This window comes from Pseudomonas sp. UME65, from assembly GCF_014170225.1.
Lineage (GTDB): Bacteria > Pseudomonadota > Gammaproteobacteria > Pseudomonadales > Pseudomonadaceae > Aquipseudomonas > Aquipseudomonas protegens.
Genome location: NZ_LZZQ01000004.1, coordinates 222,780 through 337,629 on the forward strand (window position 1 = coordinate 222,780; position 114,850 = coordinate 337,629).

At 60.0% G+C, this 114,850-nt stretch carries 96 protein-coding genes, 1 other RNA gene and 3 pseudogenes (2 of these 100 only partly in view); 45 read left to right on the top strand and 55 right to left on the bottom strand.

All coding sequences use genetic code 11. The features are described 5' to 3' along the window. From smc to A9971_RS02170, 6 genes are all read left to right on the top strand, one after another. Positions 1-204 carry the 3' end of a chromosome segregation protein SMC gene (gene smc / locus A9971_RS02145; RefSeq protein WP_053157085.1) on the top strand. The gene continues 3,285 nt to the left of window position 1, outside the view, so only the last 204 of its 3,489 coding nucleotides appear in the window; the start codon falls outside the window, past its left edge; its stop codon occupies positions 202-204. Between the two features lie 257 nt (positions 205-461). Then, positions 462-1,316, top strand: a complete 855-nt coding sequence (gene zipA / locus A9971_RS02150; RefSeq protein ID WP_047284900.1) for a cell division protein ZipA — start codon at positions 462-464, stop codon at positions 1,314-1,316. A 125-nt stretch (positions 1,317-1,441) separates the two neighbouring features. After that, complete coding sequence (gene ligA / locus A9971_RS02155; RefSeq protein WP_145713109.1) at positions 1,442-3,808, top strand: NAD-dependent DNA ligase LigA; 2,367 nt, start codon at positions 1,442-1,444, stop codon at positions 3,806-3,808. Between the two features lie 120 nt (positions 3,809-3,928). Continuing rightward, positions 3,929-5,095, top strand: coding sequence for a putative zinc-binding metallopeptidase (locus A9971_RS02160; RefSeq protein ID WP_011060214.1), 1,167 nt, complete (start codon positions 3,929-3,931; stop codon positions 5,093-5,095). A gap of 225 nt (positions 5,096-5,320) precedes the next feature. Then, positions 5,321-5,417, top strand: an RNA gene (gene ffs, locus A9971_RS02165) — signal recognition particle sRNA small type. A gap of 192 nt (positions 5,418-5,609) precedes the next feature. Next, positions 5,610-6,113, top strand: coding sequence for a GrpB family protein (locus A9971_RS02170; protein WP_011060215.1), 504 nt, complete (start codon positions 5,610-5,612; stop codon positions 6,111-6,113). A gap of 53 nt (positions 6,114-6,166) precedes the next feature. On the opposite strand, the gene A9971_RS02175 is transcribed toward A9971_RS02170, so the two are convergent. After that, on the bottom strand, positions 6,167-7,033 hold the full coding sequence (locus A9971_RS02175; RefSeq protein ID WP_077933649.1) for a LysR family transcriptional regulator: 867 nt from the start codon (positions 7,031-7,033) through the stop codon (positions 6,167-6,169). 105 nt (positions 7,034-7,138) lie between these two features. On the opposite strand from A9971_RS02175, the gene A9971_RS02180 reads away from it, so the two are divergent. Then, positions 7,139-8,062, top strand: a complete 924-nt coding sequence (locus A9971_RS02180) for a DMT family transporter (RefSeq protein ID WP_183000930.1) — start codon at positions 7,139-7,141, stop codon at positions 8,060-8,062. Between the two features lie 55 nt (positions 8,063-8,117). Here the strand turns inward: A9971_RS02180 and A9971_RS02185 are convergent, their stop codons facing one another. The 3 genes from A9971_RS02185 to A9971_RS02195 all read right to left on the bottom strand — a co-directional run bounded on the left by A9971_RS02185 (position 8,118) and on the right by A9971_RS02195 (position 9,975). Continuing rightward, entirely contained in the window at positions 8,118-9,011 is an 894-nt protein-coding gene (locus A9971_RS02185) for a DUF2167 domain-containing protein (RefSeq protein WP_183000803.1), read from the bottom strand. A gap of 131 nt (positions 9,012-9,142) precedes the next feature. Further along, complete coding sequence (locus A9971_RS02190; protein ID WP_125062705.1) at positions 9,143-9,514, bottom strand: VOC family protein; 372 nt, start codon at positions 9,512-9,514, stop codon at positions 9,143-9,145. 146 nt (positions 9,515-9,660) lie between these two features. Then, positions 9,661-9,975: a helix-turn-helix domain-containing protein gene (locus A9971_RS02195; RefSeq protein ID WP_011060220.1), complete on the bottom strand. Its 315-nt coding sequence runs from the start codon at positions 9,973-9,975 to the stop codon at positions 9,661-9,663. 444 nt (positions 9,976-10,419) lie between these two features. Between A9971_RS02195 and A9971_RS33085 the strand changes: the two are divergent. The 3 genes and pseudogenes from A9971_RS33085 to A9971_RS02205 all read left to right on the top strand — a co-directional run. Continuing rightward, a pseudogene (locus A9971_RS33085) lies at positions 10,420-10,698 on the top strand (PAS domain-containing protein); the annotation flags it as partial. 189 nt (positions 10,699-10,887) lie between these two features. Beyond that, entirely contained in the window at positions 10,888-11,985 is a 1,098-nt protein-coding gene (locus A9971_RS02200; protein WP_404944718.1) for a methyl-accepting chemotaxis protein, read from the top strand. Between the two features lie 18 nt (positions 11,986-12,003). Beyond that, positions 12,004-13,722 (top strand): bifunctional diguanylate cyclase/phosphodiesterase, encoded by a 1,719-nt coding sequence (locus A9971_RS02205; RefSeq protein WP_011060222.1) that lies wholly within the window; start codon positions 12,004-12,006, stop codon positions 13,720-13,722. On the opposite strand, the gene A9971_RS02210 is transcribed toward A9971_RS02205, so the two are convergent. Next, a complete protein-coding gene (locus tag A9971_RS02210; RefSeq protein ID WP_011060223.1) occupies positions 13,695-14,465 on the bottom strand; it encodes an ABC transporter substrate-binding protein in 771 nt (256 codons plus the stop codon). The genes A9971_RS02205 and A9971_RS02210 overlap by 28 nt on opposite strands. 139 nt (positions 14,466-14,604) lie before the next feature. Between A9971_RS02210 and dnaX the strand changes: the two genes are divergently transcribed. The 5 genes from dnaX (at position 14,605) to A9971_RS02235 (ending at position 20,254) form a co-directional block, all read left to right on the top strand. Then, on the top strand, positions 14,605-16,683 hold the full coding sequence (dnaX, locus tag A9971_RS02215; RefSeq protein WP_183000805.1) for a DNA polymerase III subunit gamma/tau: 2,079 nt from the start codon (positions 14,605-14,607) through the stop codon (positions 16,681-16,683). Between the two features lie 66 nt (positions 16,684-16,749). After that, positions 16,750-17,088, top strand: a complete 339-nt coding sequence (locus A9971_RS02220) for a YbaB/EbfC family nucleoid-associated protein (RefSeq protein WP_015634779.1) — start codon at positions 16,750-16,752, stop codon at positions 17,086-17,088. A gap of 210 nt (positions 17,089-17,298) precedes the next feature. After that, the gene (locus A9971_RS02225) at positions 17,299-18,342 is read left to right on the top strand and encodes an NADP-dependent oxidoreductase (RefSeq protein ID WP_011060226.1); all 1,044 of its coding nucleotides are present in this window, start codon (positions 17,299-17,301) and stop codon (positions 18,340-18,342) included. Positions 18,343-18,400: 58 nt separating this feature from the next. Then, positions 18,401-19,003, top strand: a complete 603-nt coding sequence (gene recR, locus A9971_RS02230; RefSeq protein WP_011060227.1) for a recombination mediator RecR — start codon at positions 18,401-18,403, stop codon at positions 19,001-19,003. 102 nt (positions 19,004-19,105) lie between these two features. Next, a complete protein-coding gene (locus A9971_RS02235) occupies positions 19,106-20,254 on the top strand; it encodes an acyl-CoA dehydrogenase family protein (protein WP_011060228.1) in 1,149 nt (382 codons plus the stop codon). Between the two features lie 7 nt (positions 20,255-20,261). Here the strand turns inward: A9971_RS02235 and A9971_RS02240 are convergent, their stop codons facing one another. Then, complete coding sequence (locus A9971_RS02240; protein WP_011060229.1) at positions 20,262-20,810, bottom strand: adenine phosphoribosyltransferase; 549 nt, start codon at positions 20,808-20,810, stop codon at positions 20,262-20,264. A gap of 81 nt (positions 20,811-20,891) precedes the next feature. After that, the gene (gene fnrA, locus A9971_RS02245; RefSeq protein WP_011060230.1) at positions 20,892-21,626 is read right to left on the bottom strand and encodes a Crp/Fnr family transcriptional regulator FnrA; all 735 of its coding nucleotides are present in this window, start codon (positions 21,624-21,626) and stop codon (positions 20,892-20,894) included. 153 nt (positions 21,627-21,779) lie between these two features. Between fnrA and A9971_RS02250 the strand changes: the two genes are divergently transcribed. Beyond that, positions 21,780-22,259, top strand: a complete 480-nt coding sequence (locus A9971_RS02250) for a hypothetical protein (RefSeq protein ID WP_065363452.1) — start codon at positions 21,780-21,782, stop codon at positions 22,257-22,259. Here A9971_RS02250 and hemN read toward each other — a convergent pair. The 14 genes from hemN to ccoN (A9971_RS02320) form a co-directional block, all read right to left on the bottom strand. After that, the gene (gene hemN / locus A9971_RS02255) at positions 22,256-23,638 is read right to left on the bottom strand and encodes an oxygen-independent coproporphyrinogen III oxidase (RefSeq protein WP_011060232.1); all 1,383 of its coding nucleotides are present in this window, start codon (positions 23,636-23,638) and stop codon (positions 22,256-22,258) included. The two genes, A9971_RS02250 and hemN, sit on opposite strands and share 4 nt — an antisense overlap. 148 nt (positions 23,639-23,786) lie before the next feature. Next, positions 23,787-24,470 (bottom strand): sulfite exporter TauE/SafE family protein, encoded by a 684-nt coding sequence (locus tag A9971_RS02260; protein ID WP_011060233.1) that lies wholly within the window; start codon positions 24,468-24,470, stop codon positions 23,787-23,789. Further along, a complete protein-coding gene (gene ccoS, locus A9971_RS02265; RefSeq protein ID WP_011060234.1) occupies positions 24,463-24,693 on the bottom strand; it encodes a cbb3-type cytochrome oxidase assembly protein CcoS in 231 nt (76 codons plus the stop codon). The genes A9971_RS02260 and ccoS overlap by 8 nt, the downstream gene beginning before the upstream one ends. Positions 24,694-24,714: 21 nt before the next feature. Then, positions 24,715-27,165: a heavy metal translocating P-type ATPase gene (locus A9971_RS02270; protein ID WP_183000806.1), complete on the bottom strand. Its 2,451-nt coding sequence runs from the start codon at positions 27,163-27,165 to the stop codon at positions 24,715-24,717. A 99-nt stretch (positions 27,166-27,264) separates the two neighbouring features. Beyond that, complete coding sequence (locus A9971_RS02275; RefSeq protein ID WP_011060236.1) at positions 27,265-27,801, bottom strand: FixH family protein; 537 nt, start codon at positions 27,799-27,801, stop codon at positions 27,265-27,267. Positions 27,802-27,812: 11 nt separating this feature from the next. Further along, positions 27,813-29,228 carry a cytochrome c oxidase accessory protein CcoG gene (gene ccoG / locus A9971_RS02280; RefSeq protein WP_011060237.1) on the bottom strand — a complete coding sequence of 472 codons (1,416 nt, stop codon included), beginning with the start codon at positions 29,226-29,228 and terminating at the stop codon, positions 27,813-27,815. Between the two features lie 393 nt (positions 29,229-29,621). Then, on the bottom strand, positions 29,622-30,599 hold the full coding sequence (gene ccoP / locus A9971_RS02285) for a cytochrome-c oxidase, cbb3-type subunit III (protein ID WP_011060238.1): 978 nt from the start codon (positions 30,597-30,599) through the stop codon (positions 29,622-29,624). Next, positions 30,596-30,781, bottom strand: coding sequence for a CcoQ/FixQ family Cbb3-type cytochrome c oxidase assembly chaperone (locus A9971_RS02290; protein WP_011060239.1), 186 nt, complete (start codon positions 30,779-30,781; stop codon positions 30,596-30,598). The genes ccoP (A9971_RS02285) and A9971_RS02290 overlap by 4 nt, the downstream gene beginning before the upstream one ends. Positions 30,782-30,786: 5 nt before the next feature. Beyond that, positions 30,787-31,395, bottom strand: coding sequence for a cytochrome-c oxidase, cbb3-type subunit II (gene ccoO / locus A9971_RS02295; RefSeq protein ID WP_011060240.1), 609 nt, complete (start codon positions 31,393-31,395; stop codon positions 30,787-30,789). Further along, on the bottom strand, positions 31,395-32,837 hold the full coding sequence (gene ccoN / locus A9971_RS02300) for a cytochrome-c oxidase, cbb3-type subunit I (RefSeq protein WP_011060241.1): 1,443 nt from the start codon (positions 32,835-32,837) through the stop codon (positions 31,395-31,397). Before ccoN (A9971_RS02300) ends, ccoO (A9971_RS02295) begins: the two co-directional genes overlap by 1 nt. Before the next feature lie 498 nt (positions 32,838-33,335). Continuing rightward, positions 33,336-34,277, bottom strand: coding sequence for a cytochrome-c oxidase, cbb3-type subunit III (gene ccoP / locus A9971_RS02305; protein WP_011060242.1), 942 nt, complete (start codon positions 34,275-34,277; stop codon positions 33,336-33,338). Further along, positions 34,274-34,504, bottom strand: a complete 231-nt coding sequence (locus A9971_RS02310; RefSeq protein ID WP_011060243.1) for a cbb3-type cytochrome c oxidase subunit 3 — start codon at positions 34,502-34,504, stop codon at positions 34,274-34,276. Before A9971_RS02310 ends, ccoP (A9971_RS02305) begins: the two co-directional genes overlap by 4 nt. 3 nt (positions 34,505-34,507) lie before the next feature. Continuing rightward, positions 34,508-35,116 (bottom strand): cytochrome-c oxidase, cbb3-type subunit II, encoded by a 609-nt coding sequence (gene ccoO, locus A9971_RS02315; protein ID WP_011060244.1) that lies wholly within the window; start codon positions 35,114-35,116, stop codon positions 34,508-34,510. Between the two features lie 10 nt (positions 35,117-35,126). Next, entirely contained in the window at positions 35,127-36,551 is a 1,425-nt protein-coding gene (gene ccoN, locus A9971_RS02320) for a cytochrome-c oxidase, cbb3-type subunit I (protein WP_011060245.1), read from the bottom strand. 99 nt (positions 36,552-36,650) lie between these two features. Between ccoN (A9971_RS02320) and A9971_RS02325 the strand changes: the two genes are divergently transcribed. Further along, complete coding sequence (locus A9971_RS02325; protein WP_183000807.1) at positions 36,651-37,346, top strand: alpha/beta family hydrolase; 696 nt, start codon at positions 36,651-36,653, stop codon at positions 37,344-37,346. A 168-nt stretch (positions 37,347-37,514) separates the two neighbouring features. Here the strand turns inward: A9971_RS02325 and A9971_RS02330 are convergent, their stop codons facing one another. Further along, positions 37,515-39,080, bottom strand: coding sequence for a PAS domain-containing methyl-accepting chemotaxis protein (locus tag A9971_RS02330; protein WP_011060247.1), 1,566 nt, complete (start codon positions 39,078-39,080; stop codon positions 37,515-37,517). 476 nt (positions 39,081-39,556) lie between these two features. Here A9971_RS02330 and A9971_RS02335 point away from each other — a divergent pair, with 476 nt between their 5' ends. Continuing rightward, positions 39,557-41,005: a mannose-1-phosphate guanylyltransferase/mannose-6-phosphate isomerase gene (locus A9971_RS02335; RefSeq protein WP_015634788.1), complete on the top strand. Its 1,449-nt coding sequence runs from the start codon at positions 39,557-39,559 to the stop codon at positions 41,003-41,005. Between the two features lie 39 nt (positions 41,006-41,044). Here the strand turns inward: A9971_RS02335 and A9971_RS02340 are convergent, their stop codons facing one another. The 10 genes and pseudogenes from A9971_RS02340 to A9971_RS02385 all read right to left on the bottom strand — a co-directional run bounded on the left by A9971_RS02340 (position 41,045) and on the right by A9971_RS02385 (position 54,725). After that, positions 41,045-42,160: a glycosyltransferase family 4 protein gene (locus A9971_RS02340; RefSeq protein ID WP_015634789.1), complete on the bottom strand. Its 1,116-nt coding sequence runs from the start codon at positions 42,158-42,160 to the stop codon at positions 41,045-41,047. Between the two features lie 12 nt (positions 42,161-42,172). After that, complete coding sequence (locus A9971_RS02345; RefSeq protein WP_041752054.1) at positions 42,173-42,916, bottom strand: glycosyltransferase family 2 protein; 744 nt, start codon at positions 42,914-42,916, stop codon at positions 42,173-42,175. Further along, positions 42,917-43,852, bottom strand: coding sequence for a GDP-L-fucose synthase (locus A9971_RS02350; protein ID WP_041752055.1), 936 nt, complete (start codon positions 43,850-43,852; stop codon positions 42,917-42,919). It lies immediately after the preceding gene. A 7-nt stretch (positions 43,853-43,859) separates the two neighbouring features. Then, positions 43,860-44,945: pseudogene (gmd, locus tag A9971_RS02355) on the bottom strand (GDP-mannose 4,6-dehydratase). 846 nt (positions 44,946-45,791) lie between these two features. Further along, positions 45,792-46,802 (bottom strand): FkbM family methyltransferase, encoded by a 1,011-nt coding sequence (locus tag A9971_RS02360; RefSeq protein ID WP_015634793.1) that lies wholly within the window; start codon positions 46,800-46,802, stop codon positions 45,792-45,794. Continuing rightward, positions 46,795-48,138 carry an ABC transporter ATP-binding protein gene (locus tag A9971_RS02365; RefSeq protein ID WP_015634794.1) on the bottom strand — a complete coding sequence of 448 codons (1,344 nt, stop codon included), beginning with the start codon at positions 48,136-48,138 and terminating at the stop codon, positions 46,795-46,797. The genes A9971_RS02360 and A9971_RS02365 overlap by 8 nt, the downstream gene beginning before the upstream one ends. Further along, entirely contained in the window at positions 48,128-48,958 is an 831-nt protein-coding gene (locus tag A9971_RS02370) for an ABC transporter permease (RefSeq protein WP_041752056.1), read from the bottom strand. Before A9971_RS02370 ends, A9971_RS02365 begins: the two co-directional genes overlap by 11 nt. Beyond that, entirely contained in the window at positions 48,955-50,898 is a 1,944-nt protein-coding gene (locus A9971_RS02375) for a glycosyltransferase (RefSeq protein ID WP_015634795.1), read from the bottom strand. Before A9971_RS02375 ends, A9971_RS02370 begins: the two co-directional genes overlap by 4 nt. A 57-nt stretch (positions 50,899-50,955) precedes the next feature. Continuing rightward, positions 50,956-51,957, bottom strand: coding sequence for a GDP-L-fucose synthase (locus A9971_RS02380; protein ID WP_041116927.1), 1,002 nt, complete (start codon positions 51,955-51,957; stop codon positions 50,956-50,958). An 887-nt stretch (positions 51,958-52,844) separates the two neighbouring features. After that, a complete protein-coding gene (locus A9971_RS02385) occupies positions 52,845-54,725 on the bottom strand; it encodes an acyltransferase family protein (protein ID WP_183000808.1) in 1,881 nt (626 codons plus the stop codon). 211 nt (positions 54,726-54,936) lie between these two features. Here A9971_RS02385 and A9971_RS02390 point away from each other — a divergent pair. Beyond that, positions 54,937-56,073: pseudogene (locus A9971_RS02390) on the top strand (IS3 family transposase). Positions 56,074-56,317: 244 nt separating this feature from the next. On the opposite strand, the gene A9971_RS02395 reads toward A9971_RS02390, so the two are convergent. The 7 genes from A9971_RS02395 to acnA form a co-directional block, all read right to left on the bottom strand. Then, the gene (locus tag A9971_RS02395; RefSeq protein ID WP_183000809.1) at positions 56,318-58,747 is read right to left on the bottom strand and encodes a hypothetical protein; all 2,430 of its coding nucleotides are present in this window, start codon (positions 58,745-58,747) and stop codon (positions 56,318-56,320) included. Between the two features lie 23 nt (positions 58,748-58,770). Beyond that, entirely contained in the window at positions 58,771-59,160 is a 390-nt protein-coding gene (locus A9971_RS02400; RefSeq protein WP_041752057.1) for a GtrA family protein, read from the bottom strand. Further along, entirely contained in the window at positions 59,157-59,885 is a 729-nt protein-coding gene (locus tag A9971_RS02405) for a class I SAM-dependent methyltransferase (protein ID WP_015634799.1), read from the bottom strand. Before A9971_RS02405 ends, A9971_RS02400 begins: the two co-directional genes overlap by 4 nt. Next, positions 59,882-60,859 carry a glycosyltransferase family 2 protein gene (locus A9971_RS02410; protein WP_015634800.1) on the bottom strand — a complete coding sequence of 326 codons (978 nt, stop codon included), beginning with the start codon at positions 60,857-60,859 and terminating at the stop codon, positions 59,882-59,884. The genes A9971_RS02405 and A9971_RS02410 overlap by 4 nt, the downstream gene beginning before the upstream one ends. 39 nt (positions 60,860-60,898) lie before the next feature. Continuing rightward, positions 60,899-61,879, bottom strand: coding sequence for a UDP-glucose 4-epimerase GalE (gene galE / locus A9971_RS02415; RefSeq protein WP_041752059.1), 981 nt, complete (start codon positions 61,877-61,879; stop codon positions 60,899-60,901). Positions 61,880-62,020: 141 nt separating this feature from the next. After that, a complete protein-coding gene (locus tag A9971_RS02420) occupies positions 62,021-62,809 on the bottom strand; it encodes a CPBP family intramembrane glutamic endopeptidase (protein ID WP_015634802.1) in 789 nt (262 codons plus the stop codon). 176 nt (positions 62,810-62,985) lie between these two features. Then, complete coding sequence (acnA, locus tag A9971_RS02425; protein WP_183000810.1) at positions 62,986-65,727, bottom strand: aconitate hydratase AcnA; 2,742 nt, start codon at positions 65,725-65,727, stop codon at positions 62,986-62,988. A gap of 208 nt (positions 65,728-65,935) precedes the next feature. On the opposite strand from acnA, the gene rlmM reads away from it, so the two are divergent. Next, positions 65,936-67,009: a 23S rRNA (cytidine(2498)-2'-O)-methyltransferase RlmM gene (gene rlmM, locus A9971_RS02430; protein WP_015634804.1), complete on the top strand. Its 1,074-nt coding sequence runs from the start codon at positions 65,936-65,938 to the stop codon at positions 67,007-67,009. A gap of 191 nt (positions 67,010-67,200) precedes the next feature. Then, a complete protein-coding gene (gene tusA / locus A9971_RS02435) occupies positions 67,201-67,452 on the top strand; it encodes a sulfurtransferase TusA (protein ID WP_011060251.1) in 252 nt (83 codons plus the stop codon). Here tusA and A9971_RS02440 read toward each other — a convergent pair. After that, entirely contained in the window at positions 67,449-68,858 is a 1,410-nt protein-coding gene (locus A9971_RS02440; protein ID WP_019093726.1) for an MATE family efflux transporter, read from the bottom strand. The genes tusA and A9971_RS02440 overlap by 4 nt on opposite strands. A gap of 190 nt (positions 68,859-69,048) precedes the next feature. On the opposite strand from A9971_RS02440, the gene pdxB reads away from it, so the two are divergent. Next, positions 69,049-70,191 carry a 4-phosphoerythronate dehydrogenase PdxB gene (gene pdxB / locus A9971_RS02445; protein WP_183000811.1) on the top strand — a complete coding sequence of 381 codons (1,143 nt, stop codon included), beginning with the start codon at positions 69,049-69,051 and terminating at the stop codon, positions 70,189-70,191. A 57-nt stretch (positions 70,192-70,248) separates the two neighbouring features. Here pdxB and A9971_RS02450 read toward each other — a convergent pair whose 3' ends face one another. Further along, positions 70,249-70,428 (bottom strand): PA1571 family protein, encoded by a 180-nt coding sequence (locus A9971_RS02450; protein WP_011060254.1) that lies wholly within the window; start codon positions 70,426-70,428, stop codon positions 70,249-70,251. Positions 70,429-70,687: 259 nt separating this feature from the next. Between A9971_RS02450 and A9971_RS02455 the strand changes: the two genes are divergently transcribed. Then, complete coding sequence (locus tag A9971_RS02455) at positions 70,688-72,451, top strand: ABC transporter transmembrane domain-containing protein (protein ID WP_183000812.1); 1,764 nt, start codon at positions 70,688-70,690, stop codon at positions 72,449-72,451. Positions 72,452-72,654: 203 nt separating this feature from the next. Here the strand turns inward: A9971_RS02455 and A9971_RS02460 are convergent, their stop codons facing one another. Further along, positions 72,655-74,583, bottom strand: a complete 1,929-nt coding sequence (locus A9971_RS02460) for a transglycosylase SLT domain-containing protein (protein WP_011060256.1) — start codon at positions 74,581-74,583, stop codon at positions 72,655-72,657. A gap of 213 nt (positions 74,584-74,796) precedes the next feature. Here A9971_RS02460 and A9971_RS02465 point away from each other — a divergent pair, with 213 nt between their 5' ends. Beyond that, positions 74,797-76,716, top strand: a complete 1,920-nt coding sequence (locus A9971_RS02465) for an ATP-binding cassette domain-containing protein (protein WP_011060257.1) — start codon at positions 74,797-74,799, stop codon at positions 76,714-76,716. A gap of 95 nt (positions 76,717-76,811) precedes the next feature. On the opposite strand, the gene A9971_RS02470 is transcribed toward A9971_RS02465, so the two are convergent. Beyond that, entirely contained in the window at positions 76,812-77,249 is a 438-nt protein-coding gene (locus A9971_RS02470) for a universal stress protein (protein ID WP_011060258.1), read from the bottom strand. 100 nt (positions 77,250-77,349) lie between these two features. Here A9971_RS02470 and A9971_RS02475 point away from each other — a divergent pair, with 100 nt between their 5' ends. From A9971_RS02475 to A9971_RS02520, 10 genes are all read left to right on the top strand, one after another. Next, the gene (locus A9971_RS02475; protein ID WP_015634809.1) at positions 77,350-77,787 is read left to right on the top strand and encodes a hypothetical protein; all 438 of its coding nucleotides are present in this window, start codon (positions 77,350-77,352) and stop codon (positions 77,785-77,787) included. A 555-nt stretch (positions 77,788-78,342) separates the two neighbouring features. Then, entirely contained in the window at positions 78,343-80,490 is a 2,148-nt protein-coding gene (gene fadB / locus A9971_RS02480; protein WP_011060260.1) for a fatty acid oxidation complex subunit alpha FadB, read from the top strand. Positions 80,491-80,518: 28 nt separating this feature from the next. After that, on the top strand, positions 80,519-81,694 hold the full coding sequence (gene fadA, locus A9971_RS02485) for an acetyl-CoA C-acyltransferase FadA (protein WP_011060261.1): 1,176 nt from the start codon (positions 80,519-80,521) through the stop codon (positions 81,692-81,694). A gap of 98 nt (positions 81,695-81,792) precedes the next feature. Beyond that, positions 81,793-82,029 (top strand): DUF1653 domain-containing protein, encoded by a 237-nt coding sequence (locus A9971_RS02490; RefSeq protein ID WP_019093731.1) that lies wholly within the window; start codon positions 81,793-81,795, stop codon positions 82,027-82,029. 114 nt (positions 82,030-82,143) lie between these two features. Continuing rightward, complete coding sequence (topA, locus tag A9971_RS02495; protein WP_011060262.1) at positions 82,144-84,756, top strand: type I DNA topoisomerase; 2,613 nt, start codon at positions 82,144-82,146, stop codon at positions 84,754-84,756. A gap of 164 nt (positions 84,757-84,920) precedes the next feature. Further along, positions 84,921-85,445, top strand: coding sequence for a DUF6586 family protein (locus A9971_RS02500; RefSeq protein ID WP_047336171.1), 525 nt, complete (start codon positions 84,921-84,923; stop codon positions 85,443-85,445). A gap of 50 nt (positions 85,446-85,495) precedes the next feature. Continuing rightward, positions 85,496-86,530 carry a hypothetical protein gene (locus A9971_RS02505; RefSeq protein ID WP_183000813.1) on the top strand — a complete coding sequence of 345 codons (1,035 nt, stop codon included), beginning with the start codon at positions 85,496-85,498 and terminating at the stop codon, positions 86,528-86,530. Further along, the gene (locus A9971_RS02510) at positions 86,530-87,546 is read left to right on the top strand and encodes a hypothetical protein (protein WP_183000814.1); all 1,017 of its coding nucleotides are present in this window, start codon (positions 86,530-86,532) and stop codon (positions 87,544-87,546) included. Before A9971_RS02505 ends, A9971_RS02510 begins: the two co-directional genes overlap by 1 nt. A gap of 3 nt (positions 87,547-87,549) precedes the next feature. Next, positions 87,550-88,107, top strand: a complete 558-nt coding sequence (locus A9971_RS02515; protein WP_015634814.1) for a LemA family protein — start codon at positions 87,550-87,552, stop codon at positions 88,105-88,107. A gap of 158 nt (positions 88,108-88,265) precedes the next feature. Next, positions 88,266-88,499: a hypothetical protein gene (locus A9971_RS02520; protein WP_011060267.1), complete on the top strand. Its 234-nt coding sequence runs from the start codon at positions 88,266-88,268 to the stop codon at positions 88,497-88,499. Between the two features lie 106 nt (positions 88,500-88,605). Here A9971_RS02520 and sulA read toward each other — a convergent pair whose 3' ends face one another. Both sulA and lexA read right to left on the bottom strand, forming a co-directional pair. Then, a complete protein-coding gene (sulA, locus tag A9971_RS02525; protein WP_125062713.1) occupies positions 88,606-89,079 on the bottom strand; it encodes an SOS-induced cell division inhibitor SulA in 474 nt (157 codons plus the stop codon). A 10-nt stretch (positions 89,080-89,089) separates the two neighbouring features. Then, the gene (gene lexA, locus A9971_RS02530; protein ID WP_183000815.1) at positions 89,090-89,695 is read right to left on the bottom strand and encodes a transcriptional repressor LexA; all 606 of its coding nucleotides are present in this window, start codon (positions 89,693-89,695) and stop codon (positions 89,090-89,092) included. A gap of 251 nt (positions 89,696-89,946) precedes the next feature. On the opposite strand from lexA, the gene A9971_RS02535 reads away from it, so the two are divergent. Both A9971_RS02535 and nagZ read left to right on the top strand, forming a co-directional pair. Next, on the top strand, positions 89,947-90,654 hold the full coding sequence (locus A9971_RS02535; protein ID WP_011060270.1) for a TetR/AcrR family transcriptional regulator: 708 nt from the start codon (positions 89,947-89,949) through the stop codon (positions 90,652-90,654). A 181-nt stretch (positions 90,655-90,835) separates the two neighbouring features. Continuing rightward, positions 90,836-91,834: a beta-N-acetylhexosaminidase gene (nagZ, locus tag A9971_RS02540; protein ID WP_169893376.1), complete on the top strand. Its 999-nt coding sequence runs from the start codon at positions 90,836-90,838 to the stop codon at positions 91,832-91,834. Positions 91,835-91,888: 54 nt separating this feature from the next. Here the strand turns inward: nagZ and A9971_RS02545 are convergent, their stop codons facing one another. Genes A9971_RS02545 through mfd form a run of 3 tightly spaced genes read right to left on the bottom strand, consistent with a single transcriptional unit; the run spans position 91,889 to position 98,617 of the window. After that, positions 91,889-94,579: a DEAD/DEAH box helicase gene (locus A9971_RS02545; RefSeq protein WP_183000816.1), complete on the bottom strand. Its 2,691-nt coding sequence runs from the start codon at positions 94,577-94,579 to the stop codon at positions 91,889-91,891. 11 nt (positions 94,580-94,590) lie between these two features. Further along, on the bottom strand, positions 94,591-95,157 hold the full coding sequence (locus A9971_RS02550; RefSeq protein ID WP_011060273.1) for a CsiV family protein: 567 nt from the start codon (positions 95,155-95,157) through the stop codon (positions 94,591-94,593). Between the two features lie 10 nt (positions 95,158-95,167). Further along, complete coding sequence (gene mfd / locus A9971_RS02555; protein WP_011060274.1) at positions 95,168-98,617, bottom strand: transcription-repair coupling factor; 3,450 nt, start codon at positions 98,615-98,617, stop codon at positions 95,168-95,170. A 353-nt stretch (positions 98,618-98,970) separates the two neighbouring features. Here mfd and A9971_RS02560 point away from each other — a divergent pair, with 353 nt between their 5' ends. After that, entirely contained in the window at positions 98,971-100,434 is a 1,464-nt protein-coding gene (locus tag A9971_RS02560; protein WP_011060275.1) for a glyceraldehyde-3-phosphate dehydrogenase, read from the top strand. A 116-nt stretch (positions 100,435-100,550) separates the two neighbouring features. On the opposite strand, the gene A9971_RS02565 is transcribed toward A9971_RS02560, so the two are convergent. After that, positions 100,551-101,849, bottom strand: a complete 1,299-nt coding sequence (locus tag A9971_RS02565; RefSeq protein ID WP_011060276.1) for an MFS transporter — start codon at positions 101,847-101,849, stop codon at positions 100,551-100,553. A gap of 328 nt (positions 101,850-102,177) precedes the next feature. Between A9971_RS02565 and A9971_RS02570 the strand changes: the two genes are divergently transcribed. Further along, a complete protein-coding gene (locus A9971_RS02570) occupies positions 102,178-103,152 on the top strand; it encodes an FAD:protein FMN transferase (RefSeq protein WP_183000931.1) in 975 nt (324 codons plus the stop codon). Between the two features lie 201 nt (positions 103,153-103,353). Beyond that, the gene (sthA, locus tag A9971_RS02575; RefSeq protein ID WP_011060278.1) at positions 103,354-104,748 is read left to right on the top strand and encodes a Si-specific NAD(P)(+) transhydrogenase; all 1,395 of its coding nucleotides are present in this window, start codon (positions 103,354-103,356) and stop codon (positions 104,746-104,748) included. Positions 104,749-104,790: 42 nt separating this feature from the next. Here the strand turns inward: sthA and A9971_RS02580 are convergent, their stop codons facing one another. Further along, entirely contained in the window at positions 104,791-105,513 is a 723-nt protein-coding gene (locus A9971_RS02580) for a glycerophosphodiester phosphodiesterase family protein (protein WP_015634820.1), read from the bottom strand. Positions 105,514-105,563: 50 nt separating this feature from the next. Further along, positions 105,564-106,151, bottom strand: a complete 588-nt coding sequence (locus tag A9971_RS02585) for a PilZ domain-containing protein (RefSeq protein WP_011060280.1) — start codon at positions 106,149-106,151, stop codon at positions 105,564-105,566. Between the two features lie 94 nt (positions 106,152-106,245). Between A9971_RS02585 and A9971_RS02590 the strand changes: the two genes are divergently transcribed. The 3 genes from A9971_RS02590 (at position 106,246) to A9971_RS02600 (ending at position 109,503) form a co-directional block, all read left to right on the top strand. After that, positions 106,246-107,496: a lipoprotein-releasing ABC transporter permease subunit gene (locus A9971_RS02590; protein WP_123430288.1), complete on the top strand. Its 1,251-nt coding sequence runs from the start codon at positions 106,246-106,248 to the stop codon at positions 107,494-107,496. Positions 107,497-107,503: 7 nt separating this feature from the next. Continuing rightward, on the top strand, positions 107,504-108,187 hold the full coding sequence (gene lolD, locus A9971_RS02595; protein ID WP_015634822.1) for a lipoprotein-releasing ABC transporter ATP-binding protein LolD: 684 nt from the start codon (positions 107,504-107,506) through the stop codon (positions 108,185-108,187). A gap of 71 nt (positions 108,188-108,258) precedes the next feature. Next, positions 108,259-109,503, top strand: a complete 1,245-nt coding sequence (locus A9971_RS02600; RefSeq protein WP_011060283.1) for a lipoprotein-releasing ABC transporter permease subunit — start codon at positions 108,259-108,261, stop codon at positions 109,501-109,503. Positions 109,504-109,572: 69 nt separating this feature from the next. Here A9971_RS02600 and A9971_RS02605 read toward each other — a convergent pair whose 3' ends face one another. Both A9971_RS02605 and A9971_RS02610 read right to left on the bottom strand, forming a co-directional pair. After that, positions 109,573-110,934, bottom strand: a complete 1,362-nt coding sequence (locus tag A9971_RS02605; RefSeq protein ID WP_161467192.1) for a heavy metal sensor histidine kinase — start codon at positions 110,932-110,934, stop codon at positions 109,573-109,575. Then, entirely contained in the window at positions 110,934-111,614 is a 681-nt protein-coding gene (locus A9971_RS02610) for a heavy metal response regulator transcription factor (protein ID WP_041116967.1), read from the bottom strand. Before A9971_RS02610 ends, A9971_RS02605 begins: the two co-directional genes overlap by 1 nt. A gap of 157 nt (positions 111,615-111,771) precedes the next feature. Here A9971_RS02610 and A9971_RS02615 point away from each other — a divergent pair, with 157 nt between their 5' ends. Both A9971_RS02615 and queF read left to right on the top strand, forming a co-directional pair. Next, positions 111,772-112,323 carry a plastocyanin/azurin family copper-binding protein gene (locus A9971_RS02615; protein WP_019093682.1) on the top strand — a complete coding sequence of 184 codons (552 nt, stop codon included), beginning with the start codon at positions 111,772-111,774 and terminating at the stop codon, positions 112,321-112,323. A gap of 68 nt (positions 112,324-112,391) precedes the next feature. After that, a complete protein-coding gene (gene queF / locus A9971_RS02620; RefSeq protein ID WP_011060287.1) occupies positions 112,392-113,222 on the top strand; it encodes an NADPH-dependent 7-cyano-7-deazaguanine reductase QueF in 831 nt (276 codons plus the stop codon). A gap of 61 nt (positions 113,223-113,283) precedes the next feature. On the opposite strand, the gene A9971_RS02625 is transcribed toward queF, so the two are convergent. Together A9971_RS02625 and A9971_RS02630 are read right to left on the bottom strand one after the other, a co-directional pair. Next, complete coding sequence (locus A9971_RS02625; RefSeq protein ID WP_011060288.1) at positions 113,284-113,547, bottom strand: DUF4404 family protein; 264 nt, start codon at positions 113,545-113,547, stop codon at positions 113,284-113,286. Positions 113,548-113,669: 122 nt separating this feature from the next. Next, the gene (locus A9971_RS02630) at positions 113,670-114,290 is read right to left on the bottom strand and encodes an HAD family phosphatase (protein WP_161467191.1); all 621 of its coding nucleotides are present in this window, start codon (positions 114,288-114,290) and stop codon (positions 113,670-113,672) included. A 204-nt stretch (positions 114,291-114,494) separates the two neighbouring features. Here A9971_RS02630 and A9971_RS02635 point away from each other — a divergent pair, with 204 nt between their 5' ends. Continuing rightward, a protein-coding gene (locus tag A9971_RS02635; RefSeq protein WP_011060290.1) for a VacJ family lipoprotein crosses the window boundary here: on the top strand, positions 114,495-114,850 show its 5' portion. Its footprint extends 331 nt past the window's final position; the window shows 356 of its 687 coding nt (coding positions 1-356); its start codon is at positions 114,495-114,497; its stop codon lies off the right edge, out of view.

The following is a 114,850-nucleotide window of genomic DNA, read 5'->3' on the forward strand; positions in this document are numbered from 1 at the left end:
GCACCGCTGGATGACGCTAACGTTGGACGCTACGCGAGATTGGTTAAAGAGATGTCGCAGACCGTGCAGTTCATCTATATCACCCACAACAAGATCGCCATGGAAATGGCTGATCAGTTGATGGGGGTAACGATGCACGAACCCGGTTGTTCGCGCCTGGTAGCCGTGGATGTCGAGGAGGCGATGGCGATGGTGGACGCTTGAGTCCGGGCGACTGAGGCGACTGTAGGGGGCAAGTAGGGGGGATTTTTCCCATTACCCAGCTGGCCAATCGATATATTGGCCCTAGCCGTTGCGACAGACGGTGTAAAGTTGCCTTTGGTCGTGCTAGTTTAATGTCAATTTTTCCTATGCGTGGGCAAAACGCCATTCAGAACATAGAGTTGGCGCCACGTTTTAAAGCGGTTTGCAGATTGTAAACCCCTTATTTTTCAGCATTTTTTATAGAGGCACGGGATTACATGGAAATCGGTCTGCGCGAGTGGCTGATCGTCATCGGCATTATTGTTATCGCCGGTATTCTTTTTGATGGCTGGCGGCGTATGCGCGGCGGCAAGGGGAAGTTGAAGTTCCGTCTTGATCGAAGTCTTTCCAATCTGCCGGACGATGAAGGCAGTGCCGAGCTGCTGGGCCCGCCCCGCGTTCTGGATACCCATAAAGAGCCGCAGCTGGACGAGCATGACCTGCCGTCGGTCAGCATGCCTGCCCGCGAACCGCGGGAAAGCTCTTCGTCCAAGCGCGGCAAGCGCGGTGGCGAGCCGCATCAGGGCGACCTCAACCTGGACCTGGATCTGGACAGTGGCCCGAGCTTCAGCAGCCGCGACGATGATTTCCCGGCCGAGGAAAGCAAGTCCGCGAGCCACAGCGACAAGGACCAGCCGCAAGCCGAAGAAGTGCTGGTGATCAGCGTGATCTGCCGCGACGCTGCCGGCTTCAAGGGGCCGGCCCTGTTGCAGAACATCCTGGAAAGCGGCCTGCGTTTTGGCGAGATGGATATTTTCCACCGCCACGAAAGCATGGCTGGCAACGGCGAGGTGCTGTTCTCCATGGCCAACGCGGTCAAGCCGGGCGTGTTCGACCTGGACGATATCGACCACTTCAGCACCCCGGCTGTCAGCTTCTTCCTCGGCCTGCCGGGCCCGCGTCACCCCAAGCAAGCCTTCGACGTGATGGTGGCGGCGGCGCGCAAGTTGTCTCAGGAACTCAATGGCGAGCTCAAGGACGATCAACGCAGCGTCCTGACTGCCCAGACCATCGAACACTACCGCCAGCGCATCGTCGAATTCGAACGCCGCGCCCTGACCCAAAAGCGCTAAGCTCCTGAAGCCAGCCCCTCCATGTAGGGGCTGGCTTGTACAGGAACTGGCTTGCCAGCGAAGTCCTTGCCCCAATCTTCAGATCGAGCAGCCTAGGCTGCTCTTTTGCTTTGTGAGAGAACCCCATGACCGCCGCCGAAACCCGCATTCTTGAGCTGCGCGCTGAGCTGGACCAGCACAACTACCGCTACCACGTACTGGATGAACCCAGCATCCCGGATGCGGAATACGACCGGCTGTTCCGTGAGCTCAAGGCCCTGGAAGCCGAGCACCCTGAACTGGTGACCAGCGATTCGCCAACCCAGCGTGTCGGCAGCGCAGCGCTTTCGGCCTTCACCCAGGTGCGTCATGAAATCCCCATGCTCAGCCTCGGCAACGCTTTCGAGGAAGTCGACATGCGCGAGTTCGATCGCCGGGTCAACGAAGGCCTGGACCTGCCGGCCGGTGATCTGTTCGGTGGCGGCGCGGCGGTGGAGTACAGCTGCGAGCCCAAGCTCGATGGCCTGGCAGTCAGCCTGCTGTACCAGGATGGCGTACTGGTACGCGGCGCCACCCGTGGCGATGGCACCACCGGTGAAGACATCAGCGTCAATGTGCGTACCGTGCGCAACATTCCCCTCAAGCTGCAAGGCAGTGGCTGGCCGGCAACCCTGGAAGTGCGCGGTGAAGTGTTCATGTCCAAGGCCGGCTTCGAGCGCCTGAACGCTGCGCAACTGGAAGCGGGCGGCAAGACTTTCGCCAACCCGCGCAACGCAGCGGCGGGCAGCCTGCGCCAGCTGGATTCGAAGATCACCGCCAGTCGGCCCCTGGAGTTCTGCTGCTATGGCCTGGGCCAGGTCAGCGCGGACATCGCCGACACCCATATCGGCAACCTTGAACGGTTGAAGCAGTGGGGCATGCCCATCAGTCGTGAACTGCGGCTGGCCAAGGGCATCGACGAATGCCTGGACTACTACCGCGAGATCGGCGAGCGGCGCAATGCGTTGCCTTATGAGATCGACGGCGTGGTGTTCAAGGTCAACAGCATCGCCTCCCAGCGGGAACTGGGTTTCCGTGCCCGGGAACCGCGCTGGGCCATCGCCCACAAGTTCCCGGCCATGGAAGAGCTCACCGAGCTGCTGGACGTGGAGTTCCAGGTTGGTCGTACCGGTGCCGTGACGCCGGTGGCGCGCTTGCAGCCGGTCAAGGTGGCCGGGGTCACTGTATCCAACGCTACTTTGCACAACATGGATGAAGTGGCGCGCCTGGGCTTGATGATCGGTGACACGGTGATCATCCGCCGTGCCGGCGACGTGATTCCGCAAGTGGTGCAAGTGGTGACCGAGCGTCGTCCGGAGAACGCCCGCCCGGTGCAGATCCCCGAGAGCTGCCCGGTCTGTGGTTCCCACGTAGAGCGCACGCAACTGGTCAAGCGCAGCAAGGGCCGGGAAACCGTCAGCGAAGGTGCGGTGTATCGCTGCGTTGGCCGGCTGGCCTGCGGGGCCCAGCTCAAGCAGGCGATCATCCATTTTGTGTCCCGTCGTGCCATGGATATCGAAGGCCTGGGGGACAAGACCATCGAACAGTTGGTGGACGAGAACCTTATTGCCTCGCCGGCTGATCTCTACAGGCTCAAATACGAGCAGATCATCGACCTGGAAGGCTTTGCCGAGGTGTCCAGCAACAAACTGCTCAAGGCCATCGAAGACAGCAAGCGTCCGGCCCTGGCGCGCTTCATCTATGCGCTGGGTATCCCGGATGTCGGCGAGGAAACCGCCAAGGTCCTGGCACGCTCCCTGGGCAGCCTGGAGCGGGTTCAGCAGGCACTGCCGCAAGTGCTGACCTATCTGCCGGATGTCGGTCTGGAAGTGGCTCACGAAATCCACAGCTTCTTTGAGGACAGTCATAACCAGGAAGTCATCGGTTCCCTGCTGGCGGCAGATCAATGCGGCCTGGTGCTGCAGGATCAGGGCGAACTGGGCGCCGAATTCGCCGCCAGCACCACCCTGGGCGGCATGCTCGACAAGCTCAACATCCCTTCAGTAGGCCCGGGTGCCGCGCAGAAACTGGCCGACAAGTTCGGCTCACTGCAAGGCGTGATCGAGGCCGACTGGCTGGACATGCGCCAGGCGCTGCCGGAGAAGCAGGCCAAGGCGGTGCGTGAATTCTTCGACAACCCGGCCAATGCACAACTGGCCCAGGCCATCGAACAGCAGCTGCAGGCCTTTGGCATGCATTGGCAGAGCGAGAAGAAGGTGGTTGCGGGCCTGCCGCTGGCGGGGCAGACCTGGGTGCTTACGGGCTCCCTGGAACTGATGAGCCGCGACGTGGCCAAGGACAAGCTGGAAAGCCTTGGTGCCAAGGTGGCGGGTTCGGTCTCGGCGAAGACTCACTGCGTGGTGGCCGGCCCCGGCGCCGGTTCCAAACTGGCCAAGGCCAACGAACTGGGGCTCAAGGTGCTGGACGAACAGGCCTTCGTGGCTTTCCTGACCGAGCACGGCGTCCCGACCTGACCTGTAGCCGCTGCCGTGCCTTCGGGTGCGCCTCGTCGCCAGCGGCGCAGTGGTACGAATCTTGGAACCCCACAGGCTTGCCCATGATCTAGTCTTGGCAAGCCCCAGGGAGGATTCGCCATGTACCGCTTTTTCGAGCAGCTCAGTTCCCGGATCGCCGCACCCTTCGTCGGCGACCGTTCACGTAATAGCAAACTCTGGTCCTGCCGCTGCGGGCAATCGCTGTTCTTTCGCAACAGCCAGTGCCTGGCCTGTTCGGCAATGCTTGGCTATGCACCGCACCTGGGTCTGCTGTCTTCCCTGCAGCCCGGGCCGGCGGGCGATACCTGGGTGCTGGATGCCAAGCCCGAAGCCGGCGCCTTCAGGCGTTGCGCCAACCTCGATACCCCGGCAGCCTGCAACTGGCTGCTGCCGGCGCATCTGACCGACAGCCTGTGTGTGGCCTGCAAGCTCAATCGCACCATTCCCGACCTGTCCATAGCCGAGAACCCGGAGCGCTGGCGCAAGGTGGAAATTGCCAAGCGCCGGCTGGTAGCGCAATTGCTTGACCTGGGGCTGCAGGTGATCCCCAAGGGCGAAGATGAGCAGGCCGGGCTGGCCTTTGATTTCATCGGTGTTGATCTGGAGGGCAGGGCGCCGGTTACCGGGCATGCCAACGGCCTCATTACGCTGGATATCAAGGAAGCCGACGACGCCCACCGGGAAAAGATCCGTGCCCAGATGCATGAGCCTTACCGCACCCTGCTCGGGCATTTCCGTCACGAAGTGGGGCATTACTACTGGGACCGGTTGATAGCCAACAGCCCCTGGCTGGAAGCCTTTCGCAGCCTCTTCGGCGATGAACGCTACAGCTACGCGCAAGCTCTGGAGCGGCACTATCAGAAGGGCGCGCCGGCTGGCTGGCAGCAAAGCCATGTCAGCGCCTACGCCACCATGCACCCCTGGGAAGACTGGGCGGAGACCTGGGCTCACTACCTGCACATGGTGGATGCAGTGGACACCGCCCTGGGTTTCGGCATGAGCGCCCGGGACGTCGACCTCGACTACCAGCCGTTTCCCTTGAGCAGCCTCTATGATCCGCAGCATCCAGGCGGGCCGGCGTTCCTGGCTTTCGTCAACGCCTGGATCGAACTGGCGGGCATGCTCAACGAACTGTCCCGCAGCATGGGCCAACCGGATTTCTACCCCTTCATCCTGCCGCCTGCGGTGATTGCCAAATTGCATTTCATCCACCTGGTGATCCAGCAGGAAGGCGGCCGCGCCGACGAAGTCCTGTCCCTGGACTGATCCTCGCCGTCCTGTAGGGGCGAGCTTGCTCGCGAAGGCCCCAGCGCGATTTCCCTGGTGCACCGCGATGCCTGTTTCGCCAGCAAGTTCGCCCCCACGGCAGGTGGGCCACGGCCAAGTGCTTGAAGCCCATCGAATTTTAATCTGCAGCCAGCGGTTGTAAGTTCGACTCAGATAGGTACAATGGCGCGGCTCGCCGTCAGGCGAGCGTCGTTATGGTGACCCCATCGGTCCCCCCGCAACGATTACCCGTGAACCTGGTCAGAGCCGGAAGGCAGCAGCCACAGCGGGAACATTGTGTGCCGGGGTGTGGCTGGTGGGGTTGCCTCCATAACGCCCCTCGTTGGTCCTCAACGAGATGAATCAAAATTCCTGCCAACCTTCGAGCTCGTGCAGCATCTCTGTTGACGTGCCGTTGTCGTGCGCCTTGTTTGTGGTTTGCCAATCCCTGTGTCCTGTTGGCTCGGGCGGCGGGCTCCTGGAATATCCAACGCCTTTGCATCAAGGAGTGGTCATGGCGCTAACCAGTAAGATCTCCCTCTATGACGATCATTGGCCTGCGGCATTTGCAGGGGAGAAGGCGCGCATAGCCAAAGGCTTCGGTTGCGAGCTGATGGATATTCATCACGTGGGGAGCACTGCTGTTCCAGGATTGGCGGCCAAGCCGGAAATCGATCTGCTGGTGGTGGTCGCGGAGCAGGTGGATGAAGCCGCGCGCAATGCCTTCATGGCGACCCTGGGGTATGTCCGGGGTAGCAATCTGTCCCCCGGGCATCATTTTTACCGTCGCGATGTAGAGGGTATACGCACCCACAAGGTGCATGTCTGTGTCGCCGGTCATGAGCAGGTGGGGCGCATGCTGCGCTTTCGCGATCTGTTGCGTCAGGACAGCGGCATCCGCCAACAGTATCAGGATCTGAAGTTTCGGCTTGAGGCCAGCAATCGCGAGGGCATTGGCGAGTACCTTGCGCAGAAGGCCCCCTTTATCGACGCCCTGATGGGGGCTCAGTCATCGTGACTGCCTCGTTGTGCCCAAATGCTCGGTGTTGCCTGCAAGGTTGCTGCGGGCTGTCAGGCCCCCAGCTGCTCCCGCAGCAACTGGGCAAAGGCGTTCCTGGCGCCATGGTGTTGTACATCCTTGTGCCAGACAAAACGGTTATCCACCGGTAGCAGGTCGTCGAAGCGCTGCACGCTCAGGTTGGCCGATTGCGAATAGCGCTCCAGCACCCCTTCCGGTATCAGCGAGACCCCGGCCCCCACGCTGACGCAGCCGATGATGGTGCCCCAGCTGGCATAGCCGGTGATGGGCAGGTTCAGACCGTGCCTGCCCAACCAGTTTTCCAGGGCGCGGCGATAGGGGCAGCCCGGCGGCCACATGAACAGGTTGTGGTGCTGCAAGTCGCTGGCGCTGCGGATAGGGGCGCTGTTTCCGCTGGAGATCAGCACCAGGGGTTCGTGGTAGAGCACGGTCTGTTGCAGTTTGGCCGGCAGGCTGTCGATGGCCACCAGGGCGCCGTCGATGCGTTGGTGCAGCAGCTCTTCAAAGAGTTGCGACCAGGTTCCGGTCACCAGCTCCACGCTCACCTTCGGATAGCGCTTGTGGTATTGCGCCAGCAGGGGAGGCAGGCGCCCACCGGCGCATGACTCGATCGAGCCCAGGCGCAACAGGCCGCTGGGTTCGGCCTGGTTGTCCACCGCACGTTTGGCTTCATCCACCAGGGCCAGGATGCGTTCACTGTAGCCGAGGAAGATTTCCCCGGCGGGGCTGATCCGCAGGCCGCGTCCGACCCGGGTAAACAGCTCGGTGCCCAGCTCGCCTTCCAGCTGCTTGAGGCGGTTGGTGATATTGGACGGCACGCAATGCAGTTGCTCGGCCGCTCGGGCAATGCTGCCGGTGCGGGCCACAGCCTTCACCATTTTCAGTTGGGTCAGTTCCATTGCTCATTTCCAGTGAGGAATAACCTCAGTATCGGTTAATTGTGGTGAGTTGTGCAGGGCGGGACACTGCAGGTCCTCTTCTTGCCTCTGGATATCTGTGTCGTGATGCTCTCGCCCCTGTTCAAGCTGGTGCTGGCCACCGCTGCGGTGATTCTGTGTTGGGCCTATTCGCCGGTGGGCATCCATATCGGCCTGGAGGGCTACAGCCCCGGGCACCTGGCCTTGCTGCGGTTCCTGATTGCCTCGCTGTTCATGGCCGCAATGGCGCTGGTGCTGAAGATCTCCCTGCCGCGCTGGCGCGACCTGCCCTGGTTGCTGGTACTGGGTTTCTTCGCCATCGCTTTTCATCACGTCAGCCTCAACTACGGCCAGCAAGGGCTGAGCGCCGGAGCATCCAGCGTGCTGGCGCAGTCCGCGCCGATCTTCAGCACGCTGATCGCGTTTTTCTGGCTCAGGGAGCCGGTCAGTGGCTGGCGTTGGCTTTGTGTGGTGATCGGGCTGTTGGGGGCGGTGCTGGTGGTGGCCGGTGACAAGGGCCTGGGGGCGATCGAGCCGCGAGGGCTGCTGGTGCTTCTGGCGGCGTTTTCCTGGGGGCTGTACTTCGTCTTGCAGCGGCGCTTTTCCGGGCGTTATGGGGTGTTGACCACTGTCTGCTACATGGTCTGGGGCGGTACGCTACTGCTCTTGGTGTATGCCCCCGGGCTGACGCAGGCGGTGGCCCAGGCATCACTACGGGTGAATCTGGCGGTGCTGTTGCTGGGGCTGTTTCCCAGTGCATTGGCTTACCTGGCCTGGGCCTATGTGCTGGCACGGGTCGAGGTCAGCCGCGCGTCGATCGCCATGTACCTGATTCCGCCGGTGGCGATGCTGCTGGCCGCGACGGTGCTGGGCGAAACTCTGCAGTCCAGCGTGGTGCTGGGGGCGGCAGTGGTGCTGGGTAGCGTGATGGCGATGCAATTGGACGGGCGTTGGCGTCGGCGCTTGTCGGCGACACCTGCCAATGAGGTGCCTGCCGGGCAAGGCCGCTAGTACCGGCCTTGCAAGTGCCAGCGCCGCGCAATGGCGGGGCGCTGCCGGGCGGGATTCAGCTCTTTTTCTTGAACAGGCGGCCGATGAAGGCGGCAAGGCCCAATACCCCCAGGAGGATGAATTTCTTGCCGGCCAGGAGCAGTACGCCGAGCTTGGCGAAGAGCCCTGCCTTGCTGGCGAGGCCGCCGGCCACCAGGGCGGCGAGCCCGTAGGAGGCCAGTTTGTCGGTGCTCGGGTTGTAGTCGGCGTAGCGGTTGCCGTCGGTGAAGTTGGTAAAGGCCAGTACCTTGGGAATCTCGCGCTTGATGGTGTCCAGGTCGTCCATTGAAGCCACGGCATTGAGTTCCAGCACGCCTTCGCGGCCCAGCACGCGGATGCTGTAGTTCAGGGTGTGGCTCTGGGCGCCTTCGGCCTTGAGTTCACGGGCCCAGTACATCTTGTGCGACTGTGCGTCATAGCTTGGCTGCTCGGCCCAGCCCAACAGGTGAATGGCGCCGTAGCCCTGTTCCTGGCGCTGCTTGTTGTCTTCCTCGTCCGCTTCCTGCATCTGCTTGAGTAGGTCCTGGTAGTCGATCTTCGCGGCGTCGTCGTCGGAGATGTGCCCATCGTTCTTGTAGCTGATGATCACACCCCAGCCTTCGGCGGACAGCGGGCTGACGGCGCTGGGCACGATCATGCCCAGGGTGGTGAAGCCAGGTGGATTGCCCCAGCCCTCGGTGAGCAGCTTCTCGGTGTCCTTGGGGTTGAGGTAGTAGAACTCCTTGCTCAGATCGAGGCTGGCGATATCTCCGGGCAGCTTGACGTTGCCGTGGCGTGGGGAGAGCGAGGCGAGAAACTGTTCGGCTGTCTGGGGTTCGGCGTCCTTGCTCTCGGGCGCGGTGGCGGCGCTGGCAAGAAAGGGCATGGCGCAGAGGGCGGCCATGGCCATGAGGAGGCGCAGGTACTTCATCGTATTCCCTTACATTTTGTGACAAGTTGGCGGGGAGGATAACGATGAGTGCCGGGCGGCTCAATGTGGCGGTCGGTTTTATTTTGCTGCAGGGTCTGGCGCCGATACGGCGCTGTTTCAGGGCTGGCGACTCAGTCGATGGTCAGGTACAGCACCCGCAGGCGGTGGCCGTCCGGGTCGAGGGCCACCAGGGTGTAGCCGAAATCCATCTGGGTCGGCGGCTGGGCGATGGTCATGCCCAGGGCTCGCCAGTGCCGATGCAGTTCATCCACCGCTTCGCGGCTGTCCACGGCCCAGCCCAGTTCGCCGCCACCGCCGACGGCCTGAGCGCTCGGCTGGACAGTGTGTCGGGACCAGAGGCCAAGCTTGATCCCCGAGTCGAGGATGAACAAGGCGAAAGTCGGGCCGGATTCCACCGGCGGTTTATCCAGCAAGCGACTATAGAACTCTGCGCTGAGGGCAGGGCTGTCCACGTAGAGCAGGAAATAGGTGTTGGTGATCATGGCGACTCCAGAGGCCTTTGGATGGTGCGTTGGGCGCAAGCTTAGGGGGCTGGCCTGTCAGTTCCTGTCAGGAGTCGTCGATTGAAAAAGAGGCCGGCTTATCGGTGTCGATAAACCTGCCTCTTGGAGTTGATTTGTTGCGGGGCTCAAGGCTTGGACAAGGCCTGGTCTACCGCTGCTATCAGCTTTCCCAGATCCTTCGGGGTGGCTTTGTGAATGACACCGAACAAATAAGCCCGCTGTTCCTCTTCGTCGCCCAGATCGGCGAAGAAGGCTTTCAGCTTCACTCCCAGTACTTCGGCTAGCAGAAATAGAGCTTCAACGCTGGGGGTGTAGGTGCCGGTTTCGAAGCGGCTGATGGTTTTTGGGTCAAAACCGGTTTTTTCACCTAGTTCAGCCTGAGTAAGCCCCGCTACCTTTCGATAGCGCTTGATGGCTGCACCCAAACTTGAAATTTGCATCGCTCAATTCCCATTTAGAATCAAGAACTTAACGATAAATATTGGCATTAGACAACACCATGGTTCATCACCTTGCTTTGCAAAATGTGATGCATTTCGTAGAATCGGCGCTTCGGACAGGTATTTGGTGATCTAGTTTCAGAAGGCTGGTTTATGAAACAAGAAATCATTGCATTTCCCTTGTTCACCTAAACCAAGGACTTGGCAGAGGCTCGAACGTCTCGTAAATCCCGCCAACGCTCCGTCCGCCGTCCCCACCTGACGCCTCATCTGATCCTAGTTGATCTCCGTCGAATCGATGGTCAACTGCCGCGCAAACCGCTGTACGGCTGCAATCAGGGCGAACCTTCCGATTGAGCCGTACCGCCAGGAAAGTACATCGCGAATCAGCCTCTTGCCGGGTGCCGGTAACTGTTGATCGCAGGCTGTCTATGGAGTTCTAAAGTGCGTCTCAATTTGCCGGTCACCTCTGTTGAGCAGACCTTTCCCGACCAGCAGCGGCTCATATCCGCCACCGACATCAACAGTCACATCACGTACTGCAACGCCGAGTTCGCAGCGATGAGCGGTTTCAGCCAGGCCGAACTGATCGGCAGCACCCATAACTTGGTTCGCCACCCGGACATGCCGGCGGCGGTGTTCGAGTCGATGTGGGGTTACCTGAAGGCCGGCCAGAGCTGGATGGGTGTGGTGAAGAACCGTTGCAAGAACGGCAATTTCTATTGGGTCAGCGCCTATGTCACGCCGATCCTGGAGGGCGGAAAACTGGTGGGCTACGAGTCGGTGCGGGTCAAGCCAAGCCGAGAGCAGGTCAGCCGCGCCGAAACCTTGTATGCGCGCCTGCGGGCCGACAAGGCGCCGGTTTGCGCCTGGCGCCGCATCGAGGCCGCAACCCGGCCCTTGCTGCTGCCGGTGGCGGTGGCGGTAGGCTGCCTGGCCGCCTTCCACTGGCTGCCGACGCTGGCCGCCCAGGGCCTGACCGTCGCGGGTTTCGTGGCTGTCGGGCTGCTGGCCCAGCGCCGCCTGGGGCAGCAGCTCAAGCAGATTGTCAGTAGCACACCGAACACCTTTGCCGATCCGATCTGCGCCCTGGCCTACAGCGAAGCACTGGGGCCGGCGGCGCAGTTGCAGATGATCCTGATCAGTGAGGAGGCGCGCCTAAAGACCGCCCTGACCCGCCTCAGCGATCTGGCCCGGCAGATGGCTACCGCAGCGGCCGATTCCAGCCAATTGTCCAGCCGCACCGAGTCGGCGCTGCTGGAGCAGCGGGCGGAAACCGACATGACCGCGGCCGCCATGACCCAGATGGCTGCTTCAATCACCGAGGTCGCTGAACACGTCCAGCACACCGCCAGCGAAGCCCACACCGCCAACCTGCTGGCCCGGCAGGGCAGCGAGGTGGCCGGCACCTCGCGGGATGCCATCCAGTTGCTGGCGCGCACCGTGACCCAGATCAACCAGGCCGTGGGCGACCTGGCCGGGCAGACCCAGGAGATCATGGTGGCGGCGAGCATGATCCAGGCGATTGCCGACCAGACCAACCTGCTGGCCCTGAATGCGGCCATCGAGGCAGCCCGAGCTGGTGAGCAGGGCCGTGGTTTTGCCGTGGTCGCCGATGAGGTGCGGGCCCTGGCCGGCAAGACCCGCGAGTCGACCCAGCAGATCCAGGGCATCATCCAGAGCCTGCGCGCCGGGGCCGACGAAGCCGTGCAGATCGCCAGCCTGGGCATCGAGGAGGCGGAGCAGGGCGTGCAGCAGGTGGTCCAGGCCCAGCAGGCGCTGCAAGGCATCGGCGCGGCAGTGGAGCGCATTACCGATATGAGCCAGCAAATGGCCGCGGCATCCCAGGAGCAGTCCCATGTAGCCGAATCGGTCTCCGAACAGATCAACAGTGTCGCCGTCACTGTGCAGCGCACTGCCGAGAATGCCAGCGCCGGAGTGGTTCGCGGCGCCGAGCTGGAAAACATCTCTTCCGGGCTGCGTGCCCTGGTCGAGCGGTTCAACCGCTAGCGACAGTGAGTTCGACTCATGGATGAGAAATACCGCAGGGCCGTCGATGCCGCCGCCATCTTCTCCGAGACGGACCTGGGCGGCAGCATCACTTATGTCAACGATCTGTTCTGCCAGGTCTCGGGCTACAGCCGTGAAGAACTGATCGGCGCCAACCACCGCATGCTCAGTTCCGGGCTGCATCCGCCGGAGTTCTTTGCCGAGTTGTGGCAGACCATTACCCAGGGCCGGGTGTGGAAAGGCGAGATCTGCAACCGCGCCAAGGACGGCAGCCTGTACTGGGTCGACAGCACCATGGTGCCGCTGGTGGATCAGCGCTCCGGGCAGGTGGTGCGTTATGTGTCGATCCGCTTCGATGTCAGCGAAAAGCGTCAGCTGTTGCATTCGTTGCAATGGCGGGTCGGCCACGACGTGCTGACCGGGCTGCCCAACCGGGCCTTTCTCTCGGACCTGCTGCACCAGGCTCTGGATTTCTCCCGGGCGCAGGATATTCCCCTGGCGGTCTGCATGCTCGACCTGGATGGCTTCAAGGCGGTCAATGACGGCTATGGTCACGCCTGTGGCGACCTGCTGCTGGTGGAGGTGGCTGCGCGGCTGCGCTCGATCATCCGCGGCGAGGACGTGGTGGCTCGCCTGGCCGGCGACGAGTTCGTGCTGATTTTACGTTACGTGCGCGACATGCTGGAGCTGCGCGCGGCGTTGCAAAGGGTATTGGCGACCATTTCCCAGCCGTACTCGATCCAGGGCAAGGACATCAACGTCTTCGCCAGCATCGGCGTGACCCTGTACCCCACCGACAACCACGACGCCGACACCTTGTTGCGCCACGCCGACCAGGCCATGTACGTGGCCAAGCAGAGCGGACGCAACCGCTTCCACCTGTTCGATGTGCTGCGCGACCGTGAAGTGATGGTCACCTATCAGACCGTCGAGCAGGTGCGCCAGGCCTTGCTCGCAGGCGAGTTGCGCCTGTACTTCCAGCCCAAGGTGAACATGCGCACCGGTGAGGTGGTGGGCTTCGAGGCGATGCTGCGCTGGCAGCACCCGCAGCGCGGCATGCTGGGGGCCCAGGAGTTTCTGCAGCAGGTGGAGGAGACCGACCTGATCGTCGAGATCGGCGAATGGGTCATGGACCAGGTGATGACCCGCCTGCAAGGCTGGCAGCAGGCGGGGCTGGGCTGGCCGGTGAGCCTGAACGTGGCGGCCCGGCATTTCCAGCGCCCGGACTTCGTCGAGCGGCTCAAGGACATGCTCGATCGCTATCCGGATGTGTTGCCGGCGTTGCTGGACCTGGAAATCGTCGAGTCGGTGGCCATCGACAATATCCAGCGGGTCAGCGATTGCCTCGATGCCTGCCAGGGATTTGGCGTGCAGTTCTCCCTGGGGGACTTCGGCACTGGCCATTCGTCCCTCAGCTACCTCAAGCGCCTGCGCACCCAGACCATCAAGATCGACCGGCTGTTCGTGCGCGACATGCTGCACGACGCGGACGATCAGGCGCTGATCCAGGCGTTGGTGGGGCTGGCCCAGGCCTTTGGCCGGCGGGTGGTGGCCGAGGGGCTGGAAAGCCTGGCGCATGGCGAGCGCTTGATGGCCCTTGGCTGCGACGTCGCCCAGGGGGATTTCATTGCGCCGCCAATGCCCGCCGAGGCGGTGCTGGATTGGGTGCGCAGCTTTGAGCCACCGCGGGCATGGCGAAGCGACGAGCTTCAGGGCGAGGCGATGTCGGGAGGCTGAGCGTCGTCCTGAGGGCCGACGTAACGTTGGATGATGGCGTCGATCTCGCCGGACATCTTCATTCGCAACAGGGTGCGCAGGATGCGCTGGGCCGGCACTCTCGGATCGTTGCGTACATAGCAGCCGACGGCCTGCTCCTGCAGCACCGCGACGCTGTACAGCGGGTTGCCGGTGGCCTGGGTCTTGTTGAACCAGTCCAGGGTCCACTGGCTGGCGATGGCGTAGCGGTAACGCCCGACCACCAGTTTCTGCAGCACCTGCTCCTCGTTGCGGGCGTCGTCGCGTATCAGCTGGTTGGTATCGAACAGCGGCTGCAAGGGGGTGTAGGTATAGCTGAGGACGGTGCCGATATGCTGGCGCGACAGTTGCTGCAGGTTGACCGCCGAGGGCTCCGGATGGGTGCTCACCAGCAGGTTGCGCTGGATGAACAGCGGCACGCTCCACAGGTAATCCCCGGAGAGGTTCGGCAGCCAGGCCTGGGCCGCGTAGCAGCGCACGTCGACTTCGCCCTGGGCCATGGCGTTCTGCACCCGGGCCCGGGCCAGGACATGAAACTGCGCCGGGGTACCCAGGTGCCGGGCCAGGCTGTTCATGGTGTCGAAAAGGATGCCATCGGTGGGCTGGTCGCCTTCGACCTCGATGGCCGGCATGGTCCAACTGTCGGCGATGGCAAAGCGCAGGGGCGGCTCTGCGGCTTCCAGGCTGGCGCTGAAGAGAAACAGGGCGCACCAGGTCAAACGCATACAGTCTCCAGGGTGTCGGCGGGCGAGCAATCCTTTGCAAAATGCAAGCTTAGACAGATTAGACGAGCGCGCCGGATGCAATTTCGCCCTTGCTCCGCTAGCATTACCGGCTTCCGCTTTCCAGTTGCGACGGTTTTCGATGAGTTATCAGGTTCTTGCACGTAAATGGCGTCCGCGCTCGTTCCGCGAAATGGTCGGCCAGACCCATGTGCTCAAGGCTCTGATCAATGCCTTGGACAGCCAGCGGCTGCACCACGCCTACCTGTTTACCGGCACTCGCGGGGTGGGCAAGACCACCATCGCGCGAATCATTGCCAAATGCCTGAACTGTGAAACAGGTATCACTTCCACGCCCTGTGGCACCTGTTCGGTGTGCTGCGAGATCGATGAGGGGCGCTTTGTCGACCTGATCGAGATCGACGCCGCGAGCCGGACCAAGGTCGAGGATACCCGTGAATTGCTGGATAACGTGCAATACGCACCGAGCCGCGGGCGCTTCAAGGTCTACCTGATCGACGAAGTGCACATGCTCTCCAGCCACTCGTTCAACGCCCTGCTCAAGACCCTCGAAGAGCCGCCGCCCTACGTCAAGTTCATCCTGGCGACCACTGATCCGCAGAAGCTGCCAGCGACCATCCTCTCGCGCTGCCTGCAGTTCTCTCTCAAGAACATGACCCCGGAACGGGTGGTGGAGCACTTGAGCCACGTCCTGGGCGTGGAGAACGTGCCGTTCGAGGATGACGCCCTGTGGCTGCTGGGCCGCGCCGCCGATGGCTCGATGCGCGATGCCATGAGCCTCACCGACCAGGCGATTGCCTTCGGTGAAGGCAAGGTCATGGCGGCCGATGTGCGGGCCATGCTCGGCACCCTCGATCACGGCCAGGTCTACGACGTGCTGCATGCGCTGATCAACGGCGACGCCAAGGCGTTGCTGGAGGCGGTGCGGCACCTGGCGGAGCAGGGGCCGGACTGGAACGGCGTGCTTTCGGAAATTCTCAACGTGTTGCACCGGGTGGCGATTGCCCAGGCATTGCCGGAAGGGGTCGACAACGGGCACGGCGATCGTGACCGGGTGCTGGCCCTGGCCCAGGCCCTGCCTGCCGAAGACGTGCAGTTCTATTACCAGATGGGCCTGATCGGTCGACGCGACCTGCCGTTGGCGCCGGACCCGCGCGGCGGCTTTGAAATGGTCCTGCTGCGAATGCTGGCCTTCCGCCCAGCCGATACCGCGGATGCACCGAGACAGCCGCTAAAGCCAGTGGGGATCAGCCAGGCCACAGTTGATTCCGCCCAAGCCGTGGCGGCGCCGGCACCTGCCGTGCCTGTAGCGACCGTTGCCTCGGCTCCGGTTGTGAGTGCTCCAGTGGCGCCAGCACCTGTTGCCGCGCCCGAACCTGTCGCGCCCCCTGTGGCCGAAGCGGTCGCTGTCGAACCCGAGCCGGTGGTTGCCGAAGCGGTGGTCGACCTGCCCTGGAACGATCCGGTGGAGCCACAGATCGAACAGCAGCCAGCGGTCGAGCCGGTGCTGGAGGTGGCCGCCGAGCAGCCTGAGCTGACGCCGATGCCGACCCCGACGCCGGACAGCGTGGTGCCGGACGCGCCGGAGTGGGTCAGCGCCCCGGTGCCGGAACCCACGGTGGCGGAAGTCGACGCCGCCACTCCGGGTATCGACCTGGACGACGAGCCGCCGCTGGACGAGGACTATATCGAGCCGGACATGGATTCGGCCTACAGCTACCTGGACGAACTGGCCAGTGAGCACGCAGCCGATCCGGCGCCGGAACCCGAGCCCGAACCTGCTGCCAAGCCGGCCACTGGCCTGGCCCTGGAATGGCTGCAGCTGTTCCCGAAACTGCCGATCTCGGGCATGACCGGCAGCATCGCCGCCAACTGCACCCTGATGGCCGTGGACGGCGACCATTGGCTGCTGCACCTGGACCCGGCCCACAGCGCACTGTTCAACGCCACCCAGCAGCGTCGCCTCAACGACGCCCTGAACCAGTACCACGGGCGTACCCTGACCCTGGCGATCGAGCTGATCAAGCCCGAGCAGGAAACCCCGGCCCAGGCTGCATCACGGCGCCGTGCCGATCGTCAGCGCGAGGCCGAGGAGTCGATCCATGGTGATCCGTTCATCCAGCGGATGGTCCAGGAGTTCGGTGCAGTGGTGCGCCACGATACTATTGAACCTGTCGAGGCCCTGGCGGCTCAGGGCTGATCATTCAAAGGGCGCCGGGCCAGGGGCCGGGCGCCGTTTCCATCCCCGTACTTTGAGGTAATTCCCATGATGAAAGGTGGCATGGCCGGCCTGATGAAGCAGGCACAGCAGATGCAGGAAAAAATGGCCAAGATGCAGGAAGAACTGGCCAATGCCGAAGTCACCGGCAAGGCTGGTGGCGACATGGTCACCGTAGTCATGACCGGCCGTCATGACATCAAGCGCGTGAGCATCGACCCGAGCCTGCTGGAAGGCGTCAGCGAAGATGACCGTGAAGTGCTCGAAGACCTGTTTGCCGCTGCGGTGAACGACGCCGTGCGCAAGATCGAGTCCAACAGCCAGGAAAAGATGTCCGGCATGACCGCCGGCATGCAACTGCCTCCAGGCATGAAATTGCCGTTCTGATTCGCGCAAGCGCATCGGATGGACTACATAAAGCCAGGCCTTGAGCCTGGCTTTTTTTTGCCCTGGCGATCAGCACTGCGCGGTGGGTAGCAGCCGGCTGGCCGGCGAAGGCAACAGCAGATCCATCTGCAGAAACATCGAACGTGATGCTATTCACAGGGTCTGCAACCTATACCCTTTCATTCAACCTTCCCTAAAGGAGTGTCCATGATGCCGCAAACATTGACCCTCAATCAGCGCGTGGTGCTGGTCTCTCGGCCCGAAGGCGCGCCGGTCCCGGAGAATTTCCGCCTGGAGCGGGTGGCCTTGCCGGAACTGGCTGATGGCCAGGTGCTGTTAAAGACCCTCTACCTGTCCCTGGACCCCTACATGCGCGGGCGCATGAGTGATGCCCCGTCCTATGCGGCGCCAGTGGAAATAGACGAGGTCATGACCGGCGGTGCAGTGAGCCGGGTCGAGCGTTCGCTCAACCCCAAGTTCCAGGAGGGCGACCTGGTGGTGGGCGCCACTGGTTGGCAGAGCCACTGCATTTGCGATGGCCGCAACCTGATCCCGGTGCCCTCTGGCCTGCCCAGCCCTTCCATGGCCCTGGGTGTGCTCGGCATGCCCGGAATGACCGCCTACATGGGGCTGATGGACATCGGCCAGCCCAAGGCCGGGGAAACCCTGGTGGTGGGTGCGGCCTCCGGCGCCGTGGGGTCGGTGGTGGGGCAGGTGGCGAAGCTCAAGGGGCTGCGGGTGGTGGGCGTGGCCGGTGGCGCCGACAAATGCCGCTATGTGGTCGAGGAGCTGGGTTTTGATGCCTGCATCGATCACAAGAGCCCCGACTTTGCCGACGAACTGGCCCAGGCCTGCTTCAAGGGCGTGGACATCTATTTTGAGAACGTCGGTGGCAAGGTCTTCGACGGGGTACTGCCCCTGCTCAACCCCAGGGCGCGTATTCCCCTGTGCGGGCTGATCGCCCAGTACAACGCCCAGGCGCTGCCGCCGGGGCCGGATCGCCTGCCACTGCTGCAGCGCACCTTGCTCACCAAGCGGGTACGCATCCAGGGCTTTATTGTCTTCGACGACTATGGCGACCGCCATCCGGAGTTCATCAAGGCCATGGCGCCCTGGGTGCGCGAAGGCAAGGTCAAGTTCAAGGAGGACGTGGTCGAGGGACTGGAGCAGGCACCAGAAGCCTTCATTGGCCTGCTGGAGGGGCGCAACTTCGGCAAGCTGGTGGTCAAGGTCGCCCCGGACGCGAGCATTTGACGCTACCCCGAGGCGCGGGTATAAACCGCGTCTCGTTGTTTTTGTCGGACCTTTGCCCATGAGCTTCAGCCCCCTGATTCGCCAACTGATCGATGCCCTGCGCACCTTGCCGGGCGTGGGTCAGAAAACCGCCCAGCGCATGGCCCTGCAACTGCTCGAGCGTGATCGCAGTGGCGGCTTGCGCCTGGCGCAGGCCCTGAGCCAGGCCATGGAAGGCGTGGGGCATTGCCGCCAGTGCCGGACACTGACCGAAGACGAGCTGTGCCCGCAGTGTGCCGACCCGCGTCGCGACGACACCCTGCTGTGCGTGGTGGAAGGGCCGATGGATGTGTACGCGGTGGAGCAGACCGGCTATCGCGGGCGCTACTTCGTGCTCAAAGGCCACCTGTCGCCTCTGGATGGCCTGGGCCCGGAGGCCATCGGCATTCCGCAGTTGCTGGCGCGTATCGAGGAGCAGGGCAGCTTCAGCGAAGTGATCCTGGCCACCAACCCGACGGTGGAAGGCGAAGCCACTGCGCACTACATCGCCCAACTGCTGACCAACAAGGGCCTGATCACCTCGCGCATCGCCCACGGCGTGCCTCTGGGCGGCGAGCTGGAACTGGTGGATGGCGGCACCCTGGCTCACTCCTTTGCCGGTCGCAAACCCATAGCGTTGTAAGGCTGCGGAAGCCGGCTGACTGGCGAAGGATGCGCCACGCATTCTCTTGAAAACCAAGCAAGCGCTTGGTAAGTTCCTTCGACCCTTCAGAGGAGCTTGCCGATGTCTGCCTGCCAGGAATACTTCGACCCCAGCCACCAGTTGGTCCGCGACAGCGTGCGACGTTTCGTCGAGCGTGAAATCCTTCCCCAGATCGACGAGTGGGAGGAGGCGGGCAGTTTCCCCCGTGAGCTGTACCTCAAGGCCGGGGCCGCCGGGCTTCTGGGCATCGGTTACCCCGAGGCCCTGGGCGGCAGCCATGAGGGTGATCTGTTCGCCAAGATCGCCGCCAGCGAGGAGTTGATGCGCAGTGGCTCCGGCGGCCTGGTGGCGGGCCTCGGTTCCCTGGATATCGGCCTGCCGCCCATCGTCAAATGGGCCCGCCCCGAATTGCGCGAGCGGGTCGCACCGCTGGTGTTGTCCGGGGAGAAGATCAGCGCCCTGGCGGTCACCGAGCCCGGCGGCGGCTCGGACGTGGCCAACCTGCAGACCCGCGCCGTGCGCGATGGCGATCATTACCGGCTCAGTGGCAGCAAGACCTTCATCACCAGTGGCGTGCGCGCCGACTTCTACACCGTTGCGGTGCGCACCGGCGAACCTGGCTACGGCGGTATCAGCCTGTTGCTGGTCGAAAAGGGCACGCCGGGCTTCACTGTGGGTCGGCAGTTGAAAAAGATGGGCTGGTGGGCCTCGGATACCGCCGAGCTGTTCTTCGACGATTGCCGGGTGCCGGTGGGCAACCTGATCGGCGCCGAGAACATGGGCTTTGCCTGCATCATGGGCAACTTCCAGAGCGAACGCCTGGCCCTGGCCCTGATGGCCAACATGACCTCACAGATGGCCCTGGAGGAAAGCCTGAAGTGGGCGCGCGAGCGGGAGGCGTTCGGCAAGCCCATCGCCAAGTTCCAGGTGCTCAAGCACCGTCTGGCGGAGATGGCCACGGCCCTGGAAGTTTCCCGGGAGTTCACCTATCGCCAGGCGGCGAAGATGGCCGCCGGCAAGAGTGTGATCAAGGAAATTTCCATGGCCAAGAACTTCGCCACCGATACCGCCGACCGTATTACCCACGATGCGGTGCAGATCCTCGGTGGCATGGGCTACATGCGCGAAAGCCTGGTGGAGCGCCTGTATCGCGACAACCGCATTCTGTCGATCGGCGGCGGCACTCGCGAGGTGATGAACGAAATCATCAGCAAGCAGATGGGGCTGTAGGTGCAGGCTAGCGTTCGGTCAGGGAAAACTGGGTCAGGCAGAAGGTCGGGATCCCCATGTCCTGCAGCTTCTGCGAGCCGCCCAGTTCCGGCAGGTCGATGATCGCCGCGGCTTCATAGACCTTCGCCCCCATGCGCCGTACCAGATTGGCGGCGGCGATCAGGGTGCCACCGGTGGCGATCAGGTCATCGATCAACAGCACCGAGTCGCCTTCACACAGGCTGTCGGCGTGGACTTCAATGAAGGCTTCGCCGTACTCGGTCCGGTAGCCCTCGGCCAGGATGTCGGCCGGCAGCTTGCCCTGTTTGCGGAACAGGATCAGCGGCTTGTTCAACTGGTAGGCGATGATCGAGCCGATCAGAAAACCCCGTGCGTCCATGGCGCCGATGTGGCTGAAGTCTTCTTCGACATAACGCTGGGCGAAGCTGTCCGCCACCAGGCGCAGGGCCCGGGGAGACTGGAACAGGGGGGTGATGTCGCGGAAGATCACGCCCGGTTTCGGGAAGTCGATGACGGGGCGGATCAGGGATTTGATGTCGAAGGAATCGAAGGCCATCTTCAGGTGTCCTGGCGGGCAAATAGGCCGCACCAGTATACCCGCGACCGAGCCGCCTGGCTCAGCCGCACAGGCTGTGGATCAGCCCTCCACCGAGCCGCCGGCGAGGGCGCAGAGCTGGATCGGATCGAGGATGTGCACTTCCTTGCCTTCGGCGGCAATCAGTTCGTTCTGCTGGAAACGGGTGAACACCCGGGACACGGTTTCCACGGCCAGGCCCAGGTAGTTGCCGATTTCGTTGCGCGACATGCTCAGGCGGAACTGGTTGGCCGAGAAGCCCCGGGCGCGGAAGCGCGCGGACAGGTTGACCAGGAACGTGGCGATACGCTCGTCAGCGGTCTTTTTCGACAGCAGCAGCATCATTTGCTGGTCATCGCGGATTTCCCGGCTCATGACCCGCATCAGCTGGCGACGCAGCTGTGGCAGTTGCAGTGCCAGCTCATCGAGGCGCTCGAAGGGGATTTCACACACCGAGGTGGTTTCCAGCGCCTGGGCCGAGACGGGATGGCTTTCGGTGTCCATGCCTGACAGGCCTACCAGCTCGCTGGGCAGATGGAAGCCGGTGATCTGTTCTTCGCCGCTATCGCTCAGGCTGAAGGTTTTCAGGGCGCCCGAACGCACGGCGTACACCGAGTCGAAGCCGTCACCCTGACGGAACAGGAATTCGCCTTTTTTCAATGGGCGGCCACGTTTGACGATTTCGTCCAGCGCGTCCATGTCTTCCAAATTCAGCGAAAGTGGCAGGCAGAGGGGTGCCAGGCTGCAATCCTTGCAATGGGCCTGGTTGTGAGCGCGCAGTTTAACTGGCTCGGACATTCTAGAATCCTTGTGGGAAAACACACATAAGCCGTAAGGGTAACTCACGGGAGGAGGTTCCGGCCAGTCCGTGCCGTATTGACTGTTAGTCGTAAAGCTATCCTTTTATGGGTCGATAACCTGTTAACGAAAGTAACTTGGAAGGCTGAAATTATGTCGTCCGTTGGCGCTATTACTAATGGCAGCAATAACTTGCAGTCACTTCAAGAGCCCTCGACAAGTCAGGTTGACGAGCAACTAAGAGTTTCTCCATTAGTTGCAGAGCCAGTGATCGGGGAGGGCGTCAAAGTGTCGCTGTCTGGCGCCGGCCTGAACAAATCCGCCGCCGCCAAAGGGCGTGACAGTGATATCGAGGAAAGCGGCCTGCCGGAAAACATTCAGCAGATCCTCAAGATGATCAGAAAATTGCAACAACAGATTGCCGAGACCCTCGCCCAGCTCCAGGCGGTCATGGCCGACAAGCACCTGAGCCCAGAAGAAACCAAGGTCCGGATCGGCAGCCTGCAATCTGCCCTGGCAATACTCAACGGCGGTTTGCTGACCGCCAATGCCTCCCTGGCCAAGGCAATGAAAGAAGCGGGCTTGAGCCCTGAGCAGGTGATGAAGGCTGCATCCTTGATCATGAAATCCTAGATCACCCGGGAAAACCGCTGGCGGTTCTGCTGGCCCAGGTATGCATCGAACACCATGCACACCGAGCGCACCAGTAGGCGACCGGCTGGCAGCACGATGATTGCTTCGCTGCCAAGTTCAATCAGGCCGTCGTCGGCCATCTCTTCCAGTTCCGGCCAGAGTTCATTGAAGTAGCCGCGAAAGTCGATATTGAAAGCCTGTTCGATCTCTTCGAACTTAAGACTAAAGTTGCAGATCAGTTGCTGAATAACTTCCCGGCGCAGACGGTCATCGGCATTGCATACCAAGCCGCGACTGGTGGCCAGTTGTGCGCCAGCCAAGGCATTTTGATAGTGTGTCAGGTCGCTGCTGTTCTGGCAGTAGAGATCGCCGATCTGGCTGATGGCTGAAACACCGAGCCCAATAAGGTCGCAATGACCATGAGTGGTGTAGCCCTGGAAGTTGCGTTGCAGGGTGGACTCTTCCTGGGCAATGGCCAGTTCATCATCGGGCAGGGCGAAATGATCCATGCCGATGTAGCGATAGCCGGCAGCCGTCAGCTGTTCGATGGTGCGTTGCAGCATCTGCAGCTTTTCCGCCGGGGCAGGCAGTTCGCTGCCGTTGATCCGCCGCTGGGGCATGAAACGCTCCGGCAGGTGGGCGTAATTGAACACCGAGAGCCGGTCCGGTTGCAGGCTGATGACTTCTTCCACGGTGCGGGCGAAGTTTTCCGGGGTCTGCTTGGGCAGGCCGTAGATCAGGTCGATGTTGATGGAACGGAACTGCAGGGTGCGGGCCGCTTCGATCACCGCCCGGGTTTCGTCCAGACTTTGCAGGCGATTGACCGCGCGTTGCACTGCCGGGTCCAGGTCCTGCAGGCCGATGCTGACCCGATTGAAACCCAGCTCCCGCAACAGGCCCATGGTCGACCAGTCGGCTTCCCGGGGATCGATCTCGATGCCGTAGTCGCCGGAGTCGTCGTCCAGCAGGTTGAAGTGCTTGCGCAGCAGGGCCATCAGTTGGCGCAGTTCATCGTGGTTGAGAAAGGTCGGGGTGCCGCCGCCGAAATGCAGTTGTTCCACCCGCTGGTTGGGGGCCAGGTGGCAGGCGATCAGTTGCATCTCCTGTTCCAGGCGCTGCAGGTAGGGCAGGGCGCGGCTGCGATCCTTGGTGATGACCTTGTTGCAGGCGCAGTAGTAGCAGATGTTGGCGCAGAACGGGATGTGCACGTACAGCGACAGCGGGCGCTGCGCCTTGCGGCTGTCGCGCAGGGCGTGCAGCAGGTCGAAGGCGCCGACCTGGCTGTTGAACTGCACTGCGGTCGGGTATGAGGTGTAGCGCGGTCCCGCCAGGTCGTAGCGGCGGATCAGATCTGTGTCCCAACGAATGGCGTCGAGCATGCGGGAATTCCCCCGGATAGGCTGGCAGTGTTCGCGAGTCTAGGAGGTTCAGGCCAGGGCCATCTTGACTTGTATCAAGGGTGTTCGGGAGCCGCCGGAGCAGTGCCGACGAGGCGTGCAGGCCCGGTTGCCGGGCGCCTCCCCGGGGTCAGTGGCCCATCAGCCAGTGCTGGTGAGGGCCGGGCAGGGTCCAGATGCCGAAGAGAATGACCAGCACGCCGCCAGCCATGCGTACGCTGCGCCGACGCAGCAAGGCGGTGATCCGTTCGGCTGCCAGCCCGGTGGCCAGCAGCACGGGCCAGGTGCCCAGGCCGAAGGCCAGCATCAACAGCGCGCTGTCCAGGGCGCTGCCCTGGCTCGCCGACCACAGCAGGGTGCTGTACACCAGGCCGCACGGCAGCCAGCCCCACAGCGCCCCCAGGAGCAATGCACGGGGCAGGCTGGAAACCGGCAACAGGCGGCTGGCCAGCGGCTGGATATGCCGCCACAAGCCCTTGCCAAGGCCTTCGATGCGGGTCAGGCCACTCCACCAGCCAGCCAGGTAAAGGCCCATGGCAATCAACAGCAACCCGGCCAGCACCCGCATGAACAGCGCCAGCGGACTGTTGGCTACAGCCCAGCCCGCCAGGCCCAGCAGCAGGCCGGCCAGGGCGTAGCTGAGGATGCGGCCCAGGTTGTAGGCCAGCAGCAGGCGCAGGCGTCGGCTGCGCTGTTCTGGGGGGATGGCCAGGGTCAGGGCGCCCATCAGGCCGCCGCACATGCCCAGGCAGTGGCCGCCACCCAGCAGGCCGAGGATCAGCGCAGAGACCAGCAGAGGGGCCAGTTCAAGCATGGGGCGGTTCCGATTTTCTGGCGGGGTCGGCTTCGCTGCTCGGTTGGCCCTTGGCCTCGTCCACCGCGGCGGTGTGGCTTGGGTCCTGGTCGTCGAACAGGATGCTGTGGGCCGGGCCGTCGAGATCGTCGTACTGGCCGCTGTCCACCGCCCAGAAGAAGATGTAGATGGCGATGGCCACGATCAGCAGGGCGGCCGGGATCATCACGTAAAGAGCTGGCATCTGGACTCCAGGCCCGGCGGCTCAGGCCGGCAACGGGCGGGTTTCGGGGGCGTCGGCGCTGTCGGCCGGCCGCGGCATGCGGGTCAGGCGCAGGGCGTTGAGCACCACGGTCAGGGAACTGATGGACATGCCGACCGCCGCCCACACCGGAGTGATCCAGCCGAGGGCGGCGAACGGCAGCATCAGGCCATTGTACAGCCCGGCCCAGAGCAGGTTCTCGATGATCACCCGGTGCGTGCGGCGGGCCAGGCTGAAGGCCTGCACCAGGGCATCCAGGCGATTGGACAGAAGTACCGCATCGGCGCTGGTCTTGGCCAGGTCAGTGGCCGAGCCCATGGCGACGCTGATGTCGGCGGCGGCCAGCACTGGCACATCGTTGACCCCATCGCCGAGCATCAGCACCTTGCGGCCCTGCTGGTGCAGCTGTTGCAGCACCTGCAGCTTGTCATCGGGGCGCAGGCCACCCCGGGCTTCGTCGATCTGCAGTTCGGCAGCGACACTGGCGACCATCGGCGAGCTGTCCCCGGACAGCAGCAGGGTGTGCCAGCCACGGGCCTTGCAGGCCGCCAGCAGGGCCGGAGCATCACTGCGCAGGCGGTCGTCCAGCACCAGCCAGGCGAGAGCCCCCTGGCTGTCACCGAGCAATAGCCATTGGCCGGCTTCATCGGGCATGGGCGGAACGGTACAGCCACTGAGCTGGCAAACGTAGGCTGGTTGCCCGATGCGCAGACGCTGATCGCCCACCAGGCCTTCCAGGCCCAGGCCGGGGCTGCTGGTAACTTCCTCGGCGGCCACTGGGGCACGGCCGAAAGCCCGGGCGATCGGGTGCTCGGAACGGTTTTCCAGGGCTGCGGCCAGGCTCAGGCAGTCATCGCTGGACAGGGCCCCCAATGGCCGGATGGAACGCAGCGCCAGCCGCCCTTCGGTGAGGGTGCCGGTCTTGTCGAAAATCACTGTGTCGATCTGGTTCAGGCCTTCCAGTACATGACCGCGGGTCAGCAACAGGCCGAGCTTGTGCAAGGTGCCGGTGGCGGCGGTGAGCGCTGTGGGCGTGGCCAGGGACAGCGCACAAGGGCAGGTCGCCACCAACATGGCCAGGACGATCCAGAACGCCCGTGAGGCGTCTAATTGCCACCACAGCAGCCCGATGGCGGCCGCGGCGATCAGCGAGAACAGCAGGAACCACTGGGCTGCACGATCGGCAACCTCCGCCAGCCGCGGTTTCTCTGCCTGGGCCCGGTCCAGCAGGCGCACGATGGCCGATAGCCGGGTGTCCTGGCCCAGGGCCTGGACCTGCACTGTCAACGCACCTTCGACGTTCAAGGTACCGGCGGTCACCCTATCGCCCAGGCCACGGGGCTGCGGCAGGTATTCACCGGTGAGCAGGGATTCGTCGATGCTTGATTGGCCGTCGAGGATCTTGCCGTCTGCCGGCAGTACTGCGCCGGGATGCACCAGCACCCGGTCGCCCAGGCGCAATTCGCTGAGCAGGATGCGTTCACTCTGGCCGTCTTCATCCAGGCGCAGACAGGAAGCTGGCAGCAGATTGACCAGTTGCGCGGTAGCCGCCGCGGTGCGCTCCCGGGCCCGGCGTTCCAGGTAGCGGCCGGCGAGCAGGAACAGGGCGAACATGCCGACGGCATCGAAATACAACTCGCCAATGCCGCTGATGGAGGTCCAGATGCCGGCCAGGTAGGCCCCGCCGATGGCCAGGGACACCGAGACGTCCATGGTCAGGTGGCGGGTGCGCAAATCGCGCATGGCGCCCTTGAAGAACGGTGCGCAGCTGTAGAAGACGATGGGCGTGGTGAGAAACAGCGCGACCCAGCGCAGGATCGTATGCAGCTCGGGGCTCAGGTCGATGTTGAATTCCGGCCAGGTGGCCATGGTCGCCATCATGGCCTGGAACCACAGCAGGCCGGCGACGCCCAGCTGGCGCAAGGCCAGGCGGTTTTCGCTGGCCAGTTGCTCGGAGGCGCGATCCGGCTGATACGGGTGGGCGGCGTAGCCGATGTGGCGCAGCTCGCTGAGCACCTGGCTCAAGGGCAGTTGGCTGTCGGCCCAGCGCACGTGCAGGCGGTGGTTGGACAGGTTGAGCCGGGCTTCGGCCACCGCTGGCAGGCTGCGCAGGTGTTTTTCGATCAGCCAGCCGCAGGCGGCACAACTGATGCCCTCCATGAGCAGCGTGGTTTCCGCCAGCTCGCCTTCGTGCCGGACAAAGGGCTGCTGCACGTCGGCGCGGTCGTACAGCGCCAGTTCGTCCACCAGTTGCACGGGCAGGGCTTCAGGGTTGGCCGAGGCCTCGCTGCGATGGCTGTAGTAGTGCTCCAGACCGCCAGCGACTATGGCTTCGGCCACTGCCTGGCAGCCCGGGCAGCAGAACTCCCGGGGTTGGCCAAGCACGACGGCGGTGAACCGGCTACCGGCAGGAACCGGCAGGGCACAGTGGTAGCAAGGCAGTGGCGTGGTCATCGGCGGTCTTTGTAATGTGGGAAAAACTCATCGCCGGCGCACCGATCCCGCTGCAAGGGCAGGGGAGGCGACGGGCCGGCGATGTACGGCAGGTACTGCTCAGTTCAGGTCTTCGGCACCTTGCAGGGGCTCGTCGCCCAGCAGCAGGTCCTTGTCATGGCTGACCTGTTCTTCTTCGAACATGCGCCAGGTCTTGTCGCCCTCGACCCCCAGCAGTTCGACGAAGCGCCGCCCTTCGACCTGGTCGGTCAACTGGCCGATGTAGCGCCCGTGTTCGGTTTCGCTGCGGGCCAGGGTGATCTTGCGGTCCTTTTCCGGCTGGGTGGGCGAGATCAGGTTCAGCTCCAGGGTCTTGGGCTGGCTGTCACCGCTCAGGCGCAGTTCGACTTCGCCGGTCAGCTCATCGAGGTGCACGTTGGCGCGCATCTTCAGGGTCTGGGCCAGCAGCTCGCGGTCCAGGGAGCGGTTGATGCCCTTGCCGGCCTCGTAGTAGTTGTCGTTGACCAGGTTGTCCGGGTTGTTCACGGCAATGGTCACCATGGACAGGGTCAGGGTCACGGAACAGGCGAGGATGCCGATGATGATCCAGGGCCAGAGGTGCTTGTACCAGGGGCTTGCGGCGGTGGCTGCGGGCATGATCACTTCTCTTAACGAATTTGTGGGCCGATGAACCGGCTCTTGGCTTCAACATGGACGCTGTCATCGTCGGCATCCTTGAGGATGAACTTCACCTCGTTGGTGGTCGATGGCAGCTGTTCGGGAGCAATCGACAGCTCCACCGGCATGCTGACGATATCGCCGGCCACCACGTGGATTTCGCGCTTGCCTTGCAGCTTCAGGTCCGGCAGGCCGGAGGCGTCCAGCACATAGGTGTGATCGCGCTGGTCCTTGTTCATGATCTTCAGGCTGTAGACGTTTTCGATCCGGCCTTCGGCGTTTTCGCGGTACAGCACCCGGTCCTTGCTGACATCGAAGCCCACCAGCGAACGCATGAAAAATGCTGTAACCAGCAGGCTGATCATGGCCAGCAGCACCAGGGCATAGCCGATCAGGCGCGGGCGCAGTTTATGGGTTTTCTGCCCCGAGAGGTTGTGTTCGGTGGTGTAGCTGATGAGCCCGCGGGGGTACTCCATCTTGTCCATGATGCTGTCGCAGGCGTCGATGCAGGCTGCGCAGCCGATGCATTCGATCTGCAGGCCGTCACGGATGTCGATGCCGGTGGGGCAGACCTGGACACACATGGTGCAGTCGATGCAGTCGCCCAGGCCCTGGGCCTTGTAGTCGGCGCCTTTCTTGCGCGGGCCACGGGCTTCGCCACGGCGTGGGTCGTAGGAAACGATCAGGGTGTCCTTGTCGAACATCACGCTCTGGAAGCGTGCATAGGGGCACATGTAGATGCACACCTGTTCCCGCAGCCAGCCGGCGTTGCCGTAGGTGGCCAGGGTGAAGAAGCCGACCCAGAAGTAGGACCAGCCATCGGCCTGGCCGGTGAAGAAGTCGATGACCAGTTCGCGGATCGGCGAGAAGTAGCCGACGAAGGTCATGCCGGTGACGAAGCCGATCAGCAGCCAGAGGCTGTGCTTGCTGAATTTGCGCAGGAACTTGTTGGCGCTCATGGGCGCCTTGTCCAGCTTGATGCGCTGGTTGCGATCGCCTTCGGTGACCTTTTCGCACCACATGAAGATCCAGGTCCAGACACTCTGCGGGCAGGTGTAGCCGCACCAGATGCGGCCGGCATAGACGGTGATGAAGAACAGGCCGAAGGCGGCGATGATCAACAGGCCCGAGAGCAGGATGAAATCCTGGGGCCAGAACGTGGCGCCAAAGATGAAGAATTTGCGTTCCGGCAGGTTCCACCAGACAGCCTGGTGGCCGCCCCAGTTGAGCCACACTGTACCGAAGTACAGAAGGAACAATCCGGCGCCGCCAAGCATGCGCAGATTGCGGAACAGGCCGGTGAAGGCGCGGGTGTAGATTTTTTCCCTGGAGGCGTAGAGATCGACGCTGTTGGTCGCGTTTTTGGCAGGCGGGGTAACGTCTTGTACGGGAATCTGGTTGCTCATCATTGCATCCCACGGCAGTGGAAAAATGCCTCGGTCGATGCGTGCCGACCGCGGTCAAAAGGGGTGTTGCAGTGGCGCAATGATACGCCTGTAGCTCTAGCGCAAGGGTGCGACCTTTGGTCGCGTTGGGGGAAATCAACTGATGGTGTAATGACTTGAATCAATTGACTTGTGGATTATGGACCCTTTTGCACGTCGCGCCGTTCAATTCTTCCAGGGAGTGAGCAGGCGTACGCCGCAGGTCTCGAAGTCCGCCATATCGTCGAATCCTGGCTACCGGGTTGCCGGAAAGGGTGATCCGCCGTCGAGCGTCAGCCGATGCCAGGCGCAAACAAAACGGCCCCGCCAATGTTGATTGGCGGGGCCGTCGGGTGTTGCTTTCAGGCGTCGGTCTTACTCGGCATCGGCCTGCTTGTCACCGTGGGACAGGCTGTAGACATAAGCCGCCAGCAGGTGAACCTTGTCGTTGCCTTGCAGTTGTTCCTGCGCTGGCATCACGCCTTGACGGCCGTAACGAATGGTCTGCTGCAGTTGGGCGAAGCTCGAACCGTAGATGAAGGCTGCCGGGTGAGTCAGGTTAGGCGCGCCCATGGCTGGGGTGCCTTTGCCTTCCGGGCCGTGGCATACCGCGCAGTTGGCGGCGAACAGCTTCTGGCCGTTGACCGGGTCGGCCTTCAGGCCTTCCGGCAACTTGCGGCCGTCGAGGTTGGTCAGGACATAGGCGGCAACGTCACTGACGCCTTGTTCCTTGATCACGTCCAGCCAGGCCGGCATCACTGCGTGACGGCCGCCCATGATGGTGGTCTTGATGGTTTCCGGCTCGCCGCCCCAGCGCCAGTCGGCGTCGGTCAGGTTGGGAAAGCCATAGGCGCCCTTGGCGTCGGAACCGTGGCAGACCGAGCAGTTGGATGCGAACAGACGGCCACCCATTTTCAGGGCTTGCGGGTCCTTGGCCACTTCTTCGATAGGCATGGCAGCGTACTTGGCGAAGATCGGACCGAACTTGGCGTCCGACTTGGCCATTTCCTTTTCCCACTCGTGGACGCCGGTCCAGCCGGACTGGCCGTTGGCGAACGGGGTCTGCTTCTCGTTATCGAGGTAGTTGTAGCCCGGCAGAACGCCTTTCCAGTTGCCCAGGCCCGGGTACAGCACCAGGTAGCCCAGGGCGAAGACGATGGTGCCGACGAACAGCATGAACCACCATTTCGGCAGGGGGTTGTCGTACTCCTCGATCCCGTCGAAGGAGTGGCCGACCGTCTCGTCGGTCTGCTCGGCGCGCTGGCCCTTGCGGGTCGACAGCAGCAGCCAGGTCAGGGCGAAGATGGTACCCAGACTGAGGACTGTGACGTACAGACTCCAGAACGTAGTCATTCTTTGTTACTCCTAGAAGCTTGCTCGACGTGCTTGATGGCGTCGGGATCATCCGCGAACGGCAGCAAGGTTGCGTCTTCAAACTCGGACTTGCGCTTGGGGCTGAACACCCAGAGCGCCAAACCGATGAAGGCCACCATCACAACAAGGGTGCCCAGGCCACGAATCATCCCGATATCCATCTAGATCACCGTTTGCTTTTGATGATGGTGCCCAGGCCTTGCAGATAGGCCACCAGCGCGTCCATTTCGGTTTTGCCCTTCACGGCATCCTTGGCACCGGCGATGTCTTCGTCGGTGTAAGGGACGCCGAGCGTGCGCAAGACTTCCATTTTCTTCGCGGTGTCTTTGCCGTCGAGCTTGTTTTCTACGAGGAACGGATAAGCCGGCATCTTCGACTCGGGCACCACGTTGCGCGGGTTGTACAAGTGCGCGCGCTGCCAGTCATCGGAGTAACGACCGCCCACTCGGGCCAGGTCCGGGCCGGTACGCTTGGAACCCCACAGGAAAGGGTGGTCCCAGACGCTCTCACCAGCCACCGAGTAGTGACCATAGCGTTCGGTTTCAGCGCGGAACGGACGGATCATCTGCGAGTGGCAGCCGACACAGCCGTTGGCGATGTAGACGTCGCGGCCTTCCAGTTCCAGTGCGGTACGCGGCTTCATGCCTTCCACCGGCTTGTTGGTGACGTCCTGGAAGAACAGCGGGACGATCTGGGTCAGGCCGCCGATGCTGACGGCGATGACCATGAAGAAGGCCAGCAGGCCAATATTCTTCTCGACTACTTCGTGCTTCATCAGTGAGCTCCAACTACAGCGATCTGAGCAGCGGCTTCAGCTTCAGCCGGGTTCGAGGCGCGAACGGTACGGAACACGTTGTACGCCATGATCAGCATGCCGGTGGCGAAGAACGCACCGCCCAGAGCACGGACGATAAAGCCCGGGTGGCTGGCTTGCAGCGCTTCGACGAAGGAGTAGGTGAGGGTGCCGTCATCGTTGATTGCACGCCACATCAGGCCCTGGGTGATGCCGTTGACCCACATCGAGGCGATGTAGAGCACGGTACCGATGGTAGCCAGCCAGAAGTGGGTGTTGATCAGGCCGATGCTGTGCATCTGCTGACGCCCGAAGACTTTAGGGATCAGGTGGTACAGGGCGCCGATGGAGATCATCGCTACCCAGCCCAGAGCGCCGGCGTGTACGTGGCCGATGGTCCAGTCGGTGTAGTGCGAGAGCGAGTTGACGGTCTTGATCGCCATCATCGGACCTTCGAAGGTCGACATGCCGTAGAACGCCAGCGATACCACCAGGAAGCGCAGGATCGGGTCGGTGCGCAGCTTATGCCAGGCGCCCGAGAGGGTCATCATGCCGTTGATCATGCCGCCCCAGCTTGGCGCCAGCAGGATGATCGACATGGCCATGCCCAGGGACTGGGCCCAGTCCGGCAGCGCGGTGTAGTGCAGGTGGTGCGGACCGGCCCAGATGTACAGGGTGATCAGCGCCCAGAAGTGCACGATGGACAGGCGATAGGAATAGATCGGACGCTCGGCCTGCTTGGGTACGAAGTAGTACATCATCCCCAGGAAGCCGGTGGTCAGGAAGAAGCCCACGGCGTTGTGGCCGTACCACCACTGGATCATCGCATCAGTCGCGCCGGCATAGGCCGAGTAGGACTTGAAGAAGCTGACCGGCAGGGAAGCGTGGTTGACGATGTGCAGCATCGCGGTCACCACGATGAAGGCACCGTAGAACCAGTTGCCCACGTAGATGTGCTTGGTCTTGCGCTTGGTGATGGTGCCGAAGAATACCAGGCCGTAGGTGACCCAGACGATCGCCAGCAGGATAGCCAGGGGCCATTCCAGTTCGGCGTATTCCTTGGTGGTGGTGTAACCCAGTGGCAGGGTCACGATCGCGCCGACGATCACCGCTTGCCAACCCCAGAAGGTGAAGGCCGCGAGGCTGTCGGAAATCAGTCGCGTCTGGCAGGTTCGCTGCACGACATAGTAAGAGGTGGCAAACAATGCACATCCACCGAAGGCGAAGATCACCAGGTTGGTGTGCAGCGGGCGCAGGCGTCCAAACGTCGTCCACGGCAGACCGAAGTTCAACTCCGGCCATACCAGTTGTGAGGCGATGAAGACACCGAGCCCCATGCCAAGGATCCCCCAGACCACCGTCATGATGGCGAACTGGCGGACTACCTTATAGTTATAAGCAGTCGGACTGATTGCTGTGCTCATTCTAAGGTTCCACGGTTTGGGTGTTTTATTAGGGATAAAAATCGGTCGCAAGTATGGAGAAAGCAGGGGGTCATTGCAACGCGCTATGACCTGGGTCAATGCGTTCCATGCCTGATTCTGCGGCCTTTCCCTATGCCGAGTAGGGACAAAAAATTGCCCTCGGACAAGCTGTCGCCATGGACAGGAAACGGGGGGTGTCAGGTCGGTTGTAACCGGGTGTGTGGAAGCTGATGGATCAGCTGACAGGCGGTAAGAGAGTCGACAGCCGGTATAAACCAGCCTTTGCGGCCTGTCATCGAGCAGAAGCTTCGAACGTCACGGATACCGTTGGCCTGTGACCAGCCCGTGCCAGTCCCCATCGGGGCAAGCTTAGACCTGAATCAGATGAGTGCAAACGCGCTGCGGGAGAGGGTGCGACACTTGGTCGCAAAGGAGCGGGAGGTTGAACCACGAGCGGCAAGCTGCAAGTCGGGAACCCGCAGCTTGCCGTGACTCGTCTTACTGGGTGTTTTCAGCCTGTGGCTTGTTGCCGTGGGAGAGGCTGTAAACGTAGGCGGCCAGCAGTTGCACCTTGTCATTGCCGAGCAGTTCGCTCTGCGCTGGCATGTGGCCCTGGCGACCATGGCGGATGGTCTGTTGCAGTTGGGCCAGGCTGGTGCCGTAGATGAAGCCGGCGGGCTGGGTCAGGTCGGGCGCGCCCATGATCTGGGTGCCTTTGCCGTCAGCGCCGTGGCAGGCTACGCAGGTGGTGCTGAACGCTTGCTGTCCGGCTACCAGGTCGGCATCGCTGTCGGCTGGCAGGGGCAGGCCGGCCAGGTCGTGGCGAACGTAAGCTGCCACGTTCTTCACGCCTGCTTCCTTGAGCACTTCGCCCCAGGCCGGCATGGCCGCCATGCGGCCGCCCATGATGGTGGCCTTGATGGTGTCGGCGCTGCCGCCCCACCGCCAGTTGTCGTCCGCCAGGTTCGGGAAGCCGAAGGCACCCTTGGCGTCGGAACCGTGGCAGACCGAGCAGTTGGAGGCGAACAGGCGTCCGCCCATTTTCAGCGCTTGCGGGTCCTTGGCCACTTCTTCCACCGGCATGGCCGCGAATTTGGCGAAGATCGGACCAAACTTCACGTCCGCCTTGGCCATCTCCTTTTCCCATTCCTTGGTCTGGGTCCAGCCGTCTTCATAGCCCGGCAGGATGCCTTTCCAGTTGCCCAGACCCGGGTAGAGGATCAGGTAGCCAACGGAAAACACCAGGGTCCCGGCGAACAGCAGGAACCACCATTGCGGCAGGGGGTTGTCGTACTCCTCGATGCCATCGAAGGCGTGGCCCATGGTCTGGTCGACACTGCCCTTGGTCTCGCCCTTGCGGGTGCCGACCAGCAGCCAGGTCAGACCGATCAGGCTGCCAATGGTCAGTACGCAGATCCACGTACTCCAGAAGGTGGTCATGGCCGAATGCTCCTTGTTGCAGGCTCTTGAGGTTGAGCGTCATCAGTTGTGTTACCGGCCGGTGCCGTGCCCGGCATCGGGTCATCGGCGAAGGGCAGCAGGCGGGCCTGGGCAAACTCGGGATTGCGCTTTGAGTTGAACACCCAGATCGACAGGCCGATGAAGGCGATCATCACCACCAGGGTCCCGAGGCCGCGGATCATGCCGCTATCGAGTTCAAAACCCATGGCTCACCTCTTGCTCTTGATCGAAGTGCCAAGCACTTGCAGGTAGGAGACCAGGGCGTCCATTTCGGTCTTGCCCTTGAGCGTGGCGGTGGCGCCGGCGATGTCTTCGTCGGTGTACGGCACGCCCAGGGTGCGCATGACCTTGAGCTTGGTTTCGGTGTGGCTGCTGTCCACCGGTGCGGTCACCAGCCATGGGTAGGCCGGCATCTTCGACTCGGGCACCACGTTGCGCGGGTTGTACAGGTGCGCACGGTGCCAGTCATCGGAGTAGCGACCGCCCACCCGGGCCAGGTCCGGACCGGTACGCTTGGAACCCCACAGGAACGGGTGGTCCCAGACGCTTTCACCGGCCACCGAGTAGTGACCATAACGCTCGGTCTCGGCGCGGAACGGACGGATCATCTGCGAGTGGCACTGTACGCAGCCTTCGCGGATGTAGATGTCGCGGCCTTCCAGCTGCAGGGCGGTGTAGGGCTTCATGCCTTCCACCGGCTTGTTGGTGACGTCCTGGAAGAACAGCGGGACGATCTGGGTCAGACCGCCGATGCTCACCGCGAAGACCATCAGCAGCATCAGCAGGCCGACGTTTTTCTCAATCGTTTCGTGTTTCATGGCGGACTCCTCAGGCCATCTGCGCAGCGGCGTTGACTTCGGCTGGCACTGCGGCACGCACGGTGCGCCAGGTGTTGTAAGCCATCAGGAACATGCCGCTGAGGAAGATCGCACCACCCACCAGTCGCACGATGAAGCCTGGGTGGCTGGCCACCAGGGTTTCGACGAAGGAGTAGGTGAGAGTGCCGTCCTCGTTGACCGCACGCCACATCAGGCCCTGGGCGATACCGTTGACCCACATCGAAGCGATGTAGAGCACGGTGCCGATGGTAGCCAGCCAGAAGTGGGTGTTGATCAGGCCGGTGCTGTACATCTGCTCGCGGCCGAAGACTTTCGGGATCAGGTGGTACAGCGCGCCGATGGAGATCATCGCTACCCAGCCGAGGGCGCCGGCGTGTACGTGGCCGATGGTCCAGTCGGTGTAGTGGGAGAGGGCGTTGACGGTCTTGATCGCCATCATCGGACCTTCGAAGGTCGACATGCCGTAGAACGCCAGGGATACCACCAGGAAGCGCAGGATCGGGTCGCTGCGCAGCTTATGCCAGGCGCCCGAGAGGGTCATCATGCCGTTGATCATGCCGCCCCAGCTTGGCGCCAGCAGAACCAGCGACATCACCATCCCTAAGGATTGAGCCCAGTCCGGCAGCGCGGTGTAGTGCAGGTGGTGCGGACCGGCCCAGATGTACAGGGTGATCAGTGCCCAGAAGTGCACGATCGACAGGCGATAGGAGTACACCGGGCGCTCGGCCTGCTTGGGTACGAAGTAGTACATCATCCCCAGGAAGCCCGCGGTCAGGAAGAAGCCCACGGCGTTGTGGCCGTACCACCATTGCACCATCGCATCGGTCGCACCGGCATACACCGAGTAGGACTTGGTGAAGCTGACCGGCAGTTCCAGGTTGTTGACGATGTGCAGGATGGCCACGGTGATGATGAACGCGCCGAAGAACCAGTTACCCACATAGATGTGCTTGGTCTTGCGCTGCATCAGGGTGCCGAAGAACACGATGGCGTAGGCCACCCAGACAATGGTGATCAGGATATCGATCGGCCATTCCAGTTCGGCGTATTCCTTGGAGCTGGTGTAGCCCAGTGGCAGGCTGATGGCCGCCAGGAGGATCACCAGTTGCCAGCCCCAGAAGCAGAACGCGGCGATTTTCGGCGCGAACAGCGTGGTCTGGCAGGTGCGTTGCACCGAGTAGAACGAGCTGGCAAATAGCGCACAGCCGCCGAAGGCGAAGATCACCGCGTTGGTGTGCAATGGCCGCAGACGGCCGAAGCTGGTCCACGGTAAGTCGAAGTTGAGTTCGGGCCAGACCAACTGGGCAGCGAGAAAAACCCCGAGCCCCATGCCGACGATGCCCCACACCACCGTCATAATGGCGAATTGGCGGACCACCTTGTAGTTGTAGGCGGTACTGATAGAAGTGTTCATGGTTCCCCATCCACGGTTCAGTTGAAGTGAAAGCGACTGCGCACGGCAAGGCGCGCTCACTTCGTCTGGAGTTATAGGCAGACTAAAAGCGAGGCAAGCATGAGCAATGAGCACAAGGCCAGTATTGACGGGGGTCAATGGGCGCAGTGTGTGCGGGAGCGGGGCTGGTTGTGGGATGTCGCGCAGGGCGTCGAGGTGCAGTCGGCGCCGACCCTGATCCTCGCCCATGGCGCCGGCGCGCCCATGGACAGTGGGTTCATGAACGATATTGCTGTACGCCTTGCGGGGCATGGGGTGAACGTCTTGCGCTTCGAGTTTCCCTACATGGCCCAGCGGCGCCTGGACGGCGGCAAACGCCCGCCCAACCCGACGCCCAGGCTGCTGGAATGCTGGCGCGAGGTGCATGCCCTGGTGCGACCTTATGTCACTGGGGTGTTGGCGGTGGGCGGCAAGTCCATGGGCGGGCGCATGGCCAGTTTGCTGGCTGATGAACTGCAGGCCGATGCATTGGTGTGCCTGGGCTATCCGTTCTATGCCGCCGGCAAACCGGAAAAACCGCGGGTGGCGCATCTGGCCGATCTGTCAGTACCGAGCCTGATCGTGCAGGGCGAGCGTGACGCCCTGGGCAATCGCCAGGCGGTCGAGGCCTATACATTGGCAGCCAGTATTGAGTTGTACTGGCTGGCGGCCGCTGATCACGATCTCAAGCCCCTGAAGGCCTCGGGTTTCAGCCATGAGCAGCATCTGGAATCTGCGGCGCTCAAGGTTGCTGCCTTTCTGAAAGCGCTGAGCTGATCCTGCAGGAGCGAGCTTGCTCGCGAAGCGTTCACCCGGCCTTCGAATTTGGAGCGCGGTGAAGATTTATCGCGAGCAAGCTCGCTCCTACGGTTGTCGGGTGGATTTGCGGGCATAAAAAAACCGGAAGCCTTGGCTTCCGGTTTTTTGTTGCCGGCCCTAGGGGGCTTAGCGGTTGAAGCGCTCCACCAGCGAGTACTGGGTGTGTGCGGTGCGGGTCAGCGCTTCGCTGAGCTCGGCCGAATGCTGGGCCTGCTCCGAAGTCTGGTCCGCCAGTTGCGCGATGGTGCTGATGTTGCGGCTGATCTCTTCGGCCACCGAGCTTTGCTCTTCGGTGGCGGCAGCGATCTGGGTGGTCATGTCGGTGATGTTGGCCACCGCTTCGCTGATGCCCACCAGTGCCTGGTCGGCTTCCAGCACCCGGGCCACGCCTTCTTCGGCCTGACGATGACCGGCGTCCATGGTCTGCACGGCGGTGGCGGCTGTCTGCTGCAGCTTGGCGATCAGGGTATGGATCTGCCCGGTGGACTCACTGGTGCGCTGTGCCAACTGACGCACCTCGTCGGCCACCACGGCAAAGCCGCGGCCCATTTCACCGGCGCGGGCGGCTTCGATGGCTGCGTTCAGGGCCAGCAGGTTGGTCTGGTCGGCAATGCCTTTGATCACGTCGACAACGCCGCCGATTTCGTCACTGTCCTTGGCCAGTTGGGTTACTGTCAGCCCGGTTTCGCCCACCACCACCGACAGGCGCTGGATGGCTTCGCGGGTTTCCCCGGCGATATCGCGGCCACGGCCGGTCAGGCGATTGGCTTCCTGGGTTGCGTCGGCGGTGCGTTGCACGTGGCTGGCCACTTCCTGGGTGGTGGCGGCCATCTGGTTGACCGCGGTGGCCACCTGTTCGGTCTCGACCCGTTGGCGCTCCAGGCCGCTGGAGCTGTTGTGGGCCAGGGTGTCGGACTGGCGGGCCTGCTCGTTGAGGTGCTCGGCCGTGTCCTGCAGGCGGGTCAGGCAGGTCTTCAGGCGCGCTTCCTGGCTCAGGATCGACATCTCCAGGCGGGCTTGGGCGCCGCGGCTGTCGGTGTACATCTGAGCGATCAGCGGGTCGGAGGTGGTCTGCTCGGCCAGGCGCAACAGGCGCTTGAGGCCGCGCTGCTGCCAGCTCAGGCCCAGCAGGCCCAGGGGCACCGAGAGCGCGGCGGCCAGGGCGAAGCCCCAGTGGGAGTTGAGCCAGGCACCGATCATGAAGCTCAGCTGGCTGACCAGGATGAACGGCAGCCAGTCCTGCAGCACCGGCAGCCACTTGTCACGCTTGGGAATGGCCGACTTGCCAGAGTTGATGCGCTGGTAGAGGGCTTCGGCGCGGCGCACCTGTTCGGCGGTGGGCTTGACCCGGACCGACTCGTAACCTACCACCTGGCTGCCTTCGAAAACCGGTGTCACATAGGCGTTGACCCAGTAGTGGTCGCCGGTCTTGCAGCGGTTCTTGACGATGCCCATCCATGGCAAGCCTTGTTTCAAGGTGCCCCACATGTGCGCGAACACCGCCGCCGGCACATCAGGGTGACGTACCAGGTTGTGCGGTGCGCGAACCAGTTCTTCACGGGAGAACCCACTGATCTCGACAAAGGCGTCGTTGCAGTAGGTGATCACTCCTTTGGCGTCGGTGGTGGAGATCAATCGTTGCTGAGCGGGGAAGGTACGTTCGCGCTGGGTAACGGGTTGGTTATTACGCATGAGTTTTCAATCCGCAAGGCTTTCATCGGTTATCGGCAGGTTTCCGGAATAGTTGAAGGAAATTTCTCTAAATGTCCGGTGACGGTTTGCAAGCTTTTTGTACGTCGTAATATCCCGATGCGTGCGAAATCCGAGAGAAAAGTAATAAAGATCAATGACACGATTTGTAAGGCGGTGTGTCTTAATCTTCAATGAAGTGAGCCGTTGTGAATGGTAGGTCAGTTTTTATCCATCTGAATACGGGTAGCTGCGCGGGTATAGATCCGGCTTTTCCTAGACAAAAATTACCATCCAGTGAAGAATATGCCCCTATTTTTGTAAGAAAAGTGATTTGCTTTTCTTCATGTCCAGCATTTTCTCGGTTAGGTTTGTCTAGGGTCAGCTAGGCTCTAAGTCGCCTCCTTCGAGCCCGCAGTATTTATGTTGGTGAGTTTTTGGCCTGATAAATGATGTGATATTTAGTAAAGGAGTACAGCGTGACACTCGTTCCAGTCATTATTTGTGGCGGTTCAGGCAGCCGTCTATGGCCTGTTTCACGTACTGCTCATCCCAAGCCGTTTATCGAATTGCCCGATGGTGGCAATTTGATTCGAAAAACATACAGTCGCGCCTTGGCGTTAAATGACGTAACAGAAGTATTGACGATCACAAACCGTGATCTCTACTTCAAAACCCTTGATGAATATGTTGCCACTGCGCCGAACTACACCAACTTGGGTTTCGTACTCGAGCCTTTTGGCCGCAACACCGCTGCTGCGGTCGCATTAGCGGCGCAGGAAGTGGCCCGAACTCACGGCCCTGACGCGATTATGCTGGTGTTGCCGGCGGACCACCTGATCGACAATCAGGCGGCGTTCGCTGCAGCAGTCGAGTCTGCATCGCAGCAGGCCCGGGACGGCTGGCTGGTGACTTTTGGGGTGAAGCCCGAATATCCGGAAACTGGCTACGGGTACATTCAAAAAGATACCGACGCGTCATTAGTCAACGGCTTCAAGGTCAAGCGTTTCGTCGAAAAACCAGATTTGGATACTGCGAAAGACTACCTGGCGTCCGGTGAGTATTACTGGAACTCCGGGATGTTCTGTTTCCGTGCGGGCACACTTATTGAAGAAATGGCGCTCTGTGCGCCGGATGTCGCCAGCGCCGTAGATCTGTGCCTTGCTGGTTCCGGTGTGATGCAAGGCAGCAGCCATCGCAGCCTGCATCTGGAGCCGGAAAGCTTTGCCAAAGTACCGGACATTTCCCTCGATTTCGCACTGATGGAACGCTCAAACAAAGTGGCGACCATACCTTGTGATATTGGCTGGAGTGACATTGGCTCTTGGAAGGCCATGAGTGAACTCTCGCCAGCGGACGAGCAAGGCAACCGTATCGAAGGCGAAGCCATCCTTCATGCCTCCACCAACAACTACGTGCGCAGCCAGCGTCGACTGGCCGCGTTAGTCGGGGTTGAAAACCTGATCATTGTCGATACGCCGGATGCTTTGTTGGTCGCGCACAAAGACCATGCCCAAGACATCAAGGTAATCACTGCGCAGTTGAAGAAAAACGGTCATTGCTCGCACTTGGACCACACTACGGTGCAGCGTCCCTGGGGGGCTTACACTACCTTGGAAGAGGGCACTCGCTTCAAGATCAAGCGCATTGTCGTAAAACCTCAAGGCTCGTTGTCGCTCCAAATGCATCACCATCGCAGTGAGCACTGGATTGTGGTCAGTGGTATGGCATTGGTCGTTAACGACCAACAACGGTTCTTGCTCAATACCAATGAGTCCACGTATATACGTGCTGGGCACACGCATCGTCTGCAAAACCCGGGGATGATTGACTTGGTATTAATTGAGGTGCAGTGCGGCGATTACCTAGGGGAAGATGATATTGTCAGGTTCGAGGATAGCTACGGTCGAGCTGAAGGCAGTAGGTAATCCGCTAATCATTAGCCCGAGTCAAATCGGGCTGGTGTTTCATTGCGTGTTCAGCAGGTCCTGATAGACCTCGATGTGGGCTCGTGTCATTTGCTCCCCCGTGAATAGAAGGTTGTAACGACTCTGCGCCTTTTCGCCCATTACCAATGCTTCTTGCGGGTTGTCCCAAAGGTGTTGCATCGCTTGGCGAAGCGCTGTCGGGTGCTCTGGTGGGACTACCAGCCCGGTTTCGCCGGCAATGTTGATGTACGTAGTGCCTGTACCAATCTCGCACGAGATCATCGGCTTTCCATACATTGCCCCCTCCAGTAGTGACACTCCGAACGCTTCGGAACGAAGGTGCGAGGGGAATACGATGGCTGTTGAAAGTTGAATTAGCGCGACTTTGTCTGCTTCTGGAAGACGGCCCAAAAAGTGGACGTTTTGAAGCCCCATAGTTTTTGCTTGCGCCATGAGTTCTTGTTTCTTTGGTCCATCTCCTACGATGACCATAGGGTATCCAGTGCCTTGGAGAGCTTCCATCAATGTGTGAAGCCCTTTGTAGTAGCGCAATACGCCAACAAACAGGAAGAACCGCTCGCTCATTTCTTCCGCCCAGCGTGTCGTTAGAGCAGTGGAGGGGATTGGGTAGCTTTCCTTGTTGAGACCTATAGGAATAATTGTGGTTTTGTCATGAAATGCAGAAAGCTCAGCACTTGATTCCAGGTAGTTGGGGGATGAGACAATGATCCGGTTGACGCTACGCAGAAATATATTTTGGAGTGGGCGGTAGAGCTTTAAGAGAAATTTCTGGTTGATGATGTCAGAGTGGTATGAAACAACGCTGGGTTTTCCGGTACAACTGGCAAAGTGGATCAAGTCCATGAATGGCCATGGAAAATGGTAATGAATGATATCCGCATTCCGCGCAAGTTCTTTAAACTTCGAATAAACCTCTAACGAAAAGCCTGTTGAGGCAATATTAAGGTTTTCTTTAACGCGATGAACCCGATAACCGTTCATTTCTATTGTGGCTGGAATTGGGTTGGGGGACAGCGTAAGGACTTCGCAGGTCGCCCCCATACGATGAGACTGCTGACAAATTTGATCAATCACTTGCTCTATGCCGCCCATGGTGTCAGGAAGGGCGGTTTTAAAAAAATGCAGAATGCGCATGGTAACTTCCGGCTATGGAAAGATGGATTTGAGCCAGACGGCGTAGGGCTGAAAAAGCCACCACTTTAAGGGAACGCTACCGTGATACTTACGCACCACCGCCATAGCTTCCTGATAATGGCGGCGGCGCAAAGTTTTTGTTTTGGTCGCTTCATGTTCTCGATTGACCGCTACAAACGCGTCGATATATTTGAGAGGGCCAACTATTTTGAAGAGTCGCCACCAAAGATCGTAGTCCATAGCCATATGCAAGGTGGGGTTCACGCCGCCAATATTCAGCCATGCGGATCGTCGAATCAGCGTCGCTGGTTGGGAAATAATGCAGCGAAGCGCTAGCCTGCGCTCGCTGAACGGCTCAACCCAAACCGGTTTGCGTTTTCCGGTATTTTGAATAACGTTCCAGCATTTCCCATAAACGGCTGAGGCCTCAGGTGCTGTTTCAATGGCACTGATCAGTCGTTTTAGTCCGTCCGGCTCGAACCAGTCATCGCTATTCAGCCAGCAGACATACGGTGCTTTACCTTGAAGGATACCTTCGTTGATAGCAGCTGCTTGGCCTTTATCTGGATAGCTGCGCCAACCAGCTAGCTTGTGTTCCCATTTACGGATGATTTCCACCGAGTTATCGGTGGAACCACCATCCAGAACAAACACCTCCACAGGGATATTTTGTTCAAATATGGACCTTAAGGCGTCGTCGAGATAACGCCCTTGATTGAAGGAGGGGACTGTAATCGTAACCAAGGGTTGATGCATTCAGTGGCGATCCAGACGGCTGAGAAAATCTTGGTAGGTCAATGCTATACCTTCACGCAGTTGCGTTTTGGCAGCCCATCCCAAGTTCTTTAGGCGATTGATGTCGAGTAGTTTACGGGGTGTACCGTCAGGCTGGCTCTGGTCGTATACGATCTGCCCGTTATACCCGACCACCTCCATAATTAACTCTGCTAGTTCGCGGATGGATAGATCACTGCCCATTCCAACATTGAATAGTCCGCTGTCAACGTTGGATTCCATCAAGTGTAGACAAGCATCGGCCATGTCTTCGACGAAAAGGAACTCGCGCTTTGGCTTTCCCGAACCCCAAACTATTAACTCTGATGCGCCGCTAATTTTTGCTTCATGGGCTTTGCTAATCAGTGCCGGCAGCACATGACAGTTTTCCAGGTTGTAGCTGTCATTGGGGCCATAAAGATTTGACGGCATAACGGCTATGAACTTTGCACCGTATTCGCGGTGGTAGTTCTCGCACATCTTTACACCCATGATCTTGGCGAGGGCGTAAGGTTCATTGGTTTGTTCCAGCGGTCCGGTTAACAGGTGGTCTTCGTGGATCGGCTGGGGGCAGTCCCGCGGGTATATGCAACTGGAGCCCAAAAAAAGAAGTCGTTCGACGCCATGTTTCCAAGCGCTGTGAATTACGTTCGCCTCTATCATCAGGTTTTGATATATAAATTCAGCTCTAAAGTTGTTGTTGGCTTTGATTCCGCCTACCTTGCCGGCTGCTAAGTACACAATCTCAGGTTTTTCTGTTGCGAAAAAAGCATCGACAGCAGCCTGTTGAGTCAAATCAAGTTCAGCATGCGAACGGGTGACGAAATTGCTGAATCCAGCGGCGGATAGCCGCCGCTGGATCGCAGAGCCAGCCATACCGGCATGGCCTGCGATGTATATTTTGGCGCGTTTATCCACCTAACTATTACTCGTGGTAATCGTAAACGGAGTAGCCGTGCTTTTTTACCAACTCATCACGGGTCGCTGACTTGAGGTCCTCGGTCATCATTTCATTGACCAGATCCTCAAAGGTGATTTTAGGCGTCCATCCCAGTTTCTGCTTCGCTTTGGTTGGGTCGCCCAGCAATGTTTCCACCTCGGTTGGACGGAAGTACCGCGGATCCACGGAAACTATGCATTTACCGGTTGCGTCGTAGCCTTTCTCATCGACGCCCTGACCTTTCCAGGTAATGTCGATTTCGGCGTGTTTCGCTGCCGCGTTGACGAAGTCGCGAACGCTGTATTGCTTGCCGGTTGCAATAACGAAGTCTTCCGGAGTTTCTTGCTGCAGCATCAGCCATTGCATCTCGACGTAGTCTTTCGCATGGCCCCAGTCGCGCAGTGCATCAAGGTTGCCCAGATACAGACAGTCTTGCAGGCCCAGCTTGATGCGTGCGAGTGCACGGGTAATCTTGCGAGTGACGAAGGTCTCGCCGCGCACCGGGCTTTCGTGGTTGAAGAGAATGCCGTTACAGGCATAGATACCGTACGCTTCCCGGTAGTTGACGGTAATCCAGTATGCGTACAGCTTTGCTACTGCGTAAGGGGAGCGTGGCTAGAAAGGTGTGGTCTCCTTCTGTGGAGTTTCCTGCACCAAGCCGTACAGTTCGGAGGTTGAAGCCTGATAGAAGCGGGTCTTCTTCTCGAGCCCCAGGATCCTGATCGCCTCAAGGATACGCAAGGCACCCAACGCGTCCGAGTTGGCAGTGTACTCTGGCTCTTCGAACGAGACCGCAACGTGGGACTGCGCAGCCAGGTTATAGATTTCGTCGGGTTGTATTTGTTTGATGATGCGGATCAGGCCGGTCGAATCGGTCATGTCGCCATAGTGCAGGACCAAGCGACGATCTGACTCATGGGGGTCTTGGTAAAGGTGATCGATACGGTCGGTATTGAAGGAGGATGCCCGGCGCTTTATACCGTGCACTTCGTAACCTTTTTCGAGAAGCAACTCGGCCAGGTAGGATCCGTCTTGACCTGTTACTCCAGTAATAAGCGCAACTTTTTTCATATGCTTCTCTTAACGTATTTGATTCAAAAAATCTTCTTTAGGTACGTAAGCGGGTAGATAGTTCCGCATGATCAATTTGCTCGATCCGGGCCCAAATCACGATCGTCTATACTGCCTCAATGGGGCTGAATTCTCAATGTATCCTGGTAGCTTGTGACTTCTACGGTGTATGGGCAGGCGGCTTTAATTGCTTGTGGCTGAAAATCACGGCGAAGTTGGACATTTATCGCCAGAAAATCAGACATCTCCCTCATACCGCCACTGGAAATGCATTGGTTTTTTGAGAGCTCGTTATTGCCGAAGTACAAATTTTTTGATCCAGAACGAATCACTTAATCCTCTCGATCGAGTTTGCCTGGCTTGATAGTCCTAATCGAAGAGTGGCACTTTGCCTCTTTTGCCTAGGGAGCATGTCTTGAAGCTGGCAGTGAGAGGGATGTGACGTTGAGTGACGCTATCGCAGCGACGCTTGGCAAGCACCAGCGTAGTATCACTCTGCAATATTCCTCGTTATCGATTAGGCACGAGGTTTCTCTTCGAAAGAAGAGTATAGGTAAACTGATCTGGCGAGTATCACAGACAGGTTTGTGATGGTTACGAAAAAAAAGCAAAAGTTTTGCTAGATTGTTCACGCGGTTGAAATATTAAAGTGCATTGATTCGAGTCATCAGAAGCGTTGCCGTGAACTGTCCTTGCTATCGTTTATATATAGCGACAACAAATATAGGCGTATATACGCAAGTATGCCAAGATTTCTGTATTTAGTCTCTGCAGGCCCTGATCGAGAAGCTACACCTCCGATGCTGCCCCGCCACTGAGGCCCATTCCTTTGCCGCAGGTGCAAATTTAAAATGGTTGCCAGCTTTCGTCAGGCATAAGCCAGAAAGCATCATCAATCGCTGAAAATACTGGATGGGAGTCAAATGCTTCTTTTGGATTCAGAGCAGTCAAATTGCCTTTGGCGATGTCTTCGCGTACGAAGAAAGCATTGAAGCAGCAGGTTCCCACTGCGCAGAGTTCGTAGCCCTTTGGCTTCAGAAGGGTCGTCCAGGCGGTCAGGCTTGCTGCCCCTGATTGCTGCCATCTACGGTTGAATTGCTCTCGGTCACGCTGGACGACGCTGTGCCGTTCGCGAAAGCGCTTTTCAAACTCTACGACAATTACGCGAGGTCTGATGTCACGCAGGTTTTCCATGACTGCGAAGTCACCGCCATCGATGTCGATGATGAAGAGGTCGGGTTCCGGTTCCGGGTTGTTTGCCATAAGCAGGCCGTTGATATTTTCCGGGCTAATGGCTTGCTGAACGATCTTCGGCGAGTAGTATTCGGTTTCGCCCTCTCGAGTCCAATGGTAATGCCGCGTCGAAGCTGTGCGCGCGAAAAAGTAACGCATTCTGCTGCACTCAGTTGCATCGAGTTCAAAAATTGTTCCATGCCAGCCATGATTGACCAGCAAATTTGTCGACAGGTTTTCCGGAATCCCCACATCAGAATCGCTGCAGTTGCTGCCAATTTCGATGACATAGCGATTGGTGCAGCCAATATGTGTGAATAAGCGCAACAAGATTCCGTCTTCATCATTTTGCGAAAACGCACGAAACCCGCTTTCCACCAAGTCTGAAGGCTCAAGCACTCTTGGGGAGTTATGTTTCCACGTATGCATCAAGTGCTTTTGTTGGGCTGCGTCAGCATTGCTGACGAAATTGCGACGTAGTAGGGGGTTAAAACTTCCTACGTCCTCAGTCGAAAGGCCTTTGTTCAGAAGAATCGTTTCAAAGTGAATCTGACGCTCGCTCAAAGCCTTCAATTCTTGCAGGGCTTCTGCGAGCTGTTGGGACAGTGTATTGAGATCAGACATTTTGTTTTTCTTCCAATAAATCCACTGAGACAACCGGGTGCATATTGAAAATCCCGCCATAGAACGCTGCCAGCGGCGATTCTGTAACCTGCAGCTGTTCAACGTCATGCATTAGCAAGCTGTACTCTTCAAATTCGCTTCTAGAGAAACCTTTATTTGCAACACCCACCGAAAATGAATATTGACCCGCCTTTAGATTCAGATTGAGGTTGAATCTTACGAGGACCTGGGCGCCTTCTTCGCATGGCGCTTCGGGCATTTGCAAGGCAAAAGTGCTGGTCTCAAATATCGAGCGTCCCAAACGGTCCCTGACTATAAGGCCATAGGCAGGGCGCTCGAAGTCCTTGTTCAGTTTAACCACGTATCGAACGGTTAACTGAGTTTCGCTTTCAATGTGGGTGACAGGCTGGTTTTCGGCGTTCAGGAGGGCGAAGTCGATAAGTTCGGCGTCGCCGTTGGTCGTGATGGTTGTAGCTTTTGTCCACGCCTTGGGGCGCTCAATCGCTTCGAGGCTCTCAGTTGCAGGAGCAATGCTCTGATCGATAGATACCTCGCCGCTACTCATGTCGGTTTTTTTGGCGACCAACCCTTGATACAAATCGATCACGTCTCGAGGTGCACCAAAACTGAGTGTTCGGCCATGGCTCAGTAGCAAAGCCTTGTTGCAAATGTGTTTGACCGTGTTGGCATCATGGGACACGAACAGTAACGTCCCCCCGCGTGCGCGAAAGCTTTCCAGGCGTTGGAAACACTTTTGCTGAAAGTAGGCATCGCCTACCGCCAACGCCTCATCAATAATCAAAATGTCGGGCTCGAACGCCGTCGAAACGGCGAAGGCGACACGCATTTGCATGCCACTGGAATACGATGAAACGGCTTGTTCGAAGTGCTCGCCAATATCAGCAAACGCCTCTATGTCGGGTATTTTTGCTTCGATTTCACGACGGCTGAAGCCCAGTAGTGCTCCGTTCATATAAACATTTTCGCGGCCGCTGAACTCAGGATTGAAGCCTGACCCCAGTTCAAGTAAAGCAGCTACACGACCGTTGATGCTCACCTTACCTGTAGTGGGGGTGAGGGTGCCGGTGATGATTTGCAAGAGAGTGCTTTTACCGCTGCCGTTCAGTCCGACGATTGCACAGGACTCGCCTTTGCGAACTTCAAGGAAAATTTCGCGAAGAGCCCAGAATTCCTTGAAGTAGTTACGACTTGGCCTGCGGAGCAGGCGACGCAACCTCGGGTAAACGAATTGCTTGAGTTGATCACGAGGGTGTTCGAATATTTCGAATCGCTTGGAAACGGCTTCCACACGAATTGCGAATTCATTAGAGGACATTCGCGAATCCTTTTCTGGTCTTCTGGAACCAGCCATATCCCGCCCAAGCAAAGCTCAAGGCCACAACAGCATAAACTGCCAGGCCAGCGAAGTTAGGCATTGAACCACTGATTAGTATCGCTCGGGCTTGCTCGATAATGAAGGTGAGGGGATTGAGCATCAGCCAAGGTTGGATTTCGACGGGTAGAGCGGAAATGGGGTAAAAAACCGGAGAGGCGAACAGCAGCAAGGTCATAAGCAGACCAATGGGGTGGGCGACATCGCGTAAATACACCCCAAGCGATGCAAGTATCCAGGCCAGGCCTAAAGACAGCACGATCAGCGGTGCTATCACCAGTGGCAGAAAAACGACTGTCCAGGGGATGGTGCCGTGAACCAGAAGTTGTGCGACCAACAATACGCCAATACTGACCAACGCGTGGAAGAAGGAGGTGCCCATGGCAATGATAGGGAGAATCTCCAGAGGGAAGACCACCTTCTTTACGTAACTTACGTTGCTCAAAATTAGCGTGGGGGCCCGAGTCAATGTCTCGGCAAACAAGCTGTGAACGATCATTCCGGTGAATAGCAGAATCGCAAACTCACCTTTGCTGCCAGGCTCGCCAGTTCCCCAGCGAGCCTTGAACACGACTGAAAAGACCAGCGTGTAAATCACCAGCAACAGTATCGGGTTCGCGAATGACCACAGAATACCCATCATCGAACCTTTGTATCGTCCGATGACATCCCGTTTGGTCATTTGCTGGATCAGGTGCCAGTTTGACCAAACGCTTTTGATCAGTGACAACAGCGAGACGGGGGCGGGTGAGTGCGGGTTCATCTCAGTTTCCGCTTCAGTATTTCAAAGCGAGCCCTGAAGCCTTGGGTCTTGATCGCCTGGATCTGAGCCTTGACCCATGCCTTGTTAAGGAACAGCCGGGCGATGTGCTGCCGCGGCGACTCTACGACGACAGGGGCGGGTACTTCAGGCATGTAGAACCCTGCCGAAACCTTAAGTACTCCAGGATTGAAATCCTTGATTAGTTCGGTTTCGGCGGCCTCATCCCAAGTTCTTTCGGGGAACGACTGACGGATATCCAATGTGACGGTAGCAGGCAGCAGGTGCTTGATTTTACCGCTGATCATTGCCGCCAGTGGCCGCCCGTCAAGATAATGGAGTGCGATACCCAGGTCGGCAGGGAGCGACGCAGTCCTGAAAATGAAGCGGCCATATCCGGGTGGGCCGGCAGCGTCCACATGACCAAAGTCGATCAACTCGTGAACGGTATGCACGGGCGAGTGACCATCGTCCATGATCACCGCGGTTGCCGCGCAGTTCACTTGATCGTCGCGTTGCAAGGCGCCAGCTAGAACGGTCAGGTGGTTGAAGAACAGCTTTTCATTCGGTGCGACAAATATGATCGCGTCGGATTCCGCTGCGTCGTTTACCAGTTCCTGAAGAATTTCTCCTAGCGGACGTTTGCTCTTGATTCCAGGATGAATGCCGTACCTGTAGGCTTCAACTTCCTTTATCTGAATCGGGATAGGCGAGGCGCTGAGGATTCTTGAAATTTCCGGTTTCAGGCTGCCAGCGATTACCTTATCGATGACCAGCGTGGCGGTGAAGTTTCTGTAATCCTGATGGCGGACACTTTCGACGTGTGCTTTCAGAGCCGCAGTAGAGTACTCGGGCATCAAGAGGTTTAGGCTGATATGTGTTTTTTCGCCTTCGGTCCCAAGATGTCGTGTGACTAATTGTTGCTTGCGCTCCTTCAAGCCACTGTACAGTTCCTTCAAGCTGCCGATCAGCGAGTAATGGCCGTTGAAGATAGCCTGTGCCTTTTTGATCTTGGCCATGGCCTCTTCGGGATTGCTTTTTATCCAGCTGAGGTGGGCTGTGATATCGCCGTAGATCTGCTCCATCGGAGACCGGCTGTCGATATAAAGAAGTGAATCGCCAAAGAATTTTTGCGCGAAAGGATTCTCGTCGCAGATGACAAGGGTGCCAGCAGCAATGGTTTCGAACAGACGGTTCGACATCATTTCCGAGTCGCGGTGGGCCTGGGAGGACAGTACCAGTGCCGCCCCCGCTTTGGCGATCTCGTTGATCATGGAGTTTCCGTCGAACGGAATCTCTCGAACGTAGCTCTGATAACCTTCCCAGACACGTACGCCCTGAAAAATAGTTGGGCCGTAGATTTTCAGCAGACCGGTAGGGTCGAGTCGCTTGAGCACTTCCTGCTGGCGCGATTGACGACTGCTGACGATCGCTTCCCAGTTAATACCGGCGTAGAACAGTTTGCCGTCACCCAACGAAGGTTCATGTACGATCTGGGGGGTGGAGTGGTACAGCTTGAAGTGTGCGGGTAAGTGCGTCGTAGCGCCACGTACCATTCGGGCCACATGGTCATCGGCGGCAATGGAGCTGCAACTGAGGAAGTCATCGTGCGTGGTCAGGTTGCGCGAGCAACGTTGATAGCCCCACTCATGGTAGAACTTCAGCGGGTTCCAGAGTGCGACAAAGGAAAATGCGTCGTAGCGCTTTGGGGTGTCGTAGTGGAGGTGAATCACAAAATCGACATTCGCCTTGGACGCTTTTATGTCCGGAGCGGAGACGAAGCCGCCATCGGCGAGGATTTCAACGCATTCAACCCCAATGGCTTTGGCTGCCAGCTTCAGACGTGCGATGCACTCATCTTCTGCGGTTTTAATACCTGGCCAAAGTTTTACAACTCCGAAGCGACCAAATAAACCCTCGGGCAGAGGGAAATCATTGTTCATTACATTGGATCCAAATGTAGGAAATTAAAAGATGACGGTTCGCCTGCGGTGCTTGCATCAGATGTCGATACGTGCGTCCGGGGTCGGCGACTCAAGCAAGTTCAAGAAGTCCTCGTAGGCGCTTTTGAGCCCTGTTTTTTCATCAATTTTAGGTTTCCATCCAAGCGCTCTAATCTTGCTGCTATCCAGTAGCTTGCGGATAGTGCCATTTGGTTTGTTCGTGTCGTAAACGATTTTTCCCTCATAGCCGACGACCTCCGCAATCATCGCAGCAAGGTCGGCGATGGCGATATCGTGATTACAGCCGATGTTGTAGAGGTCGTCAGTGGTTGGCGCGAGCATTACGCACTTCATTGCGTCGGCAAGGTCGTCAACATGCAGGAGCTCGCGTCGTGGAGTGCCATCGCCCCAAACGACGAACTCTTTCTGCTGCAGGACTTTGGCCGCATGCGTACGACGGAGAATTCCCGCAACGACATGGCTGTGTTGAGAGTGGTAGTTGTCGCCGGGGCCATAAAGATTTGGCGGGATAACGGAGACGAAGTCACAGCCATATTGTTTGCGGTAGGCCCGGCACATTTCAATGCCAGCAATTTTGCTGACAGCGTACGCGCGGATACTATCTTCCAAAGGGCCCGTGAGTAGCGTCTCTTCGGTAATAGGTTGTGCTGCATTTTTGGGATAGGTGCAGTTGGTGGCGACAAAGAGTAATTTTTTGGTCCCGAACTTGTGAGCGCCAGAGATGACGTTCGTTTGAATCATCAAGTTGTCGTAAATGAACGATGCAGGCAGCGTTGCGTTGGCATGAATGCCGCCGACCTTGGCGCCGACATGAAAGATATAGTCCGGGCGGTGCTCTGCCATCCAATCGTATACAGCAGCCTGGTTGGTAAGATCCAAATCGGCCCTAGACGTCAGCAGTAGTTGGGCATCCTCGTCTTTAAAATTCCGGACTACAGCAGAGCCAAGCATTCCTTTGTGCCCTGTAATCCAAACTTTTTTTCCGGCGAAGTGTGGTACGGAACCCTGTACTGATGCCTTGACGCTTGTTGCAGACATTTGATCATCCTAATTATTTGGAAAGCTTCGCAAATTCACCTTCACCCTGCATCCGTTCGTCCTGCGCCGCCATCAAGGTAAGTTATCGGTACCCTGCGCAGCGTGCGGTCAAGCAAGCCTTTTTGCCCCACCTACAACACACTCATCTCAGAAGGGGAGCTCAGGTCGAAAGTCGCCTTTATTAATCCCGGCACGGTAATTGCGCGCTCCGTTTTCTGTTGTCCACTCTGGTCGGAGGACTGTGGGTTTGTATCCTGTCAAAGTGCCATTCGGTAAACTTGGGTTGATGGCTATTTGCCCACTTTGTATCGTTCACCAGCGACCTACTTTAATCAAAACCAAGACATTAGCTCATCTCGCGCTGCCTAGAGGGTCTGTATGGGGGAAGGGTAACAGTGAGGTCGGTTGTGGCAACCGCCTCTTCCTGTAGCCCTTCTGCAGAGGTGCTGCGTTACATCGGCGATGTTACCACGTCGTATTTTTTTTTCCTCCCCGACAAGGGCATTGGCACATTTTGCCCACTGACGCGGCACTGGCCGCTGATCGGGTTGGGGTGAGTCCAGTGGACGCTGCATCGTAAGCGTTAACCTTCTGACATTGCTCTGCTAAAGGCCATGTTTGTTCAGGTAAAGACACAGCCTGAGCCAGACAAGTTCAGATTGTCAGCGTCAAATATCAGGTCGTAGTCGCGCGATGGATTTTCTTTGATCATGGGCGCGCCAGGTGTTCGTTGGGAGGTACCCCCACAGGTCTGCCCGAAACTGATGAGGCTCTCGATAGTCCGGGCTGGGCCTGCGGTAACGTGGTCAGATATCTCACACGAACATCCTGTTCGCCACTGGATACTTTTGCGATGACTAAAGTCGTATTGATAACGTATTGAGGCGTTAATTTACGATCAACGGTGTTATTTCCTTGGCGTATAGACCTGATCCTTCTGGTGTCAGGTGCACGATGTCATAGATCAGGGGTTTTTCATCGGGAGATGCCATTGGGCAGGACCCGTTAGGGCATACCGCTTTTGTCAGTGATACATAAGCAATACGGTTGTGATGAGAGACCACCTCACTGACGGCAGCCTCGGACCGTTGCATGACCTCCCAATCAACATCATTTGACGAGTTGAAGTTGAACATCTTGCCTTTTATCCTTTCAATCATGATCAAGGGAACGCTGCGTTTGAAAAGTGGCGCTTCACCTATTACAACCACTTTAGTCAAGTTCAAGGTGTCTACTTTATCCAGCGTTCGATTTAAGGACGCCATGTATTCGGGCGATATCGGCCAGCCGGCAGTAATGATTAGAATATCGGGTCGAGCGGCCTCGATTTTTTTTAAGAATATTTCGTTTGCATTCTTGCAGTAAGGGCGTGCCGGCATATCCATGCCTAGAATCGGAGCACATGCTGAGGCCGTTAACTGCCCAAGTGAGATGTTATGTTCGCCAAGTGTTTTACGTAGCCCCATATAGAGGTGTGCGGCATGACTGTCTCCCCAAAGAAGCGCCGTTTTATTTTTTCCAGAGGGCACACAACGTAGGAGGTCCGTTTTAGCGGGATCTTGATCCGGGTCTAGAAAACATTCCCCTGCTTGATAATCCTTGGTTGGATTGTAGGACATCGTCGTAAGCACTTGATCGATTCGACTTTGGGAAGATGAGGGGAAGCCGTGTTTGTGTGAGACGAACCATCCTATGGCTACCACTAGGCAAAGAGACATAGATGCGACTGACAAGATGTGTGCAGGCGTCCATTGCTTTTTTGCGTAACGGAAAGTTTGCTCAATCAGTTTGTAATTTAACCAAGCTAAAAGAATGGCCATTGCAAAAATCACCAGTGCGGCGATCTCTTTGTCTGCATTAGGGAATGCGCGTTTGGCGAATACAATCAAAGGCCAGTGAACGAGATACAGGGAGTACGATATTTTTCCCACGAATACCATCGGTCGGGAGCCCAAGAGCATCGACATCCTGTCGCCTTGCTCGCCAGCCATGATAATGAGCGCTGCGCCTAAGCACGGTAGGGCTGCGGCGATTCCAGGGAACGGGGTTTGACTATTGTAGAAGAATATTGGGTAAGCCAATCCGGCCATGCCCAGCGCAAACAGGCATAGCGAGATTATCGGAGGTTTTTTTAGGTGTAGCGCGGGAAGTGCAATCAAACTCCCGATAAGAAGCTCGAATGCACGAAACGGCAGAAGATAAAACGACGCGGTTGGGTTTGTAGAGAGTAATTGCTGCGAGAAAAACAACGATACAGCCAGCATGATAACGATGGTTGCGGGTATCAACCGTTTTGAAACTTTCGAAAGTCCCAGGATGATTAACGGGAAGAAGATATAGAATTGCTCCTCGATACCAAGTGACCAAAGGTGCAGAAGCGGAATCTCATCCGCGGAGGGCGAAAAATAATTGAGGGTGGCATAGAAGTAGATGTTTGCGGAGAAAAGCGCTGAGGCGATAGCGGATTTTGCGTAGTTTGCAAGTTCACTTGGATACTGTAGGCAATAGGCGGCAATCGATGTTGTGACTATCACCGACAGAAAGGCAGGCAGGATCCGGCGTGCTCGTCTTACGTAGAAATTCGCGATGGAGAATGAGTCGTTGCTAGTCTCTGCGTAGATGATCTTCGAAATAAGGTAGCCAGAAATCACGAAAAATATGTCGACCCCGACAAATCCGCCAGGAAGTAATCCGACATTCAAATGGAAAATCACCACACTCAGGACGGCTATCGCCCGGAGTCCATCAATATCTGAACGGTACTTCATGTCTTGGAAAAATCCTTGTGGTTACTCAGTTTATGGGGGGGATTCTAACCGTGAAAATGACTTTTTTGATCTGTTTTTCGTTCCGGATTCGGAATTAGGATGGATTAACCAAATTCTGCACGGAGTAGTTTTCGCCACAAAAAATGATGTGAATCGCTCCGGGTTTCGTAGGCACCTCTTTGCCTTAGAATGAGGCCAATCAGGAGGTGCCATGAGCAACCCACGTTATCCCGAAGAATCCAAAATCCAAGCAGTCAATCAAGTGACCGAAAACAAGCTACCCGTTGCTGAGGTAGCTGCCCGTCTCGGCGTGTCGACGCATAGCCTCTATGCCTGAATAAAGCGCTACAGCAAACCTCAAGTAGAACGGCAGCAGGATGATGATCAGCACGCTGAATTGCGTCGCCTGCGAGCGGAATTCAAGCGCGTCACTGAAGAGCAGGCATATTAAAAAAGTCCGCCGCATACTTTGCCAAGGAGTGCGGCTGAAGTACGCCTTTATCAAGCTGCGCGCGGGCGACTATTCGATTCGACGGCTTTGCCTGGCGCTGAAAGTCCATCCCAGCGGTTATTACGCCTGGCTGGCTGAGCCGCAATCTGTACGTGCCAAAGACGACCAGCGACTGGTGGGTTTGATCAAGCATTTCTGGCTGGAGAGCGGCGGCGTTTATGGCTGTCGCAAAATCCATGACGATCTGCGCGAGGTCGGTGAAGACTGTGGTCGGCACCGTGTGGCGAGGCTAATGCGTCTTGCGGGACTGCGCTCTCAGACAGGTTATCGACGTCGCCCGGTAAAGTACGGCGGTAAGCCAGCGGTCGCCTCGCCCAATTTGCTGAAGCGCCAGTTCGATGCCGTAGAACCCAACAAAGTTTGGGGCATCGACATCACCTACATTCGCACGTATGAAGGCTGGTTGTATTTGGTGGTGGTGCTGGATCTGTTTTCTCGTCAGGTCGTTGGCTGGTCAATGAAGTCGCAGATGACCAGTGATCTAGCTATTGATGCGTTGTTGATGGCGGTTTGGAGGCGTAAACCGAAGCAAGAGGTGATGGTTCATTTCGGCCAGGTAGCCAGTACAGCAGCTCCGATTGGCGCAGCTTTAATTTGATTGCCAGCATGAGTCGCCGAGGCAACTGTCATGACAATGCTGTGGCCGGGAGCTATTTCCAGCTTCTGAAACGGGAACGGATCAGGCGGAAAACCTACACCACGCGGGAAGATGCTCGTAGTGATGTGTTCGATTACATCGAGATGTTCTACAACGTTAAACGTCGGCATGGCTTCAACAAACAACTGTCGCCGGTAGAGTTTGAAAAGCGTTACGCAATGAGTTTGCAAGGTGTCTAGAGAGTCCGGGGCGATTTAATTTTATTCTCGGGAGGCCGTGAGCAATAGGAGCAACCGTTAGGAGGTGGTTCTCCCCAGAGTGCGAAACTTTATCACATGAGTAATCGTGAGCACTGCTGCTTACTCTACCCGGCTCTGATCCCGTGGGGGGGGCAGGGCCGGGCTTTAATCGGATCTAAAGATCTGTGGGGGACGAGCACTGCCTTCAGCTGGATCTCTGGCCGTTAGGGGGCAACGCTCGCCATCAAAGCGGAATAGTGCAACTGATGTTAGAGAACCAGGCATTGCCATCCTGTACCAGAGCGAATCGTAACTGTGATGATTCGGTCTTGCTAGCGCTCGGTAACTGGAGGGCACTGAGAGGGACTGTTAGCGTCTCGCTTTCGCCCGGCGGTAGAACGCGATTACTCGATGCACGATATCCATTGTCCCATTGAGTGACTGCTCCATCTGTTCTTTCAATGTGATATCCGATTTTTATCGGGAATTGTCCTGCCCCTATGCTCCAGTTGAAGTTACTTTCATTGGTTAAAGTCAATGTCAGGTTTTTATATGAAGATGTACCTTCTTCTCGGGTGCAGGAGAGACTGCCTTTCATGGCTTCAAGTGGAGTAATCGCAGAATCACCCGTGCCCTTTGTTAATACTGATCCGTCCAGAAATAATTCTGGGTGCGTCTTGTTGTCGACAGTAACTGGGATGTTTCCAGGGTAACTATGGATAAAGGCGACAAGCATGTCCCGGTTTAACAATATAGGGTAAAGATTTTTGTTTGCCGCTTCTTTTGAATTGATTTCAATAGTGCTGATATTTTTGTAGTCAGGTTCGTAGTGTATACGGTATCCAGGATCATCCAGGAGTGCGTAGGCAAGATTGCTCGCGTCGTCCTCGACTACCTTGTAGTTACGCGCCTGTAAGGTTTGGTGAATTGCCGAATACTCCTCGCCTTTGACGACAGTTCGGTCGATTACAATAGATTTGAAACCCAATGCTTCGATTTCGGTCAGTTGTTGCGTGAAAGTGAGTTTAGATATCCTGTAATTCCAGTCATCTGCTGGGCTATTTTTCGCGCCACCATTGCTCCAGTGAATTGTGTGTGAGTTTAGGTAAAGGCGGACTTGGGAAAAAGCGCCCCACCCGTAGTAAGGGCTTTCGCGTAAATATTGAGCGTAAGGGTATTGATAGACCATTGAGTTTTTTGGAATGGTCTGTTCTAACTGGCTAACGAAATTGCGCTCTGCTTTATACTGATCTGCAAAGGGTTGATTTCTGCGGTTCGAAGTCGCAGGGATCTGATCGAACAGTCCTACGATAGTAATAGTTAGAATCAGTACTGAAGCGATCATTCGTCCTTTTTGTTCTTTGCGATCTCGCCATCCATCAGCTATTCGGGCGCCGAATAATAGTAGGAAGAAAATAAGGAGTACGGCGAAACGATCATAGGCACGGATGGTAGGGAATATCAAAGCTATCAGAGTGCCAATGCCTCCAAATATGCAGCACAGCAATGAAAATAGGATTAAGGGGAGTAGGGTGTCGATCAAGCTCAATTGATTATTGGTTGTGGCGGAGGTGTCAGCTTTTCTGAGTATGGGAAGTGCTAGAGCGGTGAGTGCTGCCGCAAGTAATAGTGATCCCAAAAGGCCGAGAGAGACTGCGGCAACGGATGAGTATTTTCTTGCGGCGGTATTAGAGCTTAGGATTTTCTCTCCTGCTTTTGCGATTGACGGTATTCTATGATTGGTGGCGGGAGCGATAAGTTGCTTCAGGCTTGTGCTATAAACTTCAGCCTCAAAAGGGTGCTTTATCAACACGGGATCCGCTGTATTTCCCGTGGGGTAAAACTCACTGTGATGATTTTTTTTGTAAGTGTAGAGTGGTAGCTGTATCAGTAATGACGCTGCGACAAGCAGCAAAATATAGATGGTAGAGGGGGTAAGCAGGATAGGTTTTTTCCAGCCCACCAATACAGCTCGGGCACCAGCTGAAAATCCGAGTGTGAGTAGTATGAAAAACGCGTAGTACCCATCGGATATCGCTATGAGTAAAATGAAAAGTGCGCCGAGCAGAAAAAAACGATCAGTTATAAGTTTTTTGGGGGCTGCCAAAAGTATGTGATCAAATTTTCCCTGTAGAGTCCATATTACAGAAACGAGGGCAAGAGGAACTATGAAATAATTGGGTATAAAAGAGTAAATGAGAAAATTTATTCTGAAGGTAGTAAAGGCAAATAGGAAGGCGACACAAACCCCGCAGAGCCTAGAGATATTAAGCAGTCTGCAAGCAGTGAAAGATGTGAGTGCGATCAATGAAAAGTTTAGCAGGTAGTAGAATTGCTGAAGGTAAATTGGGTCTTTGATAAAAAAGTTTAGACCCAGCATGATGACTGAGTGCAGTGCGCTGGTTTGTGCGGCGGCATTGTGATGCCAGCTTGCAACTTCTGGTGCTCCTAGGAATGGATTGCTAAGCACCCATCCCGTATCGGTTAATACTTTCGTCAAGGTCAATTGCCATATGTCATCCCCATTTCCATATATCATAGGGATCGACATGTCCCAATGGTTAAGCCCTAGAACATAGTAGCCTAGCACCATCGGTAGAATTATCAGAAGGCCAATGTAAATTCCCAGTTTTTTTAGTAATGGCTTTTTGTTTTGGCGCAATGCTTCTTGCATCCTGGAATGTACCTTGTGTTTTTTTAACTTGCGTTATTTTTGAAGATGAATAATTTGCAGGCGATGAACATCACGGTGCTGTAAATTACTATTCCACAGAGTTGCGCAATGTAAGGATTGATTTTCAGGGCGTTTAACGCGAGTAACACTGCAGCTGCGTTCAATAAATAGGCGATAATGGCGCACAGTATATATTTAGGGAACGAGTGCCTCGCAGGGTTCGTGCTTTTAAATGTCCAGATGCTATTCAGGATAAAGCTAATGGCCAAGCCTACGGCATAACCCACAGCATTAGCCGTCAGCGGGCCGAGGGATGTAAAGTACATGATTGCATAGATAGCGGCCAAACCTGTCAGCGTGTTTAACACGCCGACAAGTAAGAATTTCATCGTCTGAATGGCCAGTGCAATCATTCTGGCGCTCGCGCAGACATACGGTACTGAGCACCTAGTGCGAGCCAATTCAACTTCCGCTCCAGCGGGCGCAGATAGCTCAAGAAGGCCGGAAAGAAAAGTTTGTAGTCAACGCTGGGTTTTGCCCAGCCACCGGCAGTTGCGCGTTTCGCCATAGTCCGCCCCAGAATCAGTTTTGCGTTTACATCAAGGGGGCAGGTGTTCACCGCTTTTACGGTCAGTGGATTCAGCGGGTTATGCTCATATATCGTTAGAATTCCTCCTGGTTTGGTGATGCGTAGCAACTCCTTTAACCAGTGATCATGGTCTTCGTGCGGTATATGGTGAAAGACGCAAGCTGTGAATACGATATCCTGGCTGTGTGTAGGCAAAGGGATAGTGTTTTCAATCTGTACGTATCTTTCGTCACCGGGGAATCTGATTTTTGCGATTTCAATACTGCGAGATGAGACATCCCCGCAAGTAATCGCACTGCCAGGGAAATATTTTCTGAAGAAGGGTAATGAGTTTCCGATACCGCTGCCGAAGTCAAAAACAGAGGCCGAGGGCAGTTTTTGATCTGCTACTAGCGCTGCCAAGTCTGCAATTTTGTATTCAGAAAAAAACTCCGGGTTTTCGCCGGTAATTGCGACGTTCTCTTTATGCTGATCATGGTACTCGTCAGCAAGTAGATCGAATTCGGCACGTACGCGTTGATCTTTATCCGGGTTGATATTATCGCTCAATTCGATGTCTCCTTGTTGGGCTCCGTTTTGATCTCCTTGTCCAGAGATGAGACTATCTCTTGAATAATAAACAAAGGTCGGCCTTTGGTTTCTATATAGAGTCTTCCCAAATACTCTCCCATGACACCAGCAACAAATAACTGCATGCTGCCCAGCGCCAGCATGATCACTGCCAGGGATGTCCATCCTTCTACACTGTTGCCTGTGAAGTAGTGAAGCAACACATAACCCAATAGCAGTACTGTGGCCGCCCCGAAGCCAATGCCTAAATACGATGCCATGCGCAAAGGGCGTACAGAGAATCCGGTGATTGCATCTATTGCAAACTTAATCATCTTCGACAACGGGTACTTTGTTTCCCCGGCGAATCTTGCTGCGCGCTCATAGGGAAGGGCTTCTTGCTTAAGACCGATCCAACTGACCATTCCGCGAATAAAGCGATGATGCTCAGGCATTCCGTTCAGCAAGTCGACGGCTCGACGACTCATCAGGCGGAAGTCCCCGGTATCTGCAGGGATGTCGATGTCTACCATCCGGTTAAGCATGCGATAGAAGAAGTGAGCCGAAGCCTTTTTGAACATCGTCTCGCCGTCGCGTTTAATCCGCTGGCCGTAGACAACGTCGCATCCGTGGTCCATTCGTTCCATCATTTTTGATAGCAGTTCTGGAGGATCCTGAAGGTCGGCGTCGAGGATGAAAACCCGATTGCCCCGACAGAGTTGCAAGCCGGCTGACAATGCAAGTTGATGACCATGGTTGCGTGAGAGATTGATGGCAACCACGCGGCGATCAATTTGCGACAGATCCTGCATGATTTTCCACGTTGAATCCCTGGATCCATCATTGATCAGGACGAGTTCGTAGTCATCGTTAAGTTGCTCTGTACAGACGGCGGTAACTCGTCGGTGCAACTCGAGAATCCCGTCTTCCTCGTTATAACAAGGAATGACTACAGATAATGTTGGCCCTGCCATTGATTCATCCTTAATTCTGAAAAGATTGCGTCATTTGCGTTACATGGACGAATGCCATGCATAGGCATGGGCAATGATATCGTCTAGAGCAGGGTAACGTGGGGTCCAGTTCAAAGCCTTCCTTGCCTGTGCGGAGTCCGCGACGAGCACTGATGGGTCGCCCATGCGCCTGGCTACAAACTCATGAGGAACTGCCTGGCGAGTGATTCGTTGCACGCTATTCAGAACATCTTTAACGCTATAGCCGGCGCCGTTCCCCAGGTTCAGCTTCAGGGAGTCGCCCTGATTTCGCAAATGATTCAATGCCGACAGGTGGGCGGCGGCTATGTCGCAGACGTGAATGTAGTCGCGCACGCATGTGCCATCGGCAGTTGAATAGTCATCGCCAAAAATTTTCAGCGAAGGGCCGTTGCCCAGGGCGGCATTGATTGCCAAAGGTATCAAGTGCGTTTCCGGCTCATGGCGCTCGCCTAGCGAACCGTCTGGTTGAGCGCCTGCAGCGTTAAAGTACCGCAGGCACACGTGACGTATACCGTAGGCCTGTTCGTAATCAGGTAGAACCTGCTCGACTGCGAGCTTGGATCGGCCATAAGGATTTATCGGAACGGTTTGGTGAGCCTCGCAAATAGCGCCGTTGGTAGGGCTCCCAAAAATGGCCGCAGTAGATGAAAATATGAAGTTCTTGATCTGATGGTGCGCCATGCTCGCCAGCAAGGCGAGGGTCTTGCTCAGATTGTTCTCGTAATACTTCGCAGGCTGCAGGACCGATTCCCCCACTTGAATGTAGGAAGCAAAATGCATTACTGCGTCGATCTCATGTTCCTGAAAAATTTGCTCGAGGAGTTCGCGATTACCAGCGTCCCCGACAATAAGAGGCACGCTCTGAGGCACGGTGTCGGCAAACCCGGAACTCAGGTCGTCGAGCACGACGGCTCCCAAGCCCTCTTCAGTCAGCATTCTCACCATGTGAGAACCTATATAACCGGCGCCCCCAATAACCAGTACGTTTTTCGCCGTCACACCGCCTCTCCTTCGATGGCTTAGAGTCCGTTTTGCACATTCAATAAAATGGCGCTTGTTAATCCTTCTGACACTATATCAATCTTGGTGCGTGCCTGGGCCTTGCAGCATGCGCTTTGAACGTTTTTTGACGCTGCAGGTTCAAGCCAACATCGGATAAGTAAACAACCCAAAATGCAGCAAATTCAGCCCGAAATGCGTAACAACCGCGGCCCCCAACCCCCCGAACCGATACGCTAGTCCATACCCGACGCCAGCAATAGTCGCCAGCAACGTCCATTGCCATCCCGCACCTAAGTGCACCAACCCGAACAGCAACGCCGCCAAAAACAGCGCCAGATTCTCCCCATACGGCAACTGCTTGAACCGACGGCTTAACCCGCCCTGGATGTACCCGCGAAATAGCGCTTCCTCCACCAGCGTCACCAGAAGCAGGTTATTCAAAACCCATAGCCAAGCCTGTTCCGGCCACTTCGGCGCCCAACTGATGACGCCCAACAACGCAGCGCCGCCCAATGCGGCAATTGCCGTCAGGGTCAACGCCAGCGCCATGGCACAGATCGACAGGCGCAGGGGGCGGCGTGCAACAATCCACGGGCATACCAGCAGCAGCCAGAAGCCGATCAGCGGCTTGTCCTGGTTCAGGTACAGGGAGAAGGGCACGGCATCGTCGGTGAAGCGTTGCGGGTCGATGGCCCGGCCATTGTAGAACCCGGGCAGCCAGTGCATGGCCAGGGCCAGGGCGAGCACCACGAACAGGCCGTGGCCCAGGTACTGGCCGACGCGGCTGCGTTGCTGGCGCACGGCAAAGCCGGCAGCCAACAGCAGCAAGATCGACAGGGCGGCCAGCAGGCCCAGTTGCCCGTAGCTCAGGGCCAGTGCGTAGCCAATGGAAAGAAGTGCCAGGTACATCCATGGCAGAGCGGTCATGGGGAATCCTTGTTGCGTAAGAATGGGTATTGCAGAGACGTAGTACTGCGCCGGATCTGTAGTCGCCATTGCGACCGGTGAGTCAGATTTGGCGGGCGCGCAGTATAACCACCTCGTCCTGGCACGGCAGCCCAATGCAAAACACCGCCCGAAGGCGGTGTTTTTTTCAGGCAGCGTCAGGAGGCAATCAGTTGCCGCAGAACGTAGTGCAGGATCCCGCCGGACTTGAAGTATTCCACTTCATTCAAGGTATCGATGCGGCACAGCACCTCGATCTTCTCCTGGCTGCCATCCTCACGGGCGATCACCAGGGTCAGGTTCATCCGCGGCGTCAGTTCCGTACCGCTGAGGCCGAGAATGTCCAGGGTTTCCTTGCCGGTCAGCTTCAGGCTCTTGCGGTTCTGGTCCAGCTTGAACTGCAAGGGCAGGACGCCCATGCCCACCAGGTTGGAGCGGTGGATACGTTCGAAGCTTTCGGCGATCACTGCCTTGACTCCCAGCAGGTTGGTGCCTTTGGCCGCCCAGTCGCGGCTCGAACCGGTGCCGTATTCCTGGCCGGCGATCACTACCAGCGGCGTGCCGTCGGCCTGGTAGCGCATGGCTGCGTCATAGATCGCCAACTTCTCGCCGGTGGGAATGTACAAGGTGTTGCCACCTTCCTCGCCGCCGAGCATTTCGTTGCGAATGCGGATGTTGGCGAAGGTACCGCGCATCATCACTTCGTGGTTGCCGCGCCGTGAGCCGTAGGAGTTGAAGTCCCGCGGTTCCACGCCCTTGTCCCGCAGGTAGCGGCCAGCCGGGCTGTCGGCCTTGATGTTGCCGGCCGGGGAGATGTGGTCGGTGGTCACCGAGTCCCCCAGCAGGGCCAGTACTCGGGCGCCGCTGACATCGGTGATCTGCGGCAGCGGGCCGGCGATGTCATCGAAGAACGGCGGGTGCTGGATATAGGTGGAGTCGTCCTGCCACACATAGGTGGCGGCCTGCGGCACTTCGATGGCTTGCCACTGTGCATCCCCGGCGAACACTTCGGCGTACTCCTTGTGGAACATCCGAGTGTTGACCTGGGCCACGGCGTCGGCGATCTCCTTGCTGCTGGGCCAGATGTCCCGCAGATACACCGGCTGGCCGTCCTTGCCCTGGCCCAGAGGCTCGCTACTGATGTCGATGCGCACCGTGCCCGCCAGGGCATAGGCCACGACCAGGGGCGGCGAGGCCAGCCAGTTGGTTTTCACCAGTGGATGCACCCGGCCCTCGAAGTTGCGGTTGCCCGACAGCACCGAGGCCACGCTGAGGTCGGCCTGCTGGATGGCTTTCTCGATCGGCTCCTGCAGCGGGCCGGAGTTGCCGATACAGGTGGTGCAGCCGTAGCCCACCAGATCGAAGCCCAGTTGGTCCAGGTAGGGCGTCAGGCCGGCAGCCTTGTAGTAGTCGGTCACCACCTTGGAGCCTGGGGCTAGCGAGCTCTTGACCCAGGGTTTGCGTTGCAGGCCTTTTTCCACGGCCTTCTTCGCCACCAGGCCGGCGGCCATCATGACGCTGGGGTTGGAGGTGTTGGTGCAGGAGGTGATGGCCGCGATCACCACGGCACCGTTTTTCAGGCGATAGGTCTGGCCGTCGTACTGGTAGTCGGCTTCGCCCACCAGGTCCGCGTTGCCCACCGCCACACCACCGCCACCTTCGCTTTCCAGGCGGCCTTCTTCCTTGCTGGTGGGTTTGAACTGCAGGTCGAGGAAGTCAGTGAAAGCCTGGGCAACGTTGGGCAGTGCAACCCGGTCCTGCGGCCGTTTGGGGCCGGCGAGGCTGGCCTCCACGGTGCCCATGTCCAGCGCCAGGCTGTCGGTGAATACCGGCTCCTTGCCCGGCAGGCGCCACAAGCCCTGGGCCTTGCTGTAGGCCTCCACCAGTTTCACCAGTTCGTCGGGGCGCCCGGACAGGCGCAGGTAGTCCAGGGTGATGTCATCCACCGGGAAGAAGCCGCAGGTGGCGCCGTATTCCGGTGCCATGTTGGCGATGGTGGCACGGTCCGCCAGGGGCAGGTCGGCCAGGCCGTCACCGTAGAACTCGACGAATTTGCCGACCACGCCTTTCTTGCGCAGCATCTGGGTCACCGTCAGCACCAGGTCGGTGGCGGTGATGCCTTCCTTGAGCTTGCCGGTGAGCTTGAAGCCGATGACTTCGGGAATCAGCATCGACACCGGCTGGCCGAGCATCGCCGCTTCGGCTTCGATCCCGCCCACGCCCCAGCCCAGTACGCCAAGGCCATTGATCATGGTGGTGTGGGAGTCGGTGCCCACCAGGGTGTCGGGGAAGGCGTAGGTGCGGCCGTCCTCGTCCTTGGTCCAGACCGTGCGCCCCAGGTATTCCAGGTTGACCTGGTGGCAGATGCCGGTGCCCGGCGGTACCACGCTGAAGTTGTCGAAGGCGCTCTGGCCCCAGCGCAGGAAGGCATAGCGCTCGCCGTTGCGTTGCATCTCGATATCGACGTTCTGCTCGAAGGCGCTGCTGCTGGCGAACTTGTCCACCATCACCGAGTGGTCGATCACCAGGTCCACCGGTGACAGCGGGTTGATCCGCTGCGGATCGCCACCGGCCTTGGCCATGGCGGCGCGCATCGCGGCCAGGTCGACCACCGCCGGCACCCCGGTGAAGTCCTGCATCAGCACCCGTGCGGGGCGGTACTGGATCTCGCGGTCGGAGCGGCGCTCCTTGAGCCAGGCCGCGATGGCCTTGAGGTCGGCGCCGGTGACGGTCTTGTCGTCTTCCCAGCGCAACAGGTTTTCCAGCAGGACTTTCAGCGACATGGGCAGGGTGTCGATATCACCCAGGCTCCTGGCGGCGTCCGGCAGGCTGAAATAGTGATAAGTCTTGTCGTCGACTTTTAGGGTCTTAAGGGTTTTCAGGCTATCGAGGGATGGCATTGAATGACTCCTTGTGGCCCGCACGGCTACGGGCCTGTGATACGGACAGAGAGTTAACCTAGCTCTGTTTGGGGCTTATAGCTAATCACTGGACTGCTGGGCTCAGTCCAAGGTTCCGAACTCGGTTATCATGCGCCGGTTTTCGTGACAGGCTTTGCTACAGGGCAGGTTTGCGCATCGATTCATCGCCATTTGCCCAGGAGATTCAATGAACACCCTGTTTATCCATTGCCGGCCCGGCTTCGAGGGCGAAGTCTGCTCCGAGATCGCCGACCACGCGGCCCGGCTGAATGTCGCCGGTTATGCCAAGGCCAAGCCCAGCACCGCCTGCGCCGAGTTCATCTGCACCGAGGACGACGGGGCCCAGCGTCTGATGCAGGGCCTGCGCTTCCCGGAGCTGATCTTTCCCCGGCAGTGGGCCCGGGGCGGCTTCATCGACTTGCCGGAAACCGACCGCATCAGCGTGATCCTTGCCTACCTGGCCAACTTCCCGCAGTGCGGCAGTCTGTGGCTGGAAGTGGTGGACACCAACGATGGCAAGGAGCTGTCCAACTTCTGCAAGAAGTTCGAAGCACCCCTGCGCAAGGCCCTGACCGCGGCCGGCAAGCTGGTGGATGACGCGACCAAGCCGCGCTTGTTGCTGACCTTCAAGAGCGGTCGGGAAGTCTTCGTCGGCCTGGCTGATGCCGGCAACTCGGCCATGTGGCCCATGGGCATTCCACGGCTGAAATTCCCCCGGGAAGCGCCGAGCCGCTCGACCCTGAAGCTGGAAGAGGCCTGGCACCATTTCATTCCTCGGGACCAGTGGGACGAGCGTCTGCATGGCGACATGACCGGCGTCGACCTGGGGGCTGCCCCGGGCGGCTGGACCTGGCAACTGGTCAACCGCGGCATGCTGGTGACCGCCGTGGACAACGGCCCCATGGCTGAAAGCCTGATGGACACCGGCCTGGTGCAGCACCTGATGGCGGACGGCTTTACCTACAAGCCCAGGCAGCCGGTGGACTGGATGGTCTGCGACATCGTCGAGAAACCGGCGCGCAACGCCGCGCTGCTGGAGACCTGGATCGGCGAGGGGCACTGCCGCGAGGCGGTGGTCAACCTCAAGCTGCCGATGAAGCAGCGCTATGCCGAAGTGAAGCGCTTGCTGGAGCGCATCGAAGAAGGCTTCAAGGCCCGGGGCATTCGCGTGGCCATTGGCTGCAAGCAGCTGTACCACGACCGCGAGGAAGTCACCTGCCACCTGCGGCGCCTGGATCTGAAAAAGCCCAAATCGGCGTAGTACCCGCAACACCGCCCGCTTCCTGGTCGGAGCCGGCTTGCCGGCGAAAAAGGCCCCGCACTGGTGCAAGGCGTGAGGATGCCTTCGCTGGCAGCCAGCTCCTACGGCAGGATCGGGGCCGTGGAACGACAGCAACAGATGAACCGATGGCGGTATTGCGCGACAATGCTGGCCAGTTTCAGGAGTGATTCATGAGTCAGATTATCGATACGCCGGTTGACGGCACCCTCGACGCCACGGGCCTCAACTGCCCGGAGCCGGTGATGATGCTGCACCAGCACATCCGCGACCTGCCGCCGGGCGGGCTGTTGAAGGTGATTGCCACCGACCCCTCCACCCGCCGCGACATTCCCAAGTTCTGCGTGTTTCTCGACCATGAACTGGTAGCGCAGCAGGAAGAGGCAGGTACCTACCTCTACTGGATCCGCAAGAAGCTCGATTAACCCGCCGAGCGGCTGATGCGGATCTGCTTGCGCGCGCTGCGTGTTAGGCGGATCGACAGCATCAGCGCCGCGCAGCTCAAGCCCACGATCAGGCCTTCCCACAGGCCGCTCGGGCCCCGCGCCGGGCCGAACCAGTCGGTCAGGCCCAGGGCGTAGCCCACCGGCAAGCCAATCCCCCAGTAGGCGAACAGGGTCAGGATCATGGTCACCCGAGTGTCCTGGTAGCCGCGCAGTGCGCCGGCCGCCGTGACCTGGATGCCATCGGAAAACTGGAACAGCGCCGCATACACAATCAGCATCGAAGCGACCTGAATCACCATCGGGTCGGTGGTGTAGATGGTGGCGATGGGCTCACGCAGGAAGAACATCAGGCTCGCCGAAAGGCAGGCGTAGGCCAGTGACGTGGCCATGCCGACGCCGGCGCTGAAGCGCGCATTGCGGGGTTGCTGGCGGCCCAGGGCCTGGCCGACCCGCACGGTCACCGCCATGGCCAGGGAGTAGGGAATCATGAACATCAGGGCGCTGACGTTGAGGGCGATCTGGTGCCCGGCCACCACCGTGGCCCCCAGGCTGCCGATCAGCAGGGCGATCACCGCGAAAATGCTCGATTCGGCGAACACTGCAATGCCGATGGGCAGGCCGATGCTCAGCAAGCGCCCGATCATCGCCCCTTGCGGCCAGTCGAAGCGGCTGAACAACTGGATCTTGCGGTAGGCCGGTGCCCAGAAAATCCAGCCGGCCATGCCCAGCATCATGGCCCACATCACGATGGCCGTGGCCCAGCCGCAACCGACGCCGCCCATGGCCGGTACACCGAAATGGCCATAGATGAAGATGTAGTTGATGGGGATGTTCAGGGCCAGGCCTCCCAGGCCGATGACCATGCTCGGCACCGTGCGGCCCAGGCCATCGCTGAGGCAGCGCAGCACGTAGTACAGCGCTACCGCCGGCAAGCCACTGGCGATGCCGTGCAGGTAGCCCATGCAGGGCTTGATCAGTTCCGGATCGACATTCATCAGGTGCAGCACCGGCTCGGCACTGATCAGTATCAGCAGGGCCGAGATCCCGGCCACCACGGCGAGCCACAGTGCCTGGCGCACCAGCGGGCCGATCTCGTGCAGGTTGCCGGCGCCGAAGCGCTGCGCCACCTTGGGCGTGGTGGCCAGCAGGGTGCCGGTCATCAGCAGGAACACCGGAATCCAGATCGAGTTGCCCAGGGCGACGGCTGCCAGATCTCGCGGGCCGACCCGGCCGGCCATCACGGCATCGACAAAGCCCATGGCGGTGGTGGCCACCTGGGCAATCATGATGGGCAGGGCCAGTACCAGCAGGTCATGCAGTTCACGGCCGACCCGGGCAGGGCGGCTGGTGGCGGTGGCGGCAGGGGAGTCAGTCACGGAATTCACGGGGCGTAGCGTCCATAGGTGGTGTTGCGCAGGACGCGACAGTCTACGCGTTGACATCTCAGTCAGGAAAACATCCCGTGTTGTGGATTTGTAAGCGCCGGGGGTGGTGAAAATGCCGGTTCGCGCGCATGCCGCGCTAGCCCGGCCTGGCATCTGCGCCTACACTGCGGCTCCGCCAGAGGAGCCTGCCATGTTGATTGTTGCCGACGAAAATATCCCCCTGATCGAAGAGTTCTTTGCCGGTTTCGGCGAGATCCGGTGTGTCCCCGGGCGCGCTATCGACCGGGCGACCGTGGAGCAGGCAGATGTGTTGCTGGTGCGCTCGGTGACCCAGGTCGACCGCCAGTTGCTGGAAGGCAGCCCGGTGCGGTTTGTCGGCACTTGCACCATCGGCACCGATCACCTGGACCTGGAGTATTTCCAGCAGGCCGGGATCACCTGGTCCAGCGCCCCGGGCTGCAACGCCCGGGGCGTGGTGGACTATGTGCTGGGCAGCCTGCTGACCCTGGCCGAGATCGAAGGCGTGGACCTGGCGCAGCGTTGCTATGGCGTGGTCGGTGCCGGTGAAGTGGGCGGGCGCCTGATCGAGGTGCTGCGTGGCCTGGGCTGGAATGTGCTGGTCTGCGATCCGCAGCGGCAGGCGGCGGAAGGCGGCGACTATGTCAGCCTGGAGCAGTTGCTCGAGCGTTGCGATGTCATCAGCCTGCACACACCCCTGACCAAGAGCGGGCAAGACTCCACCTGGCACCTGCTGGATCGCCAGCGGCTGAACCGGCTCAGGCACGGCACCTGGCTGATCAACGCGGCCCGTGGCCCGGTGGTGGATAACCGGGCCCTGGCTGAGGTGCTGCGCCAGCGCGAGGATTTGCAGGCGGTGCTGGATGTCTGGGAAGAGGAGCCGACGGTGGATGCTTCCCTGGCGGACCTCTGCGTGCTGGCGACGCCGCATATCGCCGGTTACAGCCTGGACGGCAAGCAACGGGGCACGGCGCAGATCTACCAGGCCTACTGCCGCTTCCTCGGGCAGGCCGAGCAGGTCAGCCTGTCGGCCTTGCTGCCGGCGCCCTGGGTGCCTCAGGTCAGCCTGAATGCCAATGCGGACCCGGCCTGGGCCCTGGCGATGATCTGCCGTGCCGTGTATGACCCGCGTCGCGATGATGCGGATTTTCGCCGTAGCCTGTCGGACGATGTAGCTCAGCAGCGCAGCGCCTTCGATGGTCTGCGCAAGCATTATCCGGAGCGTCGCGAGATCGACGGCCTGGAAGTGCGCATCCAGGGCGAGTCCGCGGCCTTGAGCCGGATCGTCCGTGCCTTGGGTGCCCGGGAAGCCTGAAACCGCGCATAAAAAACCCGGCCGCAAGGCCGGGTCAAGAGGACGTGAGGCTGTGTGTCAATCTTGCCGAGCAGGCTTGACCAGTCGCTTTTCCAGTTCGCGGCAGGCGTTCTGGATCATGTCTTCAGTAATAGGTACTTCGCGACCCTGGGCGTCGATGATGGCACACCCCAGAGACTGGTTCGGCTGGGTACGGATCACTTGAATCTTGTCATTGCTGCTGTGTTGCAAGGACATGGCCTGTCTCCTCATCAGGTTGTGTGCTTACTCTAGAATGGCCGGGTGACCAAGCTGTTACAGACCGCCGCGAGGGCTGGCCCGGCGACTTCACTCCAACAGAAATGCCCGGGGAGTGCCAGCCACGGATTAGACCGATAATCTCTAGGCTCTAGTGTCAGCGGTCATAATCAACCTGACTCATTGTGATTTACCAAAGTTCCTGCGAATTCATCTCGTTGCCGTTGCTGCAACGAACGGCTCGCCGGTGCGTCAATGGATGAACAGCATGCTTTCTTCTCGTCACCGCCGGGCGCTGCATCTGGCCAGCCGCTTTGTCGCTCCCTACCGTTGGCAGGCGCTGGGCGCCTTGCTGGCACTGATAGTTACCGCCGGCATTACCCTGTCCATGGGGCAGGGCATTCGCCTGTTGGTGGACCAGGGCTTCATGACTCAATCGCCCCATCTGTTGAACCAGTCCATCGGCTTGTTCCTGCTGCTGGTACTGGCGCTGGCGGTGGGTACCTTCGTGCGCTTTTACCTGGTGTCGTGGATTGGCGAGCGTTGCGTGGCGGATATCCGGCGCCAGGTGTTCAATCACCTGATCTACCTGCATCCCGGGTTCTACGAAAACAACCGCAGCTCGGAAATCCAGTCGCGCTTGACCGCGGACACCACCTTGCTGCAATCGGTGATCGGGTCTTCGCTGTCGCTGTTTTTGCGCAATGCGCTGATGGTGCTGGGGGGGATCGTGCTGCTGTTTGTCACCAACCCCAAGCTCACCAGCATTGTGGTCATCGCCTTGCCGCTGGTGCTGGCGCCAATCCTGATCTTCGGTCGGCGGGTGCGCAGCCTGTCGCGCCTGAGCCAGGACCGGATTGCCGATGTCGGCAGCTATGTCTCGGAAACCCTCGGCCAGATCAAGACGGTCCAGGCCTACAACCACCAACCTCAGGATGAACGGCGGTTTGCCGTGACCGTGGAGCAGGCGTTCGACACGGCGCGCAAGCGGATTGTCCAGCGTGCCTGGCTGATCACCCTGGTGATCGTCCTGGTGCTGGGGGCGGTGGGGGTGATGCTCTGGGTCGGTGGCATGGACGTGATTGCCGGGCGCATCTCCGGCGGCGAGCTGGCGGCATTCGTCTTCTACAGCCTGATTGTCGGCAGTGCCTTCGGCACCCTGAGCGAAGTGATCGGCGAGTTGCAGCGCGCGGCCGGCGCGGCGGAGCGGATTGCCGAATTGCTGCGGGCGGACAATATCATCCAGCCGCCCGCCGACGGGCTGGTAAGCCTGCCGGCGCGGGTGCGGGGTGATCTGGAGCTGGACGGGCTGCGGTTTTCCTATCCGTCGCGGCCCGACCGCTTCGCGATCGATGGTTTGAGCCTGAGCATCCGGGCCGGAGAGACTCTGGCGTTGGTGGGGCCTTCCGGGGCCGGTAAATCCACCCTTTATGATCTGTTGCTGCGCTTCTACGACCCGCAGCAGGGAAGGATCCTGCTGGATGGCGTGGCCCTGACCCAGCTCGACCCGCTGGACCTGCGTCGCTGCTTCGCCCTGGTTTCGCAAAGCCCGGCGCTGTTCTACGGCAGCATCGAGGAGAACATTCGCTACGGCAATCCCGAGGCGACCCTGGCCCAGGTCCAGGAAGCGGCGAAGATCGCCTATGCCCATGAGTTCATCGAACAGATGCCCGAGGGTTACCAGACCCACCTGGGGGATGCCGGGCTTGGCCTTTCAGGCGGCCAGCGCCAGCGCCTGGCGATAGCTCGGGCCTTGCTGGTGGACGCGCCGATCTTGCTACTGGACGAAGCCACCAGCGCCCTGGACGCGCAAAGCGAGCACCTGATCCAGCAGGCCTTGCCCAGCCTGATGAAGAACCGCACCACCCTGGTGATCGCCCATCGCCTGGCCACGGTGAAGAATGCCGGCCGGATCGCGGTCATGGACCAGGGCAGGCTGGTCGCGGTGGGTACCCACCAGCAACTGATTGCCAGCAACCCCTTGTATGCGCGCCTGGCGGCCCTGCAATTCAGAGATGGCTGAGCCCACGCACCCCTGAGCCCTGTAGTCGCTGCCGAGCCTGCGAGGCTGCGCACGAGCACGTAGTCCTCGCCAACGTAGCGAGCGCTTTACGGCCACTTCGCGCCCGGTCGCAGGCTCGGCAGCGGCTACAGGTATTGGGGGGTGTTGGGGGAGATACAAAAATGCCCGCATTGCTGCGGGCATTTTTTGTTGTGGGTCGGTGCTTACTGATCGTCGAAGTAGCGTTCGTGCCAGTCCACCAGGGGCTGCGGCGAATTGAGCTTCTGGCCGTAGATCACCGAGTAGGACAGTACGTTCTGCACGTACTGGCGGGTTTCGTCGAAAGGAATGCTTTCCACCCAGACATCGAAACTCAGGTGGTCGGCCCCCTTGAGCCACTGGCGCACCCGCCCGGGGCCGGCGTTGTAGGCGGCGGAAGCCAGTACCCGGTTGCCGTTGAACTGGCTGTGGACCTGGCTCAGGTAGGCGGCGCCCAACTGGATGTTCTTGTCCGGGTCCAGCACTTGCTGGGGCGAGGCCAGGGGAATGCTGAACTTGCGCGCGGTTTCCTTGGCGGTGCCGGGCATCAGTTGCATCAGGCCGCTGGCGCCGACGCCGGAACGGGCGTCGTCCATGAAGGCGCTTTCCTGGCGGGTAATGGCGAACACCCAGCTGGAATGCAGGCCGCGAACCTTGGCTTCGCGCACTAGGGTGTCGCGGTGGGCCATGGGGAAGCGGATGTCCAGGTCATCCCAGTACTGAGCCTGGCTGATGGTGCGAATGGCCGGGAAGTACCATTTCAGGTCGTAGGCCAGCTTGGCCTGGGCAACCATTTCGTCGCGGTTGAAATGCCGGCTGACGTGGTACCACTCGCGGCGGCCGTCGACGATCTGCCCGCGGGCATGCAGCTCCAGGGCGCGGCGTACACCCGGGGTGTTGCGTACCTTGTTGATCACGGCTTGGCTGAGCATCAGCGGCTGGTTATTGAGCTGGTAGGGCGCCTTGGCGTGATCGGCGGCAAGGAAGCCGTAGAAATCCCGCTCCCGGGCCAGGCCCTTGAACAATACCTGGGCCTGAGGGTTCTTCGGTTCGGCCAGTTCCAGGCTACGGGCCTGCCAGTAGCGCCAGCGGTTGGTGGTGGCCAGGTCCTGGGGCAGCTTGCGGGTCAGCTGGTAGGCGTCTTCCCAGCGCGCCAGGCGCAGCAGCAAGCGCAGGCGCCATTCGGAGACGGTGTTGTCCCGCAGCTCGGGATCGTACTTGGTCATCACGTCCAGGGCGCGGCTGTCGAAGCGCCGTGCCAGGGTCAGGCCGATCTCGCGGGCGATGGCCACTTTTTCGTCACGGGAAAAGTGCATGCTGCTGGCATAGCCATCCAGCAGGGCCATGGCCTTGTCCGGATCCTGGCGCGCCAGGCGGCGCAGGCCGAGGCCAACCACGTCGGACATGGCTTCATCGGCAGGCTGGAAGCGCGAGGGCTGGCTCAGCAGTTCGGGTTTTTGCGCCACGTCCACCAGCAGGCGGCCCTGGGGCGCCAGAGTGGTCATGCTCTTTACCAGGCTGTTGGCCAGGGGGTAGTTGCGGGCCTCGGCGGCCAGTTTGGCTCGCTGCCAGCGCTTCTGTTCGGTCAACTGGCCTTCGGCGGCCCACTGGGCGAACAACGCGTCGCAGGCAGCAGGTTGGGATTTGCCGGTCAGCCAGAGCTTCTCGGTGGCGGCGTAGCCTTCGGCCTTGAGGTTGTGCCCCAGCTGGTACTGGCCATTGAGGCAGTCCAGTTCGGTGAAGTTGAGTTTCGGATCGTAGTACTTGGTGAAGGTCGCCCAGTCGCCGCGTTCGGCCAGCCAGCGCAACCAGCGCAGTTTCATCCAGTTGGCCTGGGGCAGGTCGCCATGTTCGGCGAGAAACTTCTCGATCTCGGGATTGCTGGCGGATTTCAGCCGGGCCGTGAGCTCGTCGTAGGCCAGGTAGGGCTCCAGCGGATAGTCGCGCAGCGCATCGGCATAACGGAAATAGGGGCCGGAATCGCCTTTGGCCAGGGCGCGCTTGGCTTCATCGTAATACTGGCGCTGTAGAGTCAGGTCTGCCGCCTGGGCGCAGTGGACGGCTGTGGTGGAAAGAAGCAGGCAAGATAAAACACTGAAAAGGCGACTGCGCATGAGACATCCGGGCAGAGAAATCATGACAAGTGCCGACAGGGCCAACACTGATTGCTCACTAGCTTAGCCTTTTGCCAGCAACCGGTGAAAGCTTTGCCGGCCTGCTGGCATCAGTTGGCAACAAATGTGCCGCGAGCGCCCTCGTGGGCGAAATACCCGGCCTTCTGCGGGCTCAACTCAGGTAGAATGCGCGCCCGGTTTTTGGAGAAGAACATGACCCTGCTCAAATTCAGCGATGTGTCCCTTGCTTTCGGCGCCATGCCGTTGTTGGACAAGGTGTCCTGGCAGATCGCCCGTGGTGAGCGGGTGTGCATCATCGGCCGTAACGGTACTGGCAAATCCAGCATGATGAAGCTGGTCAAGGGCGATCAGAAGCCCGACGACGGCTCCGTATGGCGCGCACCCGGTCTGAAGATCGGCGAATTGCCCCAGGAATTGCCGGTGGCCGACGAGCGGACCGTGTTCGACGTGGTTGCCCAGGGCCTGGATGGTGTCGGTGAGTTGCTGGCCCAGTACCACCACCTGAGCCAGAACATCGTCACCGACGCCGATCTGGAAAAACTGATGCACGTCCAGCACGACCTCGAAGCCCGTGACGGCTGGCGCCTGCAACAACTGGTGGACAGCACCCTGAGCCGCCTGCAACTGCCGGCCGACAAGACCCTTGCCGAGCTGTCCGGCGGCTGGCGTCGTCGTGTCCTGCTGGCCCAGGCCCTGGTGTCCGAGCCGGACCTGCTGCTGCTCGACGAGCCCACCAACCACCTGGACATTGGTGCCATCGCCTGGCTGGAAGAGGCGCTGAAGGATTTCCAAGGTGCGGTCCTCTTTATTACCCACGACCGTTCCTTCCTGCAGAACCTGGCCACCCGCATCCTCGAACTGGACCGCGGCGGCCTGATCGACTGGAACGGCGACTACGCCAGCTTCCTGGTGCACAAGGAAGCCATGCTGGCGGCGGAAGAAACCGCCAACGCGCTGTTCGACAAGCGCCTGGCCCAAGAGGAAGTCTGGATTCGCCAGGGTATCAAGGCCCGGCGCACCCGCAACGAAGGCCGTGTGCGCGCCCTCAAGGCGTTGCGTGTCGAGCGCAGCGAACGTCGCGAGCGTACCGGCAAGGCCAATATCCAACTGGAAACCGCAGACAAGTCCGGCAAGCAGGTGATGGTGCTGGAGAACGTCAGCTTCGCTCACCCGGACGGTCCGTTCCTGGTCAAGGACTTCTCCATGGTCCTGCAGCGCGGCGATCGCATCGGCCTCTTGGGCGCCAACGGTACCGGCAAGACCACGCTGCTCAAGCTGATGCTCGGTGGCCTGGTGCCCAGCAGCGGTAAGGTGGAAGAGGGTACGCGTATCGACGTGGCCTACTTCGACCAGTTGCGCCATCAGCTGGATCTGGAAAAGACTGTGATCGACAACGTCGCCGAAGGTCGCGACTTCATCGAGATCGATGGCCAGAGCCGCCACGTGCTGAGCTACCTCGGCGACTTCCTGTTCAGCCCGCAGCGTGCTCGCACGCCGGTCAAGGCGTTGTCTGGCGGCGAGCGTGCGCGGTTGCTGCTGGCCAAGCTGTTCAGTAAACCGGCCAACCTGCTGGTGCTCGATGAACCGACCAACGACCTGGATGTAGAAACCCTCGAACTGCTGGAAGAGGTGCTGCTGACCTTCCAGGGCACTGTGCTGATGGTCAGCCACGACCGGGCATTCCTCGACAACGTGGTGACCAGCACCCTGGTCTTCGAAGGCGAAGGCAAGGTGCGCGAGTACGTCGGCGGCTACCAGGACTGGTTGCGCCAGGGCGGTTCGCCGCGGTTGCTGGGGGTGACCGAGAACAAGTCGGGCAAGGCCGAGCTGAATTCTGCAGTGGTGGCACCGGTACAGGCGGCTCCGGCTCCTGCCCAGGAAGCGCCGGCGGCGAAAAAGAAGCTCAGCTACAAATTGCAGCGCGAGCTTGAGGCTTTGCCGGGGCAGATCGATGCCATGGAGCAGCAGATCGCCGGGGTCGAGGCGGAAATGGCCGACGCTGGTTTCTATCAGCGCCCGGCGGCGGAAACTGCAGCGGTAATTGCCCGCCTTGAGCAGTTGAATGCCGAACTGGAGCAGATGGTCGAGCGCTGGGCCGAACTGGATGCCTGAGTGACCGGTTGCTGATAAAAAAGCCCGACTGCAGAGTCGGGCTTTTTTTCAGTGCGCTTGCCAGCTTTTGGGAGCCGGCAACCCTCGGGGCGGGTTCAGCGTTTGACCAAGTGCACGGCCAGCACGTCGCAAGGTGCGCCGTGCAGGACGTCATTGGCGGTGGAGCCCAGCAGCAGGGCCAGGCCATGTCGGCCGTGGCTGCCGACCACGATCAGGTCGCATTCCTGCTCCTTGGCCAGGTGATGGATTTCCTGGCGCGGCTGGCCGTAGGTCAGGTGACTGTATTCCTTGGTCAGCTCCGGGTACTTGTTGATCAGCCGATCAAGACGCTCCCGGGCCTGGTCGAACTGTTGCTGCTGCAACTGCGAAAGATCCATGGGGACGTCGCCCCCGAAGGCCATGGCCATGGGTTCGACAATGTGCACCAGGGACAGCTTGGCTCCATTGCTCACCGACAGCTCGCGAGCACGGTGGATAACAGGATCGCACTCTTCGGTTAGATCTACGGCGACCAGAATATGGTGGTAGGGCATGAGGTGCTCCTCCTGAGGGTTGCAATAGCTTCAAGTATGGCTGGTTTCAAGCGGGTTGGTTTGACCCAGGTCCCGCTCATCAAAAATCGAGAGTACAGATATGACGGTCTGGATAGTGGTGTCAATCCTTGCGGTAGTTCTCAGTCCGCTGGCGTGGTTGCGACCTTCTCGTCGCCAGAGCGGGTTGATCGCCTTGCGCATGGAGGCGCGACGCATGGGCCTGGCCATGCAACTGGCCCCTCAGGAGTGGCCGCACTGGCTGGGCCAGGAGCCGCCCAACCCTTGCCCGCAGTATCACCGGCCACGGCGCAGCGGGCAGCCTGTGTGTTGGAGTTATTGGCAGATCGCGCCGGGCAACTGGGTCAACCAGTGGCGCGAGCCCTGTGTCGATGAGCCACTGCTCAAGCACTTCCAGGCCTTGCCGGCAGGGGTGTTCAAGGTCGAGGCGGACAAGCAGATGATCGCCCTGTACTGGAACGAGCGTGGCGAGGTCAGTGTTTTGCAGGATATTGCCTCGGTGCTCAAGGCGTTGGCCTGAGTCATCCAGGGGAGGGTGCGCGCGGCAATCGCGGGCAGCCGGCAATAAAAAGCCCGATATCAGCATCGGGCGGGGATGGCCAGGCAGGCCGGTAATCTCGTGGCTGCCACCCGAGGTGGCCTCTTGCAGAATGGGGCGGTGCCCCTGTCGCACAAACTGTGCGGCTTCTTCAGATATTTTCCCAGCGTAGTCGCTCTTTCTCCCATTCAGTGGGAGATTTAGGGCGCATTTTCTAAATATAGATCCTATGAATGGTTATGAATGCAGGGGCGTGTTGATCGTCCAGGGAGCAGTGGAGTGACCGCAAAGTCGCGTTTCAAACAGCATTTTGGACGATTGACAATTGCTGGATTTTCCCTGAATGTGGCGTACCCAAATCAAACGGGCGTATGAAATGAGCGTTTGCATCGCAGGCGGCTCTATACAGAATCCCGACTATCGCGTTGGCGGGTGTGCCTGGCGGATTGGCGTTAGCATCGACGGTGACGTTAGTGCCATGCCAGAAGTCAGCGTCCGACGTGTACTGTTCAGCTTCCATATCGTGGAGATCAGTTGATGATTTACGAAGGTAAAGCCATCACGGTTAAGGCTCTTGAAAGTGGCATCGTCGAATTGAATTTCGACCTCAAGGGTGAGTCCGTCAACAAGTTCAACCGTCTAACCCTGAACGAATTGCGTCAGGCTGTTGACACCATCAAGGCAGATGCTTCGATCAAGGGCGTGATCGTCAGCAGTGGCAAGGACGTGTTCATCGTCGGCGCCGACATCACCGAGTTTGTCGACAACTTCAAGCTGCCGGATGCCGAGCTGGTGGCAGGCAACCTCGAAGCCAACAAGATCTTCAGCGATTTCGAAGACCTCAACGTGCCAACCGTTGCCGCGATCAACGGCATCGCCCTGGGCGGCGGCCTGGAAATGTGCCTGGCGGCGGACTACCGCGTCATGGCTGCCAGTGCCAAGATCGGCCTGCCGGAAGTCAAGCTGGGCATCTACCCGGGTTTCGGCGGTACCGTGCGCCTGCCGCGCCTGATCGGTGCCGACAACGCCATCGAGTGGATTGCCGCCGGCAAGGAAAACCGTGCTGAAGACGCGCTGAAAGTCGGTGCCGTCGACGCCGTGGTTGCTCCCGACAAACTCAAGGACGCCGCTCTGGCCCTGGTCAAGCGCGCCATTTCCGGCGAGTTCGACTACAAGGCCAAGCGCCAGCCTAAGCTGGAAAAGCTCAAGCTCAACGCCATTGAGCAGATGATGGCTTTCGAAACCGCCAAAGGTTTCGTGGCCGGCCAGGCTGGCCCGAACTACCCGGCACCGGTCGAAGCGATCAAGACCATTCAGAAAGCCGCCAACTTTGGCCGCGACAAAGCCTTGGAAGTAGAGGCCGCCGGCTTCGTCAAACTGGCCAAGACCTCTGCCGCACAGAGCCTGATCGGTCTGTTCCTGAACGATCAGGAGCTGAAGAAAAAGGCCAAGGCCTACGACGAAATCGCCAAGGACGTGAAGCAGGCCGCCGTACTCGGCGCCGGTATCATGGGTGGCGGCATCGCCTACCAGTCGGCCTCCAAAGGCACGCCGATCCTGATGAAGGACATCAACGAACACGGCATCGAGCAGGGGCTGGCGGAAGCCGCGAAACTGCTGGTGGGCCGCGTTGACAAAGGCCGCATGACCGCCGCGAAGATGGCTGAAGTGCTCAACGGCATTCGTCCGACCCTGTCCTACGGTGACTTCGGCAACGTCGACCTGGTGGTTGAAGCCGTGGTCGAGAACCCCAAGGTCAAGCAGATCGTGCTGGCTGAAGTGGAAGGCCAGGTCAAGGAGGACACCATCCTGGCGTCCAACACCTCGACCATTTCCATCAGCCTGCTGGCCAAGGCCCTCAAGCGTCCGGAAAATTTCGTCGGCATGCACTTCTTCAACCCGGTGCACATGATGCCGCTGGTTGAAGTGATCCGTGGCGAGAAGTCCAGCGAACTGGCGGTAGCGACCACCGTTGCCTACGCCAAGAAAATGGGCAAGAACCCGATCGTGGTCAACGACTGCCCGGGCTTTTTGGTCAACCGCGTACTGTTCCCGTACTTCGGCGGTTTCGCCAAGCTGGTCAGTGCCGGTGTGGACTTTGTGCGCATCGACAAGATCATGGAGAAATTCGGCTGGCCAATGGGCCCGGCGTACCTGATGGACGTGGTCGGCATCGACACCGGCCACCACGGTCGCGATGTCATGGCCGAAGGCTTCCCGGATCGCATGAAGGACGATCGCCGCTCGGCCGTGGACGTGCTCTACGAAGCCAAGCGCCTGGGCCAGAAGAACGGCAAGGGCTTCTACGCCTACGAAACCGACAAGAAGGGCAAGCAGAAGAAGGTGGCCGATCCGTCGGTGCTGGAAGTGCTCAAGCCGATTGTCTACGAGCAGCGTGAAGTCACCGACGAAGACATCATCAACTGGATGATGATCCCGTTGTGCCTGGAAACCGTTCGTTGCCTGGAAGACGGCATCGTTGAAACCGCTGCCGAAGCTGACATGGGCCTGGTCTACGGCATTGGTTTCCCTCCATTCCGTGGCGGTGCGCTGCGCTACATCGATTCCATCGGTGTTGCTGAGTTCGTTGCCCTGGCCGACCAGTACGCCGATCTGGGCGCGCTGTACCACCCGACCGCGAAGCTGCGTGAAATGGCCAAGAACGGCCAGAGCTTCTTCGGTTAAGCGCCCACACTAGAGCGAGAGTGAACATATGAGCTTGAATCCTAGAGACGTCGTGATTGTCGACTTCGGTCGTACTCCGATGGGCCGCTCCAAGGGCGGCATGCACCGCAACACCCGCGCCGAAGACATGTCGGCGCACCTGATCAGCAAACTGCTGGAACGCAACGCCAAGGTCGACCCGGCGGAAGTCGAGGACGTGATCTGGGGCTGCGTCAACCAGACCCTGGAGCAGGGCTGGAACATCGCGCGCATGGCGTCGCTGATGACCCAGATCCCGCACACCTCGGCCGGCCAGACCGTCAGCCGCCTGTGTGGCTCGTCCATGAGTGCTTTGCACACTGCCGCGCAAGCGATCATGACCGGCAACGGTGACGTGTTCGTGGTCGGCGGCGTCGAGCACATGGGCCACGTGAGCATGATGCACGGTGTCGATCCGAACCCGCACATGTCCCTGTACGCAGCCAAAGCCTCCGGCATGATGGGCCTGACCGCCGAGATGCTGGGCAAGATGCACGGCATCACCCGTGAGCAGCAGGACGCCTTTGGCGTGCGCTCCCACCAGCTCGCCCACAAGGCGACTGTGGAAGGCAAGTTCAAGGATGAAATCATCCCGATGCAGGGTTACGACGAGAACGGTTTCCTGAAACTGTTCGACTACGACGAAACCATCCGTCCCGAGACCACCCTGGAGAGCCTGGCGGCCCTGAAGCCGGCGTTCAACCCTAAAGGTGGTACCGTGACTGCCGGTACTTCGTCGCAGATCACCGACGGTGCCTCGTGCATGATCGTGATGTCGGCCCAGCGTGCCCAGGACCTGGGTATCCAGCCGATGGCGGTGATTCGTTCGATGGCCGTTGCAGGTGTGGATCCGGCCATCATGGGCTATGGTCCAGTACCGGCCACGCAGAAAGCCCTGAAGCGCGCGGGCCTGGGCATCAACGATATCGACTTCTTCGAGCTCAACGAAGCTTTCGCTGCACAGGCCCTGCCAGTGCTGAAAGATCTGAAAGTGCTCGACAAGATGAACGAGAAGGTTAACCTGCACGGCGGCGCGATCGCCCTGGGTCACCCGTTCGGTTGCTCCGGCGCACGTATCTCCGGGACCCTGCTCAACGTCATGAAGCAGAATGGCGGCACCTTCGGGGTGTCCACCATGTGCATCGGCCTTGGCCAGGGTATCTCGACCGTCTTCGAACGCGTTTAAGCGTTGGGTTGATGGAAGCCGGGGCCCAGTGCCCCGGTTTTTGTTTTTCTGAAGATTTGTTTGTCTTTATTTTGAAAAAATTGCACGAGGGCCAGAGCATGCAGTTACAACCCGGGCTCTATCAGCATTACAAGGGGCCGCAGTACCGCGTTTTCAGCGTGGCGCGGCACTCGGAAACGGAAGAAGAAGTGGTGTTCTACCAAGCCCTGTATGGGGATTACGGCTTTTGGGTGCGGCCCTTGAGCATGTTCCTGGAGTCGGTCGAAGTTGACGGCGAGCAGGTCCCGCGCTTTGCTTTGGTGCAGGCCGAACCCAGTCTTTTTTCACCGGCATGAGTACAGGTCGCGCAGTACCCTGCGCTTGACCTCACCCTGTTGCCACTATATATAGCGGTGCCGCGTCAGGCGCCAACCGCCTTTCACTTCTCGAATTCAGGAATTTTCTGATCCATGGGCAAATCGCTGGTCATTGTGGAATCCCCGGCTAAGGCCAAGACCATCAACAAGTACTTGGGTAACCAATACGTGGTGAAGTCGAGTATCGGCCATATCCGAGACCTGCCCACCAGCGGTTCGGCAAGTGCCGCCAAGGAGCCAGCCGCCAAGCGTGGCAAGGCCGCTGCGGGCGAAGCCCCGGCTCTGTCGCCGAAGGAAAAGGCTCGCAAGCAGCTGGTGTCGCGCATGGGCGTCGATCCCGAGCACGGCTGGAAAGCCAAGTACGAAATCCTCCCTGGCAAGGAAAAGGTCATCGAAGAGCTGCGCCGCCTTGCCAAGGATGCCGACACCATCTATCTCGCAACGGACTTGGACCGCGAAGGGGAAGCCATTGCCTGGCACCTGCGGGAAGCCATCGGCGGTGATGACAGCCGCTACAAGCGCGTGGTGTTCAACGAAATCACCAAGAAGGCGATCCAGGAAGCCTTCTCCCAGCCGGGCGAGCTGGACATTGATCGAGTCAATGCCCAGCAGGCGCGACGCTTCCTCGACCGCGTGGTGGGCTACATGGTTTCGCCGCTGCTGTGGGCGAAGATTGCCCGTGGCCTGTCTGCCGGTCGCGTGCAGTCGGTAGCCGTGAAGCTGGTGGTGGAGCGCGAGCGTGAGATTCGTGCCTTCATCCCGGAAGAATACTGGGAAGTACACGCTGACCTGGGCACTGCCAAGGGCTCGAATGTGCGTTTTGAAGTGGCCCGTGAAAACGGCGAAGCCTTCAAGCCGCTCAACGAAGCACAGGCCATGGCCGCCCTGGAGAAGCTCAAGGCCTCGGCCTACAGCGTCGCCAAGCGTGAAGACAAGCCCACCAGCAGCAAGCCATCGGCGCCGTTCATCACCTCCACCCTGCAGCAGGCTGCGAGCAATCGCCTGGGCTTCGGCGTGAAGAAGACCATGATGATGGCCCAGCGTCTGTATGAAGCCGGCTACATCACCTATATGCGTACCGACTCCACCAACCTCTCGGCCGATGCCGTGGCGATGGCGCGTACCTATATCGAAGACGAGTTCGGCAATAAGTACCTGCCGGCTTCGCCCAATGTCTACAGCAGCAAGGAAGGGGCCCAGGAGGCGCACGAAGCGATTCGTCCGTCCGATGTGAACACCCACCCAAGCAAGCTGTCGGGCATGGAACGTGACGCTGAGCGCCTCTACGAGCTGATTTGGCGCCAGTTCGTCGCCTGCCAGATGCTGCCGGCGCAATACCTGTCCACCACCGTCAGCGTCGCCGCTGGTGACTTCGAGCTGCGTGCCAAGGGCCGCATCCTCAAGTTCGACGGTTACACCCGGGTCATGCCGCAGATGGCCAAGCCGGGCGATGACGATGTGCTGCCGGAAATGGCCCAGGGCGAAGTGCTGAAGCTGATCAAGCTCGATCCGAGCCAGCATTTCACCAAGCCACCGGCGCGTTACTCCGAAGCCAGCCTGGTGAAGGAAATGGAAAAGCGCGGCATTGGTCGTCCTTCGACCTATGCGGCAATCATTTCGACCATCCAGGATCGCGGCTACGTGACCCTACACAACCGTCGTTTCTATTCGGAAAAGATGGGCGACATCGTCACTGAGCGCCTTTCCGAGAGCTTCTCCAATCTCATGGACTACGGCTTCACTGCCGGCATGGAAGAGAATCTCGATGACGTGGCCCAGGGCGAGCGCGACTGGAAGAACGTCCTCGACGAATTCTACGGTGACTTCAAGAAGAAGCTCGAAGTGGCCGAGGGCGCCGAAAGCGGCATGCGCGCCAACCAGCCGGTAATGACCGATATCCCATGCCAGACCTGCGGCCGGCCGATGCAGATCCGTACCGCCTCCACTGGCGTGTTCCTCGGCTGCTCGGGCTACAGCCTGCCACCCAAGGAGCGTTGCAAGGCCACCGTCAACCTGGTGCCTGGCGACGAGATCGCCGCGGATGACGAGGGCGAGTCCGAATCCCTGGTGCTGCGCGGCAAGCATCGTTGCCCGATCTGCAGTACGGCGATGGATGCCTACCTGCTGGACGAAAAGCGCAAGCTGCACATCTGCGGTAACAACCCGGATTGCGCCGGCTACGAGATCGAAGAGGGCAGCTACCGGATCAAGGGGTATGAAGGCCCGAGCCTGGAGTGTGACAAGTGCGGCAGCGAGATGCAGCTCAAGACCGGCCGTTTCGGCAAGTTCTTCGGTTGCACCAACCCGACCTGCAAGAACACTCGCAAGCTGCTGAAAAGCGGTGACGCGGCGCCGCCGAAGATGGACCCGGTGAAGATGCCCGAGCTCAAGTGCGAGAAGGTCAACGACACCTACATCCTGCGCGATGGCGCTTCGGGCCTGTTCCTGGCGGCCAGTCAGTTCCCGAAAAACCGCGAGACCCGTGCGCCGTTGGTGCTGGAACTGATCCCGCACAAGGATGAGATCGATCCCAAGTACCACTTCCTCTGCGAAGCTCCGCAGAAGGACCCGGACGGCCGCCCTGCGGTGGTGCGCTACAGCCGCAAGACCAAGGAGCAGTACGTGCAGACCGAAGTCGACGGCAAGCCGACCGGCTGGCGTGCCTTCTACGACGGCGGTAAATGGAAGGTCGAAGACAAGCGCTAAGTGCTTGGCCTGCCGAGGGCTAGCTTCTCGGTGTAGCGACCAACAGGGCCGCATGACTCCTTCAAGGGGGCATGCGGCCTTTCTTTTGCTTGCGGCAAGCTGGAGTGATCCCTGAAACTGTGCCGTCTGCATCTGGTTCTCTTTTCGCAGTGGAGGCTGCCCATATGGCCCACGAGCTCTATACCCGTACCAATCAGAAAATCTACTTTGCCGGTCTGTCGCTCGAAGCCCTGGCACGCGCTGAGGAAGGGCGGGCCATGAATGCCCAGGCGCAGGTCCAGGCGGGGCGCGAGTCGGTGCTGTTCCACCTGTACGGGGCCTTGCTGGGGCTGTGCCATGAAATTGCCGGGTTCTATCGGCTGCCGCAGGCCAATGCGGCCCGGGTCGAGCAGATCCTCAATCGTGAAGTGCTGCAAAGCATTGCCATTCCCGAGCTGGCAGAGCTGGTGGAATTGGCGCACAGCCCGCAAACCTGGCTGGCGCAACTGCTGTCTGCTTACAGCGAGCTGTTTCAGCCGCCACAGGCGCCGCACAAGCCCAAGGGCGACGTAACCCAGCCACTGATTGTTGCGGTCAATCTGGATGAAGAGGAGCCCGAGCAGGCACTGAGTCGGGAAGAGCTGGAAAGCTGGCGGCAGAACCTCAAGGCCCTGGCCATTCGTTTCAGGGATGGCCTTAACGAGTGTTGATCCTGAGCGCTGCTTGATTGGTGGCGTGACTATTTGATCAAGGAAGATTCATGCTGTTCTTCTTGCGTGACCAGGCGCTGCTTCGCCTGCTGAACGATTGCCGGGTGCGAGTGGTTCGTGCCCAGTCCAATACTGACTTGCTGGAAGTGCTCGACAGGCTGGAGATATTCCCCGGCGGTCTGGAATTCGACCATGTGCAGGCAATAACGCTTCTGGTCCTGGCGCTTGCCTCCCTGGCTGTCGCGCTGCTGATGGACGGCATGGGCGGGATGTTCTGGGTGTTTCTGGCTCTGTGTTTCTTTAGCTATTACGTCAGCAAAGGGGCCTCTGGCTCCTTGACTGATCTGGCGGCAAGCATCGTGCGCAAGTGCGTAATGTTTCATCATGGCTTGAGCGAGTCCGACAGCAGTGCCGACTGGCGCCTGAAAAGGCTGAACAACGAGTTCAGCGATTACCAGCGGGGTAATGAGCGACGCCATATCCAGGACTCGCTCCTGGGTGTCTACCAGGGGCCTCGCCAGTCCTTGACGTTCGAGTATCACCATCTGCAGTACGTCAATTCCAGGCAAGAGCGTGGTGCCGGCGGCAGCTATCGCACTGTCTACGACACGTACAACCGCTACAGCCTGGTGCTGGATTTCCCGTGGGTGACAGAGATTACGGTTCGCTCCAGTCCCCTGGAAGTGTCATTGGCGGGGCAGCCGTTCAAGACCGGTCGCGACGATTTCGACCAGGTCTTTGTACTGCGCGGTAATGATCAGGCCTGTTGCGAACACTTCGCCAGGCCAGCAACCCTGGACCTCCTGATGGAGCTTTCACGCCACCTTTACCGGGTCAATCTGGAGTTTTCCAGTCAAGGGCGGCTCTGTCTGAGCTTTGATAATGCGGACATCATTGCCCATGCCGATCCGGGCTCGCTGAGTGACCTGGCGGTCTTTCGCGAGCGGATCAAGGCGGGTATCGAGTTGCCGAAGCTGTATTCACTGCTGGAGCTGGTGCATCGGTTGGCGCAGTTGCATGACAGCCATGCTCTTGCTGCTGTTCCAGATGTTCCTGAGGCTGGCAACTTGATCAAGGAAATGTAATGCAGTTTCTCAAGCACGATGCCGAGTTGGTGAAGTTGTTGGCCACTAGCAATGCAGAGGTGGCTCGAGCCAGGAGCAACGAGGATCTATTGAGGGTCATCGCCAGGCTCCAGTCCTTCAGGGGAGGGTTGGAGTTCGATCATGCCCAGTCCTGGCTGCTGTTGATGCTGGCTATTGTGTCGGCGATCCCGGCCATGGCGGGTGTGGAGCTGATGTGGTTTGCGACGGCCTGCCTGGGTTTTGCCACCTTGTATACCTGGATGGGTCGTAAAGCCGTGTTAGACGAGTTACCGCAGAAAATAGCCCGTAAGTGTTCATTCCTCAGTAACGGCCTTTGGGACCCGGGCGGAACCGCCGATGAGCGTTTCACACAACTGAGCAGTGAGTTCGACGACTATGATCGCGGCAATGACAGCCGCCGTATCGAGGCTTCAGCCAGGGGGACCTACCAGGGCCCGCGGCATCAGTTGTCCTTCGTCTTCCACCATCTGCGTTACGTGAACTCCCACTACAAACGCAAATCCGATGGCGAGAGCGAGCGGGTCTATGAGAGTTTCGATCGCTTCAGCCTGGTGGTGGACTTTCCTTGGGTCAGAGGGGTGATGGTGCGCAGTGATCTGCCAAATACCAAGAGCAAGAAGCGCAAAGTCTTTGAGACCACTTCCGATGACTTCAACAGAAGCTTCAATTTCACCGGTGATAGTGAGCTGGCTTGCGCGAAGTTCGCAACGCCCACCACCCTGGCTTTCTTGCTGGAACTTCGTCGGCGGCTGAAAAAGGTGAATCTGGAATTCTCCAGCGAGGGCCATTTATGTCTGAGCTTCGATGATGCCGAGGTCATGGCCTACAAGGATCCGGGAACGTTTGACGATCTGCCGAGCTTCTACGCCAATATCGAGCAGGGCCTGCCGTTGCCTAACCTGTTTCCGGTGCTGGCCTTGGTGCATGAGTTGGCGGAGCTGCACGACAACAATTTCGATCTTCCGCTGAAGGTCACTGATGAAATGGAGCAGTAGAGTATGGAGTTGTTGCTGGTCATCGCGATTGCCTTGGGCGTTCTTGCCTATGTGCACTACAACAAGATTGTCGGTGCGCATAACCGTGCCCAGCGGGCTTGGTCGGATGTGCTGACCTACCAGCGCCAGAGGATCAAGGTGCTGGACATGCTGGAGCCGCAAGTGGCTGGCTTCCAGGCCTATGAAAGCCAGTTGCTGGAAAAGATCGTTGGGCTGCGTAGTGCCATTGGTAGCTTGCCATCCGCAGCCGACGGTGATGCGCTCAAGTCGGTAGACCAGGGCACCAAGGCTTTGCTGGGCGGTTTGAATCTTGCGTTTGAGGCCTACCCCGACCTCAAGTCCGTCGAGTTGTTGAGCAACCTGATGCGTGAGGTTGCCGAGCAGGAAGGCAATATCGGTGGGGCGATTACCCTGTTCAACCTGAATGTGGAGCACTTCAACAACTCCATTCAGATGTTTCCCGGCTCCTTGGTCAATCGGTTGGCCCTGAAGAAGTCGCTGATCACGCCGTTTTCCGACAGCCAGGCCTCGGCGGGTTTTGAATACAAGCCGAATTTCTGAAGGGGGCTGGCGCGGGCTTGGGGTCGGTGTGGCTAGGGGTTGATTGCAAGGATCGGGAAGTAATTCCTGGTGAGGGCGCGCGATCCCCTTGCAAGATCCTGAGCGGGGCGGGGGTGATGACTGATATAATCCCGCCCTTTCGTGGAGACCAGACCTTTATGCCAACGTCCTTTCTAGAAATTGTCGAGTTGCCAGACGGCCGTATCGAGCTGCGCAGAGCTGAGGACGAGGGTTCTCTGGTTACTTTGGATTTCTCCGAGGATGCCAAAGCCTTTCTGCAAGGTCAGCACGTGGAAGTGGCCAAGGCCATGTTGAGCGTCGGCGTACAGATGGCCGGTCGACTGGTTGAAGGTGAAATTGACAAGGAAGATGGCCCGCGGGTTCTGCACTAAGCCCGTCTATCGGGTTTCTCCGGTCATCCGTCGCATTTGTTCCGGCTTCTCAATCCTGGAGAAGCCTTGTGTCATTCAAGCGTAAATCCCACGCTTTCCCGGTGTTTCATCCCAGGCGAATATTCAGGCTCTGCGCATCGCCAGTCCGTGCGGCGCTGATCAGTTGTTGCCGGGCGCTGGCGCTCAACGGGTTCAACCAGCTGACTACGGTATGACTGCGACCCAGGCGCAGGGCCTCGCAGGCGAGCTGTTGCGGGCTCTGATTGCCCCGGGGGTGCAGCAGCAGGATCCCCTCGCGATTCAGGCCGGCGTCCCGTAGCCAGCTTTGGGTCAGGCTGGAGGGCGGGGCGATCAGTGTCAGCCAGCGCGCGTCCTGGTCCTGGCTGAGTTCCCGTAGGATCGGTGCCAATAGGTTCAGGCAGTTCCCGGCGGCGCCGCGTAACGACAGCTCGCTGAAGGCTTCTGGATCTTTGTTCCAGGGCGATTCGACCACTTCCTTGAGGGTGGGCGCCAATGGCTGGGCCAGGAACGCCTCGAACAGTGGCAGTTGTGCTTGCTGTGGTGTGTGGGGGAACTGCATGGAGCCTCCTTTAGCGGCGAATGACGCCGACACTCAAGCCTTCGATCACCAGATCCTGATCTTTCAGGTTGACTTCGATGGGGGCGAATTCAGGGTTCTCGGCAATCAGCCAGACCTTGCTGCCTTCGCGCTTGAAGCGCTTGACCGTGACCTCATCACCGATGCGCGCCACCACGACCTGGCCATTGCGGGCCTCGCGAGTGGTGTGTACCGCCAACAGGTCGCCGTCGAAGATGCCGATGTCCTTCATGCTCATGCCATGGACGCGAAGCAGGTAGTCGGCGCGAGGGTGGAAGAAGGTCGGGTTGATATTGCAGGACTCTTCGATGTGCTGCTGGGCCAGGATCGGTGCACCGGCGGCGACACGGCCAATGATCGGCAGGGTATCGTCGACCTTGGCTTCGAAGCCGGGAATGCGGATTCCGCGGGAGGCACCCGGGGTCATCTCGATGGCGCCTTTGCGGGCCAGGGCCTTGAGGTGTTCCTCAGCGGCGTTGGGCGATTTGAATCCCAGTTCCTGGGCAATTTCCGCACGGGTGGGCGGGTAGCCGTTGTCTTCGAGGCAGCGTTTGATAAAAGCCAGAATCTCAGCTTGGCGTGGCGTCAGTTTTAGCATGTCGATCGCTCTGTCTTTTTATACAGTGACTGGGATTATATACAGTGAACGTCGCTTGGCAATCCTCCTTTTGCCTGTGGCGGCCGAGCGGTTGTCATCCGGGGGCCGCAATCCTGCGCCGAAGGCTGGCTACAGTGGCCGGCAGGTGTGATTAAATAGCGCGCCGGACGGCTTGCGCAGAGGCCGGCAGGCTTGACATTGCAAAGCCTGAAACGTATGTTTCAAACAAGTGTTTGTCAGGCGGAGTAGCCATGGCCCAGTCGGAAACCGTTGAACGCATTCTCGATGCTGCCGAGCAGTTGTTCGCGGAAAAAGGTTTTGCCGAAACCTCATTGCGGCTGATCACCAGCAAGGCCGGGGTCAACCTGGCAGCGGTCAACTATCATTTCGGGTCCAAGAAGGCGTTGATCCAGGCGGTATTCTCGCGTTTCCTCGGCCCGTTCTGCATCAGTCTCGATCGTGAGCTTGAGCGCCGTCAGTCCAGGCCGGAGAACAAGCCGAGCCTGGAAGAGCTGCTGGAAATCCTCGTCGAGCAGGCCCTGGTAGTGCAGCCGCGCAGCGGTAACGACCTGTCGATCTTCATGCGTCTGCTGGGGCTGGCGTTCAGCCAGAGCCAGGGGCACTTGCGGCGTTATCTGGAGGACATGTACGGCAAGGTGTTCCGCCGCTACATGCTGCTGGTCAACGAAGCGGCGCCGCGTATTCCGCCCATCGAGCTGTTCTGGCGCGTGCACTTCATGCTCGGTGCTGCGGCGTTCAGCATGTCCGGGATCAAGGCGCTGCGGGCTATCGCCGAAACCGATTTCGGGGTCAATACCTCCATCGAGCAGGTGATGCGCCTGATGGTGCCGTTCCTCGCCGCGGGCATGCGTGCCGAAACCGGCGTCACCGACGAGGCCATGGCCAGCGCCCAGCTCAAGCCGCGCAGCAAATCGGCCCCGGCAGCCGCCAAGGCCTGACCCACGGGTGGGCGCGACAGCTTACATCCGCTAAGCTAGCCGCCCATGCCGATTCTCGTTCTATATCCCGTGCCTTCCCTGCGCCGATGCTGCTCGGCCCGGCTGCATCCATGCGGATGCGGCTCGATCAGCGTTGCCTGGAAGCCATCGTAGTGCTTAAGGAATTTCTATGACTGCTGGCCTGCAAGGCTCTTTGATGGTGGACGTCGCCGGTACCTGGCTGACGGCCGAAGATCGCCAACTCCTGCGTCAGCCGCAGGTCGGTGGGTTGATCATCTTTGCCCGCAATATCGAACATCCGCGCCAGGTACGGGAGCTGTGCGCGGCGATTCGCGCGATTCGCCCGGACCTGTTGTTGGCCGTGGACCAGGAGGGCGGCCGGGTGCAGCGTCTGCGCCAGGGCTTTGTGCGCCTGCCGGCCATGCGTGCCCTGGCCGACAATCCGAATGCCGAGTACCTGGCCGAGCAGTGTGGCTGGGTCATGGCCACCGAGGTCCTGGCGGTGGGGCTGGACCTGAGCTTCGCCCCGGTACTGGACCTCGATCACCAGCGCAGCGCGGTGGTGGGCAGCCGGGCTTTCGAGGGCGATCCCGAGCAGGCGGCGTTGCTCGCCGGTGCGTTTATCCGCGGTATGAACAGCGCCGGCATGGCCGCTACCGGCAAGCACTTTCCCGGGCACGGCTGGGCCGAGGCCGATTCTCATGTGGCGATCCCCAATGACGAGCGCAGTCTGGATGAAATCCGTGCCAAGGACCTGCTGCCCTTTGCTCGTCTGAGCAAGCAGTTGGCGGCAGTGATGCCTGCGCACGTCATCTATCCGCAAGTCGACCCTCAACCGGCCGGCTTCTCGCGCTACTGGTTGCAGGACATCCTGCGTGGCGAGCTGCAATTTGACGGGGTGATCTTCAGCGATGACCTGTCCATGGCCGGCGCCCATGTCGTCGGGGACGCGGCAAGCCGGATCGAAGCGGCGCTGACCGCCGGTTGCGACATGGGGCTGGTATGCAATGACCGTGCTGCCGCCGAGCTGGCCCTGAGTGCCGTGCAGCGCCTCAAGGTACAGCCTTCGCCACGCATCGCGCGCATGCGTGGCCAGGCCTTCGCCAATATCGAGTACAAGCAGGATCCGCGTTGGTTGGCGGCGCTGGGTGCCCTCAAGGATGCCCAGTTGATCGACTGACGACTTCGCAAGGGGGCTCCGGGCAATTCTGGATGCCCCCGCACGTGGCCGGTCTCAGCGGCCGCCCTTGTTGTCCGGCAGTGGGGCGAACAAGGCTTCGATGTCGTCGCTCTGCAGCTTCCAGTCACCGGCCTTGCGCCCATCAAGCACGCCTGCCGCCAGGTCCGATTTTTCCTGCTGCAGGTGCTGGATCTTTTCTTCCACCGTACCTCGGGCAATCAGCTTGTAGACGAACACGGGTTTTTCCTGGCCGATGCGATAGGCGCGGTCGGTAGCCTGGCTCTCGGTGGCCGGGTTCCACCACGGGTCGTAGTGAATCACCGTATCGGCTTCGGTCAGGTTGAGGCCGACACCACCGGCCTTGAGGCTGATCAGGAAAATCTGCAGCTTGCCGCTCTGGAAGTCCCGTACCGGAGTGCGCCGGTCCCGGGTCTGGCCGGTGAGCAAGGCGTAGGCGATGTTGCGCCGCTTCAGCTCGGCCTCGATCAGGCTCAGCATCGAGGTGAACTGCGAGAACAGCAGAATCCGCCGGCCCTCTTCGAACAGTTCTTCAAGCATTTCCATCAGGCTGTCGAGCTTGCCTGAGGAGCTGCCCCGTGTGGGTGGCGAGTCGTTGACCAGGCGCAGGTCGCAACACACCTGGCGCAGTTTGAGCAGGGCTTCAAGAATGATGATCTGGCTGCGCGCCACACCTTTGCGGGTGATTTCGTCGCGCACTTTCTTGTCCATGGCCAGGCGCATGGTTTCGTAGACATCACGCTGCGCCTCGTTGAGCTCGACCCAGTGGATGATCTCGGTCTTGGGCGGCAGTTCGGTGGCCACTTGCTCCTTGGTACGTCGCAGCAGGAAGGGCTTGATCCGGCCGTTGAGGTGCTGCAGGCGCACTTCGCTGGCGTGCTTTTCAATCGGTACCCGGTAGTCACGGTTGAAGCTCTTGGCATCGCCGAGCCAGCCCGGCAAGAGGAAGTGGAACAGCGACCAGAGCTCCCCCAGATGGTTTTCCAGCGGCGTGCCGGACAGGCACAGGCGCTGCCGGGCATTGAGTTCCCGAGCAGCCTGGGCGGCCTTGCTCGACGGGTTCTTGATGTACTGCGCCTCATCGAGGATCAGCACATGCAGGGGCTGGGCCGCCAGCAGTTCGATGTCCTTGGGCAGCAGCGCATAGGTGGTCAGCAGCAAGTCATGGTCGCCCAGCTGGGCGAAGTGTTTCTTGCGCCCGGCGCCATACAGCGCCAGTACCTTGAGCTGCGGGGTGAAGTGCGCGGCCTCGTCCAGCCAGTTGGGAATCAGGCTGGTGGGCATTACCACCATGCAGGGGCGGTCCAGGCGCCCGGCGTTCTTCTCGCTGAGTATGTGCGCCAGGGTTTGCAGGGTCTTGCCCAGGCCCATGTCGTCGGCCAGGATGCCGCCCACTTCCAGCTGGCGCAGTGACTGCATCCAGCTCAGGCCTTCGAGCTGATAGGGGCGCAGGGTGGCGTTCAGGCCCTGGGGCGCCGGCGCCGAGTAGTCTCGGATGTCCCGCAGGCGCTGGGCGAAGGTGCGAATGTGTTCGCCGCCTTCCCAGAGCAGTGGCAGGTCCTGCAACGGGTTGAGGCGGGTGGCGTCGGCGCTGCTCAAGCGCAGGGTGGTATCGCCGGGTTCTTGCAGATAGAACTCGCCCAGGGTTGCCAGTACCGGCTTCAGGCGGCCATAGGGCAGTGCCACTTGCAGCGGGCCATGCAGGGAGTTGGGCCGATTGGGAATGTTCACCAGGATCAGCTCGTCGTCGCGGCGCTTGGCCAGGCGCTCCGGATTGAGGATCTCGGTGTGCGAGCGCATCAGGTTGAGCAAAATCGGCAGCAGGCTCAAGCGCTCGCCGTTGACGATGATCCCCAGTTCCAGGTCGAACCAGTCGCGGCCCGGGGCCTCGTCGACACTGGCGTACCAGTCGTCCACCGCCGTCAGGTCGAAGCCGAAGCCCTCGTCGATCTGCAGCTCCCAGCCCTGGCTGCGCAGCTTGGGCAGTTCGTTGAGGGTGAAGGTCAGCCAGGCGCTGTCGTTGACCATCTCGAACAGCTCGCCGGCGCTTTCCGGCAGTGCCTTGCTCTGCCGGGTGGCGATCTTGAAGCCCAGGCCTCGCAATTGCTCGCGCCAGCCCTGCTCCAGCTCGGGCTGGCGCTTGATGCGCAGGCTCTGGTGTTCCTGGCGGATGATCACATCGGTGTTCTTCTGCCCGCTGGCGTATTCGCCCCTGTAGTTGAACGACAGTGCGGCGCGGTGCTGGATGTAGCGCTGCATCTTGCCGTTGCGCGGTTCGAAGGCGCTGAACTCGATGCTTGCCAGCCACAGCCGCGGCACCGGGCGCACGTCCTCCAGCAGTACCTGGGGCAGGGCGGCGGGGCGACGGCTATCGAGGACTGCGGAGAGCTTTTCCAGCAGTTCGGCGTCCTGGGCCGCCGCCGGGTAGGCCAGGGTTTCCTTCACTTGTAGCAGCACCGCAGCGATGTGCTTGCAGTTGCTGCGTACTGGGCAGGTGCAGTGGGCGTCGATCAGCAGCAGGTTGCCCTTGCTCGATTCGCGCAGGGTGATGGTCTGCCGGTACATAGTGCCGCCGGAGCCTTCGCAACTGGCGGTGATAGCGCTGTCTCCGGCCGTGGCGATGCGCACGCGTTTTTCCAGGGCGTAGCGCCGGCCACGCTCCAAGGCTTGTTCCTTGAAGCGGTTGACCCAGGAGGGGGCCAGGGGTTTGGTCAGGGGCGGGGTCATAGGGACTTCGATCAGTCCGGAATTTCAGTTGGAGCGGGGCGCGGTGCCGGCGCGGTCAGCGAGGTGATCTTGATCAGCAGCGCCAGGTGGCCGTTGTCCAGGTAGTTGAGCTGGCCATTCTTGGTATGGCTCTGCTGTTTCAGGCGCTCGCTGCTGGTGACCAGGCCGTTGCTGTCGATCTGGTTGACCCAGAAGTCCGCGTCCACATCGGTGAAGCGCCCGAGCTTCAGGCTCAGGGTGCCTTCGATGGGGAACTGGCCGAACTGTTCCGGGCCATCGCTGAGGGCAACCTTCACCGGGGTTTCCCCCAGGGTCTGTTGCCAGGCCTTGTGCAACAGCACGCTGTAGCTGCCGCTGGCGCCGAGCTTTTCCACGATGCTGCCCAGGGCTGGGGTACGCAGGCTGTCCGGGCTCAGCCGTTGAGCGCCGGCGGCCCAGTCTTCGGGGGCTGCACGGCTGACGATCAGCGGCTCGGCGTTCTGCCGTACGAGGATCATTTCCACCTGGTACAGGTCATCGGCAAAGGCCGTTGGCGCGACCAGGGCCACGAGCAGGGTCAGGGAGCGGAACAGGCGCATGGGGCGTCCTTCAAGCAGATTTCGGGGTGAGGCGCTCAAACAGTGCCTCCAATGTATTAAAGCGCTCTTCCGGGCGCTCCATCGGCACCATGAACTTGAACAGGGTTGCGCCTTCGAATTTGTAGCGTTTGGGCTGGCCCTGGATCAGTTTGATCAAGGCCAGTGGGTCTACCGGTGTATCTGCGGCGAACTCGATGCGGCCGCCTTGTGGGCCGCCGTCGACCTTCTTGATCCCCAGTTGCTCGGCCTGGAGTTTGAGCAGGGTCAGGCGGATCAGGTTCTTGGTCGGCTCCGGCAGCAGGCCGAAGCGGTCGATCATCTCGACTTGCAGGTCCTTCAGGCCGTCCTCGTCGGTGGCCGACGCGATGCGCTTGTAGAGGATCAGGCGCGCGTGCACGTCCGGCAGGTAGTCCTCGGGAATCAGTGCCGGCAAGCGCAGGTTGATTTCCGGGCCGCCACCCAGTGGCTGGTCGAGGTTCGGTTGTTCGCCCTTGCGGATGGCCTTCACTGCGCGTTCGAGCATTTCCATGTAGAGGGTGAAGCCCACGGCCTGGATCTGCCCGCTCTGGCCGTCGCCCAGCAGTTCGCCAGCGCCACGGATCTCCAGGTCGTTGGTGGCCAGGACGAAGCCGGCTCCCAGGTCCTGGGTGTTGGCGATGGCCTCCAGGCGTTTTTCCGCGTCCGGGGTGATCTGCTGGCGCGGTGGCGTCAAGAGGTATGCGTAGGCCTGGTGGTGGCTGCGCCCGACCCGACCGCGCAACTGGTGCAACTGGGCCAGGCCGAACTTGTCGGCGCGCTCGATGATGATGGTGTTGGCGCTGGGCACGTCGATGCCGGTCTCGATGATGGTCGAGGCGATCAGCACGTTGAAGCGCTTGTGATAGAAGTCGCTCATCACTTGTTCGAGTTCGCGTTCGCGCATCTGCCCGTGGCCGATGCCGATCCGCGCCTCGGGTACCAGTTCGGCCAGGTCGGCGGCGCATTTCTCGATGGTCTTCACGTCGTTGTGCAGGTAGTACACCTGGCCGCCACGCAGCAGTTCGCGCAGCAGGGCCTCTTTGACCGTGCTCTTGTTCTGCTCCATGACGAAGGTGCGCACCGACAGGCGCCGGGCCGGCGGGGTGGCGATGATCGACAGATCGCGCATGCCCGAGACGGCCATGTTCAGGGTCCGCGGGATCGGCGTGGCGGTCAGGGTCAGGATGTCGACTTCGCTGCGCAGTGCCTTGAGCTGCTCTTTCTGGCGCACCCCGAATCGGTGTTCTTCGTCGATGATCACCAGCCCCAGGTTCTTGATCTTCACATCGTCCTGCAACAGCTTGTGGGTGCCGATGACGATGTCGATCTTGCCTTCGGCGAGGTCGGCTACCGCAGCATTCACTTCCTTGGTGGACTTGAAGCGGCTCATCACTTCCACGGTCACCGGCCAGTCGGCGAAGCGGTCGCGGAAGCTGTTGTAGTGCTGCTGGGCGAGCAGGGTGGTGGGCACCAGGATCGCCACTTGCTTGCCGCCGTGGACCGCGATGAAGGCAGCGCGCATGGCCACTTCGGTCTTGCCGAAGCCCACGTCGCCGCATACCAGGCGGTCCATGGGCTTGCCCGACAGCATGTCCTCGCGCACCGCTTCGATGGTGCTCTGCTGGTCCGGGGTTTCCTCGAAGGGAAAACCGGCACTGAAGGTGGCGTAGTCGGCCTTCGGGTCGGCAAAGGCATAGCCTTCGCGGGCGGCGCGGCGGGCATAGATGTCCAGCAGTTCGGCAGCCACATCGCGTACCTGTTCGGCAGCCTTGCGCTTGGCCTTCTGCCAGGCTTCCGAGCCTAGGCGATGCAGGGGCGCGAGGGCGTCGTCGCTGCCGGTGTAGCGGGCGATCAGGTGCAGGTTGGCCACGGGCACATAAAGCTTGGCGCCCTCGGCGTATTCCAGGGTCAGGAACTCGGCGGCCTGGTTGTCGATTTCCAGGGTCGCCAGGCCCAGGTAGCGACCGACGCCATGGTCGATGTGCACCACCGGCGCGCCTTCACGCAGCTCGGTGAGGTTCTTGATCACCGCATCGTTGTTGGCATCGGCGCGCTTTTCCCGGCGCCGACGCTGCATTACTCGCTGGCCGAACAACGGGCTTTCGGCCACCAGGGCCAGGGCCGGATCGTCCAGCACCAGGCCTTCGTCCAGCGGGGCGATGGTGATTGCCAGGCGTTCCTTGCTGGCGACGAAGTCCGGCCAGCTGTCGACGGTCTTGGGCCGCAGCTTGAGGCGCTCCAGCAGCTCCAGCAGCACTTCCCGGCGGCCGGCGGATTCGGCGGTGAACAGCACTCGCCCGGGGAACTCGTCGAGAAAGCCCGAAAGTGCTGCCAGCGGCTGGTTGGCCTTGGCTTCGATGGCCAGGTTCGGCAGCTCGTGGGCCGGGAAGCGTTCGCGGCCGACACCGGTTTCGATGTCCTGCTGGCTGGCCACCACTCGCGGCCAGTTCTTCAGCCGGGCGAAGCAGTCTTCCACTGGCAGGAACAGTTCGGCCGGGGGCAGGAGCGGGCGCGAAGGGTCGACGCGGCGCTCTTCATAGCGGTTGCGTACATCGTTCCAGAAGTTTTCCGCGGCCTGTTCGATGCCCGGCAGGGAAAACACCTGGGTGTCCTGGGGCAGGTAGTCGAACAGGGTCGAGGTCTCTTCGAAGAACAGCGGCAGGTAGTACTCGATACCTGCCGGGGTAATCCCGCTGCTCAGGTCCTGGAAGATCGGGCAGCGGCGGAAGTCCACATCGAAGCGTTCGCGAAAGCGCGCCTTGAAGCGGGTCACCGCTTCTTTCTGCAGCGGGAACTCCTTGGCCGGCAGCAGGCGCACCGAGTCGACCTTGTCGATGGAGCGCTGGTTCTCCGGATCGAAGGTGCGCAGGGTCTCGATTTCGTCGTCGAACAGGTCGATGCGATAGGGCAGCTTGCTGCCCATGGGAAACAGATCGATCAGTGCGCCGCGCACGGTGAATTCTCCGTGTTCGTAGACGGTGTCCACGTAGCGGTAACCACTGGCTTCCAGGCGGGTGCGCATCTGTTCCACATCGAGCTTCTGGCCGACGTCCAGCACCAGGCTGCTGCCCAGCAGGAACTGGGTGGGCGCCAGGCGGTGCAGGGCAGTGGTGATCGGCACCACCAGCACGCCATGTTCCAGCTCCGGCAGCCGATAGAGGCTGGCGATGCGCTGGGAAATGATGTCCTGGTGCGGCGAGAACAGGTCGTAGGGCAGGGTTTCCCAGTCAGGAAAATGCAGCACCGGCAGATCCGGGGCGAAGAAGCTCAGCTCCTGTTCCAGCCGGTCAGCGCTTTGGCTGTCGGCAGTCAGCAGGAGGGTGAAGCGCTTGGCAGCGCTGGCGGCTTCGGCGATGGCCAGGCTCAGGGCGGCACCGGGCAAGTTGCCCCAATGCTGTTTGCCGGCGGCGGCAGGGAGTAGCGGTAGACGCAGGACGGGCACGGACGGTCAAGCTCCAAGCGTTGCGACAAAGTCGGTAATTGTAACGGCCCCGGGCAGCCACTGTCAGTGGCTGATGCGTCTAATACGCTGGTTGGGGCAAATGTAGTGGCTATGACAACAAAATGCGCTTCTTGACCTGAAATGTAGTGCCGATTTCGGCTGGTGTTACGGAGGGTTACAGACAGGCTGGTGTGATGTCCAAAAAATTGACGCTGCTGGAAGCCGCGGTTTCACTGGTCTCCAGCACAGTGGTGTTTTTTTGCAAGGGCTTTTTGTTACGTTCCGCACGACAGGCGCGCATTGCTACGACAGGAACTGGGCGGCATAATGTAGCCCCTTTTTTCTGCCCCTACATGTGGAAGGTTCCCGTGACTCAGAAGCCCGACCAGTGTCTTGGTGAATGGATCGACCGTGAAGCACTCGCAGAAGCGATGATTCCGCTTATCGGTCAGCTCTACCGCAATAACAACGTGGTGAGCTCGATCTATGGCCGCAGCCTGATCAACCAGTCTGTCATCGCGATTCTCAAAGCTCACCGCTTTGCTCGCCACCGTTCCTCCGACGATAGCGAACTCTCCGTCCACGAAACATTCCCTCTGCTTAAAGCCATGAGCGAGCTCAAGCTCGGCGCGGCATCGGTAGACCTGGGCAAGTTGGCGTTCAAATTCCGTAACGAAGGCAATGGCCGCAGCGCCGAGCAGTTCGTTCGCGAAGAAATGGCTGATGTGGTTGGCCAGCAAAATGCTTCGGCCCGCAAAGGCACTGACGTAGTCCTGTACGGCTTCGGTCGTATCGGCCGTCTGCTGGCGCGCATCCTGATCGAGAAAACCGGTGGTGGCGACGGCCTGCGCCTGCGCGCCATCGTGGTGCGCAAGGGCGCCGAAAACGACCTGACCAAGCGCGCCAGCCTGCTGCGTCGCGACTCGGTGCACGGTTCGTTCAACGGCACCATCACCATCGACGAAGAAAACAACACCATCACCGCCAACGGTAACCTGATCCAGGTCATCTACGCGAAGAACCCGACCGAGGTGGACTACACCCAGTACGGCATCAAGGACGCTCTGCTGGTGGACAACACCGGTGTATGGCGTGACGCCGACGGTCTGGGCCAGCACCTGGCCTGCCCGGGTATCGATCGCGTTGTTCTGACCGCGCCAGGCAAAGGCAAGCTGAAGAACATCGTTCACGGTATCAACCACAACGAAATCACCGCTGACGACAAGATCGTGTCCGCCGCTTCCTGCACCACCAACGCCATCGTGCCGGTGCTGAAGGCTGTGAATGACAAGTTCGGCATCATCAACGGTCACGTCGAAACCGTTCACTCGTACACCAACGACCAGAACCTGATCGACAACTTCCACAAGGGCGATCGCCGTGGCCGTAGCGCCGCGCTGAACATGGTGATCACCGAGACCGGTGCTGCTACTGCTGCTGCCAAGGCCCTGCCTGAGCTGGCCGGCAAGCTGACCGGTAACGCGATCCGCGTTCCGACGCCAAACGTGTCGATGGCCATTCTCAACCTGAACCTCGAGAAGGCCGCCACCCGTGAAGAGATGAACGAGTACCTGCGCTACATGGCGCTGCACTCCGACCTGCACAAGCAGATCGACTTCGTCAACTCGCAGGAAGTGGTGTCCACCGACTTCGTGGGCTCGCGTCACGCCGGTGTGGTCGACGCTGAAGCGACCATCGTTCAGGACAACCGCGTTGTTCTGTACGTCTGGTACGACAACGAGTTCGGTTACAGCTGCCAGGTAGTGCGCGTGATGGAAGACATGGCCGGAGTCAACCCGCCAGCGTTCCCACGCTAAGCGACTGCTGAAATGAAAACGCCCCGACTTGTCGGGGCGTTTTTGTTTGTGGCTTGCGCCGGCAAACCAGGTCGGCGCAACCCCGTAGGAGCTGGCTTGCCAGTGAAGCGTTTGTCTCAGGCGCCGCGCGCTGTTGCCGCTTGCGCGGTACGCAGTTCGTGGCGATTGCCGCGGAACAGCACCAGGGTGGCGATCAGCCCCAGCACCGCCGCGCCACTGAGCCAGATGCCCGGAGCTGCCTGATTGCCCAGGACGTGGATCAGGTAGGTGCAGGCTGCCGGGGTAAAGCCGCCGAAGGTCGCGGTGGCCAGGCTGTAGGCCAGGGAAAAACCCGTGGTGCGCACTTCCACCGGCATGATTTCAGTCAGGGCCACCACCATTGCGCCGTTATACGAGCCATAGAGGAAAGACAGCCACAGCTCGACGATCAGCAGGTGGCTGAAGCTGGGGTTGGCCACCAGCCAGGACAGTGCCGGATAAGCCGTGAAGATGGCCAGGATGGTCGCCCCCAGCAGCAGCGGCTTGCGGCCGATCTTGTCCGACAGTGACCCCATGACCGGCAGCCAGAAGAAGTTCGACAGACCGATGCACACGGTTACCAGCAGGGCGTCGAAGTCCGACAGGTGCAGTTCGGCCTTGCCGAAGGTCGGGGTGTAGGCGGTGATCAGGTAGAAGGACACGGTGGTCATCACCACCAGAGCCATGCCGGCGATGACGATGCCGAAGTTCTGGCCGATGGAACGGACGATTTCCTGCAGCGAAGGGCGATGCTTGCGGGCCTGGAACTCCGGGGTCTCTTCCAGGGAGCGACGGATCATGAAGATCGCCGGAACAATCATGCAGCCCACCAGGAACGGCACGCGCCAGCCCCAGTCACCCATTTGCTCGGGGCTCAGCCAGTGGTTCAGGCCTACGCCCAACAGGCCGGCGAAGACCACTGCGGCCTGTTGGCTGGCCGACTGCCAACTGACGAAAAAGCCCTTGCGGCCCGGGGTCGAGATCTCGGCCAGGTAGACCGACACACCGCCCAGCTCGACGCCGGCGGAAAAGCCCTGCAGCAGGCGACCCAGCAATACCAGTAGGGGCGCGGCGACGCCGAGGGTGGCGTAGCCTGGCACACAGGCAATCAGCACGGTGCCCGCGGCCATCAGTGCCAGGGTGATGATCAGGCCCTGACGGCGGCCGTGACGGTCAATGTAGGCACCGAGGAAGATCGCTCCCAGGGGACGCATCAGGAAGCCGGCGCCAAAAGTGGCCAGGGACAGCATCAGTGAAGCGAAGGCGCTGTCGGCAGGAAAGAAGGTCTTGGCGATTGCCGTGGCGTAGAAGCCATAGACCATGAAGTCGAACATCTCGAGAAAGTTGCCGCTGACAACGCGAAAGATCGCCTTGCCTTTGCCCGTGGTCGTGGACATTTTTTTCACTCACTTTGGCTGTCTTGTTAGCAATCCCTGGTCGTTATGCGTCCCTTACTGCAAAGTCGGGGCTCGAGGCTGCACGCTGAACAGTTTTGTAACGATATGTGTATGAAAGCCATCCGGCAACAAAAACTCTTGGGGTGGCAGGGCGGCTCTAGATCAAGGTTCTGCCCGTAGCCAAGGAGGTGGGACGCCGGGCAGGCGGCCTCCGTCTGTCGCATAATTGCCATTTGCACTGTCAGCTGGCCCAGTAGGGCGGTTGATCGGGAGGAACACCTTGTCGGGTAAGCAACGATCGCGATGGAGCGCTTTGTACGCCGCGCTGGTGCTGTTGGCCGGTTGTGGCGGCGAGCGCCTGGAAAGCCTCTCCGGGCCGACCATGGGCAGCACCTGGTCGGTGCAGTATGTGCGTCACGCCCAGGGGCCGGCGCCGTCCCTGATACAGGCTGAGGTCGAGGGGATTCTGGCGGAGGTCGACGGGCAGATGTCCACCTATCGCAGCGATTCGGACATCGAGCGTTTCAATGCCTTGCCCGCCGATAGCTGCCAGCCGATGCCGGAGCCGGTGTTGCAGTTGGTGCGAGTGGGTGAGCAGTTGTCCCGGGACAGCGATGGCGCCTTCGACCTGACGGTGGAACCGCTGCTGGATCTCTGGGGTTTTGGCCCTCAGGGGCGCGAGGAAAAGGTTCCCGGCGCGTCAGCCCTGGCTGAGGTGCGGCAGCGGGTAGGGCACGCTCACCTGCGTATCGAAGGGCAGGAGTTGTGCAAGGATGCGCCGGTGGAGGTGGATTTCAACAGCATCGCCGCCGGCTATGCGGTGGACCGCATCGCTGCCCGGCTCACGCAACTGGGGATCGACAGCTTCCTTGCCGAAGCCACCGGCGAGCTCAAGGCCGTGGGTCGCAAGCCCGACGGCTCACCATGGCGGATAGCCCTGGAGGAGCCGCGTGATGACCAGCAGGTAGCCCAGCGGGTGATCGCCCTGGATGGTTTTGGCGTTTCCACTTCCGGCGACTACCGTAATTACTTCGAGCAGGACGGCCGGCGTTACTCCCATACCTTCGATGCCCGGCTCGGCCAACCCATCGCCCACCCGTTGGCCTCGGTAACGGTGATTCATCCTTCGGCGTTGATGGCCGATGGCCTGTCGACACTGTTGCTGATACTTGGCCCGGAGGCGGGCTGGGACTACGCGGAAAAACACGGCATCGCCGGATTTTTTGTGATGCGCAGCGCTTCAGGTTTCGTCACACGCAGCAACCCGGCTTTCGATGCGCTGCTGGCCGGGCAAAAACAATAACCTAGTGCGCTGTTGCGCAGCCTGTAGTGCAGGCAAAAGTAGCCTACGACGCGACCAAGGGTTAATGTGCGCGGCGTTGACGCTTCTATAGACTGTGCCCGGGTTCGTAACCGAGCCAAATTGATCCTTCATGCCGCTGGCCGCGGCATGATTTAGCCGGAGACGCCAGAAGGGTGTCTCGGCCTGTTCTGAGGAGTACGCATGGCTGTCTACAACTACGACGTAGTGGTGCTGGGCTCAGGCCCCGCTGGAGAAGGTGCGGCGATGAACGCCGCGAAAGCAGGACGCAAAGTGGCGATGGTCGATAGCCGTCGCCAGGTCGGCGGCAACTGCACCCACCTGGGTACCATCCCGTCCAAGGCCCTGCGTCACTCGGTCCGGCAGATCATGCAGTTCAACACCAACCCGATGTTCCGGGCCATTGGCGAGCCGCGCTGGTTCTCCTTCCCGGACGTGCTCAAGAGCGCCGAGAAGGTCATCTCCAAGCAAGTGGCCTCGCGTACCGGCTACTACGCCCGCAACCGGGTCGATGTGTTCTTCGGCACTGGCAGCTTCGCCGACGAGCAGACCGTGGAAGTGGTCTGCGCCAACGGCGTGGTGGAAAAGCTGGTAGCCAAGCACATCATCATTGCCACCGGCTCGCGCCCCTATCGCCCCGCGGATATCGATTTCAGCCACCCGCGTATCTACGATAGCGACACCATCCTCAGCCTCGGCCACACCCCGCGCAAACTCATCGTCTACGGCGCCGGGGTCATCGGTTGCGAATACGCCTCGATCTTCAGTGGCCTGGGGGTTCTGGTGGAGCTGGTGGACAACCGCGGCCAGTTGCTGAGCTTCCTGGATTCTGAAATCTCCCAGGCCCTGAGCTACCACTTCAGCAACAACAACATCACCGTGCGCCACAACGAGGAATACGACCGCGTTGAAGGTGTGGACAACGGCGTGATCCTGCACCTCAAGTCCGGCAAGAAGATCAAGGCCGACGCCTTGCTCTGGTGCAACGGCCGTACCGGCAATACCGACAAGCTGGGCATGGAGAACATCGGGGTCAAGGTCAACAGCCGCGGCCAGATCGAAGTCGACGAGAACTACCGCACCTGCGTGCCGAACATCTACGGGGCCGGTGACGTGATCGGCTGGCCGAGCCTGGCCAGTGCCGCCCACGACCAGGGTCGTTCCGCGGCCGGCAGTATTGTCGACAACGGCAGTTGGCGCTTCGTCAACGACGTGCCGACCGGGATCTACACCATTCCCGAGATCAGCTCCATCGGCAAGAACGAGCAAGAACTGACCCAGGCCAAGGTGCCTTACGAGGTGGGCAAGGCGTTCTTCAAGGGCATGGCCCGTGCGCAGATCGCCGGCGAGCCTCAGGGCATGCTGAAGATCCTGTTCCACCGGGAAACCCTGGAAGTCCTCGGCGTCCATTGCTTCGGCTACCAGGCTTCGGAAATCGTGCACATTGGCCAGGCGATCATGAGCCAGCCGGGCGAGCTCAACACTCTGAAGTACTTCGTCAACACCACCTTCAACTACCCGACCATGGCCGAAGCCTATCGGGTAGCGGCATACGATGGCCTCAACCGGCTTTTTTGAGCGGCTCCGGCCGGTGGCCTGAGCCGGCCGGGGAGACCGATTTCAGCGATTCTCGAGGGTGGCGCTGGCCAAACCGGGAAAGTCTGTAATCAGGCTATCTACGCCGAAGTCGGCGAGCCTGCGCATCAGCGCAGGCTCGTTGACCGTCCATACCGACACATGCAAGCCCTGGCGCTGCGCCCGTTGCAGACGCTCTGGGGTGCACAGCGTCCAGTTCAACGCCAGAATCTCGCAGCCATAGCTCTGGGCGACCTTCAATGGGTCGAGCCAGGCGTATTCGGCGACCAGTCCGCGGGACAGGTCCGGGGTCAGCTCCACGGCGGCCTTCAATACTTCCCGAGAACTTGAGGTCACGGTGACCTTGTCCAGCAGGCCGAAACGCTGGGCCATTTCGCGAATCGCCAGCACTGTGGTGGCGGCGCGAGTGCGCGAGGCGCTCTTGACCTCCAGCTGCCAGTGCTCGAAGTCGCATTTCTCGAACAGCTCTTCCAGGCGCGGAATGGGGCAGGGGTTGACCCAGCCCGGGCCGCCCTTGCGCGCGTCGTAGGTCACCAGCTCGGCGGCGGAATGCTCCACCACTTTGCCGCGCCGGTCTGTGGTGCGCTTGAGGGTCGGGTCGTGGATCACCATCAACTCGCCGTCCATGGACAGGTGCAAGTCGAGCTCGCAACGGCGCACGCCGTGCTTGAGGCACTCCTGAAAGCTGGTCAGGGTATTTTCCGGTGCTTCGCCTTTAGCGCCGCGATGGCCATAGATCAGGGTCACAATTGCTCCTTCACGGATGTTGTTCCTTAAGAGAGGGTCGGGCGTACTGCTCAGCCGGCGGCGGGGTCGCTCTGCTCCCGGGCCTGGCGGCGTTGCTGGGCCTGTTTCTGCAGGATATAGCGCGCCAGCAGCTGGCGTTGGGCATCGGTCAATGCTTCGAACTCGGTGCCGATCTCGAAGGTGCCAAAGCTCTGGGGCTCGCAGTGGGTGACCTTGGCCCGCAGCAGCAGGCCCAGGGCCTGCGGCATCAGCAACAGCTTCACCGCCAGATGGCTGCCGGTTGGGTAGCACTGGTGATGGCTGAATTCGATGCCGCCCTCGGACAGAATGACTCGCTGCGGCTCGCCGAACTTGCCGAACACCGTTTGCGCCACCACCTGGCTGAGCAGGTCGATGCGTTTGTTCATGGCCTTGAGGTAGCTGGCCAGGGTGCGATCGCGCTCGCTGACCTGGCGCAGCAGATGCTGGGATTCGAATTCGCTCAGGTGCAGTTCACTGAGCAGATTGAACAGTGGGGACTCATCCTGCAACACTTCCTTGCTCGCCGCGTCGAGGGCGGACAAGGGGCTAATTTCCAGTGCGATCGTGTCCTCGATACGGTAGTATTCGCGGCGATCTTCTTCATCTAATGTCGACATGGCGAACCCATGGTAGAGGCAGTGGTCTGAGTGTAAAGCTGCTTACCAGGCCCCGCCACAAGGACGTCTTCTTTTCCTCTGCACAAGCCCCGACATGTTCAGACCTCTGTTTGCTTTTATCGGCACGCGTTACACCCGTGCAAAGCGTCGCAATCATTTTGTGTCATTCATTTCCCTGACTTCGATGATCGGACTCGCCCTTGGCGTGATCGTGATGATCGTGGTGCTGTCGGTGATGAACGGCTTCGATCATGAGATGCGCACCCGCGTGCTGGGCATGGTGCCCCACGCCACCATCGAATCCGGCGAACCCATCAGCGACTGGCAAAGCCTGGCCGGCAAGGTCAAGCAGAACCCCAAAGTGCTGGCGGTGGCGCCGTTCACCCAGATGCAGGGCCTGTTGACCAACAACGGCCAGGTGCAGAAGGTGCTGCTCAATGCCATCGACCCTGAGCAGGAGCGGCAGGTGTCGATCATCGACCACTTCATGCAGCAGGGGCAGTTGGACGCGCTGGCGCCCGGTAGCTTCGGCATTGTCATTGGTGACAAGGCGGCAACCAAGCTGGGTGTCGGCCTGGGAGACAAGCTGACCTTCGTCGCCCCGGAAGTCACGGTGACCCCGGCCGGGATGTTCCCGCGGATGAAGCGTTTTACCGTGGTGGGCATCTTCCATGTCGGCGCCGGCGAGATCGACGGCTACCTGGGCCTGACCAACCTCCAGGACCTGGGTCGCCTGCACCGCTGGAAGGCGGATCAGGTACAAGGCCTGCGGCTGAAGTTCGACGACCTGTTCCAGGCCCCGCGCACCGCCTGGGAAATCGCCCAGCAGCTGGGTGAGAACCACTATTACGCTCGCGACTGGACCCGTACCCACGGCAACCTGTACCAGGCCATCCGCATGGAAAAAGCCATGATCGGCCTGTTGCTGCTGCTGATCGTCGCGGTGGCCGCGTTCAACATCATCTCGACCCTGGTGATGGTGGTGAACGACAAGAAGGGCGATATCGCCATTCTCCGCACCCTGGGGGCGACGCCGGGAACCATCATGGCGATCTTCATGGTCCAGGGCACGGTGATCGGCGTGGTCGGCACCTTGATCGGTGCTGTGCTGGGGATGCTGGCGGCGCTGAACGTGAGTGCCGCGATTTCCGCCCTTGAAGGCCTGATCGGCCACAAATTCCTGAATGCCGACGTGTATTTCATCGACTACCTGCCGTCGCAACTGATGGCCGAGGATGTGTTGATGGTCTGCGGCGCGGCATTGGTCCTGAGTTTCCTCGCCACCCTGTATCCAGCCTGGCGTGCGGCGCGCACCCAGCCTGCGGAGGCGCTACGTTATGAGTGAGTTGGGCATGAGTGAAAAAGCAATCCTGAGCTGCCGCGACCTGGGCAAGTCCTATGAGGAAGGCCCGGAATCGGTGGTGGTCCTGTCTGGCCTGCAACTGGAGCTGCACCCGGGTGAGCGAGTGGCCATCGTCGGCACTTCCGGCTCGGGCAAGAGTACCTTGCTCAACCTGCTGGGCGGCCTGGATACGCCATCCAAGGGCAGCGTCTGGCTGGCGGGCGAGGAGCTTTCGGCGCTGGGCGAGAAGGCCCGCGGCCAGTTGCGCAACCGCGCCCTGGGTTTCGTCTACCAGTTCCACCACCTGCTGCCGGAGTTCACCGCGCTGGAGAACGTTTGCATGCCGCTGCTGATTGGCCGCACGCCGATCCCGGAAGCCCGTCAGCGTGCCACCGCGCTGCTGGAGCGGGTCGGGCTCGGCCATCGCCTGGAGCACAAACCAGCCGAGCTGTCCGGTGGCGAGCGCCAGCGGGTGGCCATTGCCCGGGCGCTGGTGAACAAGCCGGGGCTGGTGATGCTCGATGAGCCCACCGGCAACCTCGACTCGCACACGGCCCAGGGAATTCAGGACCTGATGCTGGAGCTCAGTACCTCGATGCGCACCGCCTTCCTGGTGGTGACCCACGACATGAACCTGGCCAGGCAGATGGACCGCGTACTGCACCTGCAAGAAGGTCACCTGGTCGCCATCTGATGCGCCCGCACACGGCGTCGGCGGCTGGGCTGTCGATGCCGGGTCATTAATCTTTCCAGGGTGCCTTGCCCATGTTCAGACCTTTATCGATCTTTATCGGCACGCGCTACACCCGCGCCAAGCGGCGCAATCGTTTTGTCTCGTTCATTTCCATGACCTCGATGATCGGCCTCGCCCTGGGCGTGTTGGCGATGATCGTGGTGCTGTCGGTGATGAACGGCTTCCAGCGGGAAATGAGCTCGCGCATCCTCGGCATGGTGCCCCACGCCACTATCGTTGGGGTCAAGCCCATCGATGACTGGCAGCCGGTGGCCGCGGCGGCCCTGAAGAATCCGGAAGTCACCGCCGCGGTGCCCTTTACCGAGATGGAGGGCATGCTCTCCTACAAGGGGGCGATGCAGCCGATCCAGATCAGCGGCATCGATCCGGCCCAGGAAGGCAAGGTGTCCATCGTTGCCCAGCATATTGTCCAGGGCAGCCTGCAAGACCTGAAACCTGGCGAGTTCGGCGTGGTGATCGGCGAGATCACGGCCCGGCGCTTTCGCCTGAACGTCGGCGACAAGCTGACCCTGATCGTGCCTGAAGTGAGCACTGCACCGGGGGGGATCACCCCGCGCATGCAACGCCTCAACGTGGTTGGGGTGTTCAAGGTGGGGGCCGAGCTGGATGGCTCCATGGGCCTGATCCATGTGGCCGATGCTGCAGAAATGCAGCATTGGCAGCCGAACCAGGTGCAGAGCGTGCGCCTGGCGGTCAAGGACCTGTATGCCGCGCCAAAGGTCTCGGCGGATATCGCCAAGGGCCTGGGGGCGGACTTCCGCGCCGATGACTGGACCCACACCCAGGGCAGCCTGTTCAGCGCGATGAAGATGGAAAAGACCATGATCGGCCTGTTGCTGCTGATGATCGTGGCGGTGGCGGCATTCAACATCATCGCCACCTTGATCATGGTGGTGAATGACAAGGGGGCGGACATCGCGATCCTGCGCACCATCGGCGCCACACCACGGCAGATCATGGCGATCTTCATGGTCCAGGGGACGGTGATCGGTATCGTCGGCACCCTGATCGGCGGGGTGCTGGGGGTAATCGCGGCACTGAACGTGAGTGAGCTGGTGGGCTGGCTGGAAAGAATCAGCGGCCAGCAGATCTTCAGCTCCGATGTGTATTTCGTCAGTAACCTGCCTTCTGAACTGCAGGGCGGCGACGTGGTGCTGATCTGTGGTGCCGGCTTCGTTCTGAGCTTCCTGGCGACCGTGTATCCGGCCTGGCGCGCGTCCAAGGTCGAGCCGGCCCACGCTTTGCGCTACTCCTGAGACCCGCCTTCGCCGGCCGCCGGCTCCTGTCCGATTGGTGCAGGAGCCGGCTGGCCGGCGAACAGTCCCTCAATCCTGCCTTGGCAACTCGATCACGAAACGGGTCCAGCCCGCCGCCGATTCGCATCGGATCTGCCCGCCGTGGGCACGAATGATCGACTGAGTGATCGCCAGCCCCAACCCCGCATGTTCACTGCTGCCTTCGCGCCGTGCCGGGTCGGCCCGGTAGAAACGGTCGAACAGGCGCGGCAGTACATCCTTGGCGATCCCTTCGCCGGTATTCTCGATGCTCAGGCTCAGGTGCCCGGCACTTTCGTTGATGCGCACCTTGACCGCGCCCCCGGCCGGAGTGAAGCGCAGGGCATTGTCCAGCAGGTTGGACAACGCCCGACGCAGCATGCTGCGGTCCCCGGCAATGCCGGCCTGGCCTTCACGGGTCAGTTCGATCTGTGCGTCTTCGGCCAGGGGGCCATAGAACTCCAGCAGCATGTCGGTTTCCTGGGCCAGCTCCAGCGCTTCGCGCCTGGGTGTAAGCAAGCCGTGGTCGGCCTTGGCCAGGTACAGCATGTCGTTGACCAGTTGCGCCATCCATTGCAGCTCCTCCAGGTTGCTGTGCAGGGCTTCGCGATAGTCCTCCAGCGGCCGGGGGCGGGTCAGGGTGACCTGGGTGTGGGTCAGCAGGTTCGACAAAGGGGTGCGCAGTTCGTGGGCGATGTCGGCGGAAAATGCCGAGAGGCGCTGAAACGACTCTTCAAGACGGCCCAGCATGGCGTTGAAGCTGCTGGCCAGTTCCGCCAGCTCGGCGGGCATCTGTTCCTGGGGCAGGCGCTGGGTCAGGGAACTGGCGGAGACCCCGGCGGCCACCGCGCCCATGCGCCGCAACGGGCGCAGGCCACTGCGGGCGGCCCAGGCGCCGAGCAGGGCAGTGGCCAGGGCCGAGAGGCCCACGGTGAGCCAGATCAGGTGTTGCATTCGCTGCAGAAAGTGCTGGTGATGGGTGATGTCGAGGATCAGGGTCAATTGCGGCGAGGCCGCCTGGCCGGGATTCAGCGCTGCTGTGTAGAGCCGGTAGGCGGTGCCGGCCTGCTCCAGGCTGCGCAGGCCGGCACCGCCAGGCAGAGAGGCGGGCAGGTCGGGGGCGCTGTCGAACCAGAGCTGGCCATTGACGTCGCCGACTCGTAGCTGCAGGTCCGGCTGGTGGCTCAGCTCATCCTGCAGTCTGGCCTGGCTCGGGGGGAAGTCCCCGGCCTCGTTGACATCCTGCAAGGCGCTGCGCAGGGCCAACAGCTTGCCGTCCAGCAGTTGCTGATCCAGTTCGATGAAATGAGCTTCGCTGGCGCGGCTGAACAACACCCCCGCCAACAATGAGACCACTGCGGTGCAGGCGGCGAACAGCAGCGCCAGGCGCCCGCTCAGGGACAGGCGGCGCATCAGGCCTGGCGCTCTTCGAGCACGTAGCCCATGCCGCGCACGGTATGGATCAGTTTGTTCGGGAAATCGTCGTCGATCTTCAGGCGCAGGCGGCGGATGGCTACTTCGATGACGTTGGTATCGCTGTCGAAATTCATGTCCCAGACCTGGGAGGCAATCAGCGACTTGGGCAGGACTTCGCCCTGGCGCCGCAGGAGCATTTCCAGCAGGGCGAATTCCTTGGCGGTCAGGTCGATGCGCTGGCTGCCGCGTTCTACCCGGCGGCGGATCAGGTCCAGGCGCAGGTCTGCCAGTTGCAGGCTGGTTTCCTGGGCCACGGCGCTGCCCCGGCGCAGCAGGCTGCGGACCCGGGCCAGCAGTTCGGAGAAGGCAAAAGGCTTGACCAGGTAGTCGTCGGCCCCCAGTTCCAGGCCGTGCACCCGGTCTTGCACGGCATCCCGGGCGGTGAGGAACAGTACCGGCATCTCCAGCCCGGCGCTGCGCACCGCCTGGAGGATCTGCCAGCCGTCGCGACCCGGCAGCATCACGTCGAGAATCAGCAGAGCGTAGTCGCCGGTCAGGGCCAGGTGCTGGCCGGTGCTGCCGTCGGCCACCAGTTCGGCGTTGAAGCCGGCCTCGCTCAGGCCCTGGCGCAGGTAGTGGCCGGTTTTGGGTTGGTCTTCGACGATCAGCAGTTTCATGGTGGGACTCGTGGCGGTTGGAACCCGGGCTTTATACCGTGCAGCAGGCCAGGGCAGTGCAAGCTGACAAAGTTGTAATCTGCATGTCAGCTGGCTGGCAGCGGCAGGGCTCTAGAGTGTGCCACAGGCTGAATCCCGATCTTGTTGGAGTCTGATGATGAGTATGCAAAACCTGTTGTGGCGAAGCCGGTCGATCCTGGGGGGCTGCCTGATGCTGTTGAGCGCACCGCTCTGGGCCTCGCCGGCCGGCTCCTACGATTTTGGCCAGCCGGCGCCTGCGGCCAAGGCCACTCGCAGTGTCGAGGTGGTGATGGGGGACATGTCGTTCAATCCCAAGGCCCTGGAGATCAAGGCCGGCGAGACGGTGCGATTCGTGCTGATCAACAAGGGGCAGTTGCTGCACGAGTTCAATCTGGGCAACGCGGCCATGCATGCCGAGCACCAGCAGGAAATGCTCAAGATGCAGCAGAGCGGCATGCTCACCCCGACCGGCATGAAGGCGATGGATCATGGAGCCATGGGCCACGGCTCAATGGCAGGCATGGACCATGGCATGCAGCATGACGATCCCAACAGCGTGCTGGTGGAGCCGGGCAAGCAGGCGGAACTGACCTGGACCTTCAGCAAGAGCGGCAACCTGGAGTTCGCCTGCAACATTCCAGGGCACTACCAGGCCGGGATGGTGGGCAAGCTGACGGTCACCCCATAGGCATCCGGGGCTCAAAGGCGGGAGCAAAGGCTGATAGAATCCGCTGATTCTTCAGTCAGGTTTCCGCCATGCATCCCGCAGCCGAACATTCGCCGCTGGGCAAGTCCAGTGAATACGTCTCCACTTACACCCCGTCCTTGCTGTTCCCGATTCCCCGGGCGGCAAAATGGGCCGAGCTGGGCTTGAGTGCCGATACCCTTCCTTATAAGGGCGTGGACTACTGGAACTGCTTCGAGTTGTCCTGGCTGCTGCCGTCGGGCAAGCCGGTAGTGGCTATCGGTGAGTTCAGCATTCCCGCCGATTCGCCGAACATCATCGAATCCAAGTCGTTCAAGCTGTACCTCAATTCGCTGAACCAGACGCCGTTCGATGATCGGGCGACCCTTGAGGCCACCTTGCGCACTGATCTGTCGGCTGCTGCCGGCAAGCCGGTAGGCGTGCGGATCCGCAGCCTGCAGGAGGTCGAGGCCGAAGGCGTGGTGGCGCTGCCTGGGGTGTGTATCGATGATCTGGATATCAGTGTCGACAGCTATGAGCACCCGCGCCCCGAACTGCTGCGCTGCGATGCTTCGCGCGTGGTGGAGGAGAGCGTGCACAGTCATCTGCTCAAGTCCAACTGCCCGGTAACCAGCCAGCCGGACTGGGGCAGCGTGGTGGTGCAATACCGGGGCGCGGCTCTGGATCACGCCAGCCTGCTGGCCTATCTGGTGAGCTTCCGCCAGCACTCGGACTTTCACGAACAGTGCGTGGAGCGGATCTTTCTCGACCTGCAACGCTTGCTCAAGCCGGAGAGACTCACCGTGTATGCGCGTTATGTGCGCCGCGGTGGGCTGGATATCAACCCTTACCGCAGTACCGAAACCGCGGATTTCGCCAATCACCGGTTGGTACGCCAGTAAAAGCAAAGCCCCGCTCCGAGAGCGGGGCTTTTGCTTTGTGGGGTTGGCTACCGGGGGTTGCTCAGATGCCGATGTTGCCCAGGGTCTGGACGATATTGCGCAGGGTTCCGGCAATCGCCGGGTGCTCCAGTTCGAAGCGTTCCACGGCCAGGTTGACGCCGTCGGCGAGGCTGGCGTCCTGGGTGCCGGTCTCCAGTTTGAGTTGCAGTTCGATCTGCTGCATCAGCTCTTGCAGATTGTTGCGCTCGGCTTCGGAAAGCGGTGGGTTCTGTTCCAATTGCTCGCGCAGGGTGTCGAGTTGTTCTTGCAGTTCGCGGGCAGGCATGGCGTTCTCCCTTTATTGATAGGCACAGGGATGGACCGCGCTGTCGAGTCAAAGGTCCATGCCCACGGCTTAGAGTAATCCACTCCCAGGCGCTGTGCATGATCCTGATCAACAGGCTTATGTCAGGGTTTTTCACCCTTGAGCCGGCGCAGTTCGATGTCCGCCAGGCAGGTGTTCAACTCCCCCAGATGGTCGATGACCGAATGCACCCCCAGGCCGAAGAGCTGCACCGTGGCCTTGCCACGCTTGAATTCCCGTTCCCGCTGGCTCAGGGCCTGCCATTCGCTGGGGGTCATGCCGCACAGGGAGCCGCAAGAGGCCAGGCCGATGGTCCAGAGGCCGGCATTGAGGCCCGACTGCAGCAGTTGGGGTTCGCCGCTGACCAAGACACAGCCGTCGATGCCTTTGACGTTGAGCGCCATCAGCGCCTGCCAGCAGGCATCGGGTGCAGGCCAGGGGGCGGGGGAGTGAGGTGCCGGCTTGATCCAGTCCGGCAGGATGGCAGCCAATTGGCGGCTACTGGCGGGGAGCAGTTGCTCCAGCCAGGCGCAGGGGATGCCTTGCTGATGCAGGCGCCGCAGCGTTTCCAGTGCGCCAGGTGTGGCTTGGGCTTGCTCCGGATCAGGTTTGTCCGTGGCTTGCTGGCGCATCCGCGCGCCGAAATCCACCAGGCAGCCACTGAGGCCGAAGAGTACGGCAGTCAACGGGCGTGCGGGTTGCACTGAGGCGTCGGCGTGGGGCATGTCAGCGTCCTTGAAATACCCTTGGAGGCTAGCGGCAGAACATGACATGCAGGTGACAGTACGGTGAATGGCAGCAAGGTTGGCTGAACCCCGGCTGAAGACGGTTTGCGGTGATGCTGCCTAAACCGGCATATCCGCTTTATACTCCTGAACTTATCCTCAGGGCATAGCCCCACGAGAGAACAATCGAAGGAGTTTCCTGCTATGCGCTGGAGCCGTTATCTAGTTCCACTATGTATGAGTGCCGGTGTGACGCTGGCTCCCCTGGTTGCCCAGGCGGCCGAAGATGATCCATGGGAAAGCATCAACCGTCCCATCTTCACCTTCAACGATACGCTGGATACTTATGCCCTGAAGCCTCTGGCGCAAGGCTATCAGGCCGTCACTCCGCAGTTTCTGGAAGATGGCATCCACAACATGTTTCGCAACATCGGTGATGTCGGCAACCTCGCCAATGACATCCTCCAGGCCAAACCTGGTGCTGCCGGTGTCGACACTGCGCGACTGTTGATGAACACCACCCTGGGCCTGGCGGGCTTTTTTGATGTCGGTACCAAGAT

Excerpts from the sequence above, each read along its gene's own strand:
- zipA (WP_047284900.1), top strand. The coding sequence starts at position 462 with ATGGAAATCGGTCTGCGCGAGTGGCTGATCGTCATCGGCATTATTGTT.
- ligA (WP_145713109.1), top strand. The coding sequence starts at position 1,442 with ATGACCGCCGCCGAAACCCGCATTCTTGAGCTGCGCGCTGAGCTGGAC.
- A9971_RS02160 (WP_011060214.1), top strand. The coding sequence starts at position 3,929 with ATGTACCGCTTTTTCGAGCAGCTCAGTTCCCGGATCGCCGCACCCTTC.
- A9971_RS02170 (WP_011060215.1), top strand. The coding sequence starts at position 5,610 with ATGGCGCTAACCAGTAAGATCTCCCTCTATGACGATCATTGGCCTGCG.
- A9971_RS02175 (WP_077933649.1), bottom strand. The coding sequence starts at position 7,033 with ATGGAACTGACCCAACTGAAAATGGTGAAGGCTGTGGCCCGCACCGGC.
- A9971_RS02180 (WP_183000930.1), top strand. The coding sequence starts at position 7,139 with ATGCTCTCGCCCCTGTTCAAGCTGGTGCTGGCCACCGCTGCGGTGATT.
- A9971_RS02185 (WP_183000803.1), bottom strand. The coding sequence starts at position 9,011 with ATGAAGTACCTGCGCCTCCTCATGGCCATGGCCGCCCTCTGCGCCATG.
- A9971_RS02190 (WP_125062705.1), bottom strand. The coding sequence starts at position 9,514 with ATGATCACCAACACCTATTTCCTGCTCTACGTGGACAGCCCTGCCCTC.
- A9971_RS02195 (WP_011060220.1), bottom strand. The coding sequence starts at position 9,975 with ATGCAAATTTCAAGTTTGGGTGCAGCCATCAAGCGCTATCGAAAGGTA.
- A9971_RS02205 (WP_011060222.1), top strand. The coding sequence starts at position 12,004 with ATGGATGAGAAATACCGCAGGGCCGTCGATGCCGCCGCCATCTTCTCC.
- A9971_RS02210 (WP_011060223.1), bottom strand. The coding sequence starts at position 14,465 with ATGCGTTTGACCTGGTGCGCCCTGTTTCTCTTCAGCGCCAGCCTGGAA.
- dnaX (WP_183000805.1), top strand. The coding sequence starts at position 14,605 with ATGAGTTATCAGGTTCTTGCACGTAAATGGCGTCCGCGCTCGTTCCGC.
- A9971_RS02220 (WP_015634779.1), top strand. The coding sequence starts at position 16,750 with ATGATGAAAGGTGGCATGGCCGGCCTGATGAAGCAGGCACAGCAGATG.
- A9971_RS02225 (WP_011060226.1), top strand. The coding sequence starts at position 17,299 with ATGCCGCAAACATTGACCCTCAATCAGCGCGTGGTGCTGGTCTCTCGG.
- recR (WP_011060227.1), top strand. The coding sequence starts at position 18,401 with ATGAGCTTCAGCCCCCTGATTCGCCAACTGATCGATGCCCTGCGCACC.
- A9971_RS02235 (WP_011060228.1), top strand. The coding sequence starts at position 19,106 with ATGTCTGCCTGCCAGGAATACTTCGACCCCAGCCACCAGTTGGTCCGC.
- A9971_RS02240 (WP_011060229.1), bottom strand. The coding sequence starts at position 20,810 with ATGGCCTTCGATTCCTTCGACATCAAATCCCTGATCCGCCCCGTCATC.
- fnrA (WP_011060230.1), bottom strand. The coding sequence starts at position 21,626 with ATGTCCGAGCCAGTTAAACTGCGCGCTCACAACCAGGCCCATTGCAAG.
- A9971_RS02250 (WP_065363452.1), top strand. The coding sequence starts at position 21,780 with ATGTCGTCCGTTGGCGCTATTACTAATGGCAGCAATAACTTGCAGTCA.
- hemN (WP_011060232.1), bottom strand. The coding sequence starts at position 23,638 with ATGCTCGACGCCATTCGTTGGGACACAGATCTGATCCGCCGCTACGAC.
- A9971_RS02260 (WP_011060233.1), bottom strand. The coding sequence starts at position 24,470 with ATGCTTGAACTGGCCCCTCTGCTGGTCTCTGCGCTGATCCTCGGCCTG.
- ccoS (WP_011060234.1), bottom strand. The coding sequence starts at position 24,693 with ATGCCAGCTCTTTACGTGATGATCCCGGCCGCCCTGCTGATCGTGGCC.
- A9971_RS02270 (WP_183000806.1), bottom strand. The coding sequence starts at position 27,165 with ATGACCACGCCACTGCCTTGCTACCACTGTGCCCTGCCGGTTCCTGCC.
- A9971_RS02275 (WP_011060236.1), bottom strand. The coding sequence starts at position 27,801 with ATGCCCGCAGCCACCGCCGCAAGCCCCTGGTACAAGCACCTCTGGCCC.
- ccoG (WP_011060237.1), bottom strand. The coding sequence starts at position 29,228 with ATGAGCAACCAGATTCCCGTACAAGACGTTACCCCGCCTGCCAAAAAC.
- ccoP (WP_011060238.1), bottom strand. The coding sequence starts at position 30,599 with ATGACTACGTTCTGGAGTCTGTACGTCACAGTCCTCAGTCTGGGTACC.
- A9971_RS02290 (WP_011060239.1), bottom strand. The coding sequence starts at position 30,781 with ATGGATATCGGGATGATTCGTGGCCTGGGCACCCTTGTTGTGATGGTG.
- ccoO (WP_011060240.1), bottom strand. The coding sequence starts at position 31,395 with ATGAAGCACGAAGTAGTCGAGAAGAATATTGGCCTGCTGGCCTTCTTC.
- ccoN (WP_011060241.1), bottom strand. The coding sequence starts at position 32,837 with ATGAGCACAGCAATCAGTCCGACTGCTTATAACTATAAGGTAGTCCGC.
- ccoP (WP_011060242.1), bottom strand. The coding sequence starts at position 34,277 with ATGACCACCTTCTGGAGTACGTGGATCTGCGTACTGACCATTGGCAGC.
- A9971_RS02310 (WP_011060243.1), bottom strand. The coding sequence starts at position 34,504 with ATGGGTTTTGAACTCGATAGCGGCATGATCCGCGGCCTCGGGACCCTG.
- ccoO (WP_011060244.1), bottom strand. The coding sequence starts at position 35,116 with ATGAAACACGAAACGATTGAGAAAAACGTCGGCCTGCTGATGCTGCTG.
- ccoN (WP_011060245.1), bottom strand. The coding sequence starts at position 36,551 with ATGAACACTTCTATCAGTACCGCCTACAACTACAAGGTGGTCCGCCAA.
- A9971_RS02325 (WP_183000807.1), top strand. The coding sequence starts at position 36,651 with ATGAGCAATGAGCACAAGGCCAGTATTGACGGGGGTCAATGGGCGCAG.
- A9971_RS02330 (WP_011060247.1), bottom strand. The coding sequence starts at position 39,080 with ATGCGTAATAACCAACCCGTTACCCAGCGCGAACGTACCTTCCCCGCT.
- A9971_RS02340 (WP_015634789.1), bottom strand. The coding sequence starts at position 42,160 with ATGCGCATTCTGCATTTTTTTAAAACCGCCCTTCCTGACACCATGGGC.
- A9971_RS02345 (WP_041752054.1), bottom strand. The coding sequence starts at position 42,916 with ATGCATCAACCCTTGGTTACGATTACAGTCCCCTCCTTCAATCAAGGG.
- A9971_RS02360 (WP_015634793.1), bottom strand. The coding sequence starts at position 46,802 with ATGTCTGATCTCAATACACTGTCCCAACAGCTCGCAGAAGCCCTGCAA.
- A9971_RS02365 (WP_015634794.1), bottom strand. The coding sequence starts at position 48,138 with ATGTCCTCTAATGAATTCGCAATTCGTGTGGAAGCCGTTTCCAAGCGA.
- A9971_RS02370 (WP_041752056.1), bottom strand. The coding sequence starts at position 48,958 with ATGAACCCGCACTCACCCGCCCCCGTCTCGCTGTTGTCACTGATCAAA.
- A9971_RS02375 (WP_015634795.1), bottom strand. The coding sequence starts at position 50,898 with ATGAACAATGATTTCCCTCTGCCCGAGGGTTTATTTGGTCGCTTCGGA.
- A9971_RS02380 (WP_041116927.1), bottom strand. The coding sequence starts at position 51,957 with ATGTCTGCAACAAGCGTCAAGGCATCAGTACAGGGTTCCGTACCACAC.
- A9971_RS02385 (WP_183000808.1), bottom strand. The coding sequence starts at position 54,725 with ATGAAGTACCGTTCAGATATTGATGGACTCCGGGCGATAGCCGTCCTG.
- A9971_RS02395 (WP_183000809.1), bottom strand. The coding sequence starts at position 58,747 with ATGCAAGAAGCATTGCGCCAAAACAAAAAGCCATTACTAAAAAAACTG.
- A9971_RS02400 (WP_041752057.1), bottom strand. The coding sequence starts at position 59,160 with ATGATTGCACTGGCCATTCAGACGATGAAATTCTTACTTGTCGGCGTG.
- A9971_RS02410 (WP_015634800.1), bottom strand. The coding sequence starts at position 60,859 with ATGGCAGGGCCAACATTATCTGTAGTCATTCCTTGTTATAACGAGGAA.
- A9971_RS02420 (WP_015634802.1), bottom strand. The coding sequence starts at position 62,809 with ATGACCGCTCTGCCATGGATGTACCTGGCACTTCTTTCCATTGGCTAC.
- acnA (WP_183000810.1), bottom strand. The coding sequence starts at position 65,727 with ATGCCATCCCTCGATAGCCTGAAAACCCTTAAGACCCTAAAAGTCGAC.
- rlmM (WP_015634804.1), top strand. The coding sequence starts at position 65,936 with ATGAACACCCTGTTTATCCATTGCCGGCCCGGCTTCGAGGGCGAAGTC.
- tusA (WP_011060251.1), top strand. The coding sequence starts at position 67,201 with ATGAGTCAGATTATCGATACGCCGGTTGACGGCACCCTCGACGCCACG.
- pdxB (WP_183000811.1), top strand. The coding sequence starts at position 69,049 with ATGTTGATTGTTGCCGACGAAAATATCCCCCTGATCGAAGAGTTCTTT.
- A9971_RS02450 (WP_011060254.1), bottom strand. The coding sequence starts at position 70,428 with ATGTCCTTGCAACACAGCAGCAATGACAAGATTCAAGTGATCCGTACC.
- A9971_RS02455 (WP_183000812.1), top strand. The coding sequence starts at position 70,688 with ATGAACAGCATGCTTTCTTCTCGTCACCGCCGGGCGCTGCATCTGGCC.
- A9971_RS02460 (WP_011060256.1), bottom strand. The coding sequence starts at position 74,583 with ATGCGCAGTCGCCTTTTCAGTGTTTTATCTTGCCTGCTTCTTTCCACC.
- A9971_RS02465 (WP_011060257.1), top strand. The coding sequence starts at position 74,797 with ATGACCCTGCTCAAATTCAGCGATGTGTCCCTTGCTTTCGGCGCCATG.
- A9971_RS02470 (WP_011060258.1), bottom strand. The coding sequence starts at position 77,249 with ATGCCCTACCACCATATTCTGGTCGCCGTAGATCTAACCGAAGAGTGC.
- A9971_RS02475 (WP_015634809.1), top strand. The coding sequence starts at position 77,350 with ATGACGGTCTGGATAGTGGTGTCAATCCTTGCGGTAGTTCTCAGTCCG.
- fadB (WP_011060260.1), top strand. The coding sequence starts at position 78,343 with ATGATTTACGAAGGTAAAGCCATCACGGTTAAGGCTCTTGAAAGTGGC.
- fadA (WP_011060261.1), top strand. The coding sequence starts at position 80,519 with ATGAGCTTGAATCCTAGAGACGTCGTGATTGTCGACTTCGGTCGTACT.
- A9971_RS02490 (WP_019093731.1), top strand. The coding sequence starts at position 81,793 with ATGCAGTTACAACCCGGGCTCTATCAGCATTACAAGGGGCCGCAGTAC.
- topA (WP_011060262.1), top strand. The coding sequence starts at position 82,144 with ATGGGCAAATCGCTGGTCATTGTGGAATCCCCGGCTAAGGCCAAGACC.
- A9971_RS02500 (WP_047336171.1), top strand. The coding sequence starts at position 84,921 with ATGGCCCACGAGCTCTATACCCGTACCAATCAGAAAATCTACTTTGCC.
- A9971_RS02505 (WP_183000813.1), top strand. The coding sequence starts at position 85,496 with ATGCTGTTCTTCTTGCGTGACCAGGCGCTGCTTCGCCTGCTGAACGAT.
- A9971_RS02510 (WP_183000814.1), top strand. The coding sequence starts at position 86,530 with ATGCAGTTTCTCAAGCACGATGCCGAGTTGGTGAAGTTGTTGGCCACT.
- A9971_RS02515 (WP_015634814.1), top strand. The coding sequence starts at position 87,550 with ATGGAGTTGTTGCTGGTCATCGCGATTGCCTTGGGCGTTCTTGCCTAT.
- A9971_RS02520 (WP_011060267.1), top strand. The coding sequence starts at position 88,266 with ATGCCAACGTCCTTTCTAGAAATTGTCGAGTTGCCAGACGGCCGTATC.
- sulA (WP_125062713.1), bottom strand. The coding sequence starts at position 89,079 with ATGCAGTTCCCCCACACACCACAGCAAGCACAACTGCCACTGTTCGAG.
- lexA (WP_183000815.1), bottom strand. The coding sequence starts at position 89,695 with ATGCTAAAACTGACGCCACGCCAAGCTGAGATTCTGGCTTTTATCAAA.
- A9971_RS02535 (WP_011060270.1), top strand. The coding sequence starts at position 89,947 with ATGGCCCAGTCGGAAACCGTTGAACGCATTCTCGATGCTGCCGAGCAG.
- A9971_RS02545 (WP_183000816.1), bottom strand. The coding sequence starts at position 94,579 with ATGACCCCGCCCCTGACCAAACCCCTGGCCCCCTCCTGGGTCAACCGC.
- A9971_RS02550 (WP_011060273.1), bottom strand. The coding sequence starts at position 95,157 with ATGCGCCTGTTCCGCTCCCTGACCCTGCTCGTGGCCCTGGTCGCGCCA.
- A9971_RS02560 (WP_011060275.1), top strand. The coding sequence starts at position 98,971 with ATGTGGAAGGTTCCCGTGACTCAGAAGCCCGACCAGTGTCTTGGTGAA.
- A9971_RS02565 (WP_011060276.1), bottom strand. The coding sequence starts at position 101,849 with ATGTCCACGACCACGGGCAAAGGCAAGGCGATCTTTCGCGTTGTCAGC.
- sthA (WP_011060278.1), top strand. The coding sequence starts at position 103,354 with ATGGCTGTCTACAACTACGACGTAGTGGTGCTGGGCTCAGGCCCCGCT.
- A9971_RS02585 (WP_011060280.1), bottom strand. The coding sequence starts at position 106,151 with ATGTCGACATTAGATGAAGAAGATCGCCGCGAATACTACCGTATCGAG.
- A9971_RS02590 (WP_123430288.1), top strand. The coding sequence starts at position 106,246 with ATGTTCAGACCTCTGTTTGCTTTTATCGGCACGCGTTACACCCGTGCA.
- lolD (WP_015634822.1), top strand. The coding sequence starts at position 107,504 with ATGAGTGAAAAAGCAATCCTGAGCTGCCGCGACCTGGGCAAGTCCTAT.
- A9971_RS02600 (WP_011060283.1), top strand. The coding sequence starts at position 108,259 with ATGTTCAGACCTTTATCGATCTTTATCGGCACGCGCTACACCCGCGCC.
- A9971_RS02605 (WP_161467192.1), bottom strand. The coding sequence starts at position 110,934 with ATGCGCCGCCTGTCCCTGAGCGGGCGCCTGGCGCTGCTGTTCGCCGCC.
- A9971_RS02610 (WP_041116967.1), bottom strand. The coding sequence starts at position 111,614 with ATGAAACTGCTGATCGTCGAAGACCAACCCAAAACCGGCCACTACCTG.
- A9971_RS02615 (WP_019093682.1), top strand. The coding sequence starts at position 111,772 with ATGAGTATGCAAAACCTGTTGTGGCGAAGCCGGTCGATCCTGGGGGGC.
- queF (WP_011060287.1), top strand. The coding sequence starts at position 112,392 with ATGCATCCCGCAGCCGAACATTCGCCGCTGGGCAAGTCCAGTGAATAC.
- A9971_RS02625 (WP_011060288.1), bottom strand. The coding sequence starts at position 113,547 with ATGCCTGCCCGCGAACTGCAAGAACAACTCGACACCCTGCGCGAGCAA.
- A9971_RS02630 (WP_161467191.1), bottom strand. The coding sequence starts at position 114,290 with ATGCCCCACGCCGACGCCTCAGTGCAACCCGCACGCCCGTTGACTGCC.